Source organism: Actinotignum urinale DSM 15805 (assembly GCF_000420445.1).
Lineage (GTDB): Bacteria > Actinomycetota > Actinomycetes > Actinomycetales > Actinomycetaceae > Actinotignum > Actinotignum urinale.
In genome coordinates, this window is record NZ_ATUY01000008.1 from 1 (window position 1) to 101,675 (window position 101,675).

Sequence of the window (101,675 nt, forward strand, 5' to 3'; positions counted from 1 at the left end):
TCGTGCTTGGAGTCCACCTGCAACACCGCCTCATCCTGGCCGAGGTATTCCGGGGTGCGCAGCAGCTCAGCAACCTGGGTGGCATGCTCAACATCGGAACACACGACGAAAGCGACCGCGTTCACATGATCGCGGTTCTGGGAAGCCGCGTAGGAATCATAGTAGGCCTGCTTGAGCGCACGTAGCTGCAGCGCGTCACGCAACTGCTGCTCCTCAGAGGCTTCATCGGTCCCATATCCAGCCTTGCGGAACGCCAACACTGGGGCTTTGACATACTTGTCCTGGATCGCCCGGTAGAGCGGATACTCGAAGATCACATGATCGGTCTTTTTATTCACCGAAGCCGTCAAACCAATCGCCACTGCTGGATCAAGTTCCTTCAACGCTGCATTAAACGCCACCGCACTCGCCCCGTAGAGGTGAGATTCGTCGGCGATCACCACCAGATCATCAAGGTTCTTTAGGTAGTCGAAAAGCACGCCGGCGTTTTCATCAAACCGCCGCGGTTTACGGCGCATCGCATCCTGCGTAGCACCGCGGGTATCCCCCTCGGCTTCCTTCGGCGCGATGAGCTGCTGGATATTGAAGATAAACGCCAACATCGGGGTTTCCCGCCCAAACGAAAGCCGAGCCGGGCCGTTCTGCCGGGCAATCCACGCCGAATAGTCCTGCGGGGTGACCACCTCGGGCGGCACAACCGATCCCGTGATGTAGCGGGGCGCCCCTGGCGTGAAATTCTGCACCGTCTTGGCCTGCACCGTCTTGCCCGGGGTGACAATCACGACGTTACCAACTCCTTGGCGGCGCAGATATTCCACAAACGCCGCCATCAAATACGTCTTGCCCACACCCGTAGCAAGGTTCAACACCTGCATCACCGATGGGTCATAATCCCCATCAAGGGTGAAGATAAGCTTTCGTAGCGCTTCCTTGTTAGGAGCACGCAGATCGAACTCGGCACTAATCGACTCCAACATGTCCGAATCAAAACTAATATTCAGCCGCTTAGCCATCACAGCTCACCACCCTCGCTATAACGGAACACATCATCGGGCAACGCAACCACCCGCGCCCCCTTCACCAGTTTGCGCAAATGCTGACGCACCCCATCCATCACCGAGGTAGCTGCCAACACGATCGTCTCCCCGGGCTGGATCTGGGAGGCAAGCCAATCAACAATCTCGATCGTGGCCACGCCTTCTACCACCTTCAACAAGGCGTTACCGCGCCTGGCGTCAAAAATATAGTCATCATCCGTGTGCAGCAGCGTGAAGCCGAGGTTGGCGGCCACCGACCGGGTCAAGGTCTCACCGGTCGCGGCCGCCGTTAACATCACCCGATCTAGTGCGGGGTCGTAGTCGAAACACGCAGGCGAGAGGTGCGCCACCTGGAAGCCGCCGCCACCACGCCAGTTGACCACTTCCTTCGTGCGCTTCGTCTTTGAGGCAGCCTTCAGTGACTTTACCTCGACGCTCTTCTTCAATTCCGGATCGTCCTTAATCAGCTTGTTGAGCACGCTCGTGAACTTCGCGGCATCCTCCGGCGAGACACCATCAGGCAGCCCATCTTCCGTCGCGTCAACCCGTTCACCCTTCGTCCGCGTAATTCCGCCCGGGTCTTGATCGCCCACGACCTTCTCCAAGCGCGGACGCGTGAACCTCGTGAACGTCGACTCCAACAACTCACACGTCACCCAACGCCGCCCCATCTTCTGCGCCACCGCAGCAGTCGTCCCAGAACCCGCAAACACATCCAGCACAATGTCACTTGGGTCAGTAGATGAGGCCATGATGAAGCTCAGCAATTCTTCTGGCTTTGGAGTATCGAAAAGCTCGGGGGTTGGCATTCCGGGAAATAGGATCTTGAGGTGATTCTTAGCTCCTCGAGTACTTCCAGTTTTTCCAACAGAATGCCACGAATCACTCGGTGGAAGACCTGCCTGTTCCCACAGGTAGGTCTTCCTCTTCAATGCCGTCTCATCGTCGTTGAAATAAACTTCTCCCGTAGCCATTTTGGAGGCCATCGTGGTTTGGTCCCAGCGCCAGCCATTTGTTGGCGGTTCCAAGAAACCGCCAGAGGGCTTTGCGATTGGATATTTTAGGGCAGGGCGGTCTTTGGGGTTCTGTACGTCGCGACCGTCATACCAAGGGCCTCTAGGGTCATTGTCTGGATTCCGATAATGTGATTGCTTCTCCGGATCAGGAAGGTGGCGAGGCCGCCATCCCGGATTTTTTCCGTAGACACATATTTGATTCTTGTCCTTGGAAAAGGATCCCGCATTGTTGCTCGAGCTATCTGACGCAAGCCACGAGACATCAGCAACGAAACATTGCGGCCCGAACACCTCGTCCAGGAGAAGGCGCATTCTGTGGCTCTCCACGTCGTCAAGATGCACCCAGATGGAGCCGTCGTCGGCGAGCAACTTCTTCATGTGCAGCAACCGGTCGCGCATCATGGTGAGCCAGATGGAGTGCTCTAGGTTGTCCTCGTAGGAGGCGAATGTTTGCGCGGTGTTGAACGGTGGATCAATGTAGATCAGCTTCACCTGACCCACATATTTCTCGGCAAGCTCGGGCACGCGGGTGAGGGCTTCGAGGACATCGCCCGATTCACCCAAGATCAGCAGGTTATCGTCTTGTGGCTCTAGGTCGGCGCGCTCAGAATATTCAAACTCGTCACTCTTGAAAGTTTGTTTGCCCTCAACATATTCGTCATAGATCAGGGTATGGGTTTCGCAGTAACGCGGGTCTGAGGGGTCAACCCACGTGTAGCCGTACTTACCGGTCTCGGTGGGAATGAGAGCCTTGTCCTTGTTGTACCAGGTGAGCTGCAAGCGTTGATTGGCCATCTAGTCGGTCTCTCCCTTCATATCATTGAGGACAATCTCGCAGCTGTCGGGTAGCGAGCAGTTCAGGTATTGGCAGATGCGAAGGAGCGAGTCAGTTGTGACGTTTTCACCTTTGTTGAGACGGGCGATCGAAGCTACTGAAACTCCTGCCTCTCGCTTGAGGTGTTCCTTGTTTCGTTGTTTGTCAATCAGGAGTTTCCACAGGTTGGTGTAGTCGAGTCTTATAGTCAGCGTAGGTGCGTTCATGGCTTTTTCTGGCTCTTCCGGTTTTGACTTGTGTTGGGCTGTGCGGTACAGATTTAGGTTGTGAAAAAGAAATCTATTTATACCGCACAGCCTGATATTGATTTTACCTCCTTTAGAACCTCAAAGTCTTTTGGGTTTGGACGAGTTAGGCCTGATGGGTTTATCCCACGCCAGGATACGTGATAGTGACAACCACATCACCCGAAGCCTGCTACACGTAGGAGGACTCACACAAACCCTACAAGCCAAAATGTGAAGAGCCGTTAAAAGTGAGTTGAGGTTTGTCATTTCACCTGCTCTGGATTTTTCGGCCGTGAAATTTTGTCGGTTTGCGGAGCAGGTGGGGCGCCCGAACAATTACGAGCACCCCACCATGTAACAGCACACAAAATGTTGATTTTACGTCGCTTTACGTCGTTTTTTGAGTTAATTCGTCGTCGTTGCGCTACCTCGCGTTACTTTGCGCTACGTAGCGTTACTTCCTCGGCGTTGTGAGGTCAACAAATGCCTTGTCAGCCTCAACCGGTTTCTTCAGCAAATGCGCGGACATGAACTGTGCCATCGCATTCCATCGCTCTGTCTCCTGAGAACCGAAAGTGCGACTCCCGGCATATAATTCCAGCGTATTTTCAAGAATCGTGCGAGCATACTTCGCATTATCTGCTTCCTTTAAGGCGGGAACATATTCGGAGGCAATTTTTACGCTTTCCTCCGGATTCTTTTTCGCCCACTCCACGGCTTCCTTCAAAGCCTCAAGCATACGCACATAATATTCTTTATTTTTCTCAAGATTCGACGATAACGATCCTAGTCCCACGCCAACAAGGGGAAGTTCCCCTTGGGGAAGATCAACGGTTCGCACTTTCACGCCCTGACGCTGGGCGGCAACTGCATCAGAATTGCGGAAGCCCACAATTCCGTCGACCTTATGTGACGCCAAAGCGGCGGCCTGGGTGTAGCCGATATATTGAACCTTCACCTTTGAACGGTCAATACCTTTCTGGTTCAGCATTGCTTCCATTGTGTAATGATTTTCCCCGTAAGGCTGGGGAACTCCGATGGTGTGCCCTTCGATGTCTTTCGTCGTCTTTATTGGAGAATCTTCTGGCACGAGGAGGGTGACCGGATATTTTTGGTACATTGTTGCCCAGTTGACAACATCTACCTTGTTGCTACGGGCTTCCATCATTTCGTCTCCGCCCGCGAAGAGGACATCTTCGGAACCGTTACTTAATGCCGAAATAATGCCTTCCTGTGCGCCGTGATGGCGTAGTTTCACCGTCAATTTATGTTTGGTGAAGAGGCCTTTCTTTTCGGCAACATAGAAGGGCGCGAATTGAATATCGGGCACGTAGGTGAGCCCAACAGTAATTTGGGGGGAAAGCCCGCCTGAACCTGGTTTTTCTGCCGTGGCTTTACCTGAAGAGGAGCAGCCTGCCACGGCAACCAGGGTCGCAAGTAAGACGCCAAAGAGACGTTTCATCATATTTCTTTCTCTAGAACAATATTTTGTTAACTCGCGACTCTAGGGTTAGTAAGAGGAGGTACATCATAATCGCAGAAAATGCGGTGACGAAAACGATGGCGAACATGCCCGTCATGTCACCGGCAGGTTGTGCGTGGGCAAGTTGGGTGCCGAGCCCGTCCCCTCCAATAATCATTTCCCCGACGATTGCGCCCGTAATAGACAGCGTGAAACCTGTGCGGATTCCGCCGAGAATTCCGGGCGAGGCAAGGGGAAGAATAATGGAGAAGAGGAGCCGGAGGCTACCTGCCCCGTCCAGGCGGGCCGCAGATATAACGTCGCGGTCTACCTGGGATATTGCCACCGTCGTACTCACAATAATGGGGAAAATAACCATAATGATGCACAGTACGACGATGGGAAGGAAACCGTACCCAATCCACACAACAAGTAGGGGTGCTATCGCTACCGCTGGGACCGCTTGGGAGGCGGCCACTATCGGTTGAATTGCTTGTGCGAAACTTTTCCATCGTGCCATGGCGCATCCGAGCGGGATACCTAGTGCGGCTGCACAAAGGCTTGCAACCACAGCTTCCTGAAGGGTGAGGAGGGTCGCGTCCCAAAGGTATGCTGACCCGGTGTCCCCGCGGAAACCGGAAAGAATGCGGTGGAAAACGTCGGCGGGGTGCGGAAGATACACGGCTTGTACGTAACCGTATTCCGTAGCGGCATACCACAAGGCACCGATAGCAACAATAACCGCTAACGGTAGCGCGATTCGTTTCACCTGGTATGTTCGCGTTATAGCCACGTAGCTTATTCCCTCCTCGTTTTCCGTTGGCACGATAGGAGGGGTACGTTCATCGTGTGTTGCGTTGGGTAACACAAAGTTGTGACACCACATCACGACGATTGTATGCCACGTAGTGTGTGTGCAACGTGGCAACCACCTGACGGTGTTAGCTACCTCCCATCCGGACTTTAACCGTCGGTTAGGGAATTTCACCCTATCGGCCACATGTGTGGTTCGCGGACTATCACCGCCGGTTCAGATTTTCACTGACCCTGGAGCACTGTTTGTTACTTTAGTGCGTATGTGTACGGTTTGCAATGTTTTCTTACACGAATATGTTGGTAAGCGTGACGTTAAGGTGTGCGAAGATGCACTGCACTACCGGCTTACACGCTCAAGGCGAGTAGCGCGCCATATCCTCCTGTACGAAAATGCACTTTACTACCGAAGTAAACGGATATGCTGGCAAACGCGACCGTAACCTGTACGAATATGCACTTCAACTACCGACGTACACGAATCTGTTGGTGTATGTAGTTTTAGTGCTTGTGTGCGCGGTTCGCGAGGGAACGCAGAGTTTCGATTTCCGTGAAGGCATCTTCTGCTTTGTAAACAGCGGAGCCTGCTACGAAGTTGTTTGCGCCTGCTTCGGCTGCGCGTTCAATGGTGTCTCTGCTGATTCCGCCATCTACTTGGATCCACACATCTAAGCCGGCTGCTTCGATGGCTTTACGGGTTCGTGTAATTTTCGGCATCATGGTGTCGATGAAGGATTGACCACCGAATCCGGGTTCGACCGTCATGATAAGGATCATGTCGAATTCGTTAAGAATATCGATATAGGGTTCGATTCCTGTGGCGGGTTTGAGGGCTAGTCCGGCGCGTGTGCCTTTTTTGCGAAGTTCTCGTGCGAGGCGTAGGGGGGCTGCGCATGCTTCTGCGTGGAAGGTTACGGATCGTGCTCCGGCTTCTGCATAGACAGGTGCCCAAGTATCTGGGTTTTCAATCATAAGATGCGCATCGATGGGCAGTTGTGAATATTTCACTGCCGATTCAAAAATGGGCATCCCTAAGGCAAGGTTGGGCACGAAATGGTTATCCATAATATCAACATGCACATAGTCCGCGTTGGATATTTTGTCGAGCTCTGAAGCAAGATGTCCAAAATCGCAGTTGAGGATGGATGGAGAGATGAGGGTTGGTGGTGTTGGCGAGGTTGTCATCATTGATCCTTTCGAATGAGTGCCATAAACATTGCATCACTATGGTGAAGATCTGGCCATAGTTGAATATGTGGTCCGTCCCCAAGGGGCTTAAGTGCAAGTTGTTGGGCGTGGGGAACGAGGTTTTCTTCACGTGCGGCCGGAGTATTTGCGAGGAATTCGTCAATTATTGTGCGGGTTTCTGCAACTACCGGTGTGCACGTTGTGTACAGGAGCGCTCCGCCTGGGCGTAGCGCTTTAAATGCGGATGCAAGAAGTTCTCTCTGCAATCTTGTTAAGTCTGTAATATCGGAGGGTTGTTTGCGCCAGCGGGATTCTGGGCGACGCCGAAGGGAACCTAAACCACTGCAGGGGGCATCGACAAGGATTCGATCGAAATAATCGGGTTGTTCCTCCCCGATGGTGCGTCCATCTCCTTGACGTAACATGACACGCTCTGCCCACGGTGCGACGGCGTTTTCTACAAGGTCAAGGCGGTGTGGTTGAGGTTCGTTCGCGAAAATTTCAACACCTTCTGGGGCTGTGGAGGCAATCGTCGCAGTTTTTCCTCCCGGTCCTGCGCAAACGTCGAGCCATTGTGTGTCTTTTCCTTCGACGGGAATGGCGACGAATATGTCGCTAATTAACTGGGATCCTTCATCTTGCACGCCAGCACTGCCGTCTTGGATAGGCCATAGGCGATGTGGATCTCCTGATTCGAGGAGGACTGCTGAAGGAACGAGGTAGGGATCTTCCCACCCCATTTTTGCTCGTGTGATTCTTTCGCGTAGATCTTCGGGTGATATTCCTCTGCAGACGAGTGCAACTTTCGCAGCATCATTATTTGCGTTGAGCACTGCTTCTAGATCTTCTTCACGTCCGTCGAGCAGGAGTGCGCGTTCAAATTCTTCCACTATCCAACGTGGCTGTGAGTACCAGACGGATAGGAATTGAGTTCGTGATGCTGTACTTTGTTCAAGAATTGTTTTCCATTCGCTTGTGCGTTCATTAATGCGTCGCAAAATAGCGTTGACGAAACCTGCAGCGCCTTGCCCTAGTTCATTGCGCGCTATAGCAACGGTTTCGTTAATGGCAGCATGGGGTGGCGTTTTAAAATCTAAAAGCTGGTGGCAGCCTAGGCGAAGAAGCTGGAGGACATCGGAGTCAATGGCTTCAAAAGGACGATCATGAGAACTTCTGCTAATGATCGCATCCCACCGACCTCGTAATCTTAAGGTTCCGTAGGTTAAATTCGTGGCGAATGCTGCGTCCTGTTTATTTAAATATGCACGGCGTATGTGGTGCGGAAGAATAAGGTTTGCGTATGCGTCATCCTCCTCGACAGCACGTAACACGTTAAAAGCAACAAGCCTTGCCTTGCTACTGCGTTGTTTGCGTGGTACCCAACCTTCTGGGCGACGGTTTTTCATACACATATCCTCATCTGTTTATCTGCAATGTAGCTATTTTACATGCTTGGACTTTTGCTTTTATCTTCAGCACCTCGTTTACTGAAAATCAGGCTTTGAAATGTTAGGAATACTGGGAATCTTGCTTAGGTAGCTTACTCGACAGTTTCGCCTAGGAACCAAAACAGGTGCCTTGTTCCAAGCGTGCACCCCGTAACCAATCTGTTGCTTTCATCCATGTTTTTCCTGGCGGGGCGACCTCACCTAATCGGATAGGCATTGTACCGGTACCCACGTAACCTTCTGCTGAAATTTCTCCAGGCATGAGTTTTTCTCCTCCTACCACTGCTGTGCCCTCTAAAATCTGGCTTTTGCTTTGTTCCACATTCCCTGAAACTGAGCCTTCACCCTGTTTTTCGTGTGCACAAGCCTCGCCGTTGGATAGTGCATTATGTTCGAGACTCTGAAGTTTTCCGATTTTGAAGCGTTGCCCGTGTAGTGTTGTCCATGCTCCTGGAACGGGTGTTGCACTTCGTACACGCGCTGAAACAACTTCTGCTGGTTGTGTCCAGTCAATGTGTCCCCATTCGGATGTGAATTGTGGTGCGGTTGTGGCTTCACCTTCTTGTTCACGTGCCTGAAGTTCACCGTCTCCGATTTTTTGTAGAACGCGAGAAATTTGTTGTGCTCCTGAAAACGCTAAACGTTCAAGCAGTTCTCCGGCTGTCTCATTCGCTCCTATCTGGGTTTCCTCAATATCGAAAACAGGGCCCGTATCCAAACCCTCACCAATGCGGAAAATCGCTGTGCCGGTATGGGTGTCCCCCGCGGCAATTGCGTAATTCACGGGCGCAGCTCCCCTCCAGCGAGGCAACAGCGAGAAATGAAGATTAATCCACCCGTGTGTTGGTACATCAAGAAGATTTTTCGGAATAATCACCCCGTATGCGACGACGACAACCGCATCCGGCGCTAATTCTCGAATAAGGTTTTCGCTTTCTTCACCGCGAAGATTTTTTGGCGTGTACACGGGTATGCCGTGTTTTTCTGCTGCTTGATGTACTTCGGATTTGGTCAGTATACGTTTTCTTCCACGTGGTTTTGGTTCACGTGTCAAAACAGCACACACCTCATAACCGTCGTGTAAAAGCTGTTCAAGGGAGGGAACAGCGGTTGCGGGAGTGCCGGCAAATATAATTTTCATACCATGTTGTCCTTTCGACATTGAGGGGTTTAGGTTCTGTATCGGGCGGTTAAGTTTATGAATTGAGCAGTTTACTTTCTGTATTGAGCAGTTTACTTTCTGTATTGAGCAGTTAAGTTTCTGAATTGGCGGTTAAGTTTCTACATTGAGGGGTTAAGTTCAAGTTTGAGGGAGCCACCAAGATGTTGCGCGGCATATGAGCCGTACACATCCCGAGCTAACATCCCGTATTTTCTTTCGTGTTCGCGTGGATAGCGAATATATACGGTGTTTTCACCGGGTCTGCTCCCAGGAACCGGCCCCATGAAATCAACATTTTTTGTGATCGTGAAGGAACCACCCCGTAGCAATTCCGGCTGCCATTCGTCCGAAAGATTCCCTTCACTAGAGCCAGCGGAGTTTGTATTTCCGGAGGCGTTATTATGCGCACCGGTGGTATTTCTACCTGCGAGTTCCATTGCAAGAATTTTATCGCGCACCATGGCGAGGTATGTTCGTACATCTCCTGTTTTACCCGAAATAGCAAGCCAATGCTTTGACGGAGGTAACTCTAAAGCCTTTCTTTCGTCAAGAAGTTCACCTGCTAACACCCCCATATTCCATGTTGTTAAGGGTTCTATCACTTCCGGTGGTGCTCCCCCGCTAAGTAATACATGTCCACCTTGGCGAGAAGGACGTACACGGGTGACAATATGTGCAAGTTTGCGGATAAAACGCATGTGAGAACCGAGCCCGTAACCAATGAGGTAACGCGAATCTACGACGATTGCTGCCGCATACCCCTTCTGGGCACGTGGTTCAGCACCGGGGGTTGCCACAATAATGCGTGAAGTATTATCAACACTCCATACAACACCGTCCGGTGAGTGTGTGCCGGATAAAATGATTCCCGTACCGGGGAATGCCCGACCTATTTCTTCGGCTGTTCTTTGCGAACCAATACGTAAAGCCCGCAATGTTGTTCCGTGACATTCTGGGCATCTCCACTGCCACGAATACCAACCACATCGAACACAGGTGTAGGGATCTTCTTGACGTTTTTTCGACATGTCCCCACCACATTCCTGGCACACTGCATGAGTTCGACAATTCGAACACACGAGAAATGACAGGTATCCAGCATGAGGTACAACAATAAGAACGGGACCTTGCGGTAACGCCTGGCGCATGAGCTGAAATACTGCATGAGGAAGGCGCGAATATTCTTCCGTCGAATGGCTCCATTGACTCGGAAGAGAAACCGCAGGCATATAGTCCTTACGAACCTCAAGTTTTCCCTGAAGAAGTGAGAGAAAACCGTTTCGAACATACTGCATGTTTTCTTCACTAATGTAGGAAGCCATAGATACATAAGCGGCGTTTTCGTGCTCACTACGAACAATGCACACATCCCTTGCATCAGAATATGGTGAACGCAGTTCACGCAGATGTGGCGAAAGATCATCCAGTAACAGAATAAGGCCAAGATTTTTAACGGGCGCCCACAATGCTGCACGTGTGCCTACAGTGATACGTGTGGATCCGCGCAACGTACGGATAAAAGAACGATACCTATCCTCGTGAGTGCCATCAGAAACAATAACACTCACTTCTTCACCCACCTGCGTTTCGACCTCGGTTGCTAGAGAACGTGCATGGCGGGTTAACGGCGTTATCACCAAAACACCTCTGCCACTATTTCTACATGCAATGATTGCTTCCATAACGAGATTCGTCGAAAATTGTAGGCCTGGAAGAAGACTGAGTACGGCCTTCGGAGATTGCCCTCCATAAACCTTTCGGAGGAACTCTTCCCCACCCTCATATGCGGCCCACGCCTGGCCTCGAAACTCCGAGGGGCGAGGATTCTGTGCCTCAGGTTCATCACACACAGATTTTTCCGCACGAGCATGGCGTTCTGGAACGGCAAGACGTAAAATATCGGACACTCCGCTTGCTTGACGCGCTGCCATTAACCGTACCTCTCGATATATGTGTTCTTTCAACACAGGTATTTTTCCAGGTACTGATTCAATGGTACGAAGATGATGCGCCCATCTCGATGTGGTTGTTCTTTCAACAATAAAACCGGAAACACGCTGGCTACCGACACGAACCTTAACACGCATTCCAACTTGTGCCTGATTATCAAATCGCGGGGGAACAAGATAATCAAAAACTTTATCCATGTGTGGTTGTGGCATAACAACATGAACACGCGCAACGGGTTTATCAATGGCAGAATCGACAAAAAGTTCCTGAGGGGCGCACTCAAGAAGCGCTTCCTGATCCCCAAATGAAGGAAGAGCCGTTAAATCTAAGGTATCCATGTCCATATGTACACCCTAGTTTACGGCTCCCTCATTATTTTTTCCTCGAACTGCGCAACTTTAACGCAACATTATATTGCGCGAAGCAATTCCTCCACCCGGTCAGTGTTTTCCCACGTAAAATCGGGAAGTTCACGGCCAAAATGCCCGTATGCCGCGGTTTGTGCATAAATCGGACGCTTCAAATCAAGGGCTTCAATAATTGCTGCAGGTCGGAAATCAAACACCTTCTTCACCGCATTTTCTATGCGTTGAACATCCGTGGTTTCCGTGCCGAATGTTTGAACACTTACGGACACCGGATGCGCTCGCCCAATAGCGTAGGCAACTTGAAGCTCGCAACGTTGGGCCAAACCGGCAGCCACAACATTCTTTGCCGCCCAACGCATTGCATACGAGGCGCTGCGATCAACCTTTGAGGGATCTTTTCCAGAGAAAGCGCCCCCACCGTGGCGCGCCATACCGCCATAGGTATCCACAATAATTTTTCGGCCGGTAAGCCCCGCATCTCCCATCGGACCACCGATAACGAAACGCCCGGAAGGATTGACGAGAATCTTCATATCCTCACAGTCGAGAGAAATATTTTCCTCACGCAAAACAGGTTCAATCACCTGTTCTTTAATAACCTGAGCTAACCATTCCTGAGAAACATTCTCGTCGTGTTGCGTCGAAACAACAACGGTATCAACAGAAACAGGTGTGAAACCTTCATAGTTAATGGTGACCTGGGTTTTTCCATCCGGACGCAAGCCCTGCACCACGCCATCTTTACGCACACGGGTAAGCCTTTGCGCGAAACGATGCGATAAATGAATAGGTAAAGGCATCAAGGTTGCAGATTCACGGCACGCAAAACCAAACATGAGGCCCTGATCACCTGCGCCCTGAGCGTCGAAACGATCCGTTCCCTCATGCCCCTGCCGAATCTCTAAGGAAGTATCAACACCTCCGGCAATATCTGGAGATTGTTGCCCAATAGATGTTGTTACACCGCACGAAGCCCCATCGAAACCGACCCGGGAAGAGGTATAGCCAATCTCCTTGAGAACACGGCGAACAATATGGGGAATTTCCGTATATGCCTTGCTTGTTACTTCGCCGGCAACATGAACCAGCCCGGTAGTTGCCATGGTTTCTAAAGCCACTCGTGACCCCGGATCTTCCTCTAGTAGCGCATCCAAAATGCTGTCAGAAATAACATCACAAACTTTATCTGGATGCCCCTCAGTCACAGATTCCGAGGTGAAAGGCTGGTAATACACCATGAGTTACCCCTATTTATTTGGTCCCGATCTCCCAATCGAGTTTACCTTCAACAAGTTCTTCAAAAGCAATAGAAAGGGGCTTATCCTCAGCGGTTGCAGGGACGAGCGCACCATAATGTTCAATATTGGTATCCCCACCACTTGCCATTTCCTGACGGTAGGAATTGATTTGACGTGCGCGATCGGCCGATACGACACAGAGGGCATACTTTGAATCAATTTTTCCCAAAAGGTTATCGATGGGAGGATTGGTAATTCCTTCGGGTTCCGGAACTGTTCCGAACATTCTGTTCCTTTCCTACGCGTGATTTTCACGCATTATCAGCCTACTATTTTATACGATTTCGCCCATAATGTGGAGAATTTCCTCGGTGGCACGGGCCACTGAATCATTAAGGACGACGGCATCAAACTCATTTTGGGCAGCCATTTCTTCTCGTGCCGTGACCATGCGACGCGCGATAGCCTCTTCATCTTCCGTCCCCCTACCGTGCAAACGTTCTTCGAGATGTTCGACGGATGGCGGCATTAAGAAAATTTGGTACACGTCCGGCATTGTTTTCCGCACTTGACGCGCACCGGCAAGATCTATTTCAAGAAGTGCAGTTTTGCCTTGCTTCAACGCCTCTTCAACCGGTTTCCTCGGTGTTCCGTAGTAGTTTTTACGGTGAATAAATGCCCATTCGAGCATATCGCCCGCATCAACCATGGCTTGGAATTCGTCGTCGGTAACAAAATAATATGATTCACCGTCCACTTCACCAGGACGCGGTTGGCGTGTGGTGGCAGAAATAGATAACCAAATATCTGGCTTGCGTTTCACAAGTTCTTTGACAACTGTTCCTTTTCCAACGCCAGATGGTCCGGCGATGAGGAAAGCTCGATGGGTGGGATGGGGTGAAGTTTGCGTCGTCATGATGTAATTGTACATAGTTGTGTGGCCGGCTCCTACGCGCCGACCACACATGTTTATTCCGAGGTTTTTCCGGAGTATCTTCCAGGATTTCTTCGGGAGTTTCTTCCATAGTTTCTTCCGGAATATCTTCCGGGTTTCTTACGGTGTCTCTTCCAGGATTTCTTCGGGAACTTCCTTCTGGGTTTCTTCCGGTGTTTCTTCCAGAGCATCCTTCCGGGTTGCTTCCGGTTCCTCTTCCAGAGCTTCTTCCGGTGTTTCTTCCTGACCGCGTTGTAAAGCAGCAATCAATCCAGCATCGTCCATCTCAACATCAACCTGTTGCGAAACACCCTGCTGAGCATGAGCCTCTTCACGTTCGATAATATCGGCGGCTCTATTCATAACACCCATGACGAAACCAACGGACTTATCCGTTGAAAGAAGGCGAACGAGTCCCGCCCATTCCACAATAACCGCTGCGCGTTTCGTACCCACATACATGAGTTCCGCTATAGCTCCGCGCAAGCAGTTACGATCTACGGTATTCATGCGTGGCAAAGACCAATCTTCCGAAGAGGCCTCAATCATTGTGTCCACGTCGCCAATGTGAGCTGCATAGGCACGAACAATTTCTACACCAAAACCCGAAATGGGGGTTTGTGCTGTTGATAGAACCTGGCGTTCTTCAAGGAGTGCTAATAATTCTTCGCGAGAGCGCAAGCCTTTTTCGTCGGCCTCGAAAAGTATATCCAAAGCGCGTTGACGTTGTGTTGTCCGCGCAGTTCTCCGATTTTGCTTTGCCATGGCTAGGCGCGGGAAATATAATCGCCCGTGCGTGTATCAACCTTGACCTTATCGCCAATGTTGAGGAACAGGGGAACCTGGATTTCAAAACCTGTTTCGAGGGTGGCGGGCTTTGTGCCGGCGTTGGAACGATCACCTTGAAGTCCGGGTTCGGTTTGCGCAACTTCAAGGACGACGGATGCCGGAAGTTCAACGCTCAACACAGTTCCTTCGTGGAAAGCTACGATAGCGCGCTGATTTTCAAGAAGGAAGTGAGCCGCATCGCCAAGAACTTCAGGGGTGACGGGAATCTGTTCGTAGGTGTCCTCATCCATGAAAATATAATCGGCGCCGTCGTTGTAAAGGTATTGCATGTCGCGACGATCAACTGTTGCAGTTTCAACCTTCACACCCGCGTTGAGTGTACGATCGACGGTTTTTCCAGAGAGCACGTTTTTCAACTTCGTACGAACAAATGCTGGTCCCTTACCGGGCTTCACATGCTGGAATTCAACAACCTGCCAAAGCTGGTTATCAAAGACAAGAACCATACCATTTTTTAAATCATTACTTGTTGCCACGAGGCTTCCTTTCGATAATTGCAGCTATAAGGATACATGGATAATGGCGCATTGTGTGCCATTTCCTCGAATTAGCGCCTTTTTTCACTCCTGAGGGAGAAGGCGCATAATCTTTCTCACCACCCTAATGGGCGCTCCCCCGTCAGAATGCACCGTTTCACGGGCGACTGAACGATAGAGATGATTACGTTCCCGGCTCAATTTTTCCAAACTTGCCCTGGGGTTGTGGACAAGAAGGGGACGAACCGTGCGTGAATTCGTAATACGTTTCGTTAATACGTCCAGAGATGCTTCAATGAGGAAAACAGGGTGGCGACGCAGGCGTTTTCGTGTTTCAGAATTAAGTACCGCTCCCCCTCCGAGGGAAAGAACACCGTGAAAATTTATTAAAGAATGTTCAATCACGTCAGCTTCAAGGGTTCGGAAAACTTTTTCCCCACTTTCTGCGAAAATTTCTGGAATTTTTTTCCCCGCGTGTTTTTCGACGAGATCGTCGCTATCAGCGAAGGGAACTCCGAGTTCTTTTGCAAGAAGTTTTCCGACGGTTGATTTCCCAACCCCTGGCATACCAACAAGAACTGCTCTAACGCTCACTGCCTCACCTCTGGAATAGAGGACATTATAGCATTCAGTGATGCGCGAATTTGCTCGATACTATCACCACCGGTCCGCTTCAAAAGCTCCTGGGCAAGAGTCAGTGCCATCATTGATTCGGTAATCACCGCTCCTGGAACAACAGCTGTTGTGTCCGAGCGCTGATGAAGGGCTTTTGTTTCCTCACCCGTTTCTGTATCAATGGTGCGAAGTGCGCGCGGTACCGTCGAAATGGGCTTAAAACCAACACGTACACGTACGGCTTCACCGTTACTCATTCCGCCTTCGATACCGCCGGCACGGTTGGTGACGCGATGTGTATGTCCATCCTCACGAACAATTTCATCATGAGCTTCGCTACCGGGGCGATGTGCGGTGGTGAACCCATCCCCAATTTCTACAGCTTTCACGGCTTGAATGGACATCATAGCACGCGCTAATTCAGCATCGAGACGGCTGTAGGGTGTGACGTAGGAACCCAATCCTTGGGGAACATTATATGCAATAACTTCGACGACACCACCTAACGTATCCCCCGCTTTCCTTGCGTTATCGACCTCGTTACGCATGGCTTCGGCTGTGCTTTTATCAAGGCAACGAACATCGCTTTCGTCAAGAGCTGCAGCATCCTCGGGAGTAGGAATAGGACTGACGGTATCTTCCACGGTTCCCAGGGAAACAACGCGGGAAATAATATCCACAGCGCATGTTTGGCGAAGAATCTGGCGTGCCACTTCACCGGCGGCTACTCGCGCCGCTGTTTCACGTGCCGAGGCACGTTCTAAAACATTACGTGCATCATCAAACCCGTATTTGTTCATCCCGGTAAGGTCTGCATGTCCCGGACGTGGTTTGGTGAGTTTTTTATTTCGCGCAATCTCCTGAACATCGCCTTTACCCGCATCTTTGAGAAGAAGTGAGGGATCAACTGGATCTGCACTCATCACAGCTTCCCACTTTGGCCATTCGGAGTTTTCAATAACTATGGCGATAGGCGAACCTAAAGTGTAACCGTGGCGTACTCCTGAAAGAACACTCACTACGTCCTGTTCAAACTTTTGCCGTGCTCCTCGACCGTAACCAAAACGCCTGCGAGCAAGTGCTGCTCGAATATCACCGCTTGTGATTTTTAGGCCAGCCGGTACTCCCTCGAGAAGGGTGACGAGTGCTTGGCCATGAGATTCTCCAGCTGTAGACCATTTAAACATGGTTATATTGTCCCATATAGATAGCGAATAGGAGAAAATGTGACCAGGTGGCTGAACAGATCCACGGTCCAAGAGGAATGTGAATTCTTCCTTTCCCTCCAAATATCTTCCACATTCCCCACGTACCACTTCCTATTAAGGCACAAAGAATGATAGAAAAAATCGCTATTCCACACGATAGTGCCACCGCTGCACATAGTTTTACATCTCCATATCCAATAATTCCACGGCTGGAAAGCATATAGCCGATAACACATATGAGGAAAGCGACACCGATTTTTAGGACAACGCCACCAGCTCCTGCCGAATACACAAGAGCAGATAAAGCAATCCCGAATGTTAGGGTATCTGGCAAAAGGTACAGAATATTATCGATATGCGAAGCAAGAACAAGTAAAGCGCTCATTACCCCCGCACACACAAGAAAACTGTAGTGAAGCGACGTTCCTATAGCTGGAGGATCCCTGAGCGAATATTCACTATTTTTCCAGCTAAAGAAGGAAGTGGTGTGAATATTCCAGCTCGATAGAACACCACCGCCTGGGCGTCGATTCCCAAAAAAGTATCTCGGGATAAATACCGCACCACAAGATGCAAGAAAGAATACAGTTGCTGAACACAGGAATGCGCAAATAAATACCAGCGATGCCGCACCTTTGCTCAACACGCCACGAAAGGCTCTTTCACAAGAAAAAAGAGGCGGCAACCTTGCATCAACAATGCTCCTTAATACGTCCATATCTGGAGCATACACACGTATTTTTCGACGACGAAAAGTTATCCCCAGGAAAAAGAAACGTTACAGCCGCCTTTTTCCTGGGGATAACTTTGACAATAGCCTGCTATTTTTTCGCGTAATCTGGATGTTCGGCGTACCACTTGCGGAACTCTGCCTGGAACTTTTGTTGTTCGGCATAGTCGTGAGTGAACTTTGTTTCGCCCGTTTGCAAATTCACGGTTGTAAAGTAAAGCCAGTTGCCGTCGGCCGGATGTTGAACAGCTTTAATTGCCTGTTCACTTGCCGCACCAATCGGGGTGGGAGGAAGGCCTTTAATCTTATATGTATTGAAGGAATTATCGTTATTCAGCTCATCACGGCTAGGAACAGATCCTGTTTTGCCTACACCGTAGAGAACTGTGGAATCCATCTGCAGCCGCCCGGCAACCTCAGGAGCATTATCCCCAAGACGATTTTCAATCACACGGGCAACCTTAGCGAAATCAGCGGTTCCCGCTTCACGGTCAACAATTGAAGCTTTTATTAACACGGATTGCCACTGATCTTCAGGGACGCCTAAGCTCTTCAAACCTGCAACACGCTTCTTTACCATGGTCGAAAGCACAACTTCGAGTTTTACATTGGGGTCAAAATCGTATGTTGCCGGCGCAAGCCATCCCTCAATGTTTCCACCGGCTTGCGGAGGAAGCCCGATTGCTTTCGCATTCTTCATGGCCTCATCTATGTCTTTGGCATCGAAGCCCATAATATTCACCATACGATCACGTACCTGCCACTTGGTGAAACCTTCAGGAATCGTGATTTTCAACTGTGCAATATTGCTGGGATCGAGAAGCGCAGAAAGAGCTGCCGCCGCGCTCATTTTCTTCTTTAACTTGTAGCTTCCCGTTTGGATCGCTGTTGCGCGCGGATCCTTTTTGAAAGCATCGACGAAGGCCGTCGCCGAAGAAACCACACCGTGTTCTTCCAGGATGCGTCCCATGTCTTTACCTGTGGCGCCCTCAGGAATACGTACCACCACATCGGTTGTTCCCTGCCCCGTATAATCTGTTACAGCTGACGACCCTGAATAAAATTGTTGACCTACAACAACCATTGCTGCCGTTAATACAGTTACTAGAAGAAGAGTAAGTGTTGCCGTGATAATACGGTTACGACGCCGTATTTCCCTGCGGTGTTTTTTCCGCATGCTGGCATATTCTTCCGGTGTGAACTCTTCAAATACGTCGTTCATTCTTCACTTTCTATTGGGGCATCATCCGATTCTTGTATCCGACGGCGGATAAAGCTCAAACAATTCTCCAGGAGCACGCCCTGTTCGTCGCTCTGTTTCCAAGGCATTATCCAAAATCAGGGTTGCGGCCACCTGGTCAACAACGGCTTTATGAGCACGTAACTCTTTACCTACAGAATGAAGTTTCTGATGTGCCGTTACCGTGGTTAAGCGTTCGTCAACCATGCGAACGGGAACAGGAGCAATTCTTTTGGCAACTCGACGAGCCCAATTACGTGCCATTCTAGCAGAGGCGCCTTCGCTTCCGTCCATATTGTAAGGTAAACCGACAATGACTTCCAAAACATTTTTTTCACGTACCAGTGACATAACTTCGTGAATGTCTTGTCCGCCCGCGCGGAATGTCCCGACGGGAGTGGCTAGGATTCCATCAGAATCCGATATTGCCAGCCCTGTTCGGGCTTTTCCAACATCGACGCCTATGCGTACGCCACGTCTCATTTACTGAAGTTCCTCCACAATTGCGCGGAAGGCTTCATCAATCTTTGTAATATCGCTACCGCCACCCTGGGCTAGTTCGGGCTTACCGCCACCGCCGCCGCCCATAATCTTGGCGGCCTTGGCAACGAGCTTGCCGGCCATCAAACCACGTTGACGTGCAATAGGAGATGCGGCCACAACAATATTGGGGCGTTCGTTCACAATACCGGTGATGACAACAACGTAATCGTCGCCATCAGAAAGGCGTTCCTTAACGCGCGTGGCAAGTAGTCGCAGATCGTCGGCGCTGTCTACCGGCCCAAGATCTGCGCGGTAGACGACACCTGAACCAATCTCGCGGCCTTGAGAAAGAACCGTATCAACCTGCCCAGCAATGCTCTGCTGACGCAAGGATTGAATCTGTTTTTCGGCATTGCGCAACTTGGTAAGTACATCGTCGATACGCTGAGGAAGTTCCTCGGGGCGCACACCAAACATGCTCGTGAGCTGGGATACGAGAGCACGTTCACGCGCACCTTGCGCATAGGCACCTTCACCCACAAGAGCTTCGATACGACGAACACCCGAACCGATGGAGGATTCACCAAGTATAGTGACCATCCCGATTTCTCCGGTATTCGGCACGTGTGTACCACCGCAAAATTCTCGGCTCCACGCATCATCAATGGACACAACACGCACAATATCGCCATATTTTTCACCGAAAAGCATCATGGCGCCCATATTGCGTGCTTCGTCAATATCGTGGAGCGATGCTGTGACTTCAAGATTTTCGCGCAGGCGTTCATTCACACGCGCCTCAATTTGGCTCATAATTTCCCCAGAGATCTGTGATCCGTGGCGGAAATCGAAACGCAAACGTGAGGGGGCATCTTCCGAACCCGCCTGTGTTGCCTGCTCACCGAGGAATTCGTGAAGAGCCTTATGAACCATGTGGGTTCCGGTATGAGCCTGAGCAATCTGGTGACGCCTCAATTTGTTAATTTCCGCATGAACGACGTCCCCTACAGCAATAGAGCCTTCCGTGACGGTTCCGCGGTGTACATATAGGCCTTTAACGGGAGCCTGGACATCGTGAACATCCACAATTCCCCCGCCCTGGGCGGAGATAAGTCCGTGATCGGCAAGCTGCCCACCGGCTTCGGCGTAGAACGGGGTGACGTCAAGAATAACATCCACGTGGCTACCGGTTGTTGCAGCCGGAACCTCTACCCCGTTTTCCAGAAGAGCAACAACTTTTGCTTCCGAAGCCGTTTCACTATATCCCGTAAACGTTGTTGGTTTGCCGGCTTCTTTCAAAATGTCGTGGTAGATACGCGCATCGACATGTCCGGTTTTCTTCGCCTGAGCGTCTTTACGCGCGCGGTCCTTCTGTTCCTGCATAAGCGCACGGAAGCCTTTTTCGTCGACCTGGATTCCCTTTTCTTCCGCCATTTCTAAGGTTAAATCAATGGGGAAACCGTAGGTATCGTGAAGTGTGAAGGTTGCCGATCCGGGAAGAATTGCATGCCCGGATGTCGCCAATTCACGTGCTTTCGCAACCGCGTTTTCGAAGATCTGCTCACCTGTTTCCAGGGTCTTAGAGAAGGCGTTTTCTTCTTCTTCGGCGACGTGTCGAATAATGTCAAAGTTACGTTCAAGTTCCGGATAGGATTCTTTCATTGCGTTCTTGGAAACTTCGACGAGTTGCCCAAGAACAGCGTCTTTTACGCCAAGCAAACGCAATGAACGCACAACGCGCCTCATAAGCCGACGCAACACATACCCGCGCCCATCATTTCCGGGACGTACCCCGTCGTTAATCAACATCATGGAAGAACGGACGTGATCGCCAATAACGCGCATACGCACGTCGTCGTCCTCAATTTTTCCGTATTCCTTGCCGGAAAGTTTCTGGGTAAGTTCAATAACGGGCCAGACTTCGTCCGTTTCGTACATATTGTTTTTACCCTGAAGAAGGAAGGCAATACGTTCGAGGCCTGCACCCGTATCGATTGCGGTTTGGTCAAGTTCGCCAAGAAGCGGGTAATCAGATCCGCTTCCTTCTCCACGACGGTATTCGTCGAAAACGAGATTCCAGACTTCGAGGTAACGATCCCCGCCCGGATCAACGGTTCCGCCCACGGCTTCGGGACCAAATTCTGGGCCTCGATCATAGTGGATTTCACAGCAGGGACCTGCCGGGCCTGGTTGCCCTGTGGACCAGAAAATTTCTTCGCGGGTGAGCTTGACAATATGTTTGGGGTTCACACCAATATCGAGGAGTTTCTTGTAGGATACGTCGTCATGTTCCCAAATGGTGACCCACATGCGTTCTTTTTCTAGGCCGTATCCGCCCTCATCAAGAGAGGAGCACAGAAGCCCGAAGGCAAGGTCGATAGCGCCTTCTTTGAAATAATCGCCGAAGGAAAAGTTTCCGCACATTTGGAAGAAGGTTCCGTGGCGTGTGGTTTTTCCGACGTTGTCAATATCGTTGGTACGGATACATTTTTGTACGGAGGCTACACGGGGATGTGGGGCCTTTTCGGTTCCAACAATATAGGGAATAAAGGGCACCATACCGGCGATGGTAAACAGAATCGACGGGTCGGGTGAAACCAAGGGAACTGAGGGTTCAATATGGTGATTATGCTTGGCGAAGTAATCGAGCCAACGCCGACGGATTTCTGCTGAACGCATGTTTCTCCTCGTAAACAACATTCTGGGAGAAAGGCCTCCCCGCAACTATTATATGTTCGTGTTGCGATATTAACGCACACATGCAGGGCCGGAACCCTTGTGGATCCGACCCTGCATGCTAATAATTCACTAAACCGGGGTTTAGCGTGAGTAGAATTCGACGATCATCTGGACGTCGGCTTCAACCGGCACTTCGTGACGCTTAGGGCGACGAACAAGAGTGAACTTCAACTTTTCGAGTTCAACATCCAGATATTCGGGCACGCGGGGCAGGACATCACGATGTGCGCCCTGGGCGGCAACCATAAACTGTGGTGAAGTCTGTGACTTCGGCTTCACCTGAATAACCTGACCGGGCTTCACACGGAAGGACGGGAGGTTAACAATAGAGCCATCTACCAAAATGTGACGGTGGGACACAACCTGGCGTGCCTGCTGGATGGTGCGTGCAAATCCTGCACGAAGAACGAGAGCATCGAGACGCATTTCGAGGAGCTCAACAAGGTTTTCACCGGCCAGACCTTCCTGGCGACGAGCTTCATTCCATACCTTACGCATCTGTGCTTCACGGATACCGTACTGTGCGCGAAGACGCTGCTTTTCCTTCAAACGGATAGAGTAATCGGAATCCTTGGTGCGTCCACGGCCGTGTTCGCCGGGACGGTAAGGACGGTTTTGCATGTAGCGTTCAGCCTTGGGCGTGAGCGCAATTCCGAGTGCGCGTGACTGACGAACAGTCTTGCGGGCGCGATTTGCTGCCATTTTTTCTCCTGTTAGTGTACACAACTCTTACCGGCGGTAAGAGCGCGGGGCCAACACAATTCGGCTAAGACCCCAGATGTTGTGAAAACAACCTGTATTATACTATCAGTTTTCTTCGTGCAATATGGCCTTTATGCGCTCTAAACGGTTCGTGATATTAGCCTCATATCCGCGCATGGTTGGCTCATAATATACCGTGCCCTCCATTCCTTCGGGCATAAATTGCATAGGTGCGACCCCGCGCGGGTCATCATGGGCGTAGGCGTATCCTTTCCCGTAGTCCATCTCTTTGGCGCCCCTAAAGGAAGGGTTGCGTAAAGCGAGGGGCACGGGTGGATTTTTCCCGGCCTTCACATCTGCTATTGCCTTGTTGATTGCCATATATGCACGGTTTGATTTCGGTGCGGTTGCCAGGTGAACGGCAGCTTCGGCCAAAATAATTCTCGCCTCGGGCATACCCACTATTGCCACAGCTTGAGCTGCTGCGGTGGCCGTTTGCAACACAGAAGGATCCGCCATACCCACATCTTCCGCGGCACTAATCATCATTCTGCGCGCAATAAATCGTGGATCTTCACCAGCTTCGAGCATTCGCGCCAAATAGTGCATGGTAGCATCCACATCACTGCCACGTATAGATTTAATGAAGGCTGAAATGACCTGGTAGTGTTCGTCGCCATCGCGGTCGTAACGTACAGTTGCGCCATTGGCCGCTTGAGAAATATCGTCGACGACGATAGTGCTGCTCCCTCGCTGACGCGCTCCGTCCGCTGCCGCTTCAAGAAGTGTGAGGGAACGGCGTCCATCATTCCCCGCGAGGCGGACGAGATTATGCAGGGCGTCGCTATCTATGGTAAAAGCTCCGTCCAATCCGCGTTCATCTTTTAAGGCGCGGTTAATGAGGGTGAGGATGTCCTCGTCGTCAAGTTCTTCCAAGGTAACGAGAAGGGAACGTGACAATAGTGGTGTCACCACGGAGAAGGCGGGGTTTTCCGTGGTTGCGGCAACGAGTATGACCCACCCGTTTTCGACCGCAGGTAGCAGAGCATCCTGTTGGGTTTTTGAAAAGCGGTGAACTTCGTCGATAAAAAGAACTGTTTCTTTGCCTGTTGAGGCGAGTGCGCGCCGAGCGGTATCCAGGGCTGCTCGCACATCTTTCACCCCGGCGTTGACGGCAGATAGTTCGACGAAATGGCGTTCGCGCACCCTTGCAATGAGGTAGGCAAGCGTTGTTTTCCCCACCCCTGGTGGTCCCCACAAAAATACTGACGATGGAACAGAACCTTCATTTGGTTCTATAAGGCGACGCAGGGGCGAACCGGGTTGCAGTATTTTTTCTTGCCCAACTACATCACTCAGGTTTTTTGGACGCATTCGAACGGCTAGGGGGCCTCTTTCGCGAGAGGGAACACCATCGTCGTCAAAATTTTTGCTGTCAAATAAATCCATCGAATTTATTGTAATCGTGTGGAGGAGGAAAATGGTTGTCCTCCAACGTTTTTCCCTGAGCGCTGAGTCGAGGGCTTAAGGCGCAACAGACGAGGCACACGTGTCTCATTCCCTTATCCATTGTGGGGGATTTTTAGATCACGTATGTGCGCAATTTCCATATCCTCGGAGGAGAAAAACGACCGAGCTTATCGGCAAAGAAGCGTCAGCGTATTTCCCTATCCGCGGAGGAGCAAAATGCTGAAAAGTATTAGATGTGTCACAAACTGAACTATAATTGAGGTATGGTACGTTTACTTGCAAAAACCTCTGCACTTCATCCCTGGCGTGTCATTAGCGCCTGGTTAATTATCGCGTTCCTGGCGGGGTGCGCGGCATTAACAGGCCTTGGGCAAGGTGGACTTTTTTCCCGAATGGAATCCCAAACAACAATTTCCGAAGGAACCGATTCCTCGCGCGTCACAGATATTGTGGCGAAAGATTCTTCCTACCAAATTGTTGCAACACTCAGCGGGGTTTCTCACCCGGATTCTTTGAACGACGATGTTCTTAGACTCGCCCAAGATATAGAAAAAATCACCGGCGTTGATACAGTGATTTCTACACCCGGCATTATCTCCAAAGCTATTGACACAGCTAAAAAAGTTGCGGCAAAAACTGCTTCTGAAAGCTACCAAAAAAACAAAGCTCAAGCCGAACAAGAGATCCGAAGTCAGATTGAGTCAACAACAAGGATGTTGATGGCTCGCGGGCTTCCAGCCCAGGCGGCCCAGCAGCGGGCAACCCAGGAAGTTCAGGCACGTCTCGCTGCTCAACCTATGCCAAGCGAAGAAAACGTCATTGCTCAAGCTCAAGCGGAGGCAGAAAAACAGGCTACAGAAAAGGCCTCTCCTCAGGCCAATAAACTCAAGGCTCACGATGGCTACGCGCTTGTTATTAGCCTGAAAAAAGGCGCTTCTGAAACAAAAGCCGAGGAAGCGATTTCCTCCCGCCTTACCTCCTTTGAGAGCGCACATAAAGATTCTGGTGTGAAGGCAACATACACCTCACGTAACTCTGCTCGCACAGCAATTAACGACGCCGCACGCCACGATCTTGTGCGTGGTGAAATCATCGGTTTACCGGTTGCGCTTATTCTCATGGTTCTTGTTTTCGGTGGCCTTTTGACCGCTATGATGCCTCTACTTGGAGCTATAGCAGCCATTCTCATTACCCTGGGCGGAGTGTGGGGACTCACCTTCGTTATAAATGTCGATAGTTTTGTCCTCAATGTTGTCTCCATTCTCGGTCTGGCTCTATCCATTGACTACGGTCTCCTCGTGGTTTCTCGCTACCGCGAAGAAATAAACCGAATAATGAGCGAAGAGAACATCAAGGAGACACATACTCTTCCCGAAGATAAAGCCCGCCCTCTTATTACACAAGCCCTTATTACGACGGTAGATACCGCAGGGCGCACCGTGATTTTTTCAGCAATCACGATCGCCGTTGCCATTGCGGGGCTTTTCGCCATCGCCTCCTCTATTATGAGGGTGATTGCTATTGGTGGCTTCGTCGTCGTTCTTCTTGCTGTTATTTCGGCGGCAAGTTTAACTCCTGCACTTCTAGCGGTTTCCGGCAGGAGACTCATGCGTCCATCCAGCATTGACAGGATTCCAGGCCTGCATAAAATTCTTAGCCACGTCAAAGATCAACATACCGACCATGGCGTTTTTTCCAAGCTCGCTATTCGAGTCCAGCGCCATCCGTGGATTATTATGACAATTATTACGGCGTGCCTTGTGGCAATGGTTGTGCCCATGAAGGACTTAACGCTACGTACTGAAATGGAATCCTATGTTCCATCCGCCTCCTCGCCGGGTATTACGACAACTACGTTGAAGAATGATTACCCGGAATTGACCTCCCCTACAGCCATTGTTTTGGTCAAGGGAAGTGATGAGCAGACGAAAGAAGTCTCCGAGTGGTTGAAGAAACGTGACAATATTTCGACGGTTCGTGAGGCGACGGATGCCGGTAGCGGATGGAAAAATATTGGCGTTGTTGTAAAAAGTAGCGATTCTGTCGGTGAAAAAGCAATTAATGCGGTGAAAGATATTCGCACACATGTCGATGATGCGACAAAGGCAGAAGTTCTTGTTGGCGGTCAGGCAGCCATGCAAATTGACTTCAACCAGGTTCTTCTCAACGGAACCCCCTGGGCGTTTTCGATTGTGATTGTTGCGGTTCTTATATTGCTCTTCCTGCTGACCGGATCCGTTCTCATTCCCATTAAAGCAATTATTATTAACTCGCTGTCGTTAGCTGCATCTATGGGGCTAACCATGTTCCTGTTCGAATACGGCGCATTTGGGTTGCCAAAAACCGAAGGTTTGACGGCCTTTGTTGTTGCCTGCGGTATTGCTTTCGGTTTCGGTTTGGCAATGGATTACGAGGTCTTTCTTGTGGCGAGAATGAAAGAGTACTGGGATTCTGGCGAAACGAATAATCGTGCGGTGTCCCTAGGGCTTCAACGTTCCGGGCGCATTATTACCTCGGCTGCGGCAATTATTGTTGCGGTATTCATTGGTTTCTGTTTTGGAGACATGCTGGCGATTAAAGAAATCGGGGTTATGCTCGCCATTATGGTGATTGCGGATGCAACCCTCACCCGTATGTTGCTTGTTCCGGCAACGATGACTGTTATGGGTAAATGGAATTGGTGGGCGCCAAAGTGGATGTCTGGAATTTATCGACGTTTCGGCATTTCCGAAAGTGGGCATCACCGCAAGCTCGAAAGCGATGTGACCTTAGAGGAACATAAGGAAAACAAAGAAACCGAAGCAAGCCCAGGCGAACATCAGGAAAAAACAACAACCCATGTAGCAACCCGGAGTGAACATAAAGAGCACAAAGAAATCGATGCAATCCTGGGCGAGCATGAGGAAAACAAAGAAACCGATAATGCAGAAAATAAATCGGAGAAGCCTCACGGCCGGCGGGCACTAGAATCGGAAGCTACCTAACATACTTTCCTGGTGCGTCTACTGTTAAGTAGATCGGAAAAGTCGAAGAAAATCTTTGTTAAGCAGTCCGAAAAGTCAAGGAAAACCTTAACTATAGGCTGGTGGGTGGCATCGTTGTTCCCAACGATGCCACCCACCAGCCACCTAGTTCCGGCGTTTGGTGTCAAAATGTCCCACATTTTGACACCAAACCCTAGTTTTACTTCTGCGCGAATATACCCTCTGCCCGTTCCTAGGCTTCAGGCTCGCCGTTCTCACTCACTGCCTGCTGCTGGTGGCGAGGCTTGGGCTTCGCATCAACACCGGCTTCCTTACGCTGTTGGGCGGTGATTTCACCCGGAGCATCCGTGAGCGGATCCCAGCCGTTACCGATCTTCGGGAAGGCGATAACGTCGCGAATTGAAGGAGCCTTAACAAGCAAGGACACAATGCGATCCCACCCGAAGGCAATACCACCGTGAGGCGGTGCACCAAACTTGAAGGCGTCAAGCAGGAAGCCAAACTTTTCTTGCGCCGCTTCCTTATCCAAGCCCATCACGTTAAAGACACGTTCCTGAATATCGCGACGATGAATACGAATGGAACCGCCACCGATTTCATTACCGTTGCACACAATATCGTAGGCGTTGGTCAGGGCAGAACCAGGATCGGTATCAAAAGTATCAAGACATTCAGGCTTTGGTGCGGTGAAGGCGTGGTGAACAGCCGTCCACTGCGAACCGAGGGACACATCCCCTTCAGCTACCGCTTGGGATGCGGGCTTAAACATGGGAGCATCAACAACCCACACAAAACTCCATGCATCTTCATCAATAAGTCCTGTGCGTTGTCCAATTTCCAGACGTGCCGCACCCAAAAGTTCACGGCTAAAGGTTGCTTCTCCGGCGGCAAAGAAAATACAATCCCCCGGCTTTGCACCCGTAGCTTCAGCCAAACCACTACGTTCCACTTCGCTAATATTTTTAGCTACGGGACCGCCAAGCGTTCCATCCTCAGCAATGGTGACGTAAGCCAAACCGTGCGCGCCGCGAGCTTTCGCCCACTCCTGCCACTTATCAAAAGCCCGGCGGGGCTGAGCCGCGCCACCCGGCATCACAACCGCACCCACATAGGGATTTTGGAACACACGGAACGGAGTGTCTTTAAAATATTCCGTCAAATCGGTCAGCTCTAAACCAAAACGCAAATCCGGTTTATCCGAACCATACTTCTCCATCGCTTCTTTAAAGGGCATGCGACGAATCGGGGTTTGAATCTCGTAACCAATAAGTTTCCAAATCTCGCGAAGCACATCCTCTGCAACACGGATAACGTCGTCCTGTTCGACGAAGCTCATTTCCACATCGAGCTGTGTAAATTCCGGTTGGCGATCCGCACGGAAATCTTCATCACGGTAGCAGCGAGCAATTTGATAGTAGCGTTCCATACCGCCAACCATGAGCAACTGCTTAAACAACTGTGGAGACTGCGGAAGAGCATACCAGTGCCCCGGGGTCAAACGCGCAGGCACAATAAAATCGCGCGCACCTTCAGGAGTTGAACGAGTGAGCGTCGGCGTTTCAATCTCAACAAAATCTTGATCATCCAAAACCCGGCGTGTCACCTGGTTAACTTTCGCACGAAGACGAAGTGCCTTCTGCTCATAACTCCGTCGTAAATCAAGATAACGATACTTCAAGCGAATATCTTCGCTAACTTTCCCAGCATCTTCCGCATGCATTGAAACCTGGAACGGAAGCGGATCAGCCGAACTTAAAATTTCAACATCCTCAGCTTCAACTTCAACAGCTCCGGTAGCAAGCGCCGCGTTCTCGTTACCATCCGGGCGCTGGCGAACCGTGCCCGTCACCTTAATGCAATATTCATTACGAAGCTCATGAGCGACTTCTTCACGAAGGGTAACCTGAGCAATACCAGACATATCGCGCACATCAATAAATGCGATACCGCCGTGATCGCGTCTGCGATCAACCCAGCCTGTCAACGTAACCTGTGAACCAATATCTTCGGACCGCAAAGATCCTGCATAACGTGTGCGAAGCACCATTCCTCTTTTCTCTTGCGTGGCTAGACGGGCCACTTGGAAGGCCTGCGAGACGGGCAGGCATACGTACCCATATTATCGGACTGTGAACGCTCCGCCACATTTTATGGAGAATAGAACACTTTATGAAGAATCAAACACTTTATGAAAAATAGAACTTTTTCACCGCCAATAAACGCCAATAAATTCGATACTTGAGCATATAGTGTGCTACTAATAGAGGTGTGCGAACATTTTTACCTAAAGACAAAGAACGATTATTTACGGCATTAGCCGTCTTTTTTATTACCCTTATTGCCTTTGAAACACTTGCTGTTACAACCGCTATGCCCACGGTGACAACAGCTCTCCATGGTTCGCACCTGTATGCGCTAGCGCTCGGTATCGTGATGGCTACTCAGCTAATGAGCACCGCAGTTGCTGGTGTGTGGTCGGACACAAAAGGCCCCCATTCATGCCTCTATATTGGTTTAACCTTGTTCACCACCGGGCTAGTATTCTGCACCGTTGCCCCAACGATGGAAATTTTTGTTGTAGGACGTGCAATCCAAGGTGTTGGTGGTGGCATGTGTATTGTGCCGTTTTACACCATTGTGGGAACAAGCATCCAACCCCGTAACCGCCCCCGTATTCTCAGCTATTTTGCGGGCGCGTGGATCCTTCCGTCACTTTTCGGGCCAGCCATCGCCGGTTTTATCGTCGAACGCATGTCCTGGCGCATCATTTTCGGGATGACACCCGTCGCAATCATTTTGAGCGCTCCCCTCATCTACTATGTCATGCGCAAAATTCCCGATATTGAACACGTGAAAGCACCGGTACGCCTACGCAAACTTCTTATCCCCTCAATCTTTTCTGGCGTTTTTGTGGGGGCTTTGCAAACCATGAGCGGTGGCCAAAATTACACGATCTACCACTATCTCGCTATTACCGCCCTCTTCGTCGTCTCACTTATTGCGGTGCGTCCACTCTTCCCTGGGCGAACCTTCACGGCAGGACGCGGAATGCCCGCAACCATCCTCACACGAATTTTCCTCGACGGAACCTTCGTCGGCATGGAAATGTTCCTCCCGCTCCTTTTGCAAGATGTTCACGGATGGTCCCCAACACAGGCGGGGCTTATCCTCTCCGTCGGCTCAATCACTTGGGCAGTTGGTAGCTTCTTCTCCGGGAAAGTGAAAACGCAGGTTCGGCGCGAAAGATTACCGTTGCAGGGGCTTATTGTGGGTGTCATTGGCCTCATCATTCTCACCTTCGGCACCCATCACGCTATTTCCGGCATGTTCGTTGTGATTGGCTGGGCCATTGCCGGCTTCGGTTCGGGGCTATCCTATCCGGCTCTCACCGTTCACGCCCTCGCAATTTCCCCGCTCGAAAAACAGGGGCAAGCATCGAGCGCCCTCCAGGTTGCCGATACCCTTGGCACCGCCTTATGTGCCGCGCTCATCGGTATCGTCATCGCAACATTCTCCCCGCCGCTCGACACCTCACTTATTATCGCTTTCGCCATGTGCGTTCTGCTCACCGCCGTGGGCGCGCTCATCTCCACGCGAATCCTTCCCCCACATTCTGAGCGTGGCGGAACCTCAACACGAGGAATTTCCGGCCCTGGTGGATCGGATGGAGATTTCACTTCACATACGTCTCAAAACAACTGACACTAAAATACGACGCTATATCCGGGTTTATATACGGGTTAATTTACGACGATATGCACGACGAAAACGTCCCACTTTAACGCATTTTCCGAGCTGAACGGGACAAACCTTGTGGAGGATGAACGGCGCTTATCCGGCGTCGTACAACCATAAGGACAGTGCAAAATGTACCTTAAGGTTACGTTAGATATCGGTTACGGTTGGCAATATCACCCCCCCTGCTATGGCATGCATCTGCACTCAACCCGTATACTATATATGGCGAATTTTTACGCGAACTAAAGGATTTCATGTCTGAATCTTCAGGTGTACAGACACCCAAAAACGAAAATATTTTTTCCAACGCCTCACTACCAACGGATTCTTCCGAAGCCGAGGTCACTCAAGAAAATACTTCCCAGGCCAGCTCATCCGAACCTGATGTTACATCCGAAACGACTCCGAGCGAACACAAGGCAACAGCACACGCCTTAGAAGAAGAGGTCACTTTTGCCGAACTCGGCCTACCTGACCAGCTCCTCCAAGCCGTCACCGACATGGGCTACGAAACCCCCAGTCCAATCCAGGAAAAAACTATCCCGTACCTCCTTGAGGGACGCGATGTTGTTGGGGTTGCACAAACCGGCACCGGAAAAACCGCGGCTTTTGGTCTACCACTTTTGACACATATTGACCCATCCAACACAAACGTCCAGGCTCTCGTTCTGGCGCCAACACGCGAATTAGCGATGCAAAGCGCGGAAGCTATCCAATCTTTTGCCACCCAAACACGTGTTGACGTGCTTGCCGTGTACGGCGGATCCCCCTACGGGCCACAGTTGCGTGCCCTCGAACAAGGGGTGCAGGTTGTTGTGGGAACACCTGGGCGCATTATGGACCTTATTGACCGTGGCGCCTTGGATTTGCACAACGTCACCTATTTTGTTCTCGACGAAGCCGACGAAATGTTGCGTATGGGATTTGCCGAGGACGTTGAGAAAATTGCCTCCGATCTTCCCGAGGAACGCATTTCCGCACTCTTCTCCGCAACCATGCCTCCGTTTATCCGCAAGGTTGCCCAATCACACATGAAAGACCCTGTGGAAATTTCTATTACACCGCAGGCCTCCACCGTTGATACCGTCACACAAGAATACGCGGTGGTTCCCTCACGCCGTAAAATCGGCGCTCTCGCGCGCGTTCTTGCCGTAAGCGACGCCGAAGCCGCAATCGTTTTTGTTCGCACACGCGCAACAGCGGAAGATTTAGCTATCGAGCTTGGCGCTCGCGGTGTGGCAACAGCAGCACTCTCCGGGGACGTTCCCCAAAAGGATCGTGAACGTCTGGTTGCGCGCTTGAAGGATGGAACCCTGGATGTTCTTGTGGCAACCGATGTGGCGGCGCGCGGTTTGGATGTTGAACGCATTGGGCTCGTCGTCAATTTTGATGTGCCACGCGAATCCGATACCTATGTTCATCGTATTGGGCGAACGGGACGAGCCGGGCGCGAAGGGCGTTCGCTGACGTTTGTTACTCCGAAGGAAATTTCGCGTCTGCGCAGGATTGCTCGTGTCACGAAGTCCGACATGAAAGAAATTGATTTGCCCACCCCGGCTGAGGTTTCCAAACTTCGCGCCGAGAAACTGGTGGATCAGGCTCGTGCGCGTTTCGAACTTGGGCGTCTCGATGTGTACCGTGCTGTTCTTGCACGTTTTCTTGAGGAGAATCGCGCTGCTGAAAAACCTCACGTCACGTTGACGCTCGATAGCGTACTTGCACACGATGCGGAATCCGATGCCGAATCTGAAACTTCCGAAAAAACCGAGGGAACCGAAGAAAACACAAGTGTTTCTTCACATAACGCCGACGAATTCCGCGTCGATGCCCTCACCACAACGGATGCGGAACATAGTCACGGGGTTGAAAAACCGCGTACACCCATGACTGTTGAGGAACTCCTTCTTGCGCTCCTCGCCTTGGGGGTACGCGATCCAGGGCCGAGCGGGGACACTCCCGATCCGATTGTTGATGAAGATTTTTCTGAGACGGTGAAAAATGCGCGTCGAGCAAAGGGAGGACAGACCTCAATTCCTGGGGCTACACGTTACCGCATTGAGGTTGGGCATAAGGACCGCGTAAAACCGGGCGCCATTGTTGGTGCGTTGACGGGCGAAGGCGGGCTACGGGGCTCCGATTTGGGGCATATTGATATTTTCCCGACCTTCTCTCTCGTGGAAATCGGGGTGCCACTCTCCCCTGAAGCAAGGCGACGAATTTCGGAAGCTGAAGTTTCCGGGCGTGCCTTGCGTATTAGTGAAGATCGCGGGCCGGGAGGTAGCGCAGCCGTTGCCGCCGCTAGCCGACGTAGTGGCTTCCGAGGCGGTAAAGGTAAATCTTCTGGGCGCGGAACTAAATTAGGCCGCAAGCATGGCGGAAGTTCTGCCGGCGGGCGTGGCGCTCACGGAAAAGATAAAGGTCGTGGAGGTAAGCGCGGCTGGCGCAAGTAGACAACCGCGTCTGGTGCAAGTAAAGAACCGCGGTTAGCGCATATCACTAGTGCAAGTAGTTTACCGAAGTACTTCACCGAAATAGTTAGCGCAAGCAATAACGTAATGTGGTTGTGTTTTACTCAAATACCTGAGCAAAACACAACCACAACTATTTTTTAACTGATACGGGACCGCGCTATTTTCGTCGTCCCTTGCGGTGTTTATCTTTCCAACGGGAACCCCAACTACTTTCGCTACGCTGCTGGTCAATTGCTTTGCGTTGCTGGCGATACAACATATCCACAACGTCTTTTGCACGAATCCATCCGGTTAGCTTTTGCGAAGCGCCGTCAACAACCGCAATACCAACCTGGCCCCTATCGCGAAGCATACGGAGAATCACGGAGGCATCTTCCACCGTTTCCACCGACCATTGGGTTAAGGGCAAGTCGCCAACTGGGCTATCCGTGTTGCCTCCAGAATTACGCCACTCGAAAATTTGGGTAATAGACACAGTTCCAACGTATGTGCCGCCGTCGTCGATCACGGGGAAAGACTGCACGCCACTTTCTCGCATTAATGAAATAACGCGAGAGATTTTGTCCTGAACGCGGACGCGCGCTGGGGAAGGATTCATGAGATCTTTCGCTCGTCGCTCACCCACCACGGTATGTGACACCGGAGTGTCGAGAATATCTCCGCGCCTGCGAAGTTTCTCCGTATAAATCGTGGAGCGAGTGAAGAAGCGCGAAACACCCACCGCAATCACAACCGCCAACATGAGTGGCAACATTAAGGCGTACTGGCCCGTCATTTCAACAATAATGAGGACCGCGGTAAGTGGGGCACGTGCGGCACCGGCGAAAGCCGCACCCATACCAATAACCCCGAAAACTGCTGGTTCAATTGCTGTTATCGGTGCCAAAAGTTGCCCGCAGGCGCTACCGAGAGTTGCACCGATAAAGAGCGTCGGGGCGAAAACGCCACCTGAACCGCCCATGCCTATTGTGAGGGAGGTGTAAATCATGCGCGCACACATGAGAAGCAAGAGCATGGGAATCGTGTAGGAACCCGTGAGGGCGTCGAGCTGAACCGGATAGCCAGAACCGTACATGAGCGGGAAAGCGTAGAGCGCCAAGCCCAGAAACACCGCGTAAAAAGCGGGACATAGGGATTGCGGAAGATGAAGAAATGAGCGAACACGAGCCCATATCGCATCGAGAACATCTTCCACGCCATAGAGAAGTTTGGAAAACAGCATTCCTGCAAGGCTCGCGAGCAAACCGACAAGCGCAACCCATACGAGGTTCACTTCGGAACCGAGATCGAGGGATACGCGCATGTCGACGAGCGGTGAATTACCGAAAAAGAGGTGGGCGATAACGGACGCCATGACGGAAGAAATAACGATATAGCCGAAAGCCTCCGCTGTGAACTGGACGAGAATCACTTCGAGGGCAAAAATCGCGCCTGCGAGTGGCGCATGAAAAGTTGCGGCAATACCCGCACCGCTACCGGCGGCAACGAGAATAATAATGCGTCCCGTGGGAAGATGCGAACGTTGGCCGAGCATGGAACCGAGAGCCGCCCCCACTTGAACGATGGGGCCTTCACGCCCCGCGCTTCCCCCGCCACCAATGGTGAGTGCGGACGCCAATATTTTTACAAGTGCGACGACGCCCGGGATTCTTCCGCCTTTGCGTTTCACCGCAAGCATGACCTCGGGGATTCCGTGGCCTTTCGCACTCGGCGCGTGGCGGTGAATCATTGGACCGTAGATGAGGGCTGATATGACGGGAACAATAATGAGGAACCAGGGTGCAAAATGGAGAAATCCGTGTGGCGGGCGGTAGCTTGCCGTGGCCACCGCAGTGTAGTCCATATAGCCTGTTGTGAGATAGGACCATCCTGCAATGGCGTAGTTAAAAAGAACGGCAGCGCATCCGACGACGATACCGACGATTGCACACACAAGAGCAAAAAGGGTGCGGTGGTGCGAAACCGCGTGGGCTATCGTGTCAATACGCGAATGTGTGGGCTGAGAGTTGGGCTGAAAACGAAATATCACACACAAAATTTTACGCCTGAAGCATGTAGTTGGCGTTATTTTGCGTAGCTTCGGGTGGTTTTGCGTATTTTCGGGACGTTTCGCGTTGTTCCACGTGTATTTCAGATATTTTTTGACTATGGGACAAGTTGGAGGATTTGTGTTAGTTCCGCGTATTTTCTGTAAGAGAAATAACTGTAGCCCCGCGCGGGGCGCGGGGCTACAGGTTAACGAAAGCTTTATTTAGTTATTTGTGAGCTTTTCGCGAAGAGCTGCCAGAGCTTCATCAGCGTCAGAATCAAGTGACCCTGTGTGATCATTAGCTGAAGCATAGGAAGTGGGAACTTCTTCGGGGGCAGGAGCCGGTTCGTTCACCGGAGCGGCTGCAGCGGCAGCAGCTTCGGCCGCGAGAGCTTCAGCAACCTGCTTCTTGTGTTCTTCCCAACGAGCCTGAGCCTGAGTATATTCGTTCTCCCAGACTTCACGCTGTTCTTCGAAACCATCAAGCCATTCATTGGATTCAGGATCGAATCCTTCAGGATACTTGTAGTTTCCTTCCTCATCATAATCAGCAGCCATGCCGTAGAGTGACGGATCGAAGTCCTGAGAATTCAGATCGACACCTTCGTTGGCCTGCTTGAGGGAGAGGGAGATGCGACGACGTTCAAGATCAATATCAATAATCTTGACGAATACTTCGCCTCCAACCTTAACAACTTCTTCAGGAGCATCAATATGACGTGAAGCAAGTTCGGAAATGTGAACGAGACCCTCAATACCATCTTCAACGCGAACAAATGCTCCGAATGGAACAAGCTTGGTAACGCGTCCTGGAACAATTTGACCGATGGCGTGAATGCGTGCGAAGGACTGCCACGGATCTTCCTGGGTTGCCTTGAGTGACAAGGAAACACGTTCGCGATCCATATCCACATCGAGAACTTCAACCTTGACGCGCTGTCCAACTTCAACAACTTCGGACGGGTGATCAATATGCTTCCAGGAAAGTTCGGAAACGTGAACGAGACCGTCTACGCCACCAAGATCCACGAATGCACCAAAGTTGACGATAGAGGAAACGAATCCTTCACGAACCTGTCCGCGCTGCAACTGGTGAAGGAATTCACCGCGTGCCTGAGACTGGGATTCTTCAAGCCAGGAACGACGGGAAAGAACCACGTTGTTACGGTTCTTATCCAATTCAATAATTTTGGCTTCAAGTTCGCGCCCAATATAGGGCTGGAGATCGCGAACACGACGCATTTCGACGAGGGATGCGGGAAGGAAGCCACGCAGTCCGATATCGAGAATCAAACCGCCCTTCACAACTTCAATAACGGTACCGGTTACAACGCCGTCGCTATCCTTGACCTTTTCAATTTCGGCCCATGCACGTTCGTACTGTGCACGCTTCTTGGAAAGAAGAAGGCGACCTTCCTTATCTTCTTTTTGAAGAACAAGTGCTTCAACCTGATCACCAATTTCCACAACGTCATCGGGATCGACGTCATGTTTGATGGAAAGTTCCTTAGAGGGAATAACACCCTCGGTCTTGTAGCCAATATCGAGCAAAACTTCGTCGTGATCGACCTTGACAACCGTACCTTCGACGATATCTCCGTCGTTAAAGTACTTGATGGTCTTATCAACAGCTGCGATAAGATCTTCCTCTGTGCCAATATCGTTGATGGCAACTTCGGGAACGTGGGTGTTAATAGTCATTAATTGATAACTTCCGGACAATAGAATAGATAACGGAACGTTCCGCTAATCGGAAACGCCAGCACATACGGGAGCATGCGCCAATCAACAATTTTACCCAGAGAAGATGGCGCTCTGCAAGAGAAATACATAGTAATGAGGAGATTTTCTTCACGAGTTTAGACAAAACATCATTAACCCACATAACCTCCCAAGGCTTAAACTCCGCTTACCTCCGAAAACTCTGGAACAATCGGTTGACCTAGTGCGCAGCGTCTCTCCAGTTCTTCCCAAAGCCCACACCAACAGACAGCGGAACCCTTAAATGCGCAACATTCATCATGTGCGTCACCACAAGTTCTTGCGCCACTTCACGCTCCTCATCGGGAACCTCAAGCACAAGTTCATCGTGAACCTGAAGAAGAACACGTGTCCGCATTCCCTCCCGTGCTAAAGCATCCACAACTTGGCACATAGACATTTTCATAATATCCGCGGCCGTCCCCTGAATCGGCGCATTCAAAGCCATACGCTCCGCAGATTCACGCAAAGCTCGATTATCCGAATGAAGCTCTGGAAGGTAACGCCTGCGCCCTCCCATAGTTTCCGTATATCCATCACGCCGAGCCACGCTCACCAATCCTTGAAGATATTCGCGCACCCGCCCAAAACGCTCAAAATACGTATCCATCAAATACTGTGCGTGACGCTGGGGAATACGCAACTGTTTACTCAACCCGAAAGCAGACAAGCCATATGCCAAACCATAACTCACCGCTTTAATATGCGAACGCTCATCGTGCGTGACCTCGCCAAACGGCTTACCCAACACAAGCGCCGCCACCGATTTATGCAAATCCTCGCCCTGGTTAAACGCCTCAATAAGCGCCTCATCACCGGACAACGACGCCATAATACGCATTTCAATCTGCGAATAATCCGCCGTCATTAACCAGTCGTATCCAAGGGAAGGCACAAAAGCGGCACGTATTTTCAATCCCTCTTGGGTCCGGGCATGAATATTTTGCAAATTTGGCCCGGTGGAGGACAACCGTCCCGTCGCCGTCACCATCTGTTGGAAGGTTGTACGAATCTTGTTGTCTGCCTGGCTTTCCAGGGCTTTGAGCAAACCTTCAACGCTTTGCTTTAATTTAATCGACTCGCGATGCTGCTTCAAATTCTCTAAAAATACACGCCCCTTCTCTGCTTTATCATCCTTGAGGTATGTCAATTTTTCGAGGAGATCATTCAAGGCATCGACATTCGTCGTATATCCGCGTTTCGTTTTCCGCGTTTTCGGGAGGTCTAGTTGATCGAAAAGAACCTCTTGGAGCTGTTTAGGGCTGGAAAGATTGACCGAACGTCCAATCGCTTCAACAGCATTATTTTCCGCACGGTTTACCTCAAAATCAAAATCCTTGAGTAACTGCTGAAGATACGCCTCATCTATAGCGATTCCGGTAGCTTCCATCCCCTCCAAAACTTTTTCGACGTGCATTTCCAAGGCGATAAGCGCCCCGTCATCGTCGCCGTGTTCACGCAGGTTGCGTTTCAAGCATTCGCTGAGCGGTTCGAGGGTTACGCAACATTCGGCAAGTTTATCGAACACAGATTCATCGGAATCATCTGACGAATACGTAATAGGAAGTTGCCCGGGAGGCGTCGCCTCGACGTCTTTCTCCGCGTTTATGTCAACACCCAGGTAGCGCTTGACAATCGTGTCGAGAGGATATTCGCGGGCCACCGGATTTAAAAGGTATGCGTAAAGAGCCGTGTCGACGATGACGTTGTTCAGTTCCCAAAGTTCGCCTCGGCAGGCATGCCAAGCCGTTTTTGCGTCGTGAACGATTTTAGGTGCCGAAGATGCGAGCCACTCCCCTATAGCATGACGTGTTACGGAATCCTGTTGGGTTACGTCACCGCACCACACGGTTGAGCCTTGTGAAATAGCAATGTATCTAACGTTTCCACCGCCGGGTGTGCCCTCTCCCTGGATGGTCAAACCGAAAGGCTTGTGCATATCGCATGTTGTCAGCCATGAAGCAAGGCCTGTTGTCACACGTTTGGGATCAAGGGTGAAGGGTTTTTCTGCACTGCTGGATACCTGTGAGGTTGATTCATTATCGGAATTTTGCGGATGTTCTAGGATTTGCGAAAGTCCTGAATCCTTTTCGCCATCCGTGTTTGCTAAACGCTGCGCATCTACCCCGATAGAAGCCTCCCCCTGCATACCCTGGGTTGCCCCTAAACCTGGGGTGTTGTCCTCTGAATTTTTGCGAGCTTTGGGGAAAGCCGTCAAAACACGTCCACGCATTTGCTTGAATTCAAGGACGTCGAAAATACTGTTGAGCTCGACAACATCTGTGCCTTTAACCGCGAAATCATCTAAATTCTCGCCGATAGGTAGATCGCACACAAGCTGGTTAATCTGCCGATTTCTTTTCACAATATCGATAGAAGAACGGAAGGTTGCCCCCACCTTGCCTTTTAATTCATCGGCGTGTTCGATGAGCCCCGCAAGGCTACCGTATTGTGTAATCCATTTCGTCGCGGTTTTTTCACCGACCCCTGGAATACCTGGGATATTATCTGCTTTTTCGCCGACGAGAGCCGCCACATCTGAATACTGTTCCGGTAAAACTCCGGTTTTTTCTTTTATCCCCTCGGGGTTATAGGCAACCAAACCCACACGAGGCATAGGGTAAAGTAGCGTAACATTATCGTCGACGAGTTGGTAAGCGTCCTTATCTCCTGACGCTATATATACGTGGAAACCGTTATTTTTCCCCCGTGTTGATAGGGTTGCGATAATATCGTCGGCTTCGTAATCCTCGTAGGTGAGCCACGTGATTCCGAGGGTGTCAAGAATCTTTTGAATAACGCCAATCTGACCTTTGAATTCTTCGGGTGTGGGTTTTCTTCCGGCTTTATATTCGGTATATTCGCGTGTTCTGAAGGTTCCACCAGGAAGATCAAAGGCGACGGCAATATGCGTCGGGTGGTATTCGTCAACGACTTTGACTAGCGTTGAAAGAAACCCGTGAATCGCATTCGTGTATTGCCCTTGAGCTGTCACAAAACTTTCGGCCTTACGCGAATGGAAGGCGCGAAAAGCCATGGAATGCCCGTCAATAAGAAGAATTTTTGAATCAGCCACGCTGTTAGCCTACTTTGATTGGCACGCCCATTCAACAACGGGTGCACCTACTTGGATTGTCCCACCTGTTCAATGACGGCATCGGCAACTTCACGCATTGTCAGGCGACGATCCATGGAAGTTTTTTGAATCCAACGGAATGCTTCCGGTTCGGTTAAGCCCATATGGGATTCGAGAAGCCCCTTTGCACGATCAACCCTTTTGCGTGTTTCAAACTGTTCCGCAAGGGTGCTCACTTCTGTTTCGAGAGCCTCAATTTCAAGATTGCGCGAAAATGCGATTTCGACTGCGGGAATAAGGCTTGAGGGGGTAAAGGGCTTTACCACATACGCCATTGCCCCTGCTTCATTCGCGCCTTCCACAAGATCTTTCTGCGAGAAGGCCGTGAGCATAACGATTGCAACTCGGCGTTCTTCCAATATTTTCTTTGCCGCGGTAATGCCATCCATGCGCGGCATTTGTACGTCCATGACGATCAAATCTGGTTCGAGTTCCTCGGCAAGTTTAATGGCTTCTTCACCATTGCCACCTTCGCCAACAACCTCATAACCTGCTTCTTCAAGAGTTTCTACGATATCGAGACGGATAAGAGTTTCATCTTCAACAACAAGAACGGTTATAGGAGCCTTTTCCTTAACTTCTTCCGTTGTCTTTTTTTGAGTAGCCATGAGTCTCCTTCGACATTGCGACACACATATGCTTAATTTTATATCACGTTGGTGATGTATTCCTAAAGCCCAAAATGGCAACAGACAAATATGTCACAAACTATTCACAGAAAGTCATTTTCCATGTATGAGACACGTGTCCTCAAGTGATATTTTCGTCGTTTCTCACAATGCATTTCCCACATTGCCAACTTTGTGCTTCGGGCGGGAGTCGAACCCGCATGCCTTTCGGCGCTACATTTTGAGTGTAGTGTGTCTGCCAATTCCACCACCGAAGCGGAAGCGATACGCACGAGCGTACCGCATGGCTATCAAGTTTTCAAACTCAGAGCCATCGGCGTGATATTAATCAAATTTTCACGCCGTTCTCATTGTGCGTAAATACGATTATCCGACTTCTTCACCAATGGTATGGACACGAATGGTGTTCGTCGAACCGGCAATACCCATAGGCATACCAGCAACGATAACCACGACGTCTCCGTCCTGACCAAGGCCGTATTCGCGCATCTTCATATCAACCTGTGCAACAACCTGATCGGTTGTCTTTGCTGTCTTTTCTGCGAGATAAGATTGTGCCCCCCACAGAAGAGCAAGCTGATTACGAACCTTCTTATGAGGCGTGAAGGCAATAACGGGAATACGGGAACGATGGCGCGTCATCTGACGTGCAGAATGTCCAGTTTCCGTGTACACCACAACTTCCTTAGCGTTCATTGCTTCAGCAATTTCCAAGGCGCTACGGCTGATTGCACGGTTCAAGGTGACATTCGGTTCGTGAATCGGAGGAATGAGGCCCAAACCTTCGGTTTCCGTGTAATTCACGATATTGGCCATCGTCTTGACGCAAATAATCGGGAACTTACCAACGGATGTTTCACCGGAAAGCATTACGGCATCGGCACCATCGAGAATCGCGTTAGCGCAATCAGATGCTTCTGCGCGTGTTGGGCGCGGGTTATCAATCATGGATTCGAGAACCTGGGTTGCCAGGATAACAGGCTTTGCAAATTCACGGCACAGGGAAATAGCGCGCTTCTGAACAATCGGAACTTGTTCAAGCGGAAGCTCCACACCAAGGTCGCCTCGTGCAACCATAATGCCATCGAAGGACTGAACAATTTCCTTCAAGTTTTCTACAGCCTGCGGTTTTTCAATCTTTGCAATAACCGGGCGACGCACACCTTCTTCATCCATAATGCGGTGAACATCTTCGATGTCCTTAGCGTTACGCACGAAGGAAAGGGCGATCATATCAGCGCCGTAGCGCAAGCCCCAACGCAAATCTTCCTCGTCCTTCTTGGACAGAGCCGGAATAGAAACGGCAACGCCAGGAAGATTAATACCCTTGTTATTGGAAACGTTACCCGGAACTTCAACTTCCGTCACAACATCGGTACCGTCTTTGACCTCAAGTACACGAACAGCGACTTTACCGTCGTCGATAAGAAGAATATCTCCGGGGTTACAGTCGCCAGCAAGACCTTTAAAAGTAGTTGAGCAAATGTCTTTCGTACCTTCAACATCACGTGTCGTAATCGTGAACTTATCACCAATGTTGAGGTAATGAGGCCCCTCAATGAATCGGCCAAGACGAATCTTGGGACCTTGAAGATCAACAAGAACAGCAATCGGACGCTTAAGTTCTTCTGCTGCAGCGCGGACGAGATCGATACGACCTTCGTGTTCTGGGTGGGAACCGTGAGATGCATTAATACGGGCGACATTCATGCCCGCCTTTACCAATTCAAGAATTCCACCTTCGTAGTCCGTAGCCGGACCTAATGTACATACAATTTTGGCTTTACGCATACTTCCATTCTAACCTGGACACCCTGGAAGTTCATACATGATAACCCGCCAAAGACGTGATGTTTTACTCCTTTAGAGCTATTTCTCTTGGCGGATTACCGTGATAGGGCTTTCTTTTCTTTAATTTTCTTTTTTCGACGACGACGAAGCGTCATTTTCGTCAAGCGTTTTTGGGGTGTCGCCTTGAGTGGCGGCCTCGAGGCCGGGATGTTCGTTGGTCTCGTCGTCCGTCGTCGTACTATCTTTATCCTCAAGAGAAGAACTGGAAGGAACAGACTCGGAACCGGAGGCAACATTGGCCTCGTCACCAGAGTCCTCAACAAACTCGGAACTGAGCTCTTCACCGGAATCCTTGCCAGACTCCGCAACGGGTTCACACCCATCCATGTAGACGTTATCGACGCTGGGGTCCTCCATGTAGCGCTTGCGCAAATAGAGGAAGAAGGAGACTGCGCCGAAGAGAAGAATGAGGGTAGTCCACACATTCAAGCGAAGGCCAGCAATAATGTGCGCCTGGTCGATTCGCAGGTTTTCAATCCATACGCGCCCGAGCGAATAGAGGGCAACATAGGTGGCGAAAAGCTGACCGCCGTAAAGTTTCAAGGGTTTCTGGGCAAGGACGAGAACGAGCGCGGCGCCGAGGCACCATAGCAGTTCGTAAAGGAAGGTCGGGTGGAACAGGGTTCCGGGCATGTATCCCGTTGGGAGGTGAGCCGAATCAATTTCCAAACCCCACGGTAACGTGGTTGGGGCACCGAAAAGTTCCTGGTTGAAGTAGTTGCCGAGGCGTCCGATTGCCTGAGCGCAGAGCAGGCCAGGTGCCAATGCGTCGCCCACAGGCATCAGGCGTACACCGTTCCGGCGTGCCGCGATGAGCGCACCGACCCCGCCAAGGGCAACCGCGCCGAAAATTCCAAGCCCGCCTCCGCGAATATTTAAGGCCTGCCAAGGATCTTTTCCGGGCCCGAAATAGAGCTGATAGTCGGTGATAACGTGGTACAGGCGCCCGCCGATAATTCCAAAAACAACCGCCCAGCAGGCAATGCTGAGGATAATGTCTTCGTTGCCACCTTTGGCGATGTAGCGGCGTTTCACAATATAGAAGGCAACAAGAATGCCGATGGCAATGCAAATTCCATAATAGGCTACTGTAAGATTCCATGAACCAATGGTGAAAAGATGTATTTCATTGGAGCTTGGAGACGGTATAGACATGGGAAACATATTTATCCTTCGTGAGTTTTACCTGGTATATCTTAACCCACGTTGAGGTGGAGATATACCCGGCGTCATTTTCTCGTGTTATTGGGGAAGTTTTGTGGAACATTTCAAAGGACTGCGTGCAACAATGCTAGCGCGTCTCGTACCATATCTATATGGAATCCTTTCAGGAAACTTTGACAAATAAAGGAGCAGACGTTCCGGGCAACTGTTCCGAATCCCGGGGATGCCACAACAATCTTCCCCAGACAGGGCATACACATTTTTCACAGGGTGAATCGCCTGCTGAAACTCCGGTTTGTTCTGGGAGTGATACAACGTTGGACGCTTCGGTGAAAAGCTGGCTCGATGCGCATGAGGCGCAGTGGCGCGAACGTATTGCACGAGGCAAGCATCTTGTTGTGGGGATTGATGGGCGAAGCGGTGCCGGGAAAAGTACGTGTGCGCGGGCGATGCAAGCATATTTTGCGTCTTGCGGGGTTTCTGCGCAAATTGTTGAGGTTGAGGATTATATCGAGGGCTGGTCTGGGCTTGTGGCTGGATGTGTGTTGCTCGCCCCGCGCGTTGCCGATTTTGTTCGCACGGGTGTTTTTGTGGCGCGGAGGTGGGATTGGTATGCAGATTCATGGTCGGTTGATGTTTCGACGACGACTGCCAGTATTCTTCTTCTCACGGGGTGTGGGGCAACAAGTGCTTCGTTGGCGCCTTTGGTAAATCTCAGCGTGTGGATGGACGCACCGGAAGATATCCGACGTCGAATGGTTGTTTTGCGTGATGGTGACCCGGAATCGTGGTGGGCGCTGTGGGCGGAGCAGGAAGAGGCCCTTCTCCGCGAACGAAATAGTCAAGAATGTAACGATATTATTGTCCGCGCTCATATTGGCCCCTATTCCGCCAATTTAAATCCGGTCTAATAAAATAGGACTTTGCGCACATAAAAACTCGGGTAAAGCATATCAAATTACAACTGCATTCGCAGGTGTTAATCGTGTCCATTCAATGTCGAATTATCAAGGACAGCTAAAATGTCGATTACCGCAACAACATCTCCATTACCTTGCGCCTGGGTTGAGGGGATGAGAATAACAACGCGCGAACCAACTTTTTGATCACTTAATCCCGTGAGAATTCCCGGCATGAGGTCTTTTAATCGAGCGCTCACAGGCCCCTTATCCCAATTTGATAACGTCATATTGCCCGCAGCTGTGAACAGTTGATAGTTCATGGCAATGGTGTCATCTTTATTCAGTTGCTCACCGGACCCTTGAATGAGCGTGATAGCTTCCAACGCGGGTATTTCTCCTCCCGCCACGGTCACAGCGACAGGTCCTTTCCCCTCTTGTGGTTGAGTTATGGTTGGCATTCCCTTCGGAACATGTTTAGGTGCAACAGGTTTGCCCTGCAAAGTTGTGTGCAAAAGATCAACAACCATAATTTCAACTGCGCTATTATCACCCTTCGTTAACCCAGGGCGTTCAAACATGAGACGACTCCCCTCATGTTTGCCTTCAAGATAGAAGGATATGGTTTTAAAGTTTTCGGTGTTGAGTTTCGTTAAATGAACTTTGCCTGTTTCATACTGTTTAATGGGAGCAGACGTGCGTGAATCAAATGATGTTATTCGCGCAAGAACAGGCCCGTTGGATGTCAATGCTTTCCCGTCGCCCTTTTTAAGGACGCTTTCTCGCAAGCTCTTTAAATCAAAGGTTCCTTCTATTTTAACTGTGACAGGAGATCCGAATTCCCCGAGGACTTGAACTTTTGCGGATTGCGTCTGTGTGTTTTCGTGTTGTGAACAACCGGTGAGTGCCAGAAGCGCTACCGCAACTGGCACACCGATAACTTTTTTCCATCTACGCATTCATTTCCTCAATAAGACGTGCAACGTCGGCGTTTTCCGTCGCAAGGGGATCATCCATGATAACGGTTGAGTTACCTTGAGCTTCAATAAGGCGAAGGGTTGACCAATCCACGGAAATATCGCGACGATGAAGTTTTGCCTGGCTAATAAATTCTCCGCGAAGTGCCGCGCGTGTAGTACGTGGTGGATTAACCATTGCGGCCTGGGATTCTTCTTGCGGAATAATACGACGAAGGAGTCCTGTTTCCTCCATTTTCGTGCGCAAACCGCCAGGCGTGATGTCGTGATAGGACAAGTCGAGGCGTTGGACACGGCTATCATTTAAATTCGTCTGGGCGCGTTCACAGTAGCGTCGCAAAAGAACCAGTTTTGCAGCCCAATCAATTTCGGTGGAAATTTTTTCCGGTTCGCGATTCTTCACGGCTTCCAGAGCTCTTGTCCACAAATCCAAAAGATATGTGAGAAGAGGATCCATATCTGCCATATATCCTTTGGCATCAAGGTGGTTCATTGCGGCATCTCGCATGCGTTGCTGAATATCGAGAGGAGAAATATATCCTCCTGCTTTCAGTTCGAGGTTCGCACGCCCGGAAAGATCGCCACTGGTAACGCGAATAGCATGCATGGAATCAGCAAGTTCGAGATCAGGAAGAATCCCGCCTTCTTCCAACATAATAAGCAATGCTTCAGTTGTCGCGATTTTAAGCCCGGTTGTTGGTTGAGCAATATTTGAATCGCCGACGATAACATGCATTCTGCGCATGAGTTCGGGATTTCCATGCGGTTCGTCGCGGGTGTTAATCATGGGACGGCTTCGAGTGGATGCTGAAGAAATCGCATCCCACATTTGGTGGGAACGCTGGGAAAACTCGTAACGTACCTGGCCGTCTTCACCCTTATAGAGGACGCCTGCACCCGTGATGATTTGGCGTGTCACAAAAAACGGGACAAGGCGTTCAATCCTGTGACGATAATCTGCCCGTCGTCGAATCATGTAGTTTTCGTGACAACCAAAGGAGTTTCCCTGCGAATCTACGTTGTTTTTAAAAAGGTGAATATCTCCGGGGATACCTTCTTTTTTTAGGGCTTTATTTGCTTTTTGGGCAAGGTTGGCAAAGAGGAGTTCGCCTGCGCGGTCTTGAGCGAGCAGGTCGCGAATATTATCGCATTCCGCAGTGGCATACTCGGGGTGAGCTCCCACATCGAGATAGAGGCGTGCACCATTTTCTAAGAAAGTATTGGTGCTACGGTGGCGTTCAATCACTGGGCGGAAGAGAACTTGGGCAGCTTCCTCAGCGTCTATGGGAGGATTACTGTGTTTGCGTGGCGCGCAGGTAATCCCATATTCAGTTTCAATGCCCATGACGCGACGAGTTTTCACTGACCACCTTTCTGTACGAAGCCTTGAACGAAGGTTGAGGCATTTTCTTCAAGAACACTGTCAATATCGTCGAGCAGGGAATCAATTCCGTAATCTTGTGTGCTGATTTGAGGGGCTTCTATTTCCGTGGTTTCTTCACGGTTTCTGCGAGGCTGCATAAATTCTTGTTGTGACATTATTCGTTCCTTTCCTTCGTCTGGAGTATGTGGAGAAAATCATCGAGGGTTGTTGCTTGATCCACGGCAGTGCCGACTATTTTCTTAGTGGCACCTTCCGGGTAGGGCAAGGGAATACGCACAAGCTCTCCGCCATGTGGATCGAGAAGAATGCTGGACCACCCGGCTGCTGCAACTTTATCCGCAAATTTGCCGACGAGGCGACCGCGCAAATAGGCACGAGTGGATTCGGGAGGATTGGATACTGCGTAGGCAATTTCCTCATCTGTGAAGAGGTTGTGGATGCGTCCGGCATTGCGCAATTTGGCAACAATGGATTTATCCGGGCGTAAATCGTGCCATTGCAAATCAAGGGCACGCAACTTATCGGAATCCCAACTTCCGCCCCCGCGCATGCGCATCTGATCCAAAAGTTGATATTTCGCCACCCATTCAACGTAGGGCGCGGCTCCCCAAAAATCGTTTTTTAAGAGGTCAAGAACGCGTTGCCATAACTCAAGAACTTCCGCCGTATCCCAGTCTGGGCCACCCTGTCCTTCAACCACCTCGCGAACCGCGTCCAAATACAACTGTTGAATCTCCAGGGCAGTCATGTCCGGCCCTTCATGGAGTTCCAGTTTGCGCTGCAGGCTGGGATCTTGACTCATGAGCCAGGTATTTTGCACGGGGTTGTCCATAATAATGGACTCCAAGCCGAGGGGTACTGCGTCTTGTTCGAGCATCCATAGGACGAGCGATGTTGTTCCAACTTTCAGCAAAATAGAGGCGTCGAATTGGTTGGCATCTCCCCCAATAACGTGGAATCGGCGGTATTTCGATTCTAAGGCGTGTGGTTCGTCGCGCGTATTAATAATTGGGCGATTGAAAGTGGTTTCCAGCCCGACATCGTTTTCTACGTAGTCGGCACGCTGTGAAATTTGGAATCCAGGTTCTTGGGATGCTGGCCCTAGGCCGAGGCGCCCGCTACCACAAAGAATAGGACGTGTTACAAAGAAGGGAGTAATGTATCGAATAATTTCTGAGAATGGGAGGTTTCTATCCACAAGGTAGTTTTCGTGGGAGCCGTAGGCGGCCCCTTTACCGTCGACATTATTTTTATATACGGCAAGGTTGCGCCCCCGCCTGTTGAGAATATTCATGGCCTCAACCATGACTTTTTCTCCGGCTCTGTCCCAGAGCACGGCTTCGCGCGGGTTAATGGTTTCTGGTGACGCATATTCCGGGTGTGCGTGATCGACATACAGTCTTGCCCCGTTACACAAAACCGTGTTCGATGCCCGTGCGCGTAATAAAATAGCGTCATCTGGGCGTTTAATGGTTTGAACGGAAATATCTTCTGCGCTTGGGGCTAGGAAACGTGGATCGTCGGTGAGCTGGGAGGGGTGCGCGGCCGCTCGTTGGATACGAAAACCACGCGCATCATTCAACGGATCTTCGCCGTCGAAATCCCAGCGGACTGCTCCGTGCCCTCCGGAAGCGGTTCCTTCTTCTGCATAGGCGTCAACGAGGATTGAGGAAAGTTCGATAGGGTTTGCGTGCGGATTACTCGGCTCCAAAACCCCAAATTCTGTTTCCAAACCGGTTACTTTATGCACGGTCATTATGCTTCCTCTCGCGTGTGTAGAGCACGAATTCCCACAATTCGTTCACCGCGGGTGCGTCCGTTAACCTTGGCCCATTCTTCAGGATCCGCAATTTGGTCTAGATCTGCTGTTTCCTTAACTTCAGAGCGAACCGCTGCAACAGCGTGGGCTTCAGTAATACCCTTTTCTCCTGTTGCAATCAGGGTTTTAATTGCAGCTTTCTTTGCGCGATCAACAATGCCGGCAAGCATGGCGCCCGATACAAAATCGGCAAGATACAGTTTTTCTGTGCGTCCGCTAGCGTATGTCACTTCAACAAACTCATTGTCCTGGGAATGCTCGAAAAGATGCTCGGCGATAACGTGGCGTATATGATCGGCTGCGCCTGCTGGCCCTCCATATGTGGACAGTTCGTGTCCGGCAAAGGGAAGATCTTCCGTCAAATATTTGGAAAGAATATCGAGCGCTCCCTGGAAATCTGGGCGTTCAATACGTACCTTCACATCTAGGCGTCCGGGACGTAAAATTGCAGGGTCAATCATATCTTCACGGTTGGATGCGCCAATTACAATCACGTTGGATAGCTGTTCCACACCGTCGATTTCTGCAAGAAGCTGGGGAACAACAGTTGTTTCAACATCGGAGGATATACCCGACCCGCGTGTTCTAAACAGAGCTTCCATTTCGTCGAAGAAAATAATCACGGGAATACCGCGACTTGCGCGGTCACGTGCGCGAGAGAAAATCTCACGAATTTGGCGTTCTGTTTCGCCAACGTATTTGTCGAGAAGTTGGGGACCTTTAATATTCAGGAAGTATGAGGTCGCTTTCGATTGACCGTTACGTTGTGCAACTTTTGAGGCGAGAGATGTGGCGACGGCTTTCGCGATAAGGGTTTTTCCACATCCTGGCGGGCCGTAAAGTAGCACGCCTTTGGGTGGGCGTAACCCGTGTTCGCGATAGAGATCTGGCTGTTCAAAAGGCAACTCCACGCTATCGCGAATCTGCTCAATTTGTCTTGATAGCCCGCCAATATCTTCGTAGGCAACGTCGGGAACTTCCTCGAGGAGCAAATGTTCCACGTCAGGACGCTCAATTTTTTCCAACACGAATCCTGTTTTTAAATCCGCCATGAGGGTGTCCCCCACCCTAATACTTTCGGGTTGAAGGCGCCCACCAATGCGCAACACTCGTGTTTCGTCGGCATGAATTCGTACAAGGACACGTTGAGGGTCAATCACTAATTCACATGTCACCATTTGCCCGCTGTTTTCGTAGCCACCAATTCCCACAACGACGAGTTCTTCGTTTAAACGCACTTCTTGGCCTGGACGTACCTGTTCAATGGCAACATATGGGGATGCGGAAACATTCATTTTTCGCCCGCCCACGAGGGCATCGACGCTGTGATCGGCGCTGTGTCCGCGCAGGAATGTCCCGAAATTGGCTGGCGGGCGAGAAAGGGAGTCCAGCTTCTCCCCCAATTCCATAATTCGTTTACGCGCTGCAGCCAGTGAGGTTGATAAACGCTCATTTTTTTCACGCAGGGACGATAATTCCATCATTGTTTGCGTATCGTCATAAGATTCTTGGCTCATGACATCCTTCCTCATATGTCCTTGTTATTCTAGGTCAGTCGTTCCTTACGAGGTAGGTATGTTCACCTCGCGCGTCATTCTTACGCATTATCCCCGCGCGCTATCCTCACGCATCGTTTCCGCGCATTATTCCCGCGCGCTATCCTCACTCGTATCCTCGCGCTCTTGTAATTTTTTCTCGTTACGACGCGCTAATTCATCATCAATTTTTTGTCGAATTGCGGTGATATGAGGACCTGGTGCGGAGGTTCCGCTTTCTTCAACATCGGCTCGATGTGCAACATCACGACGAACCTTGCGTAGTTTTTTCTCCGCGATGGTCCTTTCTTCAAGTTCTTCTGCGGTCCACTGCCAGGGCATCGGCTCGGCATACGCACCTTTTGCCGGGCGTTTGCTGGGTTTGAGGGGCGGGCTTCCGGGCGCGAGTTTACGTGCTTGAACAAGGAAACCTGTGTGTGCAACCATACGATGATCCGGGCGCACAGCCAACCCTTCGGTATGCCATGTGCGGATAAGAGTTTCGCTTGCCTGCGGGGAGGTGAAATGCTCGGTATCTTTTATTTCTTCGGCAAAACGGGACATTTGCGTCGTCGTCGCGACATAAACAATAATCACACCGCCGGGTCGCAATGCTACGGTTGCAGATTCAATGATTTCCCATGGGGCGAGCATATCGAGAACAACGTGGTCGAAATACCCCTCGTATTCGGCGAGAACATCCGTAGCTTCCCCTAAGCGCACATCCCAGTTCTCGGGCCTGTACCCAAACCAGGATGTCACGTTTCCTTCCGCAATTTCAGCAAATTCCGGGCGTCTTTCTACGGAGACTAAATGCCCGTGCGCGCCCAGCGCGGAAAGAAGCGACATGGAAAGGGCTCCGCTTCCCACCCCCGCTTCGAACACGCGCGCTCCCGGATAAATATCTGCATTATGCACAATTTGAGCCGCATCTTTGGGGTAGACGACGGTTGCCCCGCGTGGCATGGAAAGAACATAATCCGAGAGTAACGGGCGCAAAGCTAGGAATCGGCGTCCATTTTCGAGTTCGACAACGGTGCCTTCTTCTTTACCGATTAGTTCTGAGTGGTGGAAAGAACCTCGTGCGGAATGGAAAAACCCGTCGGTTATAAGATTAATGGTATAGTGTCGCCCTTTGGTGTCTGTTAATTGGACACGTTCGCCTGCACGGAACGGGCCACGTCTATTTGTTACGTCCATGGTTCGTTCAACCTTCCTACGTGTGGAACCTTTACCCGGGCACATCGAATGAGACCGCGGGTTTTGGCTCACCTTCCTACGTGTAGAACATGTAGTTTAGAGGTTCGAGAAATCTAATACAACGTCATTTCCGGTGTCTGTAACTGGAATCGTCACACCGTTAAAGACGTCGTAACGATATATTGGATTTCCTGCACGCCAAGGTTCATTGCCTGACCATCGTTCCTCATATTCGATGCGAAGAGTTCCGCCACTCAATTCCATAATGGTGCCACTGTTGGTGTGGCGGAATACTACCTTTGGTTGTTCAATAATTGTTCTGCGTATTTTCGTAATTGGGTGTCCGGGATCTTCCATGAAGAGGGTGCGTGTGCAACCAGCCGGGGCAAAATGCGGATCATTCAAACAATTTGATGCATACCTGCTGAATTTATCCACGGCGACCTGTTTTTGAGATTCGGTGAGAGGCCTATTCGTCGGCTCGGGTGTGGGTTGTGTTTCTTCTGTTTTTTCAGGAGTTGGCTTGTCACTAGCCTTATCTTTTTCAGATTTTTTCGACGATTTAGAGCTTTGCGTTGAATACTGCTGCGAGGATGGTTTCGAATCATCACTCCAACGCGACATAAAGAAGTAGCCACCGATACCCGCAGCTGCGACAAGAAGGACAACAATAAGCCCAATGAGAATGGAGCGAACCGTGTTGTTGGGTTCCTCATCATCATCGGTTGACAGTTCATCAAAAACATCGGCTTGGTGAGAAGTTTGCGCATAAGTTGGTTGCCAGTTCTGTGGCGGATATGCGTAATTCTCCGTCTGCACCGGTGCGAACTGCTGAGTTGCCGCATATTGTGGAGTTACGTCTACCTGTTGTGGCGCTTCAAACTGGTGTTGCGCATACTGCGACATATCGTACGCTTGCGTCGCGTCAAAACCAGGTTGTGCATATTGTTGCGTCGCGTCAAACTGCTGCGTCGCGTCAAAACCAGGTTGTGCATATTGTTGCGCTACGTCAAACTGTTGCGTCGCGTCATACTGAGGCTCGCCATACTGTGGCATCTGCCCGCCCTGCATCGTATTTACACGTTCACCAGTGTAGGGATCAAAGGCGTGTTGAGATGAAGAAAAATCCGCCCCCGGCTCGCCACCTGTACGCGGATATGCAGATTCGCCCTTATATTGTTCCTGATCCTTTGGAAAAAACTGATTATCGTATTGACCAGCCCCCTGGTTGGGTGGCACATAACCGTTCTGTTCGTTGCTCATGACGTCAAATTCTGTAGGCAATCGTAATTTGTTATCCGTTAACGACGAATAATTGACTTCCAGCTCAATACTATCAATACACAACCTCATCATTAAGGAAATGTTCGACGATAACCAGCCCCGTACGTCGTCGTACACATATAGGAAATAACATGGCGAAAAACACCATAAAACCTATAATATTCACGCTATGAAATTTTATTCAATTACGTCCACATGCCACATCCACATGATGGACGCAAAAAACAAGTTTTTTCTCACATTTTGAACATGATTTCAGCCTGCGTCACGGAAAAATACAAGTTCATGCGTTAAAATCACAACTAAAGCCTATATTTAATAAGTGGTTTTTATAGTCATTAGGGCTTCTTCGTCATACCTAGCGCGAAGATTTACGCAAAATCGAACTTGCGAACCATATAAAAACCACGTGAGGAATATTTATGAATATAGATGCGGATAGGGTGGCGTCGACATCATTAACACCCGCACAATTGAACATCATCGCTAAAGAAAAGCGTAAAGACGAACTGGCTCAAAGTTCAACATCTTTCCTTGGACAACCCAAAGGTCTCTTCGCACTTTTTAACCTTGAAATATGGGAGCGTTTTTCCTACCTGGGATTCCAAGCCATCCTTGCACTCTACTTCAGCGCAAGCGTTATTAACGGCGGACTCGGTTACGAAAAAACAACGGCGTCCTCTATTGTTGCCGCCTATGGCGCCCTCCTCTACCTTCTGTCCATTGCGGGAGCCTGGATTGCCGACCGCATAATCGGAACACATAAAGCAGTGTTGTGGGGTGCCATTATTATTGCGACCGGACATATTTTTATGGGCCTACCCCTCGGGGAAATCGCTACGTGGGCAGGGCTCGGCTTCATTATTGTGGGAACCGGGCTTCTCAAACCAAATGTTTCCACTAAAGTTGGCGAACTGTACACCCAGGAAGATACACGACGAGATGCCGGTTTCGCAATCTACTACGCGGGAATCAATATTGGCTGTTTCTTAGGCCCTCTGGTTGCCGGCTATCTCGGGCAAAACATCAACTGGCACGCCGGTTTTGGAGCCGCTGCCGTCGGCATGATTCTCGGCATTATTTTATATATTATTCAATACAAAAATCTTGGCGGAAACGAATCCTCCGCGCGTATCCGTATGCTTTTCACACCCGATAAGCATTTCTGGATGGTTGTAGGGCTGGCAGGCGCCGTCATTCTTCTTGCCGTTATTTTTGGTGGCACAGGAATTGTGGCAATCGACGGTTTCATTAACGCCATTACTGGTTTAACAATTGCGGTTCCCATTCTTTACCTCGTGTGGATGTACCGCTCCCCACTCGTCACGCCACATGAACGTCAAAATCTTTTCCCGTACTCCTTCCTCCTGATTGCCCTTGTTATGTACAACCTCACGTACTTCCAAACCGGCAACACCTTAAATTTCCTGGCACTCGATCACACCCACAACGAATTCGCCGGATTCACGTATCCTTCAACCTGGTATATCTCTCTCACAGCCATTGTTGAAATCATTATGGGGCCACTCCTTGCCTGGCTGTGGATTAAACTCGGAAAACGCCAGCCACATGTGACGGCAAAGGTCGGTATCGGAACTATTTTCGGCGGTCTTGCTTTCCTCCTTGTAACACTTGGCGGTACGGCAACCCCGAACGGCGCAAAAATGAGCGCACTGTGGATGCTCGGATGCTATATTTTCCTCGGCCTTGGCGATCTCGTTCTGCAAACCGCCGGCATGAGCGCCACCACACGCCTCGCACCACGTGCTTTCGCCTCACAAACCATGGCTGTATGGCTTGCCTCCATGGCTATGGCCCAAGGTGTACAAGCCCAGGTCGTAAAATTCTACAATTACGATAACCTCATCCCCTACTTCGGAATCCAAGCGGCCATCATTATCGGATACGGAGTTCTCCTCATCCTCATGACGCCCTGGATGCGCAAACGAATGACGGCCATCAGCAACTAAACGATGCCGGGCATGGAAGGGAATGAAGCAGGCATGAAACAGGCATGAAACAGGCATCGAACACCTCGTCCTACCATTGCCCGCATCATCTCAACCCCTAACTACCGCATTATCCCCAGTCTTACGTCACCGCAATAAAGTAAAGAAAGAACACATGAAATATTTACAGCCCGAAGAATTCCCGTACGAGGTCACCGTCGTCGAAAAATTTATTCCCGTCTCCGACGGAACACAACTATGGATGAAAGCATGGATGCCGGTTACCACAGAACCTGTTCCCGCCATCCTCGAATACCTCCCCTACCGCAGTGGCGACTGGACATGGCCACGCGATTCGGAACGCCACCCCTACTATGCAGGCCACGGATACGCCTCGATTCGCGTCGATATTCGCGGACACGGAAACTCCGAAGGCGTGCCCGGCGAAGAATACGATATGCAAGAACATCTCGACGGCGTGGACGTCATTAACTGGATTGCCAACCAGGACTGGTGTACCGGGAAGGTCGGAATGTTCGGGATTTCCTGGGGCGGATTCAACTCCCTCCAACTCGCCTACATGCAACCGAAGCCCCTCAAAGCCATCGTCACCGTATGCTCCACCGACGACCGCTACGACAACGACGTTCACTATATGGGTGGCTCCATGCTCGGCGTGGACATGTTCGCCTGGGGAGCAACAATGCTTGCCTTCCAATCCCGTCCCGTCGACAAGCGCGTATGGAAAGACCAGTGGAAAGAACAGTGGTTGCGTCGCCTCAACGAAGCCGAACCCTATATGGAAAACTGGATGAGGCACCAAACCCGCGATGAATTCTGGAAACACGGAAGCGTGTGTGAAGATTACTCGCGTATCAACGCCGCGGTTCTTGCGGTTGGCGGATGGTTCGATCCCTATCGAGACACCGTGCTGAGACTCGTCGAAAATCTTTCAGCACAAGGAAAAAACGTGAAAGGCATCCTCGGCCCGTGGTCACACCAATATCCAGACCGCGATATTAAACCGGGCCCGCATATCGATTTCCTCGGCGAAACCCTACGCTGGTGGGACTACTGGCTCAAAGGCAAAGAAACCGGGGTTATGGATGAGCCCCTCATGAAAAATTTCATTATGGATCCGCTCCCACCACACTCCGTGTACGACGAGATTCCAGGCCACTGGGTTGCCACCCCGCAATTCCCAGACCCCACGATTCTTCACACACCCTTCCCACTCTCCCTCTTCCAAGCAACACCTTTCGCAAGCAACTCCCCCTATCCGGGAGCGAAAGGTGCGGTAGCGTACGTCAACTCCCCACAAGATACCGGGCAAAGCGCGGGCCGCTTCTTCCCCTACGGCAACGATTCGGATCTTCCCATTGACCAACGCGCAGAGGACGGGCGAAGCCAAACCTTCAATATTCCCCTCGACAACGACATCCAGATTCTCGGTAATTGCACGGCACGCCTGCGCATCACAACACCCGGAACTCGCGGGCAAGTCTATGTTCGCCTCTGCGATGTGGCGCCAGACGGCTCCTCTACGCTGGTAACACGCGGAAACCTCAACCTCTCCGCACGTGAAGGGCGCGATAAAGTGGTGGACTTCCCCGCTGGAAAATGGGTTGAGGTGGAGATTCCCATGACGGGCATCGGCTACACGATTCCTGCCGGGCACACCTTGCGCTTGTCCGTATCTACTGCGTATTGGCCGTGGATTTGGCCCCAGGCTCAAAACGAGGGCGTTTACATTGATATTGACGCTTCTTCCCTGGTTATTCCGAAACGCCCTGATTTTGAGGCGCTCGCGAACGAGGGCAATGAATACGCCCAGATTCGCCACAATGCCGATATGGCTATTGGTTTCGCCGATCCGGTTCAGCCCGTGAACGCTAAGGTTCTCTATCCCGACGAGGGACTCCCCGGTGTGCGCCGCCCCGAACGTCTGATTTCTACGGATGTTGCCAAGCGAGAAACCTTCATTCAGGTTGACCCCATGTATGGCGGTACACGCATCTACCCGGACGGACTGCACTATAACGAAGATTCCGTGGAACGCTACTGGATTTCCTGGGATGACCCCACCTCCGCGCGCACGGAAGCAGAGTGGAAGATTTCCCTCTCCCGCCCGGATATGGATTGGGAGGCTTCGCTCACCTCAACGTCCCGCATCGCCTGCGACGAGAAGAATTTCTTCACCGTTTCGCATGTATGGTGCTTCGATGGCGAGGAGCTTATTTTTGAGCGCAGTTGGAAAAATGTGATTCCGCGTATCGCAAGTTAATTTTTACGACGACGAGGGTTCCGTTATGTCGCGTTGGGCTCACTAACGTTCAGTGGCGTTCAGCAGTGTATTCCTGAATAGTTTTCAAAGTGAATTCATGCTGTGCTTCATCCTTCATGGACTGAACGGCGGCACCGAAAGCAGCCACAGTTGTCATAATCGGCAAGTCAGCTGCGGTTGTGGCGGCTCGAATAGCATACCCATCGCTCGCTGATTGTTGCGCGCCACGAGTGTTGACAACAAGATCAATTTTTCCGGTATTAATAAGGTCCACAATATTGTGGGCATCGCTTTTTTCGCCCGGGTTTTGGCTCACCACATGTGCGTTAATCCCGTAGCGGGACAAAACATTTGCGGTTCCACGTGTTGCATAGATAGTGAATCCGAGATCAACTAGCTGGGACACCGGGAAAATAATGGCTCCCTTATCTGCATCACACACGGAAATAAGCGCCGTACCGGAAGTCGGAAGTCCTCCATAGGAAGCAATTTGCGATTTTGCGAAAGCAGCCGGGAATGTGGTGTCCATCCCCATCACCTCACCGGTAGACCGCATTTCCGGTCCAAGAATGGTGTCCACACTGCGCCCATCCGTCGTCATAAAACGCTTAAAGGGCAACACCGCTTCCTTCACACATATGGGCGCATTGTAATCAATAATCCGTGCGTCTTTCTCGGGAAGGATTCCGCGAGCTTTCAAACTACTGATTTTCTCCCCCATCATGACTCGCGTCGCTGCCGGCGCAAGCGTTACTCCCGTTGCTTTAGACACGAAAGGAACCGTACGCGACGCACGCGGGTTGGCTTCAATAACGTAAAGAATATTCGATTGGACAGCGAATTGGATATTCACCAACCCGCGCACTCCCACACCCTTCGCAATAGCCAGGGTTGCCTCATAGATATTGTCCATAAGTGTTTGCGAGAAACTAAGGGGCGGCAAAACACAGGCGGAATCACCCGAGTGAACGCCGGCTTCCTCAATGTGTTGCATCACTCCACCGAGGAAAAGCTCTTCTCCGTCGTATATGGCATCAACATCGATTTCTACCGCGTCGGCAAGGAATTTATCGATGAGGAGTGGCGCGGTTGTGCGTGAAGCATCGGTTTTTTCTGATTCGTGGCGGTTGAGATATTCCGCGAGTTCCGTGTGGCTGTAGACGATTTGCATTCCGCGCCCGCCCAACACATAGGATGGGCGAACCAGTACCGGATACCCAATTTTATCCGCTACACGTAACGCTTGGGCGTCGCTTGTGGCTGTTCCGTAATCGGGAGCCTTCAAGCCCGCATCTTCGAGAACTGTTCCGAACACTGCGCGGTCTTCTGCGGCGTCAATTGCCGCCGGCGAAGTTCCCACAATCGGCAAACCGGCGTCCTCAAGCGCTTTTGCGAGGGATAGCGGTGTTTGCCCGCCGAGCTGAATAATCACCCCGGCAATAGGACCAGCCTGGGATTCGGCTCGATAAATTTCCAGAACATCTTCGAGCGTTAATGGCTCAAAATAGAGACGATCCGAAATATCGTAATCTGTGGAGACGGTTTCGGGATTGCAGTTCACGATAATTGTTTCGTATTCGTCGTTCAATGCGAAGGTCGCTTGAACACAGGAGTAATCGAATTCGAGTCCCTGCCCTATACGATTCGGGCCACTCCCGAGAATCATCACTGCCGGTTTGGTGCGTTGCGGAACTTCAGTTTCCGTATCGTAACTGGAGTACATGTAGGCGGTTGTTGCGGCGTGCGTACCGGCGCAGGTATCCACCATTTTATAGACGGGATGCAGGCCGTATGCCCAGCGAACTTCGCGAACAGCTTCCTCGCTCATACCACGTATCTGCGCGATTTGAGAATCGGAAAAACCGTGGTATTTGGCGAGCTTCAAGACATCTTTTGTCAGGGTTGGGGCTGTTTTTATCTGATCGGCTACCTCATTAATCAAAGCGATCTGATCAAGGAAATAGGAATCAATCGTCGTAATCTCGTTGATTTCTTCAACGGTTGCACCAGCGCGCAAGGCCTGCTGAACCTGGATAACGCGGTCTTCAGTTGCCCGTTTCATCAACTCCAGATTTTCGTCCTTATCGGGTGTGCCGTTCCAGTGGAACACCGCGCCCTTTTTATCGATACTTCTCATCGCTTTTTGTAGCGCTTGTGTGAAGTTACGACCCAGGCTCATTGCCTCCCCGACGGATTTCATCGTCGTCGTAATAGTGTTATCCGCAGCGGGGAACTTTTCGAACGCAAAACGCGGAACCTTCACCACAACATAGTCAACGGCAGGATCCTCAGTGAGTGGCAGTCCCGTCATATCGTTCGTTATCTCATCCAGCGTGTAACCGACGGCGAGTTTCGTCGTCACTTTCGCAATCGGAACACCTGTTGCTTTGGAGGCGAGAGCCGAGGAACGCGAAACACGCGGATTCATTTCAATAACAATCATTCGCCCAGTTTTAGGCTCCACCGCAATTTGAATATTGCATCCGCCCGCGGCAAGCCCGGTTTCACGAATAATCGCCATACCGAGATCGCGAACCTTAGTAAACTCTGCATCGCTCAAGGTGAGCGCGGGAGCCATGGTGATGGAGTCCCCGGTGTGAACACCGACCGGATCGAAATTCTCGATGCTGCACACCAAAATCGCTTGATCTTTGAAATCGCGAATTACTTCGAGTTCGATTTCTTTCCATCCGAGAATGGATTCTTCCAGGAGAACCTCAGCAGTTGGCGAATAATGCAACCCGCCACCCACAATGCGATCGAGTTCTTCCTGGTTGTGCGCAAAACCGGAACCTAAACCGCCCATAGTAAATGACGGACGTACGACGAGAGGGTAGCCCAATTTTTCAGCCGCCTCATGGCATTCCTCAAGCGTATGGGCAATAATGGACCGCGCCGATTCTCCCCCGCACGCATCCACAACGTCCTTGAATTCCTGGCGATCTTCACCTTTGCGGATAGCATCAATATCTGCGCCAAGAACCTCAACATTGTATTTTTGCAAAATGCCGGCATCGTGTAGTGCGGTTGCTGTGTTGAGCGCTGTTTGCCCGCCGAGCGTTGCCAGGAGCGCATCGGGCCGTTCCTTCGCAATAATTTTTTCAATCACGGGAACGGTAATGGGCTCAATATAGGTGGAGTCCGCAATATGCGGGTCGGTCATAATCGTGGCGGGGTTGGAATTAATAAGAATGACGCGGAAGCCTTCCTCTTTAAGAACGCGGCACGCCTGGGTTCCCGAATAGTCGAATTCGCAAGCCTGCCCGATCACAATGGGGCCTGAGCCGATAACGAGGATAGAGTTAATATCTGTTCTGCGTGGCATGGATTAATCCTTCTATTCTCTTTACGAATGTACGACGAGATAGTTGTGTGCGTCTTCACCGCTTAAAATGGTTGCGGTTTGCGGTGTATCGCGAATTTTGCGCATAATTGCGCGCGTATCGACCTGTTGTATACCAACGACGCCGGCGTTTTTTAGGGCTTCTTCAAGTTCGCCCGTTTTTTGATAGTGGGAACCGCGCGCTATGGGATCTCGAATAATCACACCTGCTGCTGTGTACTGAGAATCTTCACCTAAATCGAGAACTCCCGTATTTCCAATATGCGGGGTTGTAAAGAGAACAATTTTTCCAGTTACGTCTTGGGATGTAAGAAGTTCTTGGTAACCGAAAGCTGCCGTGGTTCCGCATAGGACACCGCTACTTCGTCCTCGCTGAGCGTAAGGTGTTCCGTGAAAAATCGTTCCGTCTTCTAGAATAAGTAGTGCTGTATCTACCGGCATCATTCTCTCCTCAAACATGTGTTTGATGAACATCACAACATTCACCATAATGAATAAAAATGACGAACATGGAATAACTATACAGGAACTTTATGTTGATTCTTCTACCGCCTTCAGCGGGCAAGACGGCGCCACAATCTGGCCCCACGCTCGACCTCGTCTCTCTCTATCTCCCTGAATTTACACAGCTTCGTGAAGAAATTATTGATATTTTGCAAAAAGTTTCCGCATCAAAGGACGCTCTAAAGTTACTTAAAGCCGGTCCAAAAATAGAAACAGAAATTCTTTCCCAGGTTGTTTTATACTCCCAACCGTGTTCAAAAGCACAGAATATATATACAGGCGTGTTATACGATGCCGCCGATTTCCCCACGCTGACACCCAAGCAAGCGCATAAACATTACCCTGAAACAGTAGGATGTGGATAACTTTTTGTTTCTCAACACGAGACGGCTAGGGTAAAGATATGAAACGTCTCGCAGCAATTTCGCCATCACGGGCCAAGGACTTCCATCAATGCCCCCTTCTTTTTCGCTTCCGCAGCATTGATCAGTTCCCCGAACCCCCGTCGTTAGCCATGCTCCGAGGAACACTCGTCCATTCGGTTCTTGAACATTTATACGACGTTCCACAGCTTGAACGAACCCTAGATTATGCCCAGTCGCTTCTTCTTCACTGTTGGGAAAAACTTCACACCGAGAACCCGGAACATCTCACGCTCTTCGATACAGAAAACCACCTGAATAATTGGCTCGATTCTGCACGTCCACTTATTTCCACATATTTCACCCTAGAAAATCCCCAATATCTTCAACCTAGAGATAGGGAAAAATTCTTGAATAGCAGGCTTTCCTCAGGCGTAGGGGTACGCGGTATTGCTGACAGAATAGACAGGGCACCCAGTGGCGCGTTGCGTGTCGTCGATTATAAAACCGGAAAATCTCCCCATCCGCGCTACCAACAGGACGCGCTGTTCCAAATGCGTTTTTATGCCATGTTGCTATATCTCATTGAGGGGCAAATTCCGGCGCGAACACAACTGATTTATTTGAAGGACGGGCGCACGCTCACCTACGATCCCACAGATGTCGATGTGGAGATGATTGTGGAGAACGTGAATAACACGTGGAAAAATATTAAGGAACGTTTAGATTCGCGCTATTTTGAACCGCGCAGGTCCCGGCTGTGCGATTGGTGCAGTTTTCAACGCTTCTGCCCCGAATTCGGCGGAACGCTACCGGAAATAAGCGCCACAGGCATCGAGCATATGCGCACCGTACAGCAGTAGGATCTACAAGGTAATATCCACCCCAAGGAATGCCTGAACGGCGCGCGCCATCTTTTGCGCATCATATGTGTGCGAGCTACGTGCCCAGTTGTCAATGAAAACACAAGCTTGTGGCGTGTTGAGATCATCAGCGAGAATATTGCACAAGACTTCTGCGGGATCTTCACCTTTTTCTGTTTCGCTACAGCAAGCATCTGCGCCACAACAGTTATTGGCATGTGAGAAAGCCTCCCGCCATGCAGAAAGACGCTCGGATGCATGGCGTAGCAAATCCGCGGTGTATTCCCAATCGGTACGGTAATGTTGCCCCAACATAACAAGTCGGACAGCCTGCGGATCTTCGCCTTGGGAGACAAGTTCGGACACCCTCACAAGATTACCCAACGATTTCGACATTTTCTCACCCTCATAGGCAACCATCCCGGCATGCATATGAATATCCACACCGGAACCGGAAAATAGTTCACGCAGATGAGATTCGCTCATTTCGTGATGCGGAAACACCAAATCGCGCCCACCAGCCTGAACCGTCACGTTTCCTTTCAATTGCTCAGCCATAATTAACGCACATTCAATATGCCAACCAGGACGCCAATATCCGGGTTTTTCACCACGTGGCTGGAAGCAATCATTTTTCACGCCCTTCCAGATGAGCGGATCAAGTTCATTCTTCTTCCCCAGCCTGTTAGAATCCCCGCCATGCCCATCAAATAAGCCCCGCAAATCTAAACCACGGAAAACGGGAGCTACCGCAAATTCTTCGTCGTGCGAAATATCGAGATATACATCTTGGGATCCGTCACTGTTCTCGAGACGATACGCCAAGCCACGCTTTTCAAGATCGCGAACGGCCCCCTCCAACTCTGGCAACACTTCCGAGATGGCTGTCCACGTCTGTGGTGGAACGCAACCCAAAAGTTCCATGTCGCTACGGAAAAGATCAATTTGTGAATCCGCAAGTTCTCGCCAATTTACCTGGGTTGCCTCGGCTCGCTCGAAAAGCGGGTCATCAATATCGGTAATATTTTGGGCGTAAATCGGTTCCTTACCCGTTGCCAGCCACCACCGCATGAGCGCATCTGCCATGACGTACGTAAAAGCGTGTCCAAGGTGTGTGGCATCGTAAGGCGTAATTCCGCACGTGTAGAGATGCGGATGTTGGGTATCTGCAACAACACGTAAATCCTGCGTAGATGTATCAAAAAGTTTCAAAGAAGTCGTGACGTGGAGAACAGGGACATGCGGTTTCGGCCAGGTTTTCATAAACTTCCTTACGTTGACACAACATCATTATCTTACTCCGATAGACATAACGTGCCCACCCGCCAAAATGTTCCCAACTCATTAGCCCCACGCACTTTCTCACTGCTCTGGCGCCCAACCCTTCTGCCCCAAAAAATCAACGCCGACACAACCGCGCGGCACTCTCCCGTCGTACATCCCGATACACACAACACTCCCAACGCACACAACACTCCCGATACACACAACACTCCCAACGCACACAACACCCACCCACCCATTCCTCGTTTAAACTTAAACGTATGGATTACCGTGCGGTTGGAAAAAGTGGCGTTGTTGTATCCTCTATCGGACTTGGAACCCTCACCTGGGGGCGCGATACGGAAAAAGATGAGGCAGCAGGTCAACTTTTAGCATTCTCTGAAGCTGGCGGAACGCTCCTCGATACGTCACCCGCTTTCGGAAATGGCGCTTCCGAGTCCCTCGTCGGTACACTGTTCGACGACGGAGATTTTTCTTGTAAAAACTTCTATATTTGCACACGTGTCGGGTTTGTTTCCTCGCCAATCGGTTCATCCTATTCAACATCGAGAGGTGCCTTGCGTTCAAGCCTTGAGGGGAGCTTGGAGCGCTTAAGGACGAACCGTGTGGATTTTGCTCTGTGTGCTGGCCCTGATGGCGTGACCCCGGATCGGGAAACGGCATTAGGACTTGCACATCTTGTCACTTCAGGGCTTACAGATTATATAGGCGTGATGGGTTATCCTGCCTGGAGAGTTGCCCGCATGAATACTTTCCTTGAAGAATCCGGGCTACCCTCACTCAGTGTTATTCAAAGCGAATATTCTCTTCTTCAACGCTATCCAGAAGACGAGTATTTTGATGCCTGCGAAGGTTTAGGTTTGGGTTTCTTTGGCACATCGGTTCTTGGACGCGGAGTTCTTACAGGAAAGTATCGCCATTCTATTCCTGCAACTTCGCGCGCTGCTTCAGAACATTTGGCATCTTTCGTCGACCCTTATTTGGATAAGAGGTGTCGCACCATTGTTGAAGCGGTTGCGAAAGCCGGTGACGGTTTAGGGCTATCTGAGGGCGAGGTTGCCCTCGGCTGGGCTTTATCTAAACCCATAACCTCCGCCCTCATTGGCGCGCGAACAGCGGGCCAACTGGTGTCCATACTCTCCAAGGTCCAAGAGCTACCCGCAATCGTCACCGAAGCCCTCAACGATATTTCTTAACACTTATGCACTATAGGTTTTGATGAAAATGCACGGATGATTGAGCTAGTAATTGTTCGTCTGTATAACGGACATGACTACCTCATTATTCATGCAAACTACATGACAAAACAATTTTCACGTGAAATACGAGAGGTACAGTATTATTTAGATACGCTCGTCCTCGTCGTCATCTTCATCGTCGTAGTCATCATCGAAATCTTCATCGTCGAGGCCATCATCGTCGTAGTCGTAGTCGAAATCGTCCTCGTCGTGCTCGATTGCATCGCCGTCGTAATAGATTACATTTTCATCGAGGTCATCGAAATCTTCATCGTCCTCGTCGTCATCTTCATCGTCGTAATCATCATCGAGAGTGTCGAATCTGCCGGTGTCGTACAGGTAGCCATTATCGTTGTCCTCGTCCTCATCCTCATCTGCGTACACATCAAAGGGGGTTTCGACATCGTATTCGGTAAACATGACGTCATCGTAAACGGTAAAGGCGTCCGCAAGAAGGTCCGTTGCTTCTAAAACCGCAGGGGCATGCGGATCATCTGAGGTTGATGCAACCTGATGGAAGTGTTCGAGCGCTCTCATCAACCGGTCCAGTGCTGCACGAGGATTCATAGCCATGTTCCAAGGTTACCCTTTTTATCGCGTTACGGCTAATCTTTTAGCATCTTTCGTCAAAAATTATTAAGAACAAGTTTTGCGCAAAATATAAGGTTGTTTCACGACGAAAATAGCTCGCAAACCAAAAATTCCGGCTAGAAATACATCACAAAACGCGAACGCTGTGAAAAAGCAAGCTTCACAAGCCAAGCGCCCCGCGAATATCCGGATCGAAGAAATTCGGCCCCTTAAGAACCTTGCCATCTTCCCTATAAATCGGTTTCCCATCCTCCCCAAGTTTGGAAAGATTAGACGCCTGAATCGTCGCTAATACACGTTCCATTGAAACGCCAAGCTCCAAAGCCATACCGTAAATAACGTAGATAAGATCACCCATAGCGTCCGCGATTTCAATAATGTCGCGCGTATTATCGTCAGCGGAAACTGCGCGGTTAAAGGCTTTTTCAATTTCGCCACCCGCGACCCCGCCGTAACAAGCCGCCACCAATTCCGTAAATTCTTCAGCAATAAGGGACATTCTCAGCCCGATGCGTTCATTATCCGCACTCGGTTTCCCTTCAACTATAGGTAAACGATATGTTTCATGGAATTGACGAACAAGAGTTTCCGGATCACGCGGATTTCCAAAAGCGGGATGTTTGCGGGTTGGCCCACACCACGGCCCGCGTGGCGCACGCGGTTCTCCAGGTTTAATCGTTGCGCGCAGGGTATCGTAGATTTTGCCCTTGTTAAAAGATCCGGCACGCTGAATGCCTTCGAATACGAAACCTGCCTTCCAGGCGGTACGAACCGAGGACCAGTTCGGTTCACCATCCTGAATTTGGCAGGCCCAATGCACGGCCTCTAGCTTCATCTCATCGAAAGCGAAATCCAGGACGGTTTGAACCACTTCGCTCATAATTCCCTGGTCACGGAACCCGGGCGCTGTCCAAAAACCCAACTCCCCTACATACTGATTGGGTTGACGTACTTCAATACACGCAACCGGCTCCCCGCCTTCTTCGTAACGCGCGTACCACACGGGAACTCCGATACGCCACGATTGTTTCGTATTGGCAACAAAGCATGTTGCGTCCTCTTCGCCGTAAGGCGAGGGCACTGAGGTCCACTTCTGAATCTCTGGATCTTGGCATATGCGAACTATTGCGGGAATGTCCTCTTCGCATGGGGGCGTTAACACAAAACGTTGAGTATGAAGAATGACTGTTTCCATTTCTTTTCTTTCCTCTTTGCCCTGGACTTTCCTATATCTGCCCCGGTTTGCCACCTCTGTCCACTTCCCCGTACAGACGGCAGTCTATACGGTTCCGAAATCACTGTCGACGACGTTCTCACCAATCCCGCAGAAACAGACCCGTAAGAGCGAGAACTCAGAGCGAGACGGCATAGCAGGACCGTGAAAAACAAAAGGGCCGATCCTTTGGACCGGCCCTTTTTCGTGCGCAGAGGGGGACTTGAACCCCCACCCTCTAATACGAGGACTAGCACCTCAAGCTAGCGCGTCTGCCTATTCCGCCACCTGCGCGTAGGTTTCAGCAAGTTTCCTTGCCGAAGCAACAGAGAATAATTTACCAGTTCGTTCCACGTAGTTCAAATTTTCCGCATGAAAACCCGGGTGATTTGAATCACCAGCTAAGCATTCTCGCGTTTTTCGTCGTCAACAATCTCAGCGTCTTCAATATATTCCACCAAAGTTGCCGCCAACACGGCATCTGAAATCTTGTTAAGTCGACGATACATTGCGCGTTGTTCCATTTTTTTCTTGGAGTACCTCATGGTGTCTACCACGGGTATGGCACGTTCTAACATGTCGAGTTCTTCGCGCCATTTTTTGGCATCCTCAAGTTCCTTGGGTGTTGTCGCATTCGCATATAGGTAGGTGACCTGCTCCTTTAACGCCACGATTTTTGACGCCATTTGCGCAGATGATCGACTTGGCGCTGTTCCCGCTATTTTCGTGTAGACGCCGTGGATTTTTTCCACCAACCGGGGATTTTTTTGCGCTAGTTCCTTAAGTTGTGGCCCGTACTTCAACAGCACACCCGCGACTACCGGGCCCGTTTTGAGAATAGCTTTGAATAACGATGAAATTTTCATTCACTCCCCTTTCGTATCTTCTCCATTTTATACGCTGTTACCGTTCTAGTGTTCCCAGGAGGTAACCTCGAACTCCTCGCCTGCGTTTTTACGGTTTCTCGCCAAACCCGCGTTATCGCGCATGTCCCGCAGAACCCGCGTTGTCGCTTATTTCGCCTGCGTTTTTACGTACATCCAAAAGCGAGTATCCTGATGGGGTGCTGAATATCGTTTTTTATGAACCTCGCATCCCTGGAAATACAGGCGCGGCAATTCGCCTGGCAGCCTGCACGAGCGCATCCCTTCACCTTATCGAACCCCTCGGTTTCGACTTTTCCGACGCCCATCTCAAGCGCGCCGGCCTCGACTACCACGATATTGCCAGCCTCATTATCCACAATAATTACGACGATTTCCTTGCAACAACTAACGGCGCGCGAATTTTTGCCTTCACAGGGCACACCGCGAATAACTATGCTGATGTGCGTTATCAACCGGGAGATTATCTTCTGTTCGGCCCCGAACCCACGGGGCTTCCCGCGCGGATTGTCCAGGATTCTTCGATTACGCAAGCCGTTCGGATCCCCATGATGCCCCACCTGCGTTCCCTCAATCTCGCCAACGCAGCCTCAATTGCCGTATATGAAGCCTGGCGTCAACTGGGTTTTAATGGTTCTGCACCGTTTTCCTGAATAGTGTATTTTCACAACTCACCCTCTTGCATGAATGAACTGTCCCTCCCAAAAAAGCTGGACTGAGGAATCAACCACCTCGAAACGAATTTGAGGATGCGAGGAGGTGCTGGTTGTCGAGATTGGTGAATCCTAGGGCGAGTCCGGCACCCTCGATCTTCCGCAACGCTGGAGTCCCGTGATGAGCCCAGGCGAACTCGCAGCTACAGGGCGTTGCTGACCGGCTGCGAGAAGGCTTTCAGGTCTTCCCAGGAGTCGGCACGGGCGGTGTCTTGTTCGTAGGCGATGAGGTAGCCCCAGTGCTGACCGGTATAAGCGTCCTCAGCCACCAGGCGTCGCACCAACGCCTCGGCAGCCTTACGCTTGGCTTGCACCCTGGCGTCATCGCGGCCACGCTCGTCCTTGCCCTCGATAATCCAATGCACCCCGTTGGTGTCCAAGGCTACGAAGTCGGGGAAGTAGCGGTCTTTCGCGTTGTAGTACACGAACGCGCCGTCTTGCGTGTGGAGCCGATGCCACCACACGATCCCCGGCGACGTGTTGAGCAGGCGAGCAAGCTGGTATTCGCCGGTGAAGGAGTCGAAGGATTCCTCTGCGAACAGCGACTTGAACCAGCCCCTATAGACCCGGCCACGCACGAACTGGTCACGACTCTCAATCTGGTTATGCACTTTCTCACCTAACGGGAGCGTGTAGCCGGTGCCTGGCATCGACTTGGGGTGTATGGTCGGCACCTCGCGGGTGGCTCGCAGTGTCTCGGTTGTGTAGTCCTTGATCAGCCCCAAGAGTTCGGCGCGAGCGGAGTCGAGGGATTTGACGGTCCAGCCGGTGAACGTCACGGCGCCCATGAACTTCGGCACCAGGTACGTGGCGACGTAGCGGGCGGTCTGTTTGGTTTTGGGCACCAGCGACATGTTGATCACTAGTTTGACCAGAGCCTCCTCGGCGTCGGCATCGTCAACGTGGACGGAGTCAACCTCGGCACTTTCTCGATCCTCTGCCCGGAGTTTCTTGCCCAGCGTGGCGATGATCTCTTTGCGCAACAGCACGTCCCCAGCAGAAGTGACCCGGCGGGCAGCTTGCTCAATCTCGGTGTCACTGATTTCTGACAGGTCAATGGGCGGCTGCTGCACAGTCATCGTCGTCACCGGGAATCGGTAGGATACGTCCGCAAAATCGGGGTTCCGTCCGATCGAAACCAACTCCCAGGTGGGCTGATCCTCCTGCTCGGTGATGGTACGAACCCCAACACCAGGCAAACCCGCACCCGGAGAATCACCACCGCCTACGGGAACGGTGCCCGGCTGCGGTTCTACGCCACCGGCCCCCTCACCACTGGTACCAGCACCAGGCCCTGGCATAGTCGTAGTCGATGCTTGACCACCGGTCGTGTCTGTGACTGTACCCGTGCCGGATGTTTCGGCGGCTTTGCGGATCGCCTCTTCCACCTTGGCTTTGTCGGGTTCGGGGACGGCATCGTCCAATCCGAACTGCTGCAGCACGTTCTCGGCGTTGAGTAGTTCGGTGAAGGATTGGTGGGCGATGATGTCGAGCTGATCGATCTGCCACACGCCCGTGTACTTCCCGAACGGCAAACGCAGGCCACGCCCCATGGTCTGCTGGGTAAGCACCTCGGAGGCCATCGCCCGCAGCGTGACGACGACCGCGATGTTCTTGACATCCCAGCCCTCCTTGAGTTTGTTGACACTGACCACTGCCAGCACAGGCGATTCGGGCCGATCCAATTCGTCGAGGCGACGCTGGGTCAACTCATCCTCGTGCTTGGAGTCCACCTGCAACACCGCCTCATCCTGGCCGAGGTATTCCGGGGTGCGCAGCAGCTCAGCAACCTGGGTGGCATGCTCAACATCCGAGCACACGACGAAAGCGACCGCGTTCACATGATCGCGACCCTTTGAGGAGGCATAGGAGTCGTAGTAAGCCTGCTTGAGCGCACGTAGCTGCAGCGCGTCCCGCAACTGCTGCTCCTCAGAGGCTTCACCGGTGCCATATCCGGTCTTGCGGAACGCCAACACTGGGGCTTTGACATACTTGTCGGTAATCGCCCGATACAGCGGATACTCGAAGATCACATGATCGGTCTTTTTATTCACCGAAGCCGTCAACCCGATCGCCACTGCTGGATCAAGTTCCTTCAACGCTGCATTGAACGCCACCGCGCTCGACCCGTACAGGTGGGATTCGTCGGCGATCACCACCAGATCATCGAGGTTCTTCAGGTAGTCGAAAAGCACACCGGCGTTCTCATCGAACCGCCGCGGCTTGCGACGCATCGCATCCTGTGTAGCGCCGTGAGTGTCCCCCTCGGCTTCCTTCGGCGCGATGAGCTGCTGGATGTTGAAGATAAACGCCAGCATCGGGGTTTCCCGCCCGAACGAAAGCTGGGCGGGTCCGTTCTGCCGGGCGATCCACGCCGAATAGTCCTGCGGGGTCACCACCTCGGGCGGCACCGCCGCGCCGGTGATATACCGGGGCGTGCCAGGCGTGAAATTCTGGACCGTCTTGGCCTGCACCGTCTTGCCTGGGGTGACGATCACGACGTTGCCAACCCCTTGGCGGCGCAGATATTCCACAAACGCCGCCATCAAATACGTCTTGCCCACGCCCGTAGCGAGGTTGAGCACCTGCATCACCGATGGGTCATAATCCCCATCAAGAGTGAAGACCAGTTGGCGCAGAGCCTCCTTGTTCGGAGCACGCAGGTCAAACTCGGCACTAATCGACTCCAACATGTCCGAATCAAAACTAATATTCAGCCGCTTAGCCATCACAGCTCACCACCCTCGCTGTAACGGAACACATCATCGGGCAAGGCAACCACCCGCGCCCCCTTCACCAGTTTGCGCAGATGCTGGCGCACCCCGTCCATCACCGAGGTAGCTGCCAACACGATCGTCTCCCCAGGTTGAACCTGCGAGGCCAGCCAATCCACGATCTCGGGGGTAGCCACCCCTTCGACCACCTTTAGCAAAGCGTTACCGCGCCTGGCGTCGAACACATAGTCATCATCCGGGTACAGCAGCGTGAAACCAAGATTCGCAGCCACCGACTCAATCAACGTTTCGCCGGTCGCGGCCTCTGTTAGCATCACTCGATCTAGTGCGGGGTCGTAGTCGAAACACGCAGGCGACAGGTGGGCGACCTGGAAGCCGCCGCCACCACGCCAATTAACCACATCTTTCGAGCGGCGAGTTTTCACCATCTGCTTAACCGCCCGAATATCCGCCGATTTCTTCAACTCCGGGCTCTCACTAATCGCCTTATTAAGTAAGGAAGTCAGCTTCTGTGCATCATCAGCACTCAAACCCTCCGGCAAACCATCAACGGTAGCATCCACCCGCTCACCCTTCGTGCGGGTTATCCCGCCCGGATCACTATCACTAACCACCTTTTCCAAACGCGGACGAGTAAAACGGTTAAAAGTATCCTCCACCAACTCACACGTAACCCAACGCCGCCCCATCTTCTGCGCAACAGCAGCCGTAGTTCCTGAACCTGCAAAACAATCCAAAACAATATCCCCCGGATTAGAACCAATATGAATAATCCGCTCTAAAAGGCGCTCGGGCTTAGGGGTACTGAAAGGAGTTTCATCTGGGAAAAGAGATTGGTTTTCCTTTTTCGCTTCGTCAGTATGTCCTACTTCGCTATACGGCCATATACTTTGCGGAATACGCCCAGCAACATTAGACAGATAGGTTTTGCGTCTAATAGCTCCCTTACCGCCCTTAGTAAGCCAAAAAACTGGCCAAGGTCCATCATCTTGAATTTCCTGTGCGCGTTCCACGCTGGACGAATTAAAGTTCCGCAAAACAAGTGGATGCACATCATCACGTAGTTGCACACCAGGGGGTTCTATTTCGCGTCTTTTTGCCATTTCCTCAGGAGTGTTATCCCCATAGACATAGTCACCCCACCCTTGCATAATTTCCAGAACTGTTGATTGCGCATAACACCAATTTGCAGATGATGAGGGATAAAGCATTTTACCGGTAATCGGATGCTGAATCCCATACACGCCAGGGTGCTGATATTTACCAGCTGCGTGACGCGCGTGCGGATTGTCGTTAGCCCACGATCCTGCTGGATCATCATCCGGATTCTGATAGGCAGAATTCATTGAACTTGTTCTAGGAAGCCTGTTTACCTCAAACGATGATGACTTTCGGTAGATAAGAATAACGTCTGAATCAATCGACACTCCTGATCCATTATTTTTGGGGCTGTAGGTATTTTGCCAATATATTTCAGCCAAAAAATTTGCGGCACCGAACACCTCATCCATCAGCAGCCGCATCCGGTGGACTTCGACGTCGTCGAGGTGTACCCAGATGGAGCCGTCGTTAGTGAGCAGCTTCTTCATGTGCAGCAGTCGGTCGCGCATCATGGTGAGCCAGATGGAGTGCTCCAGGTTGTCCTCGTAGCTGGCGAATGTTTGCGCGGTGTTGAACGGTGGATCGATGTAGATCAGTTTCACCTGGCCCACGTACTTCTTGGCAAGCTCGGGCACCCGGGTAAGGGCTTCGAGGACATCGCCGGATTCGCCGAGGATGAGCAGGTTATCGCCTTGGGGGTCAAGGTCGGCTCGCTCGGAGTAGGCGAACTCGTCAGACTTTGGTGTCTGGCTGCCTTGCACATAGTCGTCTAGCACGAGGGTATGGGTCTCGCAGTAACGCGGGTCTGAGGGGTCAACCCACGTGTAGCCGTACTTGCCGGTCTCGGTGGGGATGAGGGCCTTGTCCTTGTTGTACCAGGTGAGTTGCAAGCGTTGATTGGCCATCTAGTCGGTTTCTCCCTTCGTGTCGGTGGGGACGACCTCGCAGATGTCAGCGGTGCCCCAGATAAAAAATCCCAGTTGGTTCATTCGTCTTTTTCTTTCAATTTTTTAGTAGGAATAACTTGAAGAGTGCCATCGCTTAAGCTCACACTGCCTAGGCGTAAGCGTAAAATCACGTCAGTGCTGCCACGGTCGCCTCAAACTAACCACAGTCAAGCCTTCGATGTAGCAAGCTGGCAAGTGCTATAAATTCTAGGGCTTCTTGCGGATCCTGCTCGAACGCAAGCTCATGCGCTCCAGGGTTTCTGACACCTAACATTGCTCCACGAAATAGTAAGTGGAATCCAGCTTGCTCATCTTCGCCGGAACGCCCTTCATGCCGCGCTACCGAGAGCTTCGGGTTTTTGCCGTTGAAGGCTTCGTCCATCAGCTTCGTGCCCGAATTATCAGAACCCAAGAGACCACGAACTCGTACCTCAATAGACACGAATGCTTCAGTTACGGCCCTACTGAAATGGCCGTCCGCGAAGAGCTTTCCTGCGGACTCAATGACGCGAGGGTGAAAGTTTTCAATGGTGAGGCGTCGAACTGGTGCAATACGAGCCTGCGGAGCCTTGCCCCATTTAAGCTCCGTATAACGCATGTTTCGGAACGAGACCCCTTTGGGATCGTAGATTCTAACTTCGCTTACGAGCTTGCGTTCAATGCCGCCACGGGGGTCTTTGATCTCAACAATGTCTCCCTCGTAGATAGGCGCGTCTACCGAAACGAAACCCGAATCGGGCTCGACATGTGCCTCGACAGAAAAACGCTTCTCGTCGGCAGTACCCTCGGCGTGAACTACTTCAACAGTTTCGTGGCCAAACGTACGGAACATTGGCGGCTCAACGGTCACGAGAATCTCCTCTCTAATCTGAAACAATCAGCTCAAGTTTGAACCAGTCACGCCACCAAAACGAGGTTCGCGCGCGTTTGTATCCGTCGTGGCATGAAAGCTTCATACAGCGTCCACGAGCGTCCATGCTGGCGCGGCTGGATGTTAGAAATACCGAGCAGTCTGGCCATGGTTCGGCTCACCTCGGAGGGAGTGTTGAACTGCCCTTTGCTCTTGCCAGATTCTTGGGCGAACTTCATCATGAAGTACTCGTAAGCATCGCCGATATCCTTCTTGCCCTTGGCTGCGATTAAGTCATCGAAAGAGGTACCTTCTTTCACTGTGAAATCGGCGTACCGCTGACCTTTGTACCGATCCGAGACGTACTTAAAGAACAGTAGAGTGAGTACATAGTCCTTGTAGCGGGCTGGCTCCACACCGCCACGAAGCTTATTCACAGCTTCCCAGAGTAAGGAATAAAGCTCTGTCTTTTTCACTGCCATCCAAAAACCCTCGTTGAAAATCCTCAGTACTCGGTGATGTCGATTCCGGCCTTCATGAGTCGCTCATAGCGTTCAATCGACATCAACACAGCCAACGGCCTGCCATTCTTCAGCACAAAAGCCGCCTCGTCTTCCTCAAACAACTTCGTGATGATCTTGGACGACTGTCCGCGCAAAAAATCCGACATGTTATAGAAGTCCATCGTCGTCTTCTCGGGCGCAGCATCCATGTGCGACACCTCCCACGTGACCAGGCTCCAGCACCATTCGGTAGTGCTTTTACCCTCCTAGAAAGTAATTACTAAAGATTGTATCAGCCACTCCCACCCCTAGTCAGATACCCGCTAACGCAAGCCCACCAGCAGACCCCCTTGGCAGGAGCCGACGACCGGTTCATTGCCCACAGAAGCCAAGTTCAGCGCATCGTCGAGCAACCAGCCCTCAAAGAAACCACCCTGAAAATAGCAAACCCCCTGCTCAACAGGGGTTCAAGGGTTTAATCAGCGTTTATTATTTTCGACGTCTTTGTTTCAGGGTCAAATGCAGACACCACAACTAACAAAACATCACCTTATCCAAGAAAAATTTGGATAATAGCGTCTCTTTTATATATTCGCATGCAGATGTGATGCGCAGTTATATGAGGACAGATATTTTTATTGTTTTTTCACTTATTACGACGAATTTCGATGTCAATCGATGCATGTGGTCCACCATATGCCTCTTCAACATTTTTCAGTAGTTCACCGATCGTCAAATCAAGTGCATCGGCAAGTTTGAAAAGCGTGTGTAGCCTGGGATTTGCGGGAACCCGCGTTTTAAGATCGGATACGGCGTTCTCAAGGCATTGGATAGTTGAACGATTAATACCCGCGGAAAATGCAAGATCATCCTGACTTATATGTAAATCTTCACGTCTGCTACGCACGGTTCGGGCAAGCGCCCATGCAACGTGTTGCTCAGGGGTGAGAGGTGAAGTCATAGAGTAATTTTTAGCCGGATACACCCATCTAACCCACTGGATATACCCATCGATTAAGGACAGGTGTCGCAATATTTTATAAAAAGAAACTTTCTAGTCCTAATTTTTTAGCTTTTGCGGCTTTTTAACGTTACAAACGTAATAAATAAGTAACGTCTAAAGTATTTTAGACTCCTTCATTTTCACCTTCGCCACGCACACGTAACTCCCAACAGGCAACAGCGCTCGCAGCCGCTACATTCAAGGAATCCACGTGCCCCGCCATCGGAATAATCACCCGATAGTCCGCGTTCGCAATCGTTCGCTTCCCTAAACCATCGCCCTCAGTTCCCATAATGAGAGCAACACGTGAATTAAGCGCCTGCACTTCATCCAAAGCCGAAAACTTATCTAACGGAAGGGCATCATCCTCAAGAGCGAGGGCTGCCGTCGTAAAACCTTCGTCGTGCAAAATATTCATACTTCTCGGCCAATCATAAATCCGTGTCCACGGGACTTGGAAAACCGTCCCCATAGACACCCGGACGCTCCTGCGATACAGGGGATCCGCACATGTGTCCGTCACGAGAATTGCGTCAACTCCAAGCGCTGCGCAGGAACGAAAAATCGCGCCGACATTCGTGTGGTCAACAAGCCCCTCAAGCACAATAATCCGGCGCGCGCCCTTACCCCCACGTGCAGATGCGAGAAGCTCGCCCACCTCGGCAAGCTGAGGTCTGTTGAAAGACGCCAAGGCTCCGCGGTGAACCTTAAAACCCGTGACGTGTTGCATCATCTCGTCGGAACCCAAATAAATCGGAATCTCGCCAGCATCACTGCCACCAAGGAGTCGCTGGGCTATATCTTGAAGCGCCGGCAAATGACGAGGTGAGGTGAAAAACGCGCGGGGCTCGTGCCCTTCCTGAAGTGCGCGTTCAATAACTTTGCTTGATTCGGCCATATATAAACCGCGCAGGGTTTCAAGGCGCTTACGGAGGTTCACGTCAGTTAGGCGAACAAAATCTTCCACACGAGGGTCATCAAGGCTTTCAATGTACACAATCACAATGTAACTTTGCCACGAGATAGCGTTCTGGCTCAAGAAAAGCCACAAAGCGTGATGCGTTAGGAACGCGCGAAATACCTTCCGCCATCTTTGGTAATAGTGATGGGGTAATCGAAAACCTGGCTGACCGTTTCGGAGGTGAGCACTTTATCAATCGGCCCCGCAGCATAAATATCGCCTTCTTTGAGGAGCAACACGTGTGTGAAACCAACAGGGATTTCCTCGACGTGGTGGGTGACAAGAATAAGCGCCGGGGCATAAGGCTGACGCGCCATCATCGACAGCGTTGTGAGAAGCCGTTCACGCCCACCCAAATCCAAACCGGAGGTCGGTTCATCCAAAATCAGAATTTCCGGGTTCGGCATCAGGCTACGCGCAATACCGAGGCGCTTCAACTCGCCTGAAGAAAGATAGGCAACACGCCTATCAGCAATATTATCGATCCCCATTTGAACCATAATTGCGCGGGCACGAGCATCATCTTGAACATCGTACTCTTCATCCCAGGCCGCCATTTGCCCATAGGCTGCCGTGCGCACAGCCTCAAAAACTGTTTCCCCGCGCGGAATAAGACGATCAACTGCCGAGGAGGTTACGCCAACCATTGTGCGAAGCTCGCGCACATCAACACGCCCGAGCCGCTCCCCCATAATATCGACGGTCCCGGTTGTGGGGAACAGACGCGTTGCCACAATCTGCACAATTGTTGTTTTCCCCGCACCGTTCGGGCCGAGCACAACCCAACGTTCATCACTATTAATATCCCAGGAAACACCCTTGAGAATATTGTTGCCACTTCGCCTCAGAGTTACATTATTGATTGAAAGTACATCGCCCATAGGGTTAATAGTACCCTCATTACTTCGCAATTCGTGCTTGCGATCACAGCTTTGCGAAGCCCCGGATTGGCAATGAGTCGATGTTGCCTACACTGTGTGCGGTGAGTCAATCTGTTTTATGCGATTTTTATACGACGACGCGTGAGGGCGTTACCGCACCGGTAACGCCCTCACGTAAGGCTAATGCTCAGCCCTCAATATTTTTTCTGCCTCTATGCACATAGGCCCGGGCATGGACTGAAATCGTGATGAACTTTTTCAACAAACATTGTTCACAAGGCCCGGGCAAAAACGTTTTTTATATGGACGGAATTAAACCCTGTGGGGTGGGTATGTTCCGCACCCAACATACCCACCCCACCTCAAAGAATTACTTCTTGGCAACGAGTTCCTCATAGAACGCCATTGTCTTAACACCAATAGCATCCCAGGAGAAATGATCTTCTACGCGCTTGCGCCCAGCCTTACCCATTTCCTTAGCTTTCTCAGGGTTTAAGCAGACGTCGTTAAGTGCCGTAGCCAAATCCGCCTCAAACTTGTCCGGATTCAACGGCGTTCCCGTCCCGTCCTGCATCTGCTCAATCGGAACAAGAAGCCCTGTTTCACCATGAACGATACAGTCCGGAATACCGCCCGTTTCACTACCCACAACGGGCAGTCCAACAGCCATCGCTTCCAGGTTCACAATGCCGAGAGGCTCATAAATGGACGGGGTGACAAACGTCGTCGAACATGCTTCGAGTTGCACAATACGCTGCTGCGGAAGCATTTCGTCGATCCACACAACACCTTCGCGTTCCGCCTGAAGCTGCGCCACCAATTCACGTGTTTCTTCAAGAATTTCCTTGGTATCCGGAGCGCCCGCGCACAAAATAACCTGGACACTCTTATCAACCTGACGCAGTGCACGAAGCAATCCGGGCACACCCTTTTGGCGAGTAATACGACCAACAAACACAATGGTCGGCTTATCGGGATCAAGTCCGTATGAGGAGAAGAATTCCCGAGCGTCTTTCCATTCTTCGTCGGTCTGAGGCGCTTTCCAGGCATCCAAATCAATACCGTTGTGGATAACGCGGACACGATCGGGGTCAATGGACGGGTAGCAACGCAGGATATCGTCGCGCATTGCGTGGGACACGGCAACAATGCCATCGGCAGCCTCATACGCCGTTTTCTCTGCCCAGGAGCTCAGCTCATAACCACCGCCGAGCTGTTCGCGCTTCCACGGACGCAACGGCTCCAAAGAATGCGCGGAAATAACGTGGGGAATGCCGTACAAAAGTTTCGCAATATGCCCCGCCATATTCGCATACCACGTATGTGAATGAACAAGATCTGCACCTTCCGCGGCCGCCGTAATTTGCAGATCAACACCGAGAGTTTTCAGCGCAGCATTTGCGCCATCAAGTTGCGGAAGATAATCAAAGCCACGTGCCGTCACGCCGGCAGGTAGTTGCTTCGCCTCCTCCTCACTACGTTCACCGTCGAAAGCAAGAACGTGAACATCCGCGTGTTTTGCGAGCACACGAGAAAGTTCCGTCACATGCACACCTGCACCACCATAAACGTGGGGTGGATATTCACGGGTAAGTAAATCAACTCGCATTTTTGGGCTCCTTTGCCAATCTAGATTATCTAGCTGTGTCTAGGATAACGCACTCAACAAAAAAAGTCTTTGAATATAACGCATCATTAAGGTCCGTTCGTCCCTCGAGAAAAGTCTTTGGCGATAACGCATCAGTAAGGTCCGCTCGTTATCCTTTCAAGGTTAAAAAATTTAACTCAAATTATGGCGTGGACGAGGGTGTCCAATCTCACGATGTGTTGTATTATGGGTCACATGACGAGAGATTTACGCGTATTGGCCATTGTCCTTGCGGGGGGCGAAGGCAAGCGTTTGATGCCGCTCACAGAAGATCGAGCAAAACCCGCAGTCCCGTTCGGCGGAATTTATCGTCTTATCGATTTTTCGCTCAGCAATATTGTTAACTCCGGATATCTAAAGTGCGTTGTTCTCACGCAGTACAAGTCCCACTCACTTGATCGCCATATCAGCCGTACCTGGCGTATGTCGAATCTTTTAGGTAATTATGTGGCACCTGTTCCAGCCCAGCAGCGTCTTGGTAAGGGTTGGTTCTCCGGTAGCGCAGATGCTATCTGGCAGTCCATGAATGTTATTGAAGATGAAAAGCCGGATGTTGTTGTTGTTACCGGTGCAGATAACATCTACCGCATGGACTTCTCGCAAATGATGGATCAGCATGTTGCCTCCGGTAAAGACTTGACAATCGCTGGTATCCGCCAGCCCCTAGAACTTGCTCCATCTTTCGGCGTTATCAATGCAGATAAAGAAGATCCTACAAGGGTTCTTGAGTTCCTTGAGAAGCCGCAGGATACAACAGGACTTGGGCTCACCGAAGCTCCCGATAAGTTCCTCGCATCCATGGGTAACTACATTTTCAACACGGAAGCTCTGCATAAAGCACTTGATTTTGACGCCCACAATCCCGATTCCAACCATGATATGGGTGGCGACATTGTCCCCATGTTCGTCAAAGAAGATAACTGTGGCGTTTACGATTTCACCTTCAACCGTATCCCGGGCGAAGGCGCAGAGCGCGATAAGGACTACTGGCGCGATGTAGGTACGATTGACGCATTCTGGGCAGCTAACATGGATCTTATTTCCGTCACCCCGGAGTTCAATCTGTACAACGATCGTTGGCCGATTCTCACAGGCTACACAGGCTTGCCGCCGGCTAAGTTCGTGTATGGGCACCATGAACGTCTTGGGCACGCACTCGATTCCATCGTCTCCCCCGGTGTCATTATCTCCGGTGGTGAAGTTATCGGATCCGTCCTCTCCCCAGGTGTCCGCGTGAATTCGTGGTCTTCTGTTCGCGATTCCGTTTTGTTCGACGATGTTATTGTCGGACGCAACTCCACAATTATTAAGGCAATCCTTGATAAGAACGTGGTGGTTGAGGAAGGCGCTCAGCTCGGCGTTAACCATGATTACGATCGCGAACGTGGTTTCCACGTCTCCGAAGGCGGAATCGTTGTTGTTCCCAAGAACGCAGTGGTTCGTCGCTAAACCATAACAACTATAATGTGAAGTGTGGTCACGTCAATGGCGACGTGACCACACACTATTATGTAGACACCCATTCAAACACATTTGACACAAATTCGATTTACGCCAGCATCACGAACACGAGTTACGCCAGCATCACGAGCTCCATGTAATCGTCACTCCACAAATCCTCGTCCCCGTCGGGTAAGAGAAGAACACGTTCAGGTTGAAGGGCGCGCACCGCGCCCTCGTCGTGAGTAACTAAAACAACGGAACCTTCGTAGGATGCTAGGGCACTAAGAACCTGCTCACGGGACGCGGGATCCAAATTATTTGTGGGTTCGTCAAGAAGTAACACATTCGCCTGAGAAACCACGAGCATAGCCAGCGCTAAACGTGTTTTCTCCCCGCCTGAAAGAACATGCGCGGGCTTGTCCGCGTCGTCGCCGGAGAAAAGGAAAGATCCAAGAATATTACGGACTTTAGTGTCGTCGAATTCCGGCGCGACTTTTTGAAGGTTTTCAACAACAGTTTTATCCGGGTCAATAAATTCGTGTTCCTGGGCGTAATACCCAAGTTTCAGGCCATGCCCAGGAATAATTTTCCCCGTATCTGGTTTTTCGACGCCGAACAACACCTTCAAAAGCGTTGTTTTACCAGCCCCGTTAAAGCCGAGAATAACCACTCGTGAACCGCGGTCGATCGCCAAATCCACACCCGTAAAAACCTCAAGGGAACCGTAAGATTTTGAGAGGCTCTCCCCCATGAGAGGCGTTTTGCCGCAGGGCGCGGGCGTGGGAAAACGAAGCGCCGCAACTTTGTCCTGCACCCGTTCTTCTTCAAGCCCCTCAAGGAGTTTTTCGGCACGCTTCGCCATATTTTGCGCCGCTACAGCCTTTGTGGCTTTGTATCGCATCTTGTCCGCTTGAGCCAAAAGACGTTGAGCTTTCTTCTCCGCATTTGCCCGCTCTTTACGACGACGCTTTTCGTCCGTCTCGCGTTGAATAAGATACTCATGCCAGCCCATCGCGTACTGATCGAGCTTTGAACGATTCGCGTCAAGATGCCATACGCTATTAACGGTTTGATCAAGTAGTTCAACCGAGTGGGAAATAACTATGAAACCGCCCGAATAGGATTTTAAGAAATCTCGAAGCCACACAATAGAATCATGGTCAAGATGGTTCGTTGGTTCATCCAAAAGAAGCGTTTCTGCCTGGGAAAAAAGAACGCGCGCGAGCTCCACACGGCGCCTCTGTCCACCCGACAGCGTGCCCAATTCTTGATTCAACAGGCGATCTTCAATACCCAGCGATGCGGCAATTTGGGAGGCGTGAGCATGGGCCGCCCATCCACCCGCATTCGTAAACTCTTGATCTAAACTAACATAACGTTCCATCGCTTTTTGTTGGCGCGCTCCGCTCAACTCGGACATATCCTTTTCAGCTTTTTTAATACGACGAATCGTCTCATCAATTCCGCGAACTTCAATAATGCGGTTAATGACGCTCTGTTCGGGATTGCCCTGATGCGTATCCTGGGGAAGATAGCCCACCGTTCCGCTTCGTGTAATCGTCCCCTCATAATCGAGCGCATCTCCAAGATCGCCGGCGCCGGCCAAAAGGCGCATCATTGTTGTTTTCCCTGCGCCGTTTCGCCCAACTAGACCCACACGCATACCCTTTGTAACCTGAAATTGTGCGTCGTCGATAAGTGTTCGCGTGCCAATACGCATGGTGAGATGAGAAGCTGAAATCACGTGTTAACCCTACGCCATCGCGCGTTAAAAACCCACCTGTGGGAAACAAAATAGAGAACAATCATGTTCGGTTTCTTCGCGGGGCAAAGACAACGCGCCACAACAACAATGCGGCGCAACAACTTCGTAACACAACGAACCCCGCGTCACGTCGACTTCACGGCACCAAGACTCTCCCTCGCCAATTCAGACCGCGTTTTCCTCTCAGCAGATCCTCAACATAAAATATAAAACATGAGCGAATTACCTATTCCACCATCAACGCCACACCCGAAAAAAATCGGGGGCCTTGCGCTGATTGCGCTCATCGCCGTGAGTCTGTGTTTCATTTGCCTGCGCACATCAACACTGTGGGGAAGCCTCGTGTGTTGGATTGGCGTCGTCGCCCTGACATTACTTCTCACGTTTAGGTTAGCCCTCACGCAAGCATCCACACGCACTCTTCATCTTCTTAACCCCGGCGCAGTTTTCCTCACATTTGGTCTTCTTTTTCTGACGACGATTATTTGCTCTCTAAAATTCGTCTTTCTTGTTATTTTTTAAGCGCGTTTCCCTACACCAGGGATACTACCGAATTTTTCAGTTCTCGTCGTTAAAAAATATTGAAACCAATGGCTCGCAAATCGTCTTTGCCGTCCTCGCTAATGCGTTCTGGGCCCCACGGCGGTAACCATACCCAATTAATCTCTACCTTATCGATAAAATCTGCCGTCGCTGCTTCAATATCTTCAGCGATTTGGTCGGAGAGAGGGCAGGCAGGAGACGTGAGAGTCATATCCAAATACAAGTCTTTACCGTGAGTGGTAATCCCGTAAACGAGCCCGAGATCCACAACATTAATCCCAAGTTCGGGGTCAATGACTTCCTTCATTGCCTCTAACACCAGGTAGGGATCCACATCCTCAATTCCATCTGGGTTATCCGAAGGTGTTTCCACATATTCGAAGCGTGCACTGGCGCTTTCTCTTTCCGGTGTTTCATCGCGATTATCGTATGTATCGTCAGCCATGATTTTTTCCTTCCAACGCTTCATCGGTTGCTTCACGCACTGCCATCCAACCTAATAGCGCACATTTAATGCGCAAGGGAAACTTCGCTACCCCCAAAAAGGCGACCGCATCCTCAAGGAGTTCCTCGTCGTCCTCAGAAATATCTTTCCCACGTGAATCCATCATGCGTCGGAATGCTGCGTAATGCTCCGCCAGATCCTCAACACTTTTTCCTTCAACTAATTCCGTCATTATGGAAATACTCGCCTGGGAAATGCTACATCCGTCTCCCTGCCATGCAATATTTTCAATAGTGTTGCCGTCCTCGGAGAGTTGAACCTGCATGGTGACATGATCTCCACATACGGGATTATTTTGCGTGGACTCGCCGTCGGGATTCTTGAGCCTCCCCTCCCCGTGACGTTCCCGCGCCGCGTCAAGAATAATATCCTGATACATATCATCTAAAGAATTCATGCCCGTCCTCCACGCATTATCATACACTTCATAGATTTCACGCCTTTATTTCACGTCCGGCTCGCACATGTTCACCAATGGCACGGAATATTCATTTCAGGCATATCACCTGCCTGGCGTAACATCATCCCTCACGCCCGTTTCCCGCAGAAATAACCGCGCACCTCGGCCAACGCCTGCAAAAAAGCGTCAATGTCTTCCTGCGTGTTATACACGCCGAGAGACAAGCGGGTTGACGCCTGAACGTTAAAAAAATCATGGACGGGCTGTGCGCAATGATGCCCAACCCGCACGCAAATCCCCTGCGCATCAAAAAATTGCCCGACGTCATGCGGATGAACTCCCTCAACATCAAAGCTAATAAGCCCCGAATGGTCGCTCACATCCGGGCCACCCAAAATACGAATACCCGGAATGTTCTTCATTCCTTCCAATGCACGACGAATAAGGTGCGTTTCGTGTTCCCTCACCTTATCCATCCCGATGCGGGTGAGGTAATCAACGGCCGCAGCTAAACCGATAATTTGGGTTACGGGCTGGGTTCCCGCTTCGAAACGGCGTGGTGGCGCGGAGTACTCCGTGTGTTCCATGGTGACGTAGTCAATCATGGATCCGCCCGTTAAAAACGGCGGGAGTTTGCGTAACATGGAACGTTTTCCGTACAGTACGCCAACGCCGGTTGGCCCGTACATTTTGTGTCCGGAAAACACGGCGAAATCCACGCCGAGCGCATGAAAATCAACAGGCATATGGGGAACGGACTGGCAGGCGTCGAGCACAGTAATAGCCCCAACCTCGCGGGCTTTATCCACAATCTTCCCCACGGGACTTACCGCTCCCACAACATTGGAAACATGAGTAAACGCAACAATTTTTGTGTTCTCATTAATAACGTTGAGGGTGTCCGTATTGATGCGTCCATACTCGTCCACGTCAAGCCAGCGAAGCTGCGCCCCTGTTTTACGGCAGAGTTCCTGCCAGGGAAGAAGATTTGCGTGATGTTCCACGCGGGTAACAACAACTGTATCGCCCGGGCCAACGCGGTACCGTTCACTGCCTCGAATACCCATATCCCACTGCGCATTATGGATTGCGTAAGCAAGAAGATTCAGACCCTCCGTCGTCCCATGTGTCCACACAATTTCTTCTGGATCCGCACCAACAAACTGGGCTACGCTTACCCTCGCATCTTCAACCTCAAGTGTAGATTCTTCAGCCAAAATGTGGCTCCCGCGGTTGACGGCACCATAAGATGTGGATTCAAAGGACGCCATTGCTTCCATAACCTGGCGTGGACGAAGGGAAGTTGCTCCCGTATCCAAATAGACAAGCCGAGTTCCGCCCCTCCCCTCGCGTGAAAGAATGGGGAAATCCTCAGCAACCTTGCGCAGTGTCATTAGCCCTCGATATAGGAATCGTAGCCGTTAGCTTCGAGTTCTTCGGCAAGCTCCGGGCCACCCGTACGCACAATTTTTCCGTCGGCAAAAACATGCACAAAATCTGGTTTCACGTAGCGAAGAATACGGTTGTAGTGGGTAATGAGCAAAATGGAGTTCCCGGTACGTTCGTGAACATCAACAATTCCTGCGGAAACAACGCGCAACGCATCCACGTCAAGCCCGGAATCGGTTTCGTCCAAAACCGCTATTTTTGGTTCGAGCAACTCCATCTGCAACACTTCGGTGCGCTTTTTCTCGCCACCCGAGAAGCCCACGTTGAGATCACGCTTCATAAAATCGGTATCTACGCGGAGTTTTTCGGAGACCTCTCGAATTCGCTTAGTCCAATCGCGAACCTTCGGCGCCTTACCGTCAATTGCCGTGCGGGCGGTACGCAAGAAATTCGAAACAGACACGCCAGGGACTTCCACCGGATACTGCATGGCGAGGAAAAGCCCTTCGCGTGCACGTTCGTCCGCCGTCATATCCGTAATATCCACGCCGTCTAAAAGAACCTGACCCTGGGTAATCTCATAGGACGGGTGGCCTGCAAGTGCGTAAGCGGTTGTGGATTTTCCAGAACCGTTCGGTCCCATAATTGCGTGGATTTCGCCGTCGCCTATATGGAGGTTGACCCCCTGCAAAATCGCCTTGGGGCCTTCCGCGGTTTCTACGGATGCGTGAAGATCAATAATGTCTAAGGTTGCCATGGATTCCCTCGTTTTCTGTGCGCCTTTTGTCGAAATATTCAGTTATGTTTTCGGTTGAATATTCAGTTATGTTTTCGGTTGAACGTTCAACCCTGATGTAACGTTCAAGGATTATTGTCGAATCGTGTTGAAAGTCTTTGCTATATTGCGTTGTGTTGTATGCCGTGTTGAGTCTTTTCTATGCTGTGCTGCGTGCTGGCAGTATCCATCTGAAACCTGGCATGCACACCTCATACCTTCCCGACCCCAAAACACTAGATGTCTCCGTCGTCGAAAATAGAATCATCGAAATCCTCGGACACGATTCCCGCAAGGTCCAGTTCGCGTTCAATAGCGTCCATAAGTTTACGACGAACACTGTCCACCTCAATTTGTTCCACGAGTTCGGCAAAGAACCCGCGAACCACCAGGCGACGCGCAATATCCGCCGGAATTCCGCGCGCCATCAGGTAGAAGAGTTGAAGTTCATCGAAACGCCCGGTTGCTGAAGCGTGGCCTGCACCCGCAATATCGCCTGTAAGAATCTCAAGATTAGGCACAGAATCAGCCTTCGCGCCCTCTGTTAATACGAGGTTACGGTTCAGTTCATACGTATCTGTCCCGCTTGCCTCTGCGCGTATGAGTACGTCGCCAATCCACACGGAGTGAGCGTCTTGCCCCTGAAGTGCGCCCTTGTAATTAGCGTTTGATTTACACTTTGCCGCCTTGTGATCCACAAAAATGCGGTGTTCTTGATGCTGCCCGCCTTCGGTAATATAAGCACCCAAAAGATCCGTTTCAGAACCCTCTTCATACAGGTCGGCTTCCGTCGTCATACGAACAAAATTGCCACCAATTGTCACAACAATATGCTTGAATGTTGCGCCCTTACCCACGCGGAAACGTTGCGCCAAATGATGCGCCGCGCTTTCTTCCTGTTCCTGAACGGACACCACGGTGAGCGTGGAGTAGGCTCCAACCTCAACTTCGATTGTATCCGTGAGCAACCCACCACCCGTATGTTCCACGACAACTGTCCCGGAACTTTCCGGTTCGGATGCCACATACGTATGTGCAGCATTCATTCCCTCATCAGCATGAATCTGTACGACGACATCCGAGTGTTCACCTTTCTTCACCGTTACCGCAGTCGCTTCACGAAAAGCCTGCCATGCAAGGGCTGCCGCTCGGTCGTCGGGAACGGACACGCTTCCGATGCGCGCATCTTCACGTCCCACACGTTCTACTGTTGCGTCCCCCGTAACCGTATAGGTTACGCGAGCATCCGTATAGTTTTCGCCGTCGTGAATAAAACGCGCCACGCGATCCATCGGGGTGAAACGCCAATCTTCTTCCTCGCCCCTTCCCGTAGGGACCGGGAAATCGACGGGGTTGAAACTCTTAAAACGATCGCTTCTGTCCGAATGTGTGACGTGGAAACCTTCGCTTTCTGCATGCGCCTCGGAGGTTGCCGCCAACTGTGAAATATCAACCATTAGCCCACACTTCCTTCCATCTGCATATCAATCAACCGGTTCAATTCAATGGCGTATTCCATGGGAAGTTCGCGCGCGATTGGCTCGACGAAACCGCGAACAATCATGCCCATCGCCTCCGGTTCCGTTAAGCCTCTCTGCATGAGGTAGAAAAGCTGATCTTCGCTGACTTTCGTGACGGTAGCTTCGTGCCCCATTTCCACATCGTCGGTTTGAACATCCACGTACGGGTACGTATCGGTTCGCGAAATATCGTCGACGAGAAGCGCATCGCATTGAACGTTGGATTTTGAGCCACGCGCATTTTTTGTCACCTTCACCAACCCGCGGTAGGAGGAACGGCCGCCCCCGCGAGAAATGGATTTGGAGACGATGGATGAGGTTGTACGCGGAGCTGCGTGAACCATTTTCGCGCCGGTATCCTGATGTTGGCCAGGGCCTGAGAACGCTGCGGAAAGGGCTTCGCCATGCGCGTTTTCGCCAAGCAAAATACATGCCGGGTACTTCATGTTGAGGCGAGAACCAATATTTCCGTCGATCCATTCCATTGTTCCGCCCTCGGCGACCGTCGCGCGTTGGGTCACAAGATTGAGCACATTATTGGACCAATTTTGCACTGTGGTGTAGCGGCAGTGAGCATTTTTCTTCACGACGATTTCGACGATCGCGGCATGTAAAGAGTCTTCACTGTAGATTGGTGCCGTGCATCCCTCAACGTAATGGACGTAGGAACCTTCGTCGCAAATAATGAGAGTGCGCTCAAACTGGCCCATTGCCTGCGTGTTAATACGGAAATATGCCTGGAGCGGGATATCTACGTGGACGTTCGGCGGAACATAGATGAAGGAACCGCCAGACCATACGGCGGTGTTGAGGCTGGCGAACTTGTTATCTCCCGAGGGCACAACCGTTCCGAAATATTCCTTCATGAGGTCTTCGTGTTCGCGAAGTGCCGTATCGGTATCAACAAAGATAACACCCTGTTTCGCTAAATCTTCACGAATGGAGTTGTACACGACTTCCGATTCGTACTGGGCTGCAACTCCTGCAACAAGACGTTCTTTCTCAGCTTCGGGAATGCCCAGACGCTCATACGTGTTTTTTATTTCCGGAGGAAGATCATCCCAACTTTTCACGGTGCGATCGGTTGCGCGCACAAAATATTTGAAATCGTCGAAATTAATATCCGATAAATCTGCACCCCACATTGGCATAGGACGGTTCTTAAAAAGCTCATAGGCTTTCAAACGGCGTTCACGCATCCACTGAGGCTCGTTTTTTTCTTGTGAAATAGAGCGAACAACATCCGCGTCAATGCCTCGACGCGCATTCATACCCGCAACATCCGAGTCATGCCAACCGTATTCGTAGTTGCCAGACAAGGTTTCAATCAGGTCCTGTTGCTCGGCAACAGCTTCCGCAACGGCAGTTTCATGCCGTGTTTGTGCCATTCTTTCCCTTCCTTCACGCTCGCCATTCTTGTCCTTAGGATAACCCATACAACCGTAGTGCTAAAGCTTCCATTTATCCAGAGGTCTTAGTCATGTACGGAAGGTGAGATCCGTACCACAACACACCTGTTGGAATACACAGATGAACGTAACATCACCGCAAATTGCCGGGCGATGCTACCTCATCATTTCAACCCCAACACTCCTCAATATGCCGTTACGTTTATGCGCTAAAAATTACCCAAAGATAATCTCTTCGCGCACTCGGTTGCGTGTATGCAGATTCGCGCACGCCGTTTCGTGTACACAGATTCCCACGCTCGGTTCCGTGCACGCGCTTGCGTGTCCGCCGGCGCGAAACGCGACGCTGAAATAATTTCTCGGTTCCGTGCACACGCTTGCGTGTACGAGATTTGCGCACGCCGTTAACTACATACCCCGTAACGAGAAACATACGCTAACACAGATGTAACTAAAGTTGGGCAACACATATTCCCCGCGTGAATAGCGTCCACAACTTCCTTTAAAGGAACCCAATAGGTCTCAATTTCTGATTCTTCGTCCGTGCGTTCGAAAACCGTCGAACATTGTTCTGGATCTCGAACAAGGAAACACGTAATCTTCTCGTCTGTGAAACCCGGCGAGGTATAAAAACTCACGAGGAAATCAGCTTCCCGAGCTTCGTAATCGGTTTCCTCACGCAACTCGCGAAGCGCCGCTTTATCGGCCTTCTCCCCGTCTACATCCAGCAAGCCTGCAGGAATCTCCCACATCATACGCCCCACCGCATGTCGGTATTGTCGAATCAAAAGAACTTCTTCCGCCCCGTCACGTCGACGCAGGGCGAGAACCGCAACGGCATCGTCGTGGTGAACTATAAATCTCCCTATGGACAAGCCGGTGTTCCCTAACACAAACTCTTCATTCACAACCGAAATGAAAGGGGTCGTCAACATTTCGTGACTCGAAGTCACGGTAACGTGTTCGTGCGCTACAACATCACGCAATTCAGGATATGTGCTCATACAACAATGTTACTATCTGATATCCTCACTATTTTTTGTTGTGAGTGACGTTTTTTGTAACGCATCGTCGCGATGAGTATCAGAGTTTTTTTGTGACGCCTCACCGGCACCCCTGGCGCGCGTTTTCTTCAACGTTTTTCTTTCTACGACGACGATAGCGGCTCCAGCAATCCCCAAAGTAAGAACACCGGCTACGCAACTCGCCACAAAGGAGACAAGCAAACCCGTTCCCCACATGTGAAGAATGGAGGTGCCTGCAAAATATCCGGCAACGCAGGCAATCACGGATACCGGAGCAATAATCACTGCGGATTTCACAAGGCCTTGGAGGGAACCTACGCCAACAACCTGGCGGATTGCACACAGCTGAGCAACCGCGCCAAGGCTCATGCCAATACTTAAAGCACACCCCAGAATCGTGAGAATACCCGCGCGACTATCCGAAGCGAGAGGAGCGAGAATGAGCATTGCCAGGACGCTGGACAGCCACGCCACACAGTTCACGCCAATCACAGCTTTTGTTGATTCGACGGCATACAGGACTCGTGAACCATGATAAATAAAGGCGTAACCCAAAAGGCCGGGGGCCATTGCAATCATGGCGGTATCCATATGGGCTGCCGGACGCATCACGTTAAAAACTGCTTGCGCAGGGACGGCAACCGCGATTAACAGAGCAACGCACATTATGCCAATATCGAAAACGAGGCGGCTGGAGCGTGCCGTGAGTCGAGCAAGATTCGGGCGCCCTTTTTCCGCTGCAGCTTCAGAAAGACGCGGGAACATTGCCGTGGCAATAGGAACCGCAAGAACGGCGTAAGGCACCATATAGACCTGATTGGCGAAGGTATAGACGGGGTATGTTCCCGTATCGCCTCGCGCATTAGCAAAAAGCATAACGGCAATGATTTGGATTTGTTGTGCGCACAGGGAAAGGAGGCCTGCGCTCATCATTTTCACGGTTCGCTTGCCAACACCCTTGGGGAAAGTGAAACGTGGGCGGATGGTAATAAGCCGGCATACCGGAACGAGTTGCGGGAGGGAAAAAATTGCAACACCGGCGGTTGTTCCCCAAGCAAGAAGATAGACGGCCGAGGTCGATATTTGCCCAGGGGCGTCCTGATGTCCGCCAGCATATCGGGTAAAGAGCAGGAAGGTTACAATAACGCACAGGGACGACAAGAGTGGGGCGAGAGCCGGGAGAATAAATTTCTTGTGCGCCTGAAGGAGCCCCGTACAAACAACAGATAATCCGTAAAGCGGAATCTGCCAGGCAAAAATACGAAGAAGAGTTGCCCCGAAAAGTAGTTCTTCCTCAGATACGTCTGTTCCTAACAAAACAGACATGAGGGGTTTTGCCCCGCACGTAACAATGAGGGCAACAGGAACACCAACGGCAACAACCCACGTGAGTAGCGCCGAGGCCGTGCGTTCAACATCCCGTTGATTTTTTTGAGCAAGGAAACCCGAAATAAGGGGAATGACGGCGGCTGCCAACGCTCCCCCGGCAGCGATTTCAAAAAGAACATTGGGAACCGTGTTGGCAGTCGCGTAGGCTTCACCGGATGCGGTATCACCTAGTGCACCATTTTGACACCATGCTCGAATAAAACCGGCCGCACGGGAAAAAATCGTGAGGATGGCAATCGCTCCGGCAGCTCCGAGTGCGGAAACGAGGAGCTTTTTCACGTTAGCTGTGGCGCCTTCCTGCCTGATCAATGGCATTCAGGATAGGGTTAGCTTCAATTATTTTGGTGAAGGAAACTTTTTCACTCAACACATTGAGTCCGCACACGCCGGCAAGTGCAATATAGCGCGGGATTTTCGGCAAATGTGCCATTCCGTAGCCGAGTACAGCACCCAAAGCGTTCGCGCCAGTATCTCCAAGCATTGTTGTACCCTCCAAATCTTCAGGAAGGCACACCAGGGAAGTTGCGCTAGCAGTCGCCATAGCACCTGCCACCTTGGGTTGCGTGCAGAGCATAAGAGGAGCGGTTCCCGCCAAAATAACTTTGAGTGCACGCCCCGGGCGAAGATCGAAAAGGTTAATAAGGTTTGCCGTCATGGCGATGAGCGCACCACCCGATATTTTCGCGCCACGCGGTGCGCACACAAGCGCGGTGGTCCCAATAAGCAGGATTTTCACCCCGCCCGATGTGGGCGTTCCGCGCAAAAGAGAGGAAATATGTCCTTTGAACCCTTTGGAGACCGAGGGGAATCGTGTTTCCCATTCGTCGTCGATATAACCGGCTAACCCGGAAACGGCGGTAAGAATAGCCGGAGAAATATTCCCCGTCGCAGATAACGCTACACCCATACCGCTAACCGCAACCGCCCCTTCGGAAAGGCTCACGGTTCGTCCATCACCGGCGGTTCGCTCCCATTCTTCGCCCAAACGCGGAGCCAAGAACTTTTTAGCTGCGAAGGTAGCTACAGCTGCTACGCAACCACCCAGAACAATTTTTCCTAATCGACGCTTCGCCATTGTTTACTTCCCGGGAACTGAACCAATAATTGAATCTGCACCCTGGGCAGAACCGTACTTGACATGCTTGCCCGCAAGTTCTTGGGCAAGTGCCAGAGGAATATTGATTTGTGAGGTTGCTGTTCCTGCACTATCTACCGTGGAGCCAATCGCACCATTACGCAGAGTCAAGAGGAAGGCTTTGTTGTCGTTCGTCGTACCAACAGATACGAGAGGGCCACGTTTTGACATAGCTTCGACGGTTGCACGGTAAACGTCGTTGGCAGATGCGCTCAGGGATTGCTTATCTTCTTGGGATGGGAGCTGATCTGGCGAGATGAAGAGAATAGCGTCCGCAGGTTCGCGCACACCAGCTGAAACATCGATGAGCTGATTGTCTTTCGAGGTGAGAAGAGTGATGAGAGTTTTTGGTGCTTGATCGTTTGGATTGCCACGAAGAATCGTGTCCAGCGCTGCACCAAGAGTTTGTTCAGGTGTTGAACCCGCAACGTATTGAGGAATATATCCGCCCAGATTGCCCGCGAGAGTACTGCGATACGTGGAGGTTTCTGCCTTACTAAAGGACGGGGTGAGAACGATTTCACCAGCAATCCTGCCACCGGCATCCGTAATGGACTTACGTGCCTGTTCAACAACGGTATTGGGGGCTCCCGTAGCTACAATAATGCTCACGCGTTTACCAGCAAGCGAATCTTTTGTTAAACGGCTTCCCATATCAAGGATTGCATTTTTGTCCGATTCAATCTGCTGATTCTTGGTAGCAAGTTCTGTTCGCAGAGACTCGCGTGAATCGCGCAAGGAGTTCACTTGCCCGTTAAGCCCTACCGCAATCGAGTTCTGTAGGGGGCCGGCACCGAGCACAATACCGATTGCCAAAGCGAAGAAAACAGAAACAATAGAAACGAGATGATAACGAAAATCAACCATGAACTCCACCCTTAGAACAGGTTTCGGAACCAGTTAGCAAGATCGCCTAATCTGGCACCTAATACGGATAGGAATGTTTGTCCTGAGGCGCTTGCGGTCATGGCCGCAAATAACGCAACAAAACCGGCAACGATGAGAAGTATCACCAGGCCGTTAGAAATTTTAGATTTATAGAGACGGGAAACACCCTTGGCATCAATGAGCTTTCCTCCAACAACAAGCCGTGTGAGGAAGGTTGACGCCATTCCGGCTCGTCCTTTATCAAGAAATTCAATAATCGTGGAATGTGTACCAACCGCAACAATAAGTTCTGCATCGTTCGCGTCGCAAAGAAGCATTGCAACATCTTCAGATGTGCCTGTTGCCGGGAAAATCGTGTGCTCTACTCCAAGATCTTCCACGCGTTTTTTCCCTGGCGCGCGTCCGTCGCGATAGGCGTGAACAATGATTTCCGCCCCGGATTTCAAGGCTTTATCGGAGACGGAATCCATGTCTCCAACGATCATGTCGGGTTTGTAGCCTAATTCGATGAGGGCGTCTGCCCCGCCGTCAACACCAATCATAATGGGACGATTTTCTCGAATATAGGGACGCAGGGTATGCAGATCATCCACATAGTCATATCCGCGAACGACAATCAGTACATGGCGTCCCTTCATTTTGGTGCGGATTTTTGGGATTCCTACTCCATCAAGAATAAGCCCCTGTTCCTGATTCATATATTCCAAGGTATTCGTGGCAAATGCGCGAAGCTGCGTCTCCATTCCGGAGCGAGCATCGATCATGTCCTGTTTTACTGTTTCTTCAGTTTCGAAGATGCCTTGGGATATCACCACACCATCAACAAGAACTTCCCCGTTTTTCCTGGCTTCAACAATCTGACCTTCGGAAATATCCATAATTTCCGGGCCCAAATCATCAATTAACGGAACTCCTGCTTCCATAAGAATAATGGGGCCAAGATTTGGGTAGCGTCCTGAAATCGACTTCTCCGCGTTGAGAACGACGGAGGGTTTCGCATCGCGTAAGTTTTCTGCCACCACGCGATCGAGGTCCGTATGGCTGATAACAGCCACTTCCCCCTCATTCAGGCGATGCGTCAAATTTTTTGTTCGACGGTCTACACGTGCCGAACCCTTCATTTCGCTTGGTGTTACGCTCGTTTTACGGCGCCTAAGTTTTTTCCTCACACTTTATATATTGCCATATCTGCTTGCGAAAGTAACTCAGCGGCGTGTGTTATTGCCGCATCTGTGACCGAGCCTGAGAGCATTCGTGCCAATTCTTCTAAGCGTTGATCGCCCTCCACTGTTCGTAATTGTGTACACGCTATATTATTCACTGTTTCTTTCTCGACAATGTCCTGTTTTCGCGCAAAAACGGCTACCTGTGCAAGGTGTGTTACGACGATAACTTGTGTGCGTTGAGCAAGTTGCGCTAAGCGTTGTCCAATGGCTGTTGCAGCCGAACCTCCAACGCCTGCATCAATTTCGTCGAAAAGAAAAGTGTGACCATCTTCGCTTAAGCGTGTGGCAAGGGAAACCTCAATGGCGAGCATAACTCGCGATAATTCACCACCACTTGCTGATTCACCTAGCGGTTTTATGGGGGCGCCCGCGTGGGTTGCGAGGAGGAAATCTACGCTGTCCATGCCGTTGGCACTTGGCTCGGACTTTTTCACTTCGACGATAAAACGTGCATGTGGCAGGCTCAAACTAGGAAGTTCTGCATTCACGGCATGTGACAGATCGCGCCCGGCCAGTAGCCGTGCTTCACATAGTGCTTTTCCTGCGTTGTTCATCTGCGTTTGTGCTTCTTCCACAGCTTTTTCGTATTCGCGCAGATGACTTTCTGGATCTCCTAATTCATCGAGTCCGGCTCGGGCTACGTCCGCAGCTTCGAGGATTTCAGGGATGCCCATTCCCAGTTCTTTGCGCAATCCTGCAAGTTCTTGGCGACGCTCATAGATACGTGAGAGTTCTTCGGGATCAGCTTCAATGAGGCCTGCTCGTTGTGAAATATCGCTGACAATATCGTCAATTTCCGCAATGCAGGTATCCAAGCGGGAAACGAGTGTGGTCGCATCGTGTCCAGCATTGGTTCCTTCTAATATTTTTTCAACATCGCGTAGGCAGTCTGTGGCTTGTGCGAGGGTCATTGTTGACGGACTATCCACCATATCATTACCTGCAAGTAGTCCTACGGCTCGTGAAAATGATTCAAATAGTTCCGTGCTATTTTCGATCTCCATTGCACGATTTTTGAGTTCTTCTTCCTCTCCCGCATAGGGCGCGACTTCGTCCACTTTTGCCAAGAGCGCTTCGTATGCGAGCCTGCGCTGTGCACTATCTTTTAATGTTCGACGATAATCCTCCAGTTTTTCTACAGCCTGTGTGTATGTTTTCCACGTCTTTGTCCATAGTTTTTTGGCGTCAGTAATGGGTTTTCCGCCGAAAGCATCCAGCGCAGAGCGCTGTTGGGCACTTCCCGTGAGTCGGATTTGATCTGATTGGCCGTGAACGGTAACGAATGATTGAGCGATGTCTTTAAGGACAGCAGTTGGCACACTACGTCCTCCGACGTAGGCTCGTGAACGTCCCTGTACCGGAACTGTGCGTGCTATAATAACGTTCGCGTATCCGTTTTCGATATCGTAATGCCCGCCTGCTTCACGTATACGTTCTAATATAGGGGCATTGTCTGGGATGAGGAAATTTCCTTCAATTTCTGCGACTTGAGAGCCCATGCGTACACGGGATGGATCCGCTTTAGCGCCAAGCAAAAGAAGTAGCGACGTAACGGCCATGGTTTTTCCTGCACCGGTTTCTCCGGTAATGGCGGTAAGGCCGCCCGCGAAATTCACCTCTGCCTCTTCAATCACGCCGAGGTTTTTAATACTGACGCTTTCAATCATTTTTCTCCTCTGCTACCCTGCCTCGTAATATCAATCTCGCGTGTCTCACTGTTGTGTGCCACGCTACTGTGCTTGTTGAATACACCATCACGCACTCGCATCACACCAACTTTCAATGTAACTACGTTATTAACACCAGTTTCTTGCATGCTTACTTAGCATCACGCCAGCCCTTGACGGGAAGATGAAATTTATTCACGAGTCGCTCAGAAAAGGGCATGTTGTTCAGGCCTGCGAGTTTAATTGTTCTTTCGCCTTTAACCGCTCGAATGATTGAGCCTGCCGGCGCGAACACTTTTCGTCGTCCATCGCACCACATCATCGCATCCTCATGGAGAATGCGAACTTCCAGCACCGAATCCGAGCTCACAACGAGCGGCCTGGTGAAAAGTGCGTGGGCCGAAACCGGAACCAGTAGCATTGCTTGAACTTCTGGCCACACTATTGGCCCGCCCGCACTGAAACTGTATGCGGTAGACCCGGTTGGCGTCGAAAAAAGAACACAGTCTGCTTTGAAACTACTCAGTTCTCGCCCATCAACCCAAATTGATGTTTCCAGCATCCTTGAATTAAAAACTTTTTCTACTGATGCCTCGTTCAATGCCCACTGCTGATCTTTACTTCCATCGGGGCGAAAAACGGTGATATCTATTGTCATTCGTTCGCTAATGGTCCAGTTTTTCGCAACGATTCGTTCTACAACGTTGTTAATATCGTCCGGATCAGCTTCAGACAGGAAGCCCATATGCCCGTAGTTAATGCCAAGGACGGGAACATCAACGGCACGCCCTAGTTCTGCTCCCCTGAGCATTGTGCCATCTCCGCCCATAACAAGAATAAGATCTGCATCTCGTGCACCATTAATTGTTTCAGAGGAATCAACGTGAACATCATGCGCTTCCAATGTGGAAATCGCTTTTTTTGCGTGTGCCATCATTTCTTTAGAAAGATTACGGTTGAGAACAACGGAAACTTTTTGTTTCACAATAGCTCCTCCCAGGTGTGTGCCTTGTGTTCTCCTACAAATTTTACCCGGTTATTCGGATTTTTCCTTACCCGCTGGTCCGTTATCCACAGCTTCTCTTACAGCGTGCATAAAATCCTCAGAAACTGTGGATAATTCGCTTCCAGCAGGCAATATTGGAAGCGTCTCCTTGACATATTTCGTCATATAGAGGAAATATTCCACATTTCCCGCTGGCCCAGGGAGAGGCGAAGGGGCAACAGCATAAACATTCAAGCCGTTACGCGCCGCACATAAGGCAACATCGCATACCGCCTCAACGTGATACTCCGTATTCGTGACAACCCCATGCGCACCAATTTTCGCTTTCCCCACCTCAAATTGGGGTTTGACCATAAGCAGGAATTCAGCATTATTCGACGAGCACGCAACAAGGGCAGGAATCAATAACGTTAATGATATGAAGGACAAATCTCCCACAACAAGGGAGGGCGCGGGAGCAACCATTTCCGGTTGCAAGGTTCGCACATTTGTCCGTTCCAGCACGGTAACGCGAGAATCTTCTCGTAGCCTCCACGCGAGCTGGCCATACCCCACGTCCACAGCAACGACGTGCCCTGCCCCTCGTCGTAACAACACATCTGTGAAACCCCCGGTGGACGCTCCCGCATCAAGCGCCCTCACGCCTGCAATCTCGGGGCCATTTTCCCCCAAATAGTCGAGGGCACCTAGGAGTTTGTGTGCACCACGTGAAGCCCAGTTGTCCGCTTTTTTCATATCGACGACGAGTGCCTGCGCGGGATCCATTTGGCGCGCAGGTTTCGTGACGAGGTTTTTGTCCAGGTACACGTGTCCGGCGCGTATGAGTTCCGATGCCTCTGCCCGAGAACGTGCGAGTTTGCGTCGAACAAGTTCAGCATCAACGCGAATAAGTTTAGCCACTATAGCCACTCTTTCTGAAAAACACTACGCACAACCTCCTTGCACAAACACCACGAACAGCCTCAATAGGCAATGCCTATACGAAACAGCACACAAACCCCGCGAAATACGTCTACAGTTGCGCTTTCCCGAGGTGTTTGTGAAGTTCGTCGAGTAGCGTTCCGAGTTCATCAAGTTGTTCGCTTGTATCCTTGTTGGGAAGGTTCGCGATTTTTTGGTCGATGTCCTCCCAGGGCATCCCGGCGTTGCGGGCAAGGTTAGCTGGGGTCACCTGAGGTGGCTTGTGCGCTGAGATATTTGTGTTTTTCATACGCATTCCCTTGACGTATCCGAACCTTCTTTAGCCGTTATCCTTAGCTTTCGATCGTTAGTGAACGGCTAACGAACTGTTTATAATTGACGTTTTGTGTGTTGATGCGTTCCATCACGCGTTTTGCGACAGTCAACGAATGGCGCGCATGAATAGCGTGTAGCGCGTCGGTGAGAACTCTCCCCGACAGCGCATCCTTTTACTCTCTTACGAATCTTTTCGCACAATGGTATAGTTGAGCAGTTTGTCAGCGAGCTGTTCTCTTGTGAGTTTGCCCGAATCAATTGCTTCCCAAACAGCGTGTACCGCCGCGCGGTAGGAGTTCAACTCAAGCTCTGTGCCGTTCAAGCCATCGGTGTGGAGCCCATCTGCATCCACATATGCCCAGCTTCCTTCAACTTCCCAGCGCTCCCCGTTTTTGGTGATGTCGGGGTAAGGTTCGTTGAGCGCACGCATGTCGTCGGCCAGGAATGTTGGGCGTTCTTCGTTAACCGCTAGCATAATATCGCGGGCTGAGTTCACTCCCGTTAGAACGTGAAGGCTAGGAATTTTTGCGGCGACGGCACCGCGAATGTCCGTGTCGAGGCGGTCCCCAATGGAGAAGGGCTTATGCGCGCCCAGCATTGCAACACCTGTATCGTAAATTGCGGGTTCTGGTTTTCCTGCGGAAAGTGGTTTCACGCCTGTTGCATTCACGACGGCAGCCACGAGCGAGCCGTTACCGATCATGAAACCGCGCTCCTGCGGGAGGGTTGCATCCAGGTTTGTGGCAATAAAAAGCGCACCTTTACGAATAGCTAAGGCTGCTTCTGAGAGGTCTTTCCATCCGACTTCGGGGAAGAATCCCATAATGACGGCATCGGGATTATCATCTGCTGACGTAACCCTAACAAAACTGCTTTTTTCGAGAGGACCTATGAGTCCTTCGCTACCGATGGCAAGAACCTTTGCTCCCGGCTCAAGATGTTGTTCTGCAAGGGAAACGGCTGCCATGGAAGAGGTCAGAATATTGTTCGCTGTCGTGTGCAATCCGACTTTTTCCAATGCATCGGCGACCTGTTCGGGGGTTCGCGAAGCATTGTTTGTGAGAAACATGGGTTGCATGCCGTTCTCAACTGCTATCGCGAAATTTTCGGGCGCGTAGGGCGCAGGTTTTCCGCCCAGCCACGCAACTCCGTCGAGATCAAAAATCGCTCCATCATAGTTGGAAATAAAAGTACCCACTCTAGTCCTCCCTGGTGGTTGATTCCTCGTCAACTTCTTTAGTCAACTCTTCATCTACTTCTTGCGTGCTGTTATCGGCAACGGACTTATCCTCGTCCTGTGCACAATCATCATTAGCAGTGGTCACTTCTGCATCGTGTGACTCTTCTGCATCACGTGACTCTTCCATATCGTGCAACTCTTCTGCTACATCTTCAGTATTCTCAGCCTCACGAACACTTTCAGTCTCAGAATCCATATCGCGCGCCTCGGCATCATTTGCCACCTCGGCACCTACCTCTTCAACTTCAGCATTATCCGGTTCAGCATTATCTGCTTCGGGCGTAGCTTCATCGGCCTCATCGACTTCAGGTTCGACAATATCTATTGCGCCCTCATTCGTGTAGACCGGATTCCACTTTGCGCGGATTTCTTCCGCTTCTTCAGTGCGTCCAAGTTCTTCAAGGCGATCAGCACGGATAAGTTCTACTCGTGAACGCAACTCTTCAGGAAGATTTTCTGACTTAATTTTTTCAATGACCGCTAATCCGCTTTGTGAATCACCTGCATCTGCACGCGCCCCCGAGGTAACAAGCGCAAGTTCAAGCGTTGTTGCCATATCGAGGCGACTCAGGGGAATGTCTGCGATAAAAGCCAAAGCCTTCTCGGGACGTCCGAGTCCGCGTTCAGAATCGGCTTCCAGTGCGACGTGCGAGTAGTCATCACTCATGCGTCGGTATGTGCGCAATTCGCGCAATGCTTCTGCGTAACGGCCGGTCATATATGATGTAATTCCGAGCGCTTCTCGCACAATATCAACTCGCGCTGCGTGGCGGTATGCCGCTTTTGCGTGATCGTATGCAAGTTCTGGATTTTCGTCCAAAACAGCTCCCGCATACACGAGGTGGCGCGCAACTCGCTGCGAGTTTTCTTTTGATAATGTTTTGAGCTTCCGTAATGCTGTGGCGTTGAGATCTTTTTCTGAGACGTTTTCAGGCACAAAGGGATCTCTACGACGATTATTGTTTCTTTCCCCTCGGGTTTCGTTGTCGCGCCGTGAGCGGGAGAATTTATCATCCCGTTCCCCGCGTGCAAAACGTTGTGATCCCGAGAACTTACCGGCCTCATCTTCGTTGTTTTCAAATCGTTGTGGCCTATTTCGACGCTCAAAACGTTGTGAGCGTTCCGTTCCTTCAAATCGATCGGAAGGACGAGTTTTTTCTCGACCGCCGAATCGCGATTCTCCTCGTTCCTCATTATTGAAACGATTGCGCGTAAACCCAGAGTTCCCTCCTCGGCGAAAACTTCGAGCGGAGAACTCCCGATCTTCCTGGTTGCGTCCGCGTTTGAATGATGATCCGCGTCCATAGGATTCGCCTTCAGGACGTTCGTCGCCATTGTAACGCCCTCGTCCTTTGCCATATCCCGCGTTGCGATCGTTGTTGCCACGGTAGTTGGGTTTATCTTCCCATTGTTGACGACGGTTGCGCTTTTCGCCACGGTCGTTGTTGTCTCTTTGGGAGTAACGACGGCCACTATCGTAGGATTCTGAGTTGTTATGACGGTGAGAGGATGTTCGCTCTTGCTTCTCGCTGTTATCGTTTCTCGACCAGAAACGTTCACCGCTTTTGCGTCCCTGTGTTCCGTGATTGTCGTGTCGACGCTGAGAGCGATTCCAGGAGCTTTTCCCTCCTCGAGAAGAATCACGTTGTCCCGAAGCTGAGCGCCAGCCTTGAGACTTGTTTGATTGATCTTCTGTATGACGATCTGACATGAATTCCTCTCAAATAAAATTTCGATCTATTTATGTGCTTTGTCTATTATAAACTTTGTTGGCTACCAGTTGACATGGGTATAAGAGTTATGTGGCGGAAGCCTTGTTTTTATGGGTTGTAGGGGGATATAACAACCGTTGGTTTGTGTGTGCGTGTGTTGTGTGAGGTTTTGTTGTGGGTATGTGTGTGGGGAGTGTCGACGATAAACCGTTGTTTGGTTTTCGTGGACACTCCCCACACTGTATTAAGTTTTGATGGGTGGCAGTGACTTACTCTCCCACACCCTACCGAGTGCAGTACCATCAGCGTTAGTAGTCTTAGCTTCCGAGTTCGAAATGGTATCGGGCGTTACCCTACCACTATGACCACCACCCAAAACAATCGGGAAACAACCACACACACATATATATGTTTACTTGTTTGGTTGTTTTATACCCCGCACACACCACACACGACCCACACCCTCAAGGCAGGATCCGAGCTGTTCGGCCTGG

General features: G+C 50.9%; 81 protein-coding genes, 2 tRNA genes, 1 rRNA gene and 1 riboswitch. Of the genes, 12 read left to right on the plus strand and 72 right to left on the minus strand.

Annotated features, from left to right (window positions below; translation table 11 throughout):
• The 22 genes from G445_RS0106300 to G445_RS0106400 all read right to left on the minus strand — a co-directional run.
• A partial coding sequence (locus tag G445_RS0106300; protein WP_022866702.1) for a DEAD/DEAH box helicase occupies positions 1–1,013 on the minus strand: 1,013 nt, incomplete at its 3' end.
• On the minus strand, positions 1,013–2,848 hold the full coding sequence (locus G445_RS0106305) for a site-specific DNA-methyltransferase (RefSeq protein WP_022866703.1): 1,836 nt from the start codon (positions 2,846–2,848) through the stop codon (positions 1,013–1,015). The genes G445_RS0106305 and G445_RS0106300, both read right to left, overlap by 1 nt.
• Positions 2,849–3,094 carry a helix-turn-helix domain-containing protein gene (locus G445_RS0106310; protein ID WP_022866704.1) on the minus strand — a complete coding sequence of 82 codons (246 nt, stop codon included), beginning with the start codon at positions 3,092–3,094 and terminating at the stop codon, positions 2,849–2,851.
• A 475-nt stretch (positions 3,095–3,569) separates the two neighbouring features.
• Complete coding sequence (locus G445_RS0106315; RefSeq protein WP_022866705.1) at positions 3,570–4,580, minus strand: ABC transporter substrate-binding protein; 1,011 nt, start codon at positions 4,578–4,580, stop codon at positions 3,570–3,572.
• Positions 4,581–4,590: 10 nt separating this feature from the next.
• Positions 4,591–5,370: an ABC transporter permease gene (locus tag G445_RS0106320; RefSeq protein ID WP_026421009.1), complete on the minus strand. Its 780-nt coding sequence runs from the start codon at positions 5,368–5,370 to the stop codon at positions 4,591–4,593.
• Positions 5,371–5,517: 147 nt separating this feature from the next.
• Positions 5,518–5,637, minus strand: a riboswitch (FMN riboswitch).
• Positions 5,638–5,891: 254 nt separating this feature from the next.
• Positions 5,892–6,578 carry a ribulose-phosphate 3-epimerase gene (rpe, locus tag G445_RS0106325; RefSeq protein WP_022866707.1) on the minus strand — a complete coding sequence of 229 codons (687 nt, stop codon included), beginning with the start codon at positions 6,576–6,578 and terminating at the stop codon, positions 5,892–5,894.
• Positions 6,575–7,984 carry a transcription antitermination factor NusB gene (locus G445_RS0106330; RefSeq protein ID WP_022866708.1) on the minus strand — a complete coding sequence of 470 codons (1,410 nt, stop codon included), beginning with the start codon at positions 7,982–7,984 and terminating at the stop codon, positions 6,575–6,577. Before G445_RS0106330 ends, rpe begins: the two co-directional genes overlap by 4 nt.
• A gap of 151 nt (positions 7,985–8,135) precedes the next feature.
• Entirely contained in the window at positions 8,136–9,167 is a 1,032-nt protein-coding gene (fmt, locus tag G445_RS0106335) for a methionyl-tRNA formyltransferase (RefSeq protein ID WP_022866709.1), read from the minus strand.
• 140 nt (positions 9,168–9,307) lie between these two features.
• Positions 9,308–11,482: a primosomal protein N' family DNA-binding protein gene (locus tag G445_RS0106340; protein ID WP_022866710.1), complete on the minus strand. Its 2,175-nt coding sequence runs from the start codon at positions 11,480–11,482 to the stop codon at positions 9,308–9,310.
• A gap of 65 nt (positions 11,483–11,547) precedes the next feature.
• Entirely contained in the window at positions 11,548–12,744 is a 1,197-nt protein-coding gene (metK, locus tag G445_RS0106345) for a methionine adenosyltransferase (RefSeq protein ID WP_022866711.1), read from the minus strand.
• A 13-nt stretch (positions 12,745–12,757) separates the two neighbouring features.
• Positions 12,758–13,030, minus strand: a complete 273-nt coding sequence (rpoZ, locus tag G445_RS0106350) for a DNA-directed RNA polymerase subunit omega (protein WP_022866712.1) — start codon at positions 13,028–13,030, stop codon at positions 12,758–12,760.
• 48 nt (positions 13,031–13,078) lie between these two features.
• Entirely contained in the window at positions 13,079–13,660 is a 582-nt protein-coding gene (gene gmk, locus G445_RS0106355; RefSeq protein WP_022866713.1) for a guanylate kinase, read from the minus strand.
• A gap of 138 nt (positions 13,661–13,798) precedes the next feature.
• The gene (locus G445_RS0106360; protein WP_022866714.1) at positions 13,799–14,443 is read right to left on the minus strand and encodes a transcription antitermination protein NusB; all 645 of its coding nucleotides are present in this window, start codon (positions 14,441–14,443) and stop codon (positions 13,799–13,801) included.
• Between the two features lie 2 nt (positions 14,444–14,445).
• Positions 14,446–15,003 carry an elongation factor P gene (efp, locus tag G445_RS0106365; RefSeq protein ID WP_022866715.1) on the minus strand — a complete coding sequence of 186 codons (558 nt, stop codon included), beginning with the start codon at positions 15,001–15,003 and terminating at the stop codon, positions 14,446–14,448.
• A gap of 84 nt (positions 15,004–15,087) precedes the next feature.
• Positions 15,088–15,597: a shikimate kinase gene (locus tag G445_RS0106370; protein ID WP_022866716.1), complete on the minus strand. Its 510-nt coding sequence runs from the start codon at positions 15,595–15,597 to the stop codon at positions 15,088–15,090.
• Positions 15,594–16,805: a chorismate synthase gene (gene aroC, locus G445_RS0106375; protein ID WP_026421012.1), complete on the minus strand. Its 1,212-nt coding sequence runs from the start codon at positions 16,803–16,805 to the stop codon at positions 15,594–15,596. The genes G445_RS0106370 and aroC overlap by 4 nt, the downstream gene beginning before the upstream one ends.
• Positions 16,798–17,544, minus strand: a complete 747-nt coding sequence (locus G445_RS11525; protein ID WP_156825568.1) for a prepilin peptidase — start codon at positions 17,542–17,544, stop codon at positions 16,798–16,800. The genes aroC and G445_RS11525 overlap by 8 nt, the downstream gene beginning before the upstream one ends.
• Positions 17,545–17,647: 103 nt before the next feature.
• Positions 17,648–18,778: an endolytic transglycosylase MltG gene (mltG, locus tag G445_RS10095; protein ID WP_022866718.1), complete on the minus strand. Its 1,131-nt coding sequence runs from the start codon at positions 18,776–18,778 to the stop codon at positions 17,648–17,650.
• Positions 18,779–18,799: 21 nt separating this feature from the next.
• Positions 18,800–19,279, minus strand: coding sequence for a Holliday junction resolvase RuvX (gene ruvX, locus G445_RS0106385; protein ID WP_022866719.1), 480 nt, complete (start codon positions 19,277–19,279; stop codon positions 18,800–18,802).
• Positions 19,280–21,958, minus strand: coding sequence for an alanine--tRNA ligase (alaS, locus tag G445_RS0106390; protein WP_022866720.1), 2,679 nt, complete (start codon positions 21,956–21,958; stop codon positions 19,280–19,282).
• Between the two features lie 141 nt (positions 21,959–22,099).
• Entirely contained in the window at positions 22,100–22,720 is a 621-nt protein-coding gene (gene rpsD / locus G445_RS0106395; protein WP_022866721.1) for a 30S ribosomal protein S4, read from the minus strand.
• Positions 22,721–22,825: 105 nt separating this feature from the next.
• Positions 22,826–24,169: a replication-associated recombination protein A gene (locus G445_RS0106400; protein ID WP_022866722.1), complete on the minus strand. Its 1,344-nt coding sequence runs from the start codon at positions 24,167–24,169 to the stop codon at positions 22,826–22,828.
• A 284-nt stretch (positions 24,170–24,453) separates the two neighbouring features.
• Between G445_RS0106400 and G445_RS10100 the strand changes: the two genes are divergently transcribed.
• On the plus strand, positions 24,454–27,174 hold the full coding sequence (locus tag G445_RS10100; protein ID WP_022866723.1) for an MMPL family transporter: 2,721 nt from the start codon (positions 24,454–24,456) through the stop codon (positions 27,172–27,174).
• Between the two features lie 232 nt (positions 27,175–27,406).
• On the opposite strand, the gene aspS is transcribed toward G445_RS10100, so the two are convergent.
• Positions 27,407–29,218, minus strand: a complete 1,812-nt coding sequence (gene aspS / locus G445_RS10105) for an aspartate--tRNA ligase (RefSeq protein ID WP_051127030.1) — start codon at positions 29,216–29,218, stop codon at positions 27,407–27,409.
• 224 nt (positions 29,219–29,442) lie between these two features.
• Between aspS and G445_RS10110 the strand changes: the two genes are divergently transcribed.
• Together G445_RS10110 and G445_RS10115 are read left to right on the plus strand one after the other, a co-directional pair.
• Positions 29,443–30,876: an MFS transporter gene (locus G445_RS10110; protein WP_022866725.1), complete on the plus strand. Its 1,434-nt coding sequence runs from the start codon at positions 29,443–29,445 to the stop codon at positions 30,874–30,876.
• A 290-nt stretch (positions 30,877–31,166) separates the two neighbouring features.
• Positions 31,167–33,362: a DEAD/DEAH box helicase gene (locus G445_RS10115; protein WP_022866726.1), complete on the plus strand. Its 2,196-nt coding sequence runs from the start codon at positions 31,167–31,169 to the stop codon at positions 33,360–33,362.
• Between the two features lie 178 nt (positions 33,363–33,540).
• On the opposite strand, the gene G445_RS10120 is transcribed toward G445_RS10115, so the two are convergent.
• From G445_RS10120 to lgt, 7 genes are all read right to left on the minus strand, one after another.
• Positions 33,541–35,412, minus strand: coding sequence for a chloride channel protein (locus tag G445_RS10120; protein ID WP_022866727.1), 1,872 nt, complete (start codon positions 35,410–35,412; stop codon positions 33,541–33,543).
• Positions 35,413–35,634: 222 nt separating this feature from the next.
• Positions 35,635–37,113 (minus strand): 30S ribosomal protein S1, encoded by a 1,479-nt coding sequence (gene rpsA / locus G445_RS0106430; protein ID WP_022866728.1) that lies wholly within the window; start codon positions 37,111–37,113, stop codon positions 35,635–35,637.
• A gap of 241 nt (positions 37,114–37,354) precedes the next feature.
• Entirely contained in the window at positions 37,355–40,249 is a 2,895-nt protein-coding gene (gene polA / locus G445_RS0106440; protein WP_022866730.1) for a DNA polymerase I, read from the minus strand.
• A gap of 47 nt (positions 40,250–40,296) precedes the next feature.
• Entirely contained in the window at positions 40,297–40,917 is a 621-nt protein-coding gene (locus tag G445_RS0106445; RefSeq protein WP_022866731.1) for an ANTAR domain-containing response regulator, read from the minus strand.
• Between the two features lie 196 nt (positions 40,918–41,113).
• Positions 41,114–41,195: transfer RNA gene (locus tag G445_RS0106450), tRNA-Leu, on the minus strand.
• A 109-nt stretch (positions 41,196–41,304) separates the two neighbouring features.
• The gene (gene pyk / locus G445_RS0106455) at positions 41,305–42,729 is read right to left on the minus strand and encodes a pyruvate kinase (RefSeq protein WP_022866732.1); all 1,425 of its coding nucleotides are present in this window, start codon (positions 42,727–42,729) and stop codon (positions 41,305–41,307) included.
• A gap of 120 nt (positions 42,730–42,849) precedes the next feature.
• Entirely contained in the window at positions 42,850–43,944 is a 1,095-nt protein-coding gene (lgt, locus tag G445_RS10125; RefSeq protein ID WP_306718322.1) for a prolipoprotein diacylglyceryl transferase, read from the minus strand.
• 161 nt (positions 43,945–44,105) lie between these two features.
• On the opposite strand from lgt, the gene G445_RS0106465 reads away from it, so the two are divergent.
• Positions 44,106–44,864: a nucleoside/nucleotide kinase family protein gene (locus G445_RS0106465; protein WP_156825569.1), complete on the plus strand. Its 759-nt coding sequence runs from the start codon at positions 44,106–44,108 to the stop codon at positions 44,862–44,864.
• Between the two features lie 68 nt (positions 44,865–44,932).
• Here the strand turns inward: G445_RS0106465 and G445_RS0106470 are convergent, their stop codons facing one another.
• The 7 genes from G445_RS0106470 to G445_RS0106500 form a co-directional block, all read right to left on the minus strand.
• Positions 44,933–45,811, minus strand: a complete 879-nt coding sequence (locus G445_RS0106470; protein ID WP_022866735.1) for an FKBP-type peptidyl-prolyl cis-trans isomerase — start codon at positions 45,809–45,811, stop codon at positions 44,933–44,935.
• Positions 45,804–47,192, minus strand: coding sequence for a Pup--protein ligase (pafA, locus tag G445_RS0106475; protein WP_022866736.1), 1,389 nt, complete (start codon positions 47,190–47,192; stop codon positions 45,804–45,806). Before pafA ends, G445_RS0106470 begins: the two co-directional genes overlap by 8 nt.
• Entirely contained in the window at positions 47,189–47,368 is a 180-nt protein-coding gene (locus tag G445_RS0106480; RefSeq protein WP_022866737.1) for a ubiquitin-like protein Pup, read from the minus strand. Before G445_RS0106480 ends, pafA begins: the two co-directional genes overlap by 4 nt.
• The gene (dop, locus tag G445_RS0106485) at positions 47,368–48,969 is read right to left on the minus strand and encodes a depupylase/deamidase Dop (protein ID WP_022866738.1); all 1,602 of its coding nucleotides are present in this window, start codon (positions 48,967–48,969) and stop codon (positions 47,368–47,370) included. The genes G445_RS0106480 and dop overlap by 1 nt, the downstream gene beginning before the upstream one ends.
• The gene (gene arc / locus G445_RS10130) at positions 48,969–50,549 is read right to left on the minus strand and encodes a proteasome ATPase (RefSeq protein ID WP_022866739.1); all 1,581 of its coding nucleotides are present in this window, start codon (positions 50,547–50,549) and stop codon (positions 48,969–48,971) included. Before arc ends, dop begins: the two co-directional genes overlap by 1 nt.
• A 126-nt stretch (positions 50,550–50,675) precedes the next feature.
• On the minus strand, positions 50,676–51,767 hold the full coding sequence (locus tag G445_RS0106495; RefSeq protein ID WP_026421013.1) for a tRNA (adenine-N1)-methyltransferase: 1,092 nt from the start codon (positions 51,765–51,767) through the stop codon (positions 50,676–50,678).
• 96 nt (positions 51,768–51,863) lie between these two features.
• Positions 51,864–53,123: a flagellar basal body-associated FliL family protein gene (locus tag G445_RS0106500; protein ID WP_156825570.1), complete on the minus strand. Its 1,260-nt coding sequence runs from the start codon at positions 53,121–53,123 to the stop codon at positions 51,864–51,866.
• Between the two features lie 350 nt (positions 53,124–53,473).
• Here G445_RS0106500 and G445_RS0106505 point away from each other — a divergent pair, with 350 nt between their 5' ends.
• Together G445_RS0106505 and G445_RS0106510 are read left to right on the plus strand one after the other, a co-directional pair.
• Positions 53,474–55,021, plus strand: coding sequence for a peptide MFS transporter (locus G445_RS0106505; RefSeq protein ID WP_022866742.1), 1,548 nt, complete (start codon positions 53,474–53,476; stop codon positions 55,019–55,021).
• A gap of 154 nt (positions 55,022–55,175) precedes the next feature.
• Positions 55,176–57,284, plus strand: a complete 2,109-nt coding sequence (locus G445_RS0106510; RefSeq protein WP_022866743.1) for a CocE/NonD family hydrolase — start codon at positions 55,176–55,178, stop codon at positions 57,282–57,284.
• A gap of 49 nt (positions 57,285–57,333) precedes the next feature.
• Here the strand turns inward: G445_RS0106510 and carB are convergent, their stop codons facing one another.
• Both carB and G445_RS0106520 read right to left on the minus strand, forming a co-directional pair.
• Positions 57,334–60,609: a carbamoyl-phosphate synthase large subunit gene (carB, locus tag G445_RS0106515; protein WP_022866744.1), complete on the minus strand. Its 3,276-nt coding sequence runs from the start codon at positions 60,607–60,609 to the stop codon at positions 57,334–57,336.
• Positions 60,610–60,630: 21 nt separating this feature from the next.
• Positions 60,631–61,071: a carbamoyl-phosphate synthase domain-containing protein gene (locus G445_RS0106520; RefSeq protein WP_169511070.1), complete on the minus strand. Its 441-nt coding sequence runs from the start codon at positions 61,069–61,071 to the stop codon at positions 60,631–60,633.
• Between the two features lie 89 nt (positions 61,072–61,160).
• Here G445_RS0106520 and yaaA point away from each other — a divergent pair, with 89 nt between their 5' ends.
• Together yaaA and G445_RS0106530 are read left to right on the plus strand one after the other, a co-directional pair.
• Positions 61,161–61,496, plus strand: a complete 336-nt coding sequence (yaaA, locus tag G445_RS0106525; protein ID WP_022866746.1) for a peroxide stress protein YaaA — start codon at positions 61,161–61,163, stop codon at positions 61,494–61,496.
• Positions 61,497–61,534: 38 nt separating this feature from the next.
• Positions 61,535–62,356, plus strand: coding sequence for a RecB family exonuclease (locus tag G445_RS0106530; protein ID WP_022866747.1), 822 nt, complete (start codon positions 61,535–61,537; stop codon positions 62,354–62,356).
• Between the two features lie 3 nt (positions 62,357–62,359).
• Here the strand turns inward: G445_RS0106530 and G445_RS0106535 are convergent, their stop codons facing one another.
• On the minus strand, positions 62,360–63,619 hold the full coding sequence (locus G445_RS0106535; RefSeq protein ID WP_022866748.1) for a cysteine--1-D-myo-inosityl 2-amino-2-deoxy-alpha-D-glucopyranoside ligase: 1,260 nt from the start codon (positions 63,617–63,619) through the stop codon (positions 62,360–62,362).
• Between the two features lie 281 nt (positions 63,620–63,900).
• On the opposite strand from G445_RS0106535, the gene G445_RS0106540 reads away from it, so the two are divergent.
• Complete coding sequence (locus tag G445_RS0106540; RefSeq protein ID WP_022866749.1) at positions 63,901–64,836, plus strand: aldo/keto reductase; 936 nt, start codon at positions 63,901–63,903, stop codon at positions 64,834–64,836.
• 147 nt (positions 64,837–64,983) lie between these two features.
• Here G445_RS0106540 and G445_RS0106545 read toward each other — a convergent pair whose 3' ends face one another.
• The 4 genes from G445_RS0106545 to G445_RS10135 all read right to left on the minus strand — a co-directional run bounded on the left by G445_RS0106545 (position 64,984) and on the right by G445_RS10135 (position 67,548).
• Positions 64,984–65,451, minus strand: a complete 468-nt coding sequence (locus G445_RS0106545) for a hypothetical protein (RefSeq protein WP_022866750.1) — start codon at positions 65,449–65,451, stop codon at positions 64,984–64,986.
• Positions 65,452–65,629: 178 nt separating this feature from the next.
• Positions 65,630–66,664, minus strand: coding sequence for a GNAT family N-acetyltransferase (locus G445_RS0106550; protein WP_022866751.1), 1,035 nt, complete (start codon positions 66,662–66,664; stop codon positions 65,630–65,632).
• A gap of 226 nt (positions 66,665–66,890) precedes the next feature.
• Positions 66,891–66,976 (minus strand) — tRNA-Leu (locus tag G445_RS0106555).
• A gap of 107 nt (positions 66,977–67,083) precedes the next feature.
• On the minus strand, positions 67,084–67,548 hold the full coding sequence (locus tag G445_RS10135) for a hypothetical protein (RefSeq protein WP_022866752.1): 465 nt from the start codon (positions 67,546–67,548) through the stop codon (positions 67,084–67,086).
• A gap of 197 nt (positions 67,549–67,745) precedes the next feature.
• On the opposite strand from G445_RS10135, the gene G445_RS0106565 reads away from it, so the two are divergent.
• Positions 67,746–68,219 (plus strand): tRNA (cytidine(34)-2'-O)-methyltransferase, encoded by a 474-nt coding sequence (locus G445_RS0106565; protein WP_026421015.1) that lies wholly within the window; start codon positions 67,746–67,748, stop codon positions 68,217–68,219.
• A gap of 203 nt (positions 68,220–68,422) precedes the next feature.
• Here the strand turns inward: G445_RS0106565 and G445_RS0106570 are convergent, their stop codons facing one another.
• From G445_RS0106570 to glgA, 9 genes are all read right to left on the minus strand, one after another.
• Complete coding sequence (locus G445_RS0106570; protein WP_022866754.1) at positions 68,423–71,008, minus strand: DEAD/DEAH box helicase; 2,586 nt, start codon at positions 71,006–71,008, stop codon at positions 68,423–68,425.
• Positions 71,008–73,020 (minus strand): site-specific DNA-methyltransferase, encoded by a 2,013-nt coding sequence (locus tag G445_RS11945; RefSeq protein ID WP_022866755.1) that lies wholly within the window; start codon positions 73,018–73,020, stop codon positions 71,008–71,010. The genes G445_RS0106570 and G445_RS11945 overlap by 1 nt, the downstream gene beginning before the upstream one ends.
• Positions 73,021–73,219: 199 nt before the next feature.
• Positions 73,220–73,912 carry a TIGR02391 family protein gene (locus G445_RS11795; RefSeq protein ID WP_022866756.1) on the minus strand — a complete coding sequence of 231 codons (693 nt, stop codon included), beginning with the start codon at positions 73,910–73,912 and terminating at the stop codon, positions 73,220–73,222.
• A 47-nt stretch (positions 73,913–73,959) separates the two neighbouring features.
• Entirely contained in the window at positions 73,960–74,394 is a 435-nt protein-coding gene (locus tag G445_RS0106590; protein WP_022866757.1) for a type I restriction-modification system subunit M N-terminal domain-containing protein, read from the minus strand.
• 23 nt (positions 74,395–74,417) lie between these two features.
• Positions 74,418–74,624 (minus strand): type II toxin-antitoxin system prevent-host-death family antitoxin, encoded by a 207-nt coding sequence (locus G445_RS0106595; protein WP_022866758.1) that lies wholly within the window; start codon positions 74,622–74,624, stop codon positions 74,418–74,420.
• A 437-nt stretch (positions 74,625–75,061) separates the two neighbouring features.
• Positions 75,062–75,376, minus strand: coding sequence for a helix-turn-helix domain-containing protein (locus tag G445_RS10145; RefSeq protein ID WP_022866759.1), 315 nt, complete (start codon positions 75,374–75,376; stop codon positions 75,062–75,064).
• A gap of 166 nt (positions 75,377–75,542) precedes the next feature.
• Positions 75,543–76,421 (minus strand): TrmH family RNA methyltransferase, encoded by an 879-nt coding sequence (locus G445_RS0106605; protein WP_026421016.1) that lies wholly within the window; start codon positions 76,419–76,421, stop codon positions 75,543–75,545.
• Positions 76,422–76,480: 59 nt separating this feature from the next.
• Complete coding sequence (locus tag G445_RS0106610; RefSeq protein WP_022866761.1) at positions 76,481–77,260, minus strand: ABC transporter ATP-binding protein; 780 nt, start codon at positions 77,258–77,260, stop codon at positions 76,481–76,483.
• A 370-nt stretch (positions 77,261–77,630) separates the two neighbouring features.
• Complete coding sequence (glgA, locus tag G445_RS0106615; RefSeq protein WP_022866762.1) at positions 77,631–78,869, minus strand: glycogen synthase; 1,239 nt, start codon at positions 78,867–78,869, stop codon at positions 77,631–77,633.
• 234 nt (positions 78,870–79,103) lie between these two features.
• Here glgA and glgC point away from each other — a divergent pair, with 234 nt between their 5' ends.
• Positions 79,104–80,357 (plus strand): glucose-1-phosphate adenylyltransferase, encoded by a 1,254-nt coding sequence (gene glgC, locus G445_RS0106620; protein ID WP_026421017.1) that lies wholly within the window; start codon positions 79,104–79,106, stop codon positions 80,355–80,357.
• 124 nt (positions 80,358–80,481) lie between these two features.
• Here the strand turns inward: glgC and G445_RS0106625 are convergent, their stop codons facing one another.
• Positions 80,482–82,095 (minus strand): ABC-F family ATP-binding cassette domain-containing protein, encoded by a 1,614-nt coding sequence (locus G445_RS0106625; protein ID WP_022866764.1) that lies wholly within the window; start codon positions 82,093–82,095, stop codon positions 80,482–80,484.
• A gap of 234 nt (positions 82,096–82,329) precedes the next feature.
• On the opposite strand from G445_RS0106625, the gene G445_RS0106630 reads away from it, so the two are divergent.
• Complete coding sequence (locus tag G445_RS0106630) at positions 82,330–82,638, plus strand: hypothetical protein (protein ID WP_022866765.1); 309 nt, start codon at positions 82,330–82,332, stop codon at positions 82,636–82,638.
• 49 nt (positions 82,639–82,687) lie between these two features.
• On the opposite strand, the gene G445_RS0106635 is transcribed toward G445_RS0106630, so the two are convergent.
• From G445_RS0106635 to rrf, 18 genes are all read right to left on the minus strand, one after another.
• On the minus strand, positions 82,688–83,104 hold the full coding sequence (locus G445_RS0106635; RefSeq protein ID WP_022866766.1) for a metal-sulfur cluster assembly factor: 417 nt from the start codon (positions 83,102–83,104) through the stop codon (positions 82,688–82,690).
• On the minus strand, positions 83,097–83,561 hold the full coding sequence (gene sufU, locus G445_RS0106640; protein WP_022866767.1) for a Fe-S cluster assembly sulfur transfer protein SufU: 465 nt from the start codon (positions 83,559–83,561) through the stop codon (positions 83,097–83,099). The genes G445_RS0106635 and sufU overlap by 8 nt, the downstream gene beginning before the upstream one ends.
• Before the next feature lie 131 nt (positions 83,562–83,692).
• The gene (locus G445_RS0106645; RefSeq protein WP_022866768.1) at positions 83,693–84,958 is read right to left on the minus strand and encodes a SufS family cysteine desulfurase; all 1,266 of its coding nucleotides are present in this window, start codon (positions 84,956–84,958) and stop codon (positions 83,693–83,695) included.
• On the minus strand, positions 84,958–85,710 hold the full coding sequence (gene sufC, locus G445_RS0106650) for a Fe-S cluster assembly ATPase SufC (RefSeq protein WP_022866769.1): 753 nt from the start codon (positions 85,708–85,710) through the stop codon (positions 84,958–84,960). Before sufC ends, G445_RS0106645 begins: the two co-directional genes overlap by 1 nt.
• 254 nt (positions 85,711–85,964) lie before the next feature.
• Positions 85,965–87,185 (minus strand): Fe-S cluster assembly protein SufD, encoded by a 1,221-nt coding sequence (gene sufD, locus G445_RS10150; protein WP_022866770.1) that lies wholly within the window; start codon positions 87,183–87,185, stop codon positions 85,965–85,967.
• Positions 87,185–88,636: a Fe-S cluster assembly protein SufB gene (sufB, locus tag G445_RS0106660; protein ID WP_022866771.1), complete on the minus strand. Its 1,452-nt coding sequence runs from the start codon at positions 88,634–88,636 to the stop codon at positions 87,185–87,187. The genes sufD and sufB overlap by 1 nt, the downstream gene beginning before the upstream one ends.
• 425 nt (positions 88,637–89,061) lie before the next feature.
• Positions 89,062–89,661: an NUDIX domain-containing protein gene (locus G445_RS10155; protein ID WP_022866773.1), complete on the minus strand. Its 600-nt coding sequence runs from the start codon at positions 89,659–89,661 to the stop codon at positions 89,062–89,064.
• Between the two features lie 12 nt (positions 89,662–89,673).
• Positions 89,674–91,386, minus strand: coding sequence for a murein biosynthesis integral membrane protein MurJ (murJ, locus tag G445_RS10160; RefSeq protein ID WP_306718323.1), 1,713 nt, complete (start codon positions 91,384–91,386; stop codon positions 89,674–89,676).
• Entirely contained in the window at positions 91,352–92,146 is a 795-nt protein-coding gene (locus tag G445_RS0106680; RefSeq protein WP_022866775.1) for a hypothetical protein, read from the minus strand. The genes murJ and G445_RS0106680 overlap by 35 nt, the downstream gene beginning before the upstream one ends.
• Positions 92,147–92,149: 3 nt before the next feature.
• On the minus strand, positions 92,150–93,073 hold the full coding sequence (locus G445_RS10940) for a copper transporter (RefSeq protein WP_022866776.1): 924 nt from the start codon (positions 93,071–93,073) through the stop codon (positions 92,150–92,152).
• A gap of 11 nt (positions 93,074–93,084) precedes the next feature.
• Complete coding sequence (gene steA, locus G445_RS0106690) at positions 93,085–94,215, minus strand: putative cytokinetic ring protein SteA (RefSeq protein ID WP_084676515.1); 1,131 nt, start codon at positions 94,213–94,215, stop codon at positions 93,085–93,087.
• 44 nt (positions 94,216–94,259) lie between these two features.
• The gene (gene recN, locus G445_RS0106695) at positions 94,260–95,987 is read right to left on the minus strand and encodes a DNA repair protein RecN (RefSeq protein ID WP_022866778.1); all 1,728 of its coding nucleotides are present in this window, start codon (positions 95,985–95,987) and stop codon (positions 94,260–94,262) included.
• Positions 95,988–96,138: 151 nt separating this feature from the next.
• On the minus strand, positions 96,139–96,972 hold the full coding sequence (locus tag G445_RS0106700; protein WP_022866779.1) for an NAD kinase: 834 nt from the start codon (positions 96,970–96,972) through the stop codon (positions 96,139–96,141).
• Positions 96,973–97,023: 51 nt separating this feature from the next.
• Positions 97,024–97,893 (minus strand): TlyA family RNA methyltransferase, encoded by an 870-nt coding sequence (locus tag G445_RS0106705; protein ID WP_022866780.1) that lies wholly within the window; start codon positions 97,891–97,893, stop codon positions 97,024–97,026.
• A 112-nt stretch (positions 97,894–98,005) separates the two neighbouring features.
• The gene (locus G445_RS0106710; RefSeq protein ID WP_156825573.1) at positions 98,006–98,203 is read right to left on the minus strand and encodes a hypothetical protein; all 198 of its coding nucleotides are present in this window, start codon (positions 98,201–98,203) and stop codon (positions 98,006–98,008) included.
• 207 nt (positions 98,204–98,410) lie between these two features.
• On the minus strand, positions 98,411–99,427 hold the full coding sequence (locus tag G445_RS0106715) for an HAD-IIA family hydrolase (RefSeq protein WP_022866782.1): 1,017 nt from the start codon (positions 99,425–99,427) through the stop codon (positions 98,411–98,413).
• Position 99,428: 1 nt separating this feature from the next.
• Positions 99,429–101,180 carry a hypothetical protein gene (locus G445_RS11800; protein ID WP_022866783.1) on the minus strand — a complete coding sequence of 584 codons (1,752 nt, stop codon included), beginning with the start codon at positions 101,178–101,180 and terminating at the stop codon, positions 99,429–99,431.
• 257 nt (positions 101,181–101,437) lie between these two features.
• A 5S ribosomal RNA gene (gene rrf / locus G445_RS0106725) occupies positions 101,438–101,554 on the minus strand.
• Positions 101,555–101,675 lie beyond the last annotated feature (121 nt).

What these genes read in the sequence shown, in the direction of transcription:
- lgt (WP_306718322.1), bottom strand. Translation starts at nt 43,944, where the DNA reads ATGTCTATACCGTCTCCAAGCTCCAATGAAATACATCTTTTCACCATT.
- fmt (WP_022866709.1), bottom strand. Translation starts at nt 9,167, where the DNA reads ATGAAAATTATATTTGCCGGCACTCCCGCAACCGCTGTTCCCTCCCTT.
- sufB (WP_022866771.1), bottom strand. Translation starts at nt 88,636, where the DNA reads ATGGCACAAACACGGCATGAAACTGCCGTTGCGGAAGCTGTTGCCGAG.
- G445_RS0106680 (WP_022866775.1), bottom strand. Translation starts at nt 92,146, where the DNA reads ATGGCGAAGCGTCGATTAGGAAAAATTGTTCTGGGTGGTTGCGTAGCA.
- G445_RS0106400 (WP_022866722.1), bottom strand. Translation starts at nt 24,169, where the DNA reads ATGGATTTATTTGACAGCAAAAATTTTGACGACGATGGTGTTCCCTCT.
- sufC (WP_022866769.1), bottom strand. Translation starts at nt 85,710, where the DNA reads ATGGCAACCTTAGACATTATTGATCTTCACGCATCCGTAGAAACCGCG.
- G445_RS0106500 (WP_156825570.1), bottom strand. Translation starts at nt 53,123, where the DNA reads ATGATGAGGTTGTGTATTGATAGTATTGAGCTGGAAGTCAATTATTCG.
- metK (WP_022866711.1), bottom strand. Translation starts at nt 12,744, where the DNA reads ATGGTGTATTACCAGCCTTTCACCTCGGAATCTGTGACTGAGGGGCAT.
- G445_RS0106610 (WP_022866761.1), bottom strand. Translation starts at nt 77,260, where the DNA reads ATGGGCGATGTACTTTCAATCAATAATGTAACTCTGAGGCGAAGTGGC.
- G445_RS0106570 (WP_022866754.1), bottom strand. Translation starts at nt 71,008, where the DNA reads ATGGCTAAGCGGCTGAATATTAGTTTTGATTCGGACATGTTGGAGTCG.
- G445_RS0106305 (WP_022866703.1), bottom strand. Translation starts at nt 2,848, where the DNA reads ATGGCCAATCAACGCTTGCAGCTCACCTGGTACAACAAGGACAAGGCT.
- mltG (WP_022866718.1), bottom strand. Translation starts at nt 18,778, where the DNA reads ATGAACGACGTATTTGAAGAGTTCACACCGGAAGAATATGCCAGCATG.
- G445_RS11800 (WP_022866783.1), bottom strand. Translation starts at nt 101,180, where the DNA reads ATGTCAGATCGTCATACAGAAGATCAATCAAACAAGTCTCAAGGCTGG.
- G445_RS0106590 (WP_022866757.1), bottom strand. Translation starts at nt 74,394, where the DNA reads ATGGCAGTGAAAAAGACAGAGCTTTATTCCTTACTCTGGGAAGCTGTG.
- G445_RS10115 (WP_022866726.1), top strand. Translation starts at nt 31,167, where the DNA reads ATGTCTGAATCTTCAGGTGTACAGACACCCAAAAACGAAAATATTTTT.
- sufU (WP_022866767.1), bottom strand. Translation starts at nt 83,561, where the DNA reads ATGAATTCTTTAGATGATATGTATCAGGATATTATTCTTGACGCGGCG.
- yaaA (WP_022866746.1), top strand. Translation starts at nt 61,161, where the DNA reads ATGTTGATTCTTCTACCGCCTTCAGCGGGCAAGACGGCGCCACAATCT.
- G445_RS11945 (WP_022866755.1), bottom strand. Translation starts at nt 73,020, where the DNA reads ATGGCCAATCAACGCTTGCAACTCACCTGGTACAACAAGGACAAGGCC.
- murJ (WP_306718323.1), bottom strand. Translation starts at nt 91,386, where the DNA reads ATGCCATTGATCAGGCAGGAAGGCGCCACAGCTAACGTGAAAAAGCTC.
- rpoZ (WP_022866712.1), bottom strand. Translation starts at nt 13,030, where the DNA reads ATGTTCGGAACAGTTCCGGAACCCGAAGGAATTACCAATCCTCCCATC.
- G445_RS0106540 (WP_022866749.1), top strand. Translation starts at nt 63,901, where the DNA reads ATGGATTACCGTGCGGTTGGAAAAAGTGGCGTTGTTGTATCCTCTATC.
- G445_RS0106535 (WP_022866748.1), bottom strand. Translation starts at nt 63,619, where the DNA reads ATGAAAACCTGGCCGAAACCGCATGTCCCTGTTCTCCACGTCACGACT.
- glgA (WP_022866762.1), bottom strand. Translation starts at nt 78,869, where the DNA reads ATGCGAGTTGATTTACTTACCCGTGAATATCCACCCCACGTTTATGGT.
- G445_RS11525 (WP_156825568.1), bottom strand. Translation starts at nt 17,544, where the DNA reads ATGGACGTATTAAGGAGCATTGTTGATGCAAGGTTGCCGCCTCTTTTT.
- glgC (WP_026421017.1), top strand. Translation starts at nt 79,104, where the DNA reads ATGACGAGAGATTTACGCGTATTGGCCATTGTCCTTGCGGGGGGCGAA.
- alaS (WP_022866720.1), bottom strand. Translation starts at nt 21,958, where the DNA reads ATGCGTTCAGCAGAAATCCGTCGGCGTTGGCTCGATTACTTCGCCAAG.
- G445_RS10100 (WP_022866723.1), top strand. Translation starts at nt 24,454, where the DNA reads ATGGTACGTTTACTTGCAAAAACCTCTGCACTTCATCCCTGGCGTGTC.
- steA (WP_084676515.1), bottom strand. Translation starts at nt 94,215, where the DNA reads ATGAAGGGTTCGGCACGTGTAGACCGTCGAACAAAAAATTTGACGCAT.
- G445_RS0106530 (WP_022866747.1), top strand. Translation starts at nt 61,535, where the DNA reads ATGAAACGTCTCGCAGCAATTTCGCCATCACGGGCCAAGGACTTCCAT.
- G445_RS0106645 (WP_022866768.1), bottom strand. Translation starts at nt 84,958, where the DNA reads ATGACACTGCGCAAGGTTGCTGAGGATTTCCCCATTCTTTCACGCGAG.
- G445_RS0106595 (WP_022866758.1), bottom strand. Translation starts at nt 74,624, where the DNA reads ATGGATGCTGCGCCCGAGAAGACGACGATGGACTTCTATAACATGTCG.
- rpsD (WP_022866721.1), bottom strand. Translation starts at nt 22,720, where the DNA reads ATGGCAGCAAATCGCGCCCGCAAGACTGTTCGTCAGTCACGCGCACTC.
- G445_RS0106470 (WP_022866735.1), bottom strand. Translation starts at nt 45,811, where the DNA reads ATGCGTAGATGGAAAAAAGTTATCGGTGTGCCAGTTGCGGTAGCGCTT.
- G445_RS0106505 (WP_022866742.1), top strand. Translation starts at nt 53,474, where the DNA reads ATGAATATAGATGCGGATAGGGTGGCGTCGACATCATTAACACCCGCA.
- G445_RS0106495 (WP_026421013.1), bottom strand. Translation starts at nt 51,767, where the DNA reads ATGGACGTAACAAATAGACGTGGCCCGTTCCGTGCAGGCGAACGTGTC.
- rpe (WP_022866707.1), bottom strand. Translation starts at nt 6,578, where the DNA reads ATGATGACAACCTCGCCAACACCACCAACCCTCATCTCTCCATCCATC.
- aroC (WP_026421012.1), bottom strand. Translation starts at nt 16,805, where the DNA reads ATGTTTAAATGGTCTACAGCTGGAGAATCTCATGGCCAAGCACTCGTC.
- G445_RS10155 (WP_022866773.1), bottom strand. Translation starts at nt 89,661, where the DNA reads ATGAGCACATATCCTGAATTGCGTGATGTTGTAGCGCACGAACACGTT.
- G445_RS0106635 (WP_022866766.1), bottom strand. Translation starts at nt 83,104, where the DNA reads ATGGCTGACGATACATACGATAATCGCGATGAAACACCGGAAAGAGAA.
- carB (WP_022866744.1), bottom strand. Translation starts at nt 60,609, where the DNA reads ATGCCACGCAGAACAGATATTAACTCTATCCTCGTTATCGGCTCAGGC.
- G445_RS0106510 (WP_022866743.1), top strand. Translation starts at nt 55,176, where the DNA reads ATGAAATATTTACAGCCCGAAGAATTCCCGTACGAGGTCACCGTCGTC.
- G445_RS0106445 (WP_022866731.1), bottom strand. Translation starts at nt 40,917, where the DNA reads ATGGCTACTCAAAAAAAGACAACGGAAGAAGTTAAGGAAAAGGCTCCT.
- G445_RS0106545 (WP_022866750.1), bottom strand. Translation starts at nt 65,451, where the DNA reads ATGGCTATGAATCCTCGTGCAGCACTGGACCGGTTGATGAGAGCGCTC.
- sufD (WP_022866770.1), bottom strand. Translation starts at nt 87,185, where the DNA reads ATGGTTGATATTTCACAGTTGGCGGCAACCTCCGAGGCGCATGCAGAA.
- ruvX (WP_022866719.1), bottom strand. Translation starts at nt 19,279, where the DNA reads ATGAGACGTGGCGTACGCATAGGCGTCGATGTTGGAAAAGCCCGAACA.
- gmk (WP_022866713.1), bottom strand. Translation starts at nt 13,660, where the DNA reads ATGACGACGCAAACTTCACCCCATCCCACCCATCGAGCTTTCCTCATC.
- G445_RS0106520 (WP_169511070.1), bottom strand. Translation starts at nt 61,071, where the DNA reads ATGATGCCGGTAGATACAGCACTACTTATTCTAGAAGACGGAACGATT.
- G445_RS10135 (WP_022866752.1), bottom strand. Translation starts at nt 67,548, where the DNA reads ATGAAAATTTCATCGTTATTCAAAGCTATTCTCAAAACGGGCCCGGTA.
- G445_RS0106710 (WP_156825573.1), bottom strand. Translation starts at nt 98,203, where the DNA reads ATGAAAAACACAAATATCTCAGCGCACAAGCCACCTCAGGTGACCCCA.
- rpsA (WP_022866728.1), bottom strand. Translation starts at nt 37,113, where the DNA reads ATGACTATTAACACCCACGTTCCCGAAGTTGCCATCAACGATATTGGC.
- G445_RS0106480 (WP_022866737.1), bottom strand. Translation starts at nt 47,368, where the DNA reads ATGTCACAACAAGAATTTATGCAGCCTCGCAGAAACCGTGAAGAAACC.
- arc (WP_022866739.1), bottom strand. Translation starts at nt 50,549, where the DNA reads ATGAGCCAAGAATCTTATGACGATACGCAAACAATGATGGAATTATCG.
- G445_RS0106340 (WP_022866710.1), bottom strand. Translation starts at nt 11,482, where the DNA reads ATGGACATGGATACCTTAGATTTAACGGCTCTTCCTTCATTTGGGGAT.
- G445_RS10145 (WP_022866759.1), bottom strand. Translation starts at nt 75,376, where the DNA reads ATGACTTCACCTCTCACCCCTGAGCAACACGTTGCATGGGCGCTTGCC.
- G445_RS0106550 (WP_022866751.1), bottom strand. Translation starts at nt 66,664, where the DNA reads ATGGAAACAGTCATTCTTCATACTCAACGTTTTGTGTTAACGCCCCCA.
- G445_RS0106360 (WP_022866714.1), bottom strand. Translation starts at nt 14,443, where the DNA reads ATGGCAAAGCAAAATCGGAGAACTGCGCGGACAACACAACGTCAACGC.
- G445_RS0106315 (WP_022866705.1), bottom strand. Translation starts at nt 4,580, where the DNA reads ATGATGAAACGTCTCTTTGGCGTCTTACTTGCGACCCTGGTTGCCGTG.
- G445_RS0106465 (WP_156825569.1), top strand. Translation starts at nt 44,106, where the DNA reads ATGGAATCCTTTCAGGAAACTTTGACAAATAAAGGAGCAGACGTTCCG.
- G445_RS10940 (WP_022866776.1), bottom strand. Translation starts at nt 93,073, where the DNA reads ATGGTTGATTTTCGTTATCATCTCGTTTCTATTGTTTCTGTTTTCTTC.
- pyk (WP_022866732.1), bottom strand. Translation starts at nt 42,729, where the DNA reads ATGCGTAAAGCCAAAATTGTATGTACATTAGGTCCGGCTACGGACTAC.
- G445_RS0106310 (WP_022866704.1), bottom strand. Translation starts at nt 3,094, where the DNA reads ATGAACGCACCTACGCTGACTATAAGACTCGACTACACCAACCTGTGG.
- G445_RS0106630 (WP_022866765.1), top strand. Translation starts at nt 82,330, where the DNA reads ATGAGCGAATTACCTATTCCACCATCAACGCCACACCCGAAAAAAATC.
- recN (WP_022866778.1), bottom strand. Translation starts at nt 95,987, where the DNA reads ATGATTGAAAGCGTCAGTATTAAAAACCTCGGCGTGATTGAAGAGGCA.
- G445_RS0106330 (WP_022866708.1), bottom strand. Translation starts at nt 7,984, where the DNA reads ATGAAAAACCGTCGCCCAGAAGGTTGGGTACCACGCAAACAACGCAGT.
- dop (WP_022866738.1), bottom strand. Translation starts at nt 48,969, where the DNA reads ATGACCGTGCATAAAGTAACCGGTTTGGAAACAGAATTTGGGGTTTTG.